This is a genomic window from Arthrobacter sp. TJ-254 (genome assembly GCF_058269175.1).
This window is the reverse complement of sequence record NZ_JBZCNF010000006.1, coordinates 56,597-169,607: the sequence shown is the minus strand read 5'-3', so window position 1 is coordinate 169,607 and position 113,011 is coordinate 56,597. Positions and strand designations below refer to the sequence as shown.

At 68.2% G+C, this 113,011-nt stretch carries 111 protein-coding genes, 2 tRNA genes and 1 riboswitch (2 of these 114 cut by a window edge); of the genes, 82 read left to right on the top strand and 31 right to left on the bottom strand.

The features are described from left to right. From hutU to AC4D14_RS17095, 5 genes are all read left to right on the top strand, one after another. Positions 1–1,175: the 3' portion of a urocanate hydratase gene (gene hutU, locus AC4D14_RS17115; protein WP_490903866.1), read on the top strand. It extends 523 nt beyond the left edge of the window; 1,175 of the gene's 1,698 nt are visible here — the last part of the coding sequence; the start codon falls outside the window, past its left edge; its stop codon occupies positions 1,173–1,175. 89 nt (positions 1,176–1,264) lie between these two features. Then, a complete protein-coding gene (locus AC4D14_RS17110; protein ID WP_490903865.1) occupies positions 1,265–2,473 on the top strand; it encodes an allantoate amidohydrolase in 1,209 nt (402 codons plus the stop codon). A 10-nt stretch (positions 2,474–2,483) separates the two neighbouring features. After that, positions 2,484–3,902 (top strand): formimidoylglutamate deiminase, encoded by a 1,419-nt coding sequence (locus AC4D14_RS17105; RefSeq protein ID WP_490903864.1) that lies wholly within the window; start codon positions 2,484–2,486, stop codon positions 3,900–3,902. Further along, the gene (gene hutI, locus AC4D14_RS17100) at positions 3,899–5,104 is read left to right on the top strand and encodes an imidazolonepropionase (RefSeq protein WP_490903863.1); all 1,206 of its coding nucleotides are present in this window, start codon (positions 3,899–3,901) and stop codon (positions 5,102–5,104) included. The genes AC4D14_RS17105 and hutI overlap by 4 nt, the downstream gene beginning before the upstream one ends. A 52-nt stretch (positions 5,105–5,156) precedes the next feature. After that, entirely contained in the window at positions 5,157–5,939 is a 783-nt protein-coding gene (locus AC4D14_RS17095) for a CPBP family intramembrane glutamic endopeptidase (protein WP_490903862.1), read from the top strand. 4 nt (positions 5,940–5,943) lie between these two features. Here the strand turns inward: AC4D14_RS17095 and AC4D14_RS17090 are convergent, their stop codons facing one another. Next, positions 5,944–6,726, bottom strand: a complete 783-nt coding sequence (locus AC4D14_RS17090) for a glycosyltransferase (protein ID WP_490903861.1) — start codon at positions 6,724–6,726, stop codon at positions 5,944–5,946. Positions 6,727–6,750: 24 nt separating this feature from the next. Further along, positions 6,751–7,392, bottom strand: coding sequence for a VOC family protein (locus tag AC4D14_RS17085; protein ID WP_490903860.1), 642 nt, complete (start codon positions 7,390–7,392; stop codon positions 6,751–6,753). 107 nt (positions 7,393–7,499) lie between these two features. Then, a riboswitch (SAM riboswitch) is annotated at positions 7,500–7,616 on the top strand. A gap of 69 nt (positions 7,617–7,685) precedes the next feature. On the opposite strand from AC4D14_RS17085, the gene AC4D14_RS17080 reads away from it, so the two are divergent. The 3 genes from AC4D14_RS17080 to AC4D14_RS17070 all read left to right on the top strand — a co-directional run bounded on the left by AC4D14_RS17080 (position 7,686) and on the right by AC4D14_RS17070 (position 10,539). Next, positions 7,686–9,002: a bifunctional o-acetylhomoserine/o-acetylserine sulfhydrylase gene (locus AC4D14_RS17080; RefSeq protein ID WP_490903859.1), complete on the top strand. Its 1,317-nt coding sequence runs from the start codon at positions 7,686–7,688 to the stop codon at positions 9,000–9,002. A gap of 6 nt (positions 9,003–9,008) precedes the next feature. Beyond that, positions 9,009–10,151 (top strand): homoserine O-acetyltransferase MetX, encoded by a 1,143-nt coding sequence (gene metX, locus AC4D14_RS17075; RefSeq protein WP_490903858.1) that lies wholly within the window; start codon positions 9,009–9,011, stop codon positions 10,149–10,151. Positions 10,152–10,296: 145 nt separating this feature from the next. Next, positions 10,297–10,539, top strand: coding sequence for a hypothetical protein (locus tag AC4D14_RS17070; RefSeq protein ID WP_490903857.1), 243 nt, complete (start codon positions 10,297–10,299; stop codon positions 10,537–10,539). 117 nt (positions 10,540–10,656) lie between these two features. Here the strand turns inward: AC4D14_RS17070 and AC4D14_RS17065 are convergent, their stop codons facing one another. Next, positions 10,657–11,469, bottom strand: coding sequence for an SGNH/GDSL hydrolase family protein (locus AC4D14_RS17065; protein WP_490903910.1), 813 nt, complete (start codon positions 11,467–11,469; stop codon positions 10,657–10,659). A gap of 222 nt (positions 11,470–11,691) precedes the next feature. Here AC4D14_RS17065 and AC4D14_RS17060 point away from each other — a divergent pair, with 222 nt between their 5' ends. Then, on the top strand, positions 11,692–12,366 hold the full coding sequence (locus AC4D14_RS17060; protein ID WP_490903856.1) for an alpha/beta hydrolase: 675 nt from the start codon (positions 11,692–11,694) through the stop codon (positions 12,364–12,366). 23 nt (positions 12,367–12,389) lie between these two features. Here the strand turns inward: AC4D14_RS17060 and AC4D14_RS17055 are convergent, their stop codons facing one another. After that, positions 12,390–12,641: an RNA-binding S4 domain-containing protein gene (locus AC4D14_RS17055; RefSeq protein ID WP_490903855.1), complete on the bottom strand. Its 252-nt coding sequence runs from the start codon at positions 12,639–12,641 to the stop codon at positions 12,390–12,392. A 51-nt stretch (positions 12,642–12,692) separates the two neighbouring features. Between AC4D14_RS17055 and AC4D14_RS17050 the strand changes: the two genes are divergently transcribed. The 3 genes from AC4D14_RS17050 (at position 12,693) to AC4D14_RS17040 (ending at position 16,225) form a co-directional block, all read left to right on the top strand. Further along, positions 12,693–13,781, top strand: coding sequence for a DMT family transporter (locus AC4D14_RS17050; protein WP_490903854.1), 1,089 nt, complete (start codon positions 12,693–12,695; stop codon positions 13,779–13,781). 147 nt (positions 13,782–13,928) lie between these two features. Continuing rightward, entirely contained in the window at positions 13,929–15,317 is a 1,389-nt protein-coding gene (locus AC4D14_RS17045; RefSeq protein WP_490903853.1) for a glycine--tRNA ligase, read from the top strand. After that, positions 15,317–16,225: a GNAT family N-acetyltransferase gene (locus AC4D14_RS17040; protein WP_490903852.1), complete on the top strand. Its 909-nt coding sequence runs from the start codon at positions 15,317–15,319 to the stop codon at positions 16,223–16,225. Before AC4D14_RS17045 ends, AC4D14_RS17040 begins: the two co-directional genes overlap by 1 nt. 87 nt (positions 16,226–16,312) lie before the next feature. On the opposite strand, the gene AC4D14_RS17035 is transcribed toward AC4D14_RS17040, so the two are convergent. Both AC4D14_RS17035 and AC4D14_RS17030 read right to left on the bottom strand, forming a co-directional pair. Further along, entirely contained in the window at positions 16,313–17,128 is an 816-nt protein-coding gene (locus tag AC4D14_RS17035) for a lysophospholipid acyltransferase family protein (protein WP_490903851.1), read from the bottom strand. Between the two features lie 88 nt (positions 17,129–17,216). Then, the gene (locus tag AC4D14_RS17030) at positions 17,217–17,975 is read right to left on the bottom strand and encodes an alpha/beta hydrolase (protein WP_490903850.1); all 759 of its coding nucleotides are present in this window, start codon (positions 17,973–17,975) and stop codon (positions 17,217–17,219) included. Between the two features lie 205 nt (positions 17,976–18,180). Between AC4D14_RS17030 and AC4D14_RS17025 the strand changes: the two genes are divergently transcribed. From AC4D14_RS17025 to AC4D14_RS17005, 5 genes are all read left to right on the top strand, one after another. Next, positions 18,181–19,599, top strand: a complete 1,419-nt coding sequence (locus AC4D14_RS17025; protein WP_490903849.1) for a YibE/F family protein — start codon at positions 18,181–18,183, stop codon at positions 19,597–19,599. Between the two features lie 222 nt (positions 19,600–19,821). Then, complete coding sequence (gene dusB, locus AC4D14_RS17020; protein ID WP_490903909.1) at positions 19,822–20,988, top strand: tRNA dihydrouridine synthase DusB; 1,167 nt, start codon at positions 19,822–19,824, stop codon at positions 20,986–20,988. 87 nt (positions 20,989–21,075) lie between these two features. After that, positions 21,076–22,359: a deoxyguanosinetriphosphate triphosphohydrolase gene (locus AC4D14_RS17015; RefSeq protein ID WP_490903848.1), complete on the top strand. Its 1,284-nt coding sequence runs from the start codon at positions 21,076–21,078 to the stop codon at positions 22,357–22,359. A 97-nt stretch (positions 22,360–22,456) separates the two neighbouring features. Further along, positions 22,457–24,346, top strand: coding sequence for a DNA primase (gene dnaG / locus AC4D14_RS17010; protein WP_490903847.1), 1,890 nt, complete (start codon positions 22,457–22,459; stop codon positions 24,344–24,346). A gap of 55 nt (positions 24,347–24,401) precedes the next feature. After that, positions 24,402–24,474 (top strand) — tRNA-Asn (locus tag AC4D14_RS17005). A gap of 232 nt (positions 24,475–24,706) precedes the next feature. Here the strand turns inward: AC4D14_RS17005 and AC4D14_RS17000 are convergent. Beyond that, complete coding sequence (locus AC4D14_RS17000) at positions 24,707–25,351, bottom strand: TetR/AcrR family transcriptional regulator (RefSeq protein WP_490903846.1); 645 nt, start codon at positions 25,349–25,351, stop codon at positions 24,707–24,709. 123 nt (positions 25,352–25,474) lie between these two features. On the opposite strand from AC4D14_RS17000, the gene AC4D14_RS16995 reads away from it, so the two are divergent. Continuing rightward, complete coding sequence (locus AC4D14_RS16995; protein ID WP_490903845.1) at positions 25,475–26,149, top strand: hemerythrin domain-containing protein; 675 nt, start codon at positions 25,475–25,477, stop codon at positions 26,147–26,149. 69 nt (positions 26,150–26,218) lie between these two features. Next, on the top strand, positions 26,219–27,691 hold the full coding sequence (locus tag AC4D14_RS16990) for an SDR family oxidoreductase (protein WP_490903844.1): 1,473 nt from the start codon (positions 26,219–26,221) through the stop codon (positions 27,689–27,691). An 86-nt stretch (positions 27,692–27,777) separates the two neighbouring features. On the opposite strand, the gene AC4D14_RS16985 is transcribed toward AC4D14_RS16990, so the two are convergent. Beyond that, a complete protein-coding gene (locus AC4D14_RS16985; RefSeq protein WP_490903843.1) occupies positions 27,778–29,001 on the bottom strand; it encodes a multidrug effflux MFS transporter in 1,224 nt (407 codons plus the stop codon). A gap of 439 nt (positions 29,002–29,440) precedes the next feature. Between AC4D14_RS16985 and AC4D14_RS16980 the strand changes: the two genes are divergently transcribed. From AC4D14_RS16980 to AC4D14_RS16955, 6 genes are all read left to right on the top strand, one after another. Then, on the top strand, positions 29,441–30,256 hold the full coding sequence (locus AC4D14_RS16980) for a phage holin family protein (RefSeq protein ID WP_490903842.1): 816 nt from the start codon (positions 29,441–29,443) through the stop codon (positions 30,254–30,256). Positions 30,257–30,302: 46 nt separating this feature from the next. Further along, positions 30,303–30,980, top strand: coding sequence for a CDP-alcohol phosphatidyltransferase family protein (locus AC4D14_RS16975; RefSeq protein WP_490903841.1), 678 nt, complete (start codon positions 30,303–30,305; stop codon positions 30,978–30,980). A 72-nt stretch (positions 30,981–31,052) separates the two neighbouring features. Next, positions 31,053–31,928 carry a DMT family transporter gene (locus AC4D14_RS16970; RefSeq protein ID WP_490903840.1) on the top strand — a complete coding sequence of 292 codons (876 nt, stop codon included), beginning with the start codon at positions 31,053–31,055 and terminating at the stop codon, positions 31,926–31,928. Between the two features lie 52 nt (positions 31,929–31,980). After that, positions 31,981–33,180 carry a glycosyltransferase gene (locus tag AC4D14_RS16965; RefSeq protein WP_490903839.1) on the top strand — a complete coding sequence of 400 codons (1,200 nt, stop codon included), beginning with the start codon at positions 31,981–31,983 and terminating at the stop codon, positions 33,178–33,180. A gap of 147 nt (positions 33,181–33,327) precedes the next feature. Beyond that, positions 33,328–33,401, top strand: a tRNA-Ile gene (locus AC4D14_RS16960). 223 nt (positions 33,402–33,624) lie between these two features. Then, positions 33,625–34,815, top strand: a complete 1,191-nt coding sequence (locus AC4D14_RS16955; RefSeq protein ID WP_490903838.1) for an acyl-CoA dehydrogenase family protein — start codon at positions 33,625–33,627, stop codon at positions 34,813–34,815. A gap of 97 nt (positions 34,816–34,912) precedes the next feature. Here the strand turns inward: AC4D14_RS16955 and AC4D14_RS16950 are convergent, their stop codons facing one another. Further along, positions 34,913–35,662, bottom strand: a complete 750-nt coding sequence (locus AC4D14_RS16950; RefSeq protein ID WP_490903837.1) for a murein hydrolase activator EnvC family protein — start codon at positions 35,660–35,662, stop codon at positions 34,913–34,915. 745 nt (positions 35,663–36,407) lie between these two features. Between AC4D14_RS16950 and rpsB the strand changes: the two genes are divergently transcribed. From rpsB to AC4D14_RS16920, 6 genes are all read left to right on the top strand, one after another. Next, the gene (rpsB, locus tag AC4D14_RS16945; RefSeq protein WP_490903836.1) at positions 36,408–37,328 is read left to right on the top strand and encodes a 30S ribosomal protein S2; all 921 of its coding nucleotides are present in this window, start codon (positions 36,408–36,410) and stop codon (positions 37,326–37,328) included. A gap of 110 nt (positions 37,329–37,438) precedes the next feature. After that, entirely contained in the window at positions 37,439–38,275 is an 837-nt protein-coding gene (gene tsf, locus AC4D14_RS16940; protein ID WP_490903835.1) for a translation elongation factor Ts, read from the top strand. A 135-nt stretch (positions 38,276–38,410) separates the two neighbouring features. Then, positions 38,411–39,151 (top strand): UMP kinase, encoded by a 741-nt coding sequence (pyrH, locus tag AC4D14_RS16935; protein WP_490903834.1) that lies wholly within the window; start codon positions 38,411–38,413, stop codon positions 39,149–39,151. A gap of 102 nt (positions 39,152–39,253) precedes the next feature. Further along, positions 39,254–39,811 carry a ribosome recycling factor gene (gene frr / locus AC4D14_RS16930; protein ID WP_120166711.1) on the top strand — a complete coding sequence of 186 codons (558 nt, stop codon included), beginning with the start codon at positions 39,254–39,256 and terminating at the stop codon, positions 39,809–39,811. Then, entirely contained in the window at positions 39,811–40,770 is a 960-nt protein-coding gene (locus tag AC4D14_RS16925; protein WP_490903833.1) for a phosphatidate cytidylyltransferase, read from the top strand. Before frr ends, AC4D14_RS16925 begins: the two co-directional genes overlap by 1 nt. Positions 40,771–40,825: 55 nt before the next feature. Continuing rightward, complete coding sequence (locus tag AC4D14_RS16920; RefSeq protein ID WP_490903832.1) at positions 40,826–41,407, top strand: DivIVA domain-containing protein; 582 nt, start codon at positions 40,826–40,828, stop codon at positions 41,405–41,407. 9 nt (positions 41,408–41,416) lie between these two features. Here the strand turns inward: AC4D14_RS16920 and AC4D14_RS16915 are convergent, their stop codons facing one another. Genes AC4D14_RS16915 through AC4D14_RS16900 form a run of 4 tightly spaced genes read right to left on the bottom strand, consistent with a single transcriptional unit; the run spans position 41,417 to position 45,310 of the window. Continuing rightward, positions 41,417–42,874 (bottom strand): sodium/solute symporter, encoded by a 1,458-nt coding sequence (locus AC4D14_RS16915; RefSeq protein ID WP_490903908.1) that lies wholly within the window; start codon positions 42,872–42,874, stop codon positions 41,417–41,419. A gap of 58 nt (positions 42,875–42,932) precedes the next feature. Then, positions 42,933–43,376, bottom strand: coding sequence for a DUF485 domain-containing protein (locus AC4D14_RS16910; protein ID WP_490903831.1), 444 nt, complete (start codon positions 43,374–43,376; stop codon positions 42,933–42,935). A gap of 8 nt (positions 43,377–43,384) precedes the next feature. Beyond that, complete coding sequence (locus tag AC4D14_RS16905; RefSeq protein ID WP_490903830.1) at positions 43,385–44,104, bottom strand: LytR/AlgR family response regulator transcription factor; 720 nt, start codon at positions 44,102–44,104, stop codon at positions 43,385–43,387. An 18-nt stretch (positions 44,105–44,122) separates the two neighbouring features. Continuing rightward, positions 44,123–45,310 (bottom strand): sensor histidine kinase, encoded by a 1,188-nt coding sequence (locus tag AC4D14_RS16900; protein WP_490903829.1) that lies wholly within the window; start codon positions 45,308–45,310, stop codon positions 44,123–44,125. Between the two features lie 232 nt (positions 45,311–45,542). Between AC4D14_RS16900 and AC4D14_RS16895 the strand changes: the two genes are divergently transcribed. Next, positions 45,543–45,965, top strand: a complete 423-nt coding sequence (locus AC4D14_RS16895; RefSeq protein WP_490903828.1) for a DUF485 domain-containing protein — start codon at positions 45,543–45,545, stop codon at positions 45,963–45,965. Continuing rightward, positions 45,962–47,599, top strand: a complete 1,638-nt coding sequence (locus tag AC4D14_RS16890) for a solute symporter family protein (protein WP_490903827.1) — start codon at positions 45,962–45,964, stop codon at positions 47,597–47,599. The genes AC4D14_RS16895 and AC4D14_RS16890 overlap by 4 nt, the downstream gene beginning before the upstream one ends. A gap of 98 nt (positions 47,600–47,697) precedes the next feature. Here AC4D14_RS16890 and AC4D14_RS16885 read toward each other — a convergent pair whose 3' ends face one another. Beyond that, positions 47,698–48,024, bottom strand: coding sequence for a hypothetical protein (locus tag AC4D14_RS16885; protein ID WP_490903826.1), 327 nt, complete (start codon positions 48,022–48,024; stop codon positions 47,698–47,700). Between the two features lie 150 nt (positions 48,025–48,174). Then, on the bottom strand, positions 48,175–48,648 hold the full coding sequence (locus tag AC4D14_RS16880; RefSeq protein ID WP_490903825.1) for an Lrp/AsnC family transcriptional regulator: 474 nt from the start codon (positions 48,646–48,648) through the stop codon (positions 48,175–48,177). Between the two features lie 191 nt (positions 48,649–48,839). On the opposite strand from AC4D14_RS16880, the gene pdhA reads away from it, so the two are divergent. The 4 genes from pdhA (at position 48,840) to AC4D14_RS16860 (ending at position 53,795) form a co-directional block, all read left to right on the top strand. Next, a complete protein-coding gene (gene pdhA / locus AC4D14_RS16875) occupies positions 48,840–49,979 on the top strand; it encodes a pyruvate dehydrogenase (acetyl-transferring) E1 component subunit alpha (RefSeq protein WP_490903824.1) in 1,140 nt (379 codons plus the stop codon). Continuing rightward, the gene (locus AC4D14_RS16870) at positions 49,979–50,986 is read left to right on the top strand and encodes an alpha-ketoacid dehydrogenase subunit beta (RefSeq protein ID WP_490903823.1); all 1,008 of its coding nucleotides are present in this window, start codon (positions 49,979–49,981) and stop codon (positions 50,984–50,986) included. The genes pdhA and AC4D14_RS16870 overlap by 1 nt, the downstream gene beginning before the upstream one ends. Then, on the top strand, positions 50,983–52,416 hold the full coding sequence (locus tag AC4D14_RS16865; protein WP_490903822.1) for a dihydrolipoamide acetyltransferase family protein: 1,434 nt from the start codon (positions 50,983–50,985) through the stop codon (positions 52,414–52,416). Before AC4D14_RS16870 ends, AC4D14_RS16865 begins: the two co-directional genes overlap by 4 nt. A gap of 224 nt (positions 52,417–52,640) precedes the next feature. After that, positions 52,641–53,795, top strand: a complete 1,155-nt coding sequence (locus AC4D14_RS16860; RefSeq protein WP_490903821.1) for a glutamate--cysteine ligase 2 — start codon at positions 52,641–52,643, stop codon at positions 53,793–53,795. A 68-nt stretch (positions 53,796–53,863) separates the two neighbouring features. Here the strand turns inward: AC4D14_RS16860 and AC4D14_RS16855 are convergent, their stop codons facing one another. The 5 genes from AC4D14_RS16855 to AC4D14_RS16835 form a co-directional block, all read right to left on the bottom strand. After that, positions 53,864–54,631 carry a GAF and ANTAR domain-containing protein gene (locus AC4D14_RS16855; protein ID WP_490903820.1) on the bottom strand — a complete coding sequence of 256 codons (768 nt, stop codon included), beginning with the start codon at positions 54,629–54,631 and terminating at the stop codon, positions 53,864–53,866. A 223-nt stretch (positions 54,632–54,854) separates the two neighbouring features. After that, positions 54,855–55,277 (bottom strand): DUF6098 family protein, encoded by a 423-nt coding sequence (locus AC4D14_RS16850; protein ID WP_490903819.1) that lies wholly within the window; start codon positions 55,275–55,277, stop codon positions 54,855–54,857. Positions 55,278–55,547: 270 nt separating this feature from the next. Beyond that, positions 55,548–55,904, bottom strand: coding sequence for a hypothetical protein (locus AC4D14_RS16845; RefSeq protein WP_490903818.1), 357 nt, complete (start codon positions 55,902–55,904; stop codon positions 55,548–55,550). A 70-nt stretch (positions 55,905–55,974) separates the two neighbouring features. Continuing rightward, positions 55,975–57,288 (bottom strand): DUF2252 domain-containing protein, encoded by a 1,314-nt coding sequence (locus AC4D14_RS16840; protein WP_490903817.1) that lies wholly within the window; start codon positions 57,286–57,288, stop codon positions 55,975–55,977. A gap of 9 nt (positions 57,289–57,297) precedes the next feature. Further along, positions 57,298–57,897 (bottom strand): DinB family protein, encoded by a 600-nt coding sequence (locus AC4D14_RS16835; protein WP_490903816.1) that lies wholly within the window; start codon positions 57,895–57,897, stop codon positions 57,298–57,300. 200 nt (positions 57,898–58,097) lie between these two features. On the opposite strand from AC4D14_RS16835, the gene AC4D14_RS16830 reads away from it, so the two are divergent. Then, positions 58,098–58,277: a hypothetical protein gene (locus AC4D14_RS16830; RefSeq protein ID WP_490903815.1), complete on the top strand. Its 180-nt coding sequence runs from the start codon at positions 58,098–58,100 to the stop codon at positions 58,275–58,277. Between the two features lie 472 nt (positions 58,278–58,749). On the opposite strand, the gene AC4D14_RS16825 is transcribed toward AC4D14_RS16830, so the two are convergent. Both AC4D14_RS16825 and AC4D14_RS16820 read right to left on the bottom strand, forming a co-directional pair. After that, complete coding sequence (locus AC4D14_RS16825; RefSeq protein ID WP_490903814.1) at positions 58,750–59,217, bottom strand: GNAT family N-acetyltransferase; 468 nt, start codon at positions 59,215–59,217, stop codon at positions 58,750–58,752. A 77-nt stretch (positions 59,218–59,294) separates the two neighbouring features. Beyond that, complete coding sequence (locus AC4D14_RS16820) at positions 59,295–59,906, bottom strand: SACE_7040 family transcriptional regulator (RefSeq protein WP_490903813.1); 612 nt, start codon at positions 59,904–59,906, stop codon at positions 59,295–59,297. A 120-nt stretch (positions 59,907–60,026) separates the two neighbouring features. Here AC4D14_RS16820 and AC4D14_RS16815 point away from each other — a divergent pair, with 120 nt between their 5' ends. Genes AC4D14_RS16815 through AC4D14_RS16785 form a run of 7 tightly spaced genes read left to right on the top strand, consistent with a single transcriptional unit; the run spans position 60,027 to position 67,803 of the window. Then, positions 60,027–61,631 carry a carboxyl transferase domain-containing protein gene (locus tag AC4D14_RS16815; RefSeq protein WP_490903812.1) on the top strand — a complete coding sequence of 535 codons (1,605 nt, stop codon included), beginning with the start codon at positions 60,027–60,029 and terminating at the stop codon, positions 61,629–61,631. Positions 61,632–61,636: 5 nt separating this feature from the next. Continuing rightward, positions 61,637–63,793, top strand: a complete 2,157-nt coding sequence (locus AC4D14_RS16810) for an acetyl/propionyl/methylcrotonyl-CoA carboxylase subunit alpha (protein WP_490903811.1) — start codon at positions 61,637–61,639, stop codon at positions 63,791–63,793. Then, entirely contained in the window at positions 63,790–64,962 is a 1,173-nt protein-coding gene (locus AC4D14_RS16805; protein ID WP_490903810.1) for an acyl-CoA dehydrogenase family protein, read from the top strand. Before AC4D14_RS16810 ends, AC4D14_RS16805 begins: the two co-directional genes overlap by 4 nt. A gap of 30 nt (positions 64,963–64,992) precedes the next feature. Next, positions 64,993–65,790, top strand: a complete 798-nt coding sequence (locus AC4D14_RS16800; RefSeq protein WP_490903809.1) for a CoA transferase subunit A — start codon at positions 64,993–64,995, stop codon at positions 65,788–65,790. A 3-nt stretch (positions 65,791–65,793) separates the two neighbouring features. After that, the gene (locus tag AC4D14_RS16795; protein ID WP_490903808.1) at positions 65,794–66,447 is read left to right on the top strand and encodes a CoA transferase subunit B; all 654 of its coding nucleotides are present in this window, start codon (positions 65,794–65,796) and stop codon (positions 66,445–66,447) included. Next, positions 66,440–66,985, top strand: a complete 546-nt coding sequence (locus AC4D14_RS16790) for a MaoC family dehydratase (protein ID WP_490903807.1) — start codon at positions 66,440–66,442, stop codon at positions 66,983–66,985. The genes AC4D14_RS16795 and AC4D14_RS16790 overlap by 8 nt, the downstream gene beginning before the upstream one ends. Before the next feature lie 11 nt (positions 66,986–66,996). After that, positions 66,997–67,803 carry an HpcH/HpaI aldolase/citrate lyase family protein gene (locus tag AC4D14_RS16785; RefSeq protein ID WP_490903907.1) on the top strand — a complete coding sequence of 269 codons (807 nt, stop codon included), beginning with the start codon at positions 66,997–66,999 and terminating at the stop codon, positions 67,801–67,803. A gap of 59 nt (positions 67,804–67,862) precedes the next feature. Here AC4D14_RS16785 and AC4D14_RS16780 read toward each other — a convergent pair whose 3' ends face one another. Then, positions 67,863–69,347, bottom strand: a complete 1,485-nt coding sequence (locus AC4D14_RS16780) for an HNH endonuclease signature motif containing protein (RefSeq protein WP_490903806.1) — start codon at positions 69,345–69,347, stop codon at positions 67,863–67,865. A 117-nt stretch (positions 69,348–69,464) separates the two neighbouring features. On the opposite strand from AC4D14_RS16780, the gene AC4D14_RS16775 reads away from it, so the two are divergent. The 10 genes from AC4D14_RS16775 (at position 69,465) to AC4D14_RS16730 (ending at position 79,222) form a co-directional block, all read left to right on the top strand. Next, positions 69,465–70,139 carry an SDR family oxidoreductase gene (locus tag AC4D14_RS16775; RefSeq protein ID WP_490903805.1) on the top strand — a complete coding sequence of 225 codons (675 nt, stop codon included), beginning with the start codon at positions 69,465–69,467 and terminating at the stop codon, positions 70,137–70,139. 125 nt (positions 70,140–70,264) lie between these two features. Then, positions 70,265–71,497, top strand: a complete 1,233-nt coding sequence (dxr, locus tag AC4D14_RS16770) for a 1-deoxy-D-xylulose-5-phosphate reductoisomerase (protein ID WP_490903804.1) — start codon at positions 70,265–70,267, stop codon at positions 71,495–71,497. After that, positions 71,494–72,837: a M50 family metallopeptidase gene (locus AC4D14_RS16765; protein ID WP_490903803.1), complete on the top strand. Its 1,344-nt coding sequence runs from the start codon at positions 71,494–71,496 to the stop codon at positions 72,835–72,837. Before dxr ends, AC4D14_RS16765 begins: the two co-directional genes overlap by 4 nt. A gap of 64 nt (positions 72,838–72,901) precedes the next feature. Beyond that, positions 72,902–73,525 (top strand): MarR family transcriptional regulator, encoded by a 624-nt coding sequence (locus AC4D14_RS16760; protein ID WP_490903802.1) that lies wholly within the window; start codon positions 72,902–72,904, stop codon positions 73,523–73,525. Next, entirely contained in the window at positions 73,525–74,001 is a 477-nt protein-coding gene (locus tag AC4D14_RS16755; protein WP_490903801.1) for a hypothetical protein, read from the top strand. The genes AC4D14_RS16760 and AC4D14_RS16755 overlap by 1 nt, the downstream gene beginning before the upstream one ends. A gap of 17 nt (positions 74,002–74,018) precedes the next feature. Further along, positions 74,019–74,309 carry a YciI family protein gene (locus AC4D14_RS16750; RefSeq protein ID WP_490903800.1) on the top strand — a complete coding sequence of 97 codons (291 nt, stop codon included), beginning with the start codon at positions 74,019–74,021 and terminating at the stop codon, positions 74,307–74,309. 98 nt (positions 74,310–74,407) lie between these two features. Then, positions 74,408–75,574, top strand: coding sequence for a flavodoxin-dependent (E)-4-hydroxy-3-methylbut-2-enyl-diphosphate synthase (gene ispG / locus AC4D14_RS16745; RefSeq protein WP_490903799.1), 1,167 nt, complete (start codon positions 74,408–74,410; stop codon positions 75,572–75,574). Positions 75,575–75,611: 37 nt separating this feature from the next. Continuing rightward, entirely contained in the window at positions 75,612–76,430 is an 819-nt protein-coding gene (locus AC4D14_RS16740) for a GNAT family N-acetyltransferase (RefSeq protein WP_490903798.1), read from the top strand. Between the two features lie 178 nt (positions 76,431–76,608). Further along, positions 76,609–78,408 carry a proline--tRNA ligase gene (locus AC4D14_RS16735; protein WP_490903906.1) on the top strand — a complete coding sequence of 600 codons (1,800 nt, stop codon included), beginning with the start codon at positions 76,609–76,611 and terminating at the stop codon, positions 78,406–78,408. Positions 78,409–78,415: 7 nt separating this feature from the next. Then, entirely contained in the window at positions 78,416–79,222 is an 807-nt protein-coding gene (locus tag AC4D14_RS16730; RefSeq protein WP_490903797.1) for a sulfite exporter TauE/SafE family protein, read from the top strand. Here AC4D14_RS16730 and AC4D14_RS16725 read toward each other — a convergent pair. Genes AC4D14_RS16725 through AC4D14_RS16715 form a run of 3 tightly spaced genes read right to left on the bottom strand, consistent with a single transcriptional unit; the run spans position 79,212 to position 82,022 of the window. Continuing rightward, entirely contained in the window at positions 79,212–80,210 is a 999-nt protein-coding gene (locus AC4D14_RS16725; protein ID WP_490903796.1) for an aminoglycoside phosphotransferase family protein, read from the bottom strand. The two genes, AC4D14_RS16730 and AC4D14_RS16725, sit on opposite strands and share 11 nt — an antisense overlap. 10 nt (positions 80,211–80,220) lie before the next feature. Continuing rightward, positions 80,221–80,943: a VIT1/CCC1 transporter family protein gene (locus AC4D14_RS16720; RefSeq protein WP_490903795.1), complete on the bottom strand. Its 723-nt coding sequence runs from the start codon at positions 80,941–80,943 to the stop codon at positions 80,221–80,223. After that, positions 80,940–82,022 carry a DUF4439 domain-containing protein gene (locus AC4D14_RS16715; RefSeq protein WP_490903794.1) on the bottom strand — a complete coding sequence of 361 codons (1,083 nt, stop codon included), beginning with the start codon at positions 82,020–82,022 and terminating at the stop codon, positions 80,940–80,942. Before AC4D14_RS16715 ends, AC4D14_RS16720 begins: the two co-directional genes overlap by 4 nt. Positions 82,023–82,126: 104 nt before the next feature. Here AC4D14_RS16715 and rimP point away from each other — a divergent pair, with 104 nt between their 5' ends. The 5 genes from rimP to rbfA all read left to right on the top strand — a co-directional run bounded on the left by rimP (position 82,127) and on the right by rbfA (position 87,798). Beyond that, the gene (gene rimP, locus AC4D14_RS16710) at positions 82,127–82,756 is read left to right on the top strand and encodes a ribosome maturation factor RimP (RefSeq protein ID WP_490903793.1); all 630 of its coding nucleotides are present in this window, start codon (positions 82,127–82,129) and stop codon (positions 82,754–82,756) included. A gap of 10 nt (positions 82,757–82,766) precedes the next feature. After that, positions 82,767–83,747: a transcription termination factor NusA gene (gene nusA / locus AC4D14_RS16705; protein WP_490903792.1), complete on the top strand. Its 981-nt coding sequence runs from the start codon at positions 82,767–82,769 to the stop codon at positions 83,745–83,747. A gap of 38 nt (positions 83,748–83,785) precedes the next feature. Beyond that, a complete protein-coding gene (locus AC4D14_RS16700; protein ID WP_490903791.1) occupies positions 83,786–84,160 on the top strand; it encodes a YlxR family protein in 375 nt (124 codons plus the stop codon). Between the two features lie 152 nt (positions 84,161–84,312). After that, on the top strand, positions 84,313–87,249 hold the full coding sequence (gene infB / locus AC4D14_RS16695) for a translation initiation factor IF-2 (RefSeq protein WP_490903790.1): 2,937 nt from the start codon (positions 84,313–84,315) through the stop codon (positions 87,247–87,249). 108 nt (positions 87,250–87,357) lie between these two features. Next, the gene (gene rbfA, locus AC4D14_RS16690) at positions 87,358–87,798 is read left to right on the top strand and encodes a 30S ribosome-binding factor RbfA (protein ID WP_490903789.1); all 441 of its coding nucleotides are present in this window, start codon (positions 87,358–87,360) and stop codon (positions 87,796–87,798) included. 40 nt (positions 87,799–87,838) lie between these two features. Here rbfA and AC4D14_RS16685 read toward each other — a convergent pair whose 3' ends face one another. Beyond that, complete coding sequence (locus tag AC4D14_RS16685; RefSeq protein ID WP_490903788.1) at positions 87,839–89,017, bottom strand: pyridoxal phosphate-dependent aminotransferase; 1,179 nt, start codon at positions 89,015–89,017, stop codon at positions 87,839–87,841. Between the two features lie 57 nt (positions 89,018–89,074). Here AC4D14_RS16685 and truB point away from each other — a divergent pair, with 57 nt between their 5' ends. From truB to AC4D14_RS16645, 8 genes are all read left to right on the top strand, one after another. Continuing rightward, the gene (gene truB / locus AC4D14_RS16680; RefSeq protein WP_490903787.1) at positions 89,075–89,977 is read left to right on the top strand and encodes a tRNA pseudouridine(55) synthase TruB; all 903 of its coding nucleotides are present in this window, start codon (positions 89,075–89,077) and stop codon (positions 89,975–89,977) included. Further along, positions 89,977–90,345, top strand: a complete 369-nt coding sequence (locus AC4D14_RS16675; protein ID WP_490903786.1) for a hypothetical protein — start codon at positions 89,977–89,979, stop codon at positions 90,343–90,345. Before truB ends, AC4D14_RS16675 begins: the two co-directional genes overlap by 1 nt. Further along, on the top strand, positions 90,342–90,806 hold the full coding sequence (locus tag AC4D14_RS16670; RefSeq protein WP_490903785.1) for a hypothetical protein: 465 nt from the start codon (positions 90,342–90,344) through the stop codon (positions 90,804–90,806). The genes AC4D14_RS16675 and AC4D14_RS16670 overlap by 4 nt, the downstream gene beginning before the upstream one ends. Before the next feature lie 154 nt (positions 90,807–90,960). After that, positions 90,961–91,545, top strand: coding sequence for a DUF4345 domain-containing protein (locus tag AC4D14_RS16665; protein WP_490903784.1), 585 nt, complete (start codon positions 90,961–90,963; stop codon positions 91,543–91,545). 254 nt (positions 91,546–91,799) lie between these two features. Continuing rightward, positions 91,800–92,795, top strand: a complete 996-nt coding sequence (locus tag AC4D14_RS16660) for a bifunctional riboflavin kinase/FAD synthetase (protein ID WP_490903783.1) — start codon at positions 91,800–91,802, stop codon at positions 92,793–92,795. A 126-nt stretch (positions 92,796–92,921) separates the two neighbouring features. Further along, positions 92,922–93,191, top strand: a complete 270-nt coding sequence (rpsO, locus tag AC4D14_RS16655) for a 30S ribosomal protein S15 (RefSeq protein ID WP_490903782.1) — start codon at positions 92,922–92,924, stop codon at positions 93,189–93,191. A 304-nt stretch (positions 93,192–93,495) separates the two neighbouring features. Further along, positions 93,496–95,754, top strand: a complete 2,259-nt coding sequence (locus AC4D14_RS16650) for a polyribonucleotide nucleotidyltransferase (protein WP_490903781.1) — start codon at positions 93,496–93,498, stop codon at positions 95,752–95,754. Positions 95,755–95,883: 129 nt separating this feature from the next. Continuing rightward, entirely contained in the window at positions 95,884–97,254 is a 1,371-nt protein-coding gene (locus AC4D14_RS16645; protein WP_490903780.1) for a M16 family metallopeptidase, read from the top strand. A 21-nt stretch (positions 97,255–97,275) separates the two neighbouring features. Here the strand turns inward: AC4D14_RS16645 and AC4D14_RS16640 are convergent, their stop codons facing one another. Both AC4D14_RS16640 and moaA read right to left on the bottom strand, forming a co-directional pair. Beyond that, positions 97,276–97,545 (bottom strand): MoaD/ThiS family protein, encoded by a 270-nt coding sequence (locus tag AC4D14_RS16640; protein ID WP_490903779.1) that lies wholly within the window; start codon positions 97,543–97,545, stop codon positions 97,276–97,278. Then, on the bottom strand, positions 97,546–98,616 hold the full coding sequence (moaA, locus tag AC4D14_RS16635) for a GTP 3',8-cyclase MoaA (protein ID WP_490903778.1): 1,071 nt from the start codon (positions 98,614–98,616) through the stop codon (positions 97,546–97,548). It abuts the gene before it with no gap. Positions 98,617–98,847: 231 nt separating this feature from the next. On the opposite strand from moaA, the gene AC4D14_RS16630 reads away from it, so the two are divergent. From AC4D14_RS16630 to AC4D14_RS16605, 6 genes are all read left to right on the top strand, one after another. After that, a complete protein-coding gene (locus AC4D14_RS16630) occupies positions 98,848–100,146 on the top strand; it encodes a molybdopterin molybdotransferase MoeA (RefSeq protein ID WP_490903777.1) in 1,299 nt (432 codons plus the stop codon). A gap of 70 nt (positions 100,147–100,216) precedes the next feature. Continuing rightward, positions 100,217–100,699, top strand: a complete 483-nt coding sequence (gene moaC, locus AC4D14_RS16625) for a cyclic pyranopterin monophosphate synthase MoaC (RefSeq protein ID WP_490903776.1) — start codon at positions 100,217–100,219, stop codon at positions 100,697–100,699. Then, positions 100,696–101,181, top strand: a complete 486-nt coding sequence (locus tag AC4D14_RS16620; RefSeq protein WP_490903775.1) for a MogA/MoaB family molybdenum cofactor biosynthesis protein — start codon at positions 100,696–100,698, stop codon at positions 101,179–101,181. The genes moaC and AC4D14_RS16620 overlap by 4 nt, the downstream gene beginning before the upstream one ends. After that, entirely contained in the window at positions 101,168–101,599 is a 432-nt protein-coding gene (locus AC4D14_RS16615) for a molybdenum cofactor biosynthesis protein MoaE (protein ID WP_490903774.1), read from the top strand. The genes AC4D14_RS16620 and AC4D14_RS16615 overlap by 14 nt, the downstream gene beginning before the upstream one ends. A 15-nt stretch (positions 101,600–101,614) precedes the next feature. After that, positions 101,615–102,373, top strand: a complete 759-nt coding sequence (gene dapB, locus AC4D14_RS16610; RefSeq protein WP_490903773.1) for a 4-hydroxy-tetrahydrodipicolinate reductase — start codon at positions 101,615–101,617, stop codon at positions 102,371–102,373. 17 nt (positions 102,374–102,390) lie between these two features. After that, the gene (locus tag AC4D14_RS16605; protein ID WP_490903772.1) at positions 102,391–102,858 is read left to right on the top strand and encodes a hypothetical protein; all 468 of its coding nucleotides are present in this window, start codon (positions 102,391–102,393) and stop codon (positions 102,856–102,858) included. Positions 102,859–102,966: 108 nt separating this feature from the next. Here AC4D14_RS16605 and AC4D14_RS16600 read toward each other — a convergent pair whose 3' ends face one another. Beyond that, complete coding sequence (locus tag AC4D14_RS16600) at positions 102,967–104,163, bottom strand: heparan-alpha-glucosaminide N-acetyltransferase domain-containing protein (protein WP_490903771.1); 1,197 nt, start codon at positions 104,161–104,163, stop codon at positions 102,967–102,969. Positions 104,164–104,276: 113 nt separating this feature from the next. Between AC4D14_RS16600 and dapA the strand changes: the two genes are divergently transcribed. From dapA to AC4D14_RS16570, 6 genes are all read left to right on the top strand, one after another. After that, complete coding sequence (gene dapA, locus AC4D14_RS16595) at positions 104,277–105,224, top strand: 4-hydroxy-tetrahydrodipicolinate synthase (protein WP_490903770.1); 948 nt, start codon at positions 104,277–104,279, stop codon at positions 105,222–105,224. Continuing rightward, entirely contained in the window at positions 105,221–106,909 is a 1,689-nt protein-coding gene (locus tag AC4D14_RS16590) for a ribonuclease J (RefSeq protein ID WP_490903769.1), read from the top strand. Before dapA ends, AC4D14_RS16590 begins: the two co-directional genes overlap by 4 nt. A gap of 105 nt (positions 106,910–107,014) precedes the next feature. After that, a complete protein-coding gene (locus AC4D14_RS16585; protein WP_490903768.1) occupies positions 107,015–109,849 on the top strand; it encodes an FtsK/SpoIIIE family DNA translocase in 2,835 nt (944 codons plus the stop codon). Positions 109,850–109,861: 12 nt separating this feature from the next. Beyond that, positions 109,862–110,458, top strand: coding sequence for a CDP-diacylglycerol--glycerol-3-phosphate 3-phosphatidyltransferase (gene pgsA / locus AC4D14_RS16580; RefSeq protein WP_490903905.1), 597 nt, complete (start codon positions 109,862–109,864; stop codon positions 110,456–110,458). Continuing rightward, positions 110,455–110,940, top strand: a complete 486-nt coding sequence (locus AC4D14_RS16575) for a CinA family protein (protein WP_490903767.1) — start codon at positions 110,455–110,457, stop codon at positions 110,938–110,940. The genes pgsA and AC4D14_RS16575 overlap by 4 nt, the downstream gene beginning before the upstream one ends. A 122-nt stretch (positions 110,941–111,062) precedes the next feature. Then, a complete protein-coding gene (locus AC4D14_RS16570) occupies positions 111,063–111,503 on the top strand; it encodes a helix-turn-helix domain-containing protein (protein WP_490903766.1) in 441 nt (146 codons plus the stop codon). Positions 111,504–111,673: 170 nt separating this feature from the next. Here the strand turns inward: AC4D14_RS16570 and AC4D14_RS16565 are convergent, their stop codons facing one another. Beyond that, the gene (locus AC4D14_RS16565; protein WP_490903765.1) at positions 111,674–112,144 is read right to left on the bottom strand and encodes a MarR family winged helix-turn-helix transcriptional regulator; all 471 of its coding nucleotides are present in this window, start codon (positions 112,142–112,144) and stop codon (positions 111,674–111,676) included. Between the two features lie 126 nt (positions 112,145–112,270). Between AC4D14_RS16565 and AC4D14_RS16560 the strand changes: the two genes are divergently transcribed. Beyond that, on the top strand, positions 112,271–112,510 hold the full coding sequence (locus AC4D14_RS16560; RefSeq protein ID WP_490903764.1) for a DUF3046 domain-containing protein: 240 nt from the start codon (positions 112,271–112,273) through the stop codon (positions 112,508–112,510). Positions 112,511–112,689: 179 nt separating this feature from the next. Then, positions 112,690–113,011: the start of a recombinase RecA gene (recA, locus tag AC4D14_RS16555; protein WP_490903763.1), read on the top strand. It continues 728 nt past the right edge of the window; the window shows 322 of its 1,050 coding nt (coding positions 1–322); it begins with the start codon at positions 112,690–112,692; the stop codon falls past the right edge of the window.

Sequence of the window (113,011 nt, the reverse complement as noted above, 5' to 3'; positions counted from 1 at the left end):
TCGCCGGAACCCTCACGCTCACCGCCGGCTGCGGCGGCATGGGTGGGGCTCAGCCGCTGGCCGTCACCCTGAACGGGGGAGCGGTGCTCATTGTCGACGTCGACGAATCGCGCCTGCGCCGCCGCGTCGCCAAGCGCTACCTCGACACCGTGGCCGACTCGCTCGACGACGCCGTCGCGCAGATCCTCGCCGCCAAGGCGGAAAAGCGGGCGCTGTCGGTCGGCGTCGTGGGCAACGCAGCCGAGGTGTTCCCGGAACTGCTCGAACGCGGCATCGGCATCGACATCGTCACCGACCAGACCTCCGCACACGACCCGCTGAGCTACCTCCCCGAAGGGGTGGCCCTCGAGGACTGGTCACGGGAGGCCGCCGCGGACCCGGTGGGCTTCACCAAGAAGGCCCAGGCCTCAATGGCCCGCCACGTCGAGGCGATGGTCGGTTTCCTCGACGCCGGCGCCGAGGTGTTCGACTACGGGAACTCGATCCGCGACGAGGCCCGCTCCGGCGGGTATGCCCGTGCGTTCGACTTTCCCGGTTTCGTCCCCGCCTACATCCGCCCGCTGTTCTGCGAGGGCCTCGGGCCGTTCCGGTGGGTCGCCCTCTCCGGCGACCCGGCCGACATCGCCGTCACCGACGCCGCGCTTAAAGAACTGTTCCCCGAGAACACCCATCTTCACCGCTGGCTTGACGCCGCCGCCGAGCATGTCGAGTTCGAGGGCCTCCCGGCGCGCATCTGCTGGCTCGGCTACGGCGACCGCGCCAAGGCAGGGCTGCTGTTCAACCGGCTCGTCGCCGAAGGCAAGGTTTCCGCGCCCATCGTCATCGGACGCGACCACCTCGACTCGGGCTCCGTCGCATCGCCCTACCGGGAGACCGAGGCAATGGCCGACGGATCGGACGCCGTGGCCGACTGGCCGCTGCTCAACGCCCTGCTCAACACCTCCTCCGGCGCCACCTGGGTTTCGATCCACCACGGCGGCGGGGTCGGCATCGGCCGCTCCATCCACGCCGGCCAGGTCTCGGTTGCCGACGGCACGGAGCTCGCCGCGCAGAAGCTCGAGCGGCTCCTGACGAACGATCCCGGAATGGGCGTCATCCGGCACGTCGACGCCGGCTACCCCCGCGCCGCCGACGTCGCCGCCGAACGCGGCGTGCGCATCCCGATGCAGCAGTAGCCGGCCGCGCGGCCCGGTATCCACGCCCGGCCGCCCTCCGCCACGGAACGCCGACCGCGTTCGCCCTCGCCCAGACCCCCGGAGGCTTGATGGATTCCGTTTCAACCCTGCTCGACTCGATCACCGGCGTCGGCCGCGACACGCGCCGGGGCGGGTACTCCCGCCCGGTCTATTCAGCGGCGGAGAACGAGCTGCGCGAATGGTTCGAAGCCGAGGCCCGCAAACGCGGACTGGCTGTGGAGACCGACCGTAACGGCATCCTGTGGGGGTGGTGGGACGTACCGGGCGCCGGCCGCACCGGATCCCTCGTCACCGGCAGCCACCTCGACTCCGTGCCGGGCGGCGGAGCCTTCGATGGACCCCTTGGGGTCGCCTCGGCCCTCGCCGCGGTCGACGTCCTGCGCGGGCGCGGCGTGCAGCCGAACCGCGCCCTCGCCATCACCGTCTTCCCCGAGGAGGAGGGCTCTCGGTTCGGTGTTGCCTGCCTCGGCTCCCGCCTGCTCACGGGCACCATCGACGCCGACAGGGCGCGCAGCCTCACCGACGCCGACGGCACGAGCTTCGCCGATGCCTCCCGCGCCGCCGGGCTCGACCCCTCCCGGATGGGGCGCGACGACGAGGCGCTGAGGAACATCGGGGACTTCATCGAACTCCACGTCGAACAGGGCCGCGGGCTCGCCGACCTCGATTCCGCCGTCGCGGTCGGCTCCTTCGTGCTCGGCCACGGACGCTGGCGGCTCTCGGTGCACGGGCAGGGCAACCATGCCGGGACCACCCTTATGGCCGACCGCGCCGACCCCATGGTTGCAGCGGCGCAGATCGTTCTCGCAGTGCGGGAGGCCGCCCGCGCCCAGGAGGATGCACGGGCCACAGTGGGACGGCTCCAGCCGGTGCCCGGCGGAACGAACGTCATCGCCTCGCGCGTCGACCTGTGGCTCGATGTGCGCCACCCCGACGACGCCGTGACCGCCGCCCTCGTGGAGAAGATCCACGGCAAGGCCCAAAAGGCCGCGGCCTTCGAGGGCTGCTCGGTGACACTCACCGAGGAATCCCTCAGCGGAACCGTCGCCTTCGACCCCGCCCTCCAGCGCGGGCTCGCCAACTCACTGGGCGGTGCGCCGGTGCTTCCCACCGGCGCCGGGCACGACGCCGCGGTGCTCTCCGGAATCGTTCCCTCGGCCATGCTCTACGTGCGCAACCCGACCGGGATCAGCCACTCCCCGGAGGAACACGTCGAGCGCGACGACGCCGACGCCGGAGCGTCGGCGCTCGCCGACGTGCTCGAGGACCTGCTGTGAGGCGCACACCGTGAGGCCGGTGTGGTGCGAATCGGCGTGGCGGGAGGGCCGGGGCATCACCGCCGGTGTGCGGGCCCGGCTGCGGAGTGACGGAGCCGTCGACTCTGTCGAAACCGGAGTGCCCGCCGAGGACGGCGACACGGTGCTGCGGGGCGTCGTCTTCCCAGCAGCGGCCAACGCCCACTCCCACGCCTTCCACCGGGTGCTGCGGGGGCGCACCCATGCCGGCGGCCCGGGCAGCTTCTGGACCTGGCGGGAGCAGATGTACGCCGCGGCACGCACCCTCACTCCTGAGCTGTACGAGGAACTCGCCACGGCGGTCTTCGCGGAAATGGTTGTGACCGGCTGGACAAGCGTGGCCGAATTCCACTACGTGCATCACCGAGGGAACGGAACGCCGTACGGCTCCTCCGCCGGAGCCGCGGGCGGCGCAGACCCGAACCCGGCGGACGGGCCGCACGCCATGGAGTTCGCCCTCGCCCGCGCCGCCGAAGCGGCGGGTATCCGGCTGACCCTGCTCGACACCTGCTACCTCACCGGAGGCTTCGGGGTTCCCCTCGAACCCGCCCAAGCCCGTTTCGGCGACGGTTCCGCCGCGGCCTGGCTCCGCCGGCACAGCTCCCTCCGCCGGGCCCTTGCCGGCCGGTTCCCGGAATCCCCGGTTGTCCTCGGGGCCGCGATCCACTCGGTGCGCGCGGTCCCCGAAGCGGCCCTGGCCGAACTCGCGGCAGGGCTCCCGCCCGAGATACCGCTGCACATCCACCTCTCGGAACAGCCCGCCGAAAACGAGGCCTGCCTCGCAGCGACGGGGCTCACGCCCGCCGGTCTCCTGGAGCGCCACGGGCTGCTCAGCAGACGGCTCTCCGCCGTCCACGCAACCCACCTCACCCCCGGGGACATCGGTCTGCTTGGCGGTGCCGGTGCGACAGTAGTGATGTGCCCGACCACCGAGGCCGACCTCGCCGACGGCATCGGGCCCGCCCTTGAGCTGCAGCGGGCAGGTGCGCGCATTGCCCTGGGCACCGACCAGCACGCGGCAATCGATCCCTGGCTTGAGATGCGCACCCTTGAATACGGCGAGCGGCTTTCCTCGGGGCAGCGGTCCCGCTTCACCGCCGACGACCTCCTCACCGCAGGCAGCGGCAACGGGCTTGCCGCCCAGGGCCGCCCGGCCGCCGGGCTTGAGCCCGGACAGGTCTGCGACCTGATGGCGGTCGACCCCGCATCACTGCGCACCGCAGGGAGCAGTCCCGGGCAGCTCGTCTTTTCCGCAACCGCCGCCGATGTGACCGACGTCGTCATCGGAGGCCTTCCCCGGGCCCGCAACGGCCGGCACCTGCGGCTTGGGGACCCCGCCGCCCTGATTGCGGCCGCCATCAGCCACCTCGACGCCGCGGCCTCCGGCGCCGCCAACCAGGAGCAGCAATGAGTTCGACCCTTGTCACCAACATCGGTGAACTGACAACGCAGGACGCCGAGCAGCGGGTCCTCCCGAATGCGGCGGTCGTCCTCGAGGGCGGGAGGATCAGCTGGATTGGGCAGGCAGCCTCGGCCCCGGCCGCGGATACGGTCCACGACGCCGCCGGCCGGGCCGCCCTGCCCGGGTGGGTCGACAGCCACACCCATCTAGTCTTCGCCGGAGACCGCACCGCCGAGTTCGAGGCGCGCATGGCGGGGGAGGCGTACGCCGCCGGAGGGATTGCCGTGACCACCGAGGCCACCCGCCGGACCGGCGACTACGACCTCACCCGACTCCTGCTCGGACGTGTGGAGGAGGCCGCCTCCGGCGGCACCACCTACCTTGAGACGAAGACCGGCTACGGGCTCGACGTCGAGCAGGAGGCCCGAAGCGCGCGGATCGCCGCGGGCGCCGTCGACGAAGTGACTTTCCTGGGGGCGCATCTCGTTCCGGCCGGAATCAGCGCCGACGACTACACGGAACTGGTCTGCGGGCCGATGCTCGAGGCCGTCCGCCCCTACGCTGCGTGGGCCGACGTGTTCTGCGAACGCGGAGCGTTCACCCCCGAGCAGAGCCGGGCCGTACTCGCCGCCTGCCGGGACGCCGGCATGGGCCTGCGCGTCCACGGGAACCAGCTCGGCCCGGGCGAGGGCGTGGCGCTCGCCGTGGAGTTCGCCGCCGCGAGCGTCGACCACGCGAACTACCTCAGCGATGAGGACGTCGACGCCCTTGCCCAGTCCTGGTCCGGCTGGGACGGCGGGGAAGGGCGCGGAACCGTCGCAACCTGCCTCCCGGCCTGTGATCTTTCGACCCGGCAGCCGTTCCCTCCCGCCCGGCGCCTCATCGACGCAGGGGTGCAGCTGGCCCTGGCGAGCAACTGCAATCCGGGCACCTCCTACACCACCTCGATGGCCTTCTGCGTGACCACCGCCGTCCTGCAGATGGGACTGAGCGTCTCCGAGGCGGTCCGTGCCGCCACGTACGGCGGCGCCCTTGCCCTGGGCAGGCACACGGGAACCGACGCGGACGGTGCGCGCGCCGTCGGCTCCCTCGCCGTGGGCCACCGGGCGGACCTGCAGTTGCTCAACGCACCCTCGGTGACCCACCTCGCCTACCGCCCGGGCATGCCCCTGACCGGCGCCGTGTGGCGCAACGGGCAGCGGATCCGCTGACGCTTCATCCCTTCGGCTGTGAATCCGCCGCTTCCGCTGGAAAGATAGGCCCATGCGCGCTCCCACCGCCCCGGCCGGCCGGCTAGACACGGCGCAGCGCCGCCGCACCACCGGCGAAATCCTCCTGGTGCTCGGGCTTTCCCTTGGGCAATCCGCCGTCTATTCGATCGTCGACCTGCTCGAGAAGCTCAGCCGCGGGCCCCTCTCGGCGCAGACCAGCACCCTGAACCCGGTGCTCAACGACCGCGAGTACTTCGACCTCGCCTATCAGCTTCTCGGAATCTTCTTCGCCCTGGTTCCGGTGGCGCTTGTCCTGTTCCTGCTCAGCGCCGGCGGGGGATCGGTGTTCCGGAAGATCGGACTCACCTTCGAGAAACCCGCCGTCGACTTCGGACTGGGACTCGGCCTCGCCGCGGGCATCGGCGTCGGGACCCTCGGGGTCTACGCCGCCGGACGGGCGCTGGGGGTCACGACGGCGATCGTCCCTGCGGCCCTCGACGCCTACTGGTGGACGGTTCCGGTGCTCGTGCTCTCCGCCCTGAGGCACGCACTGCTCGAGGAAGTCATCGTGGTGGCGTACCTCTTCGAACGCCTGCGTGCCCTCGGGTGGTCGGCGCCGGCCATCCTTGTGACGAGCGCCCTGCTGCGCGGCAGCTACCACCTGTACCAGGGCATCGGACCGTTCCTGGGAAACGCGGCAATGGGGCTCGTGTTCGGTTACATCTACACCCGGACCCGGCGCGTCATGCCGCTCGTCGTTGCCCACGCCGCCCTCGACATCACTGGGTTCGTCGGGTTCGCCCTGCTCGGACCGGCAATCGGGGTGGGCGGCTGAGCATTCACGGCAAGTGGGTTGACCCGCCGGGCGGCCCGCCGGGCAAGGAACCGCCGGATCCCGCTCCGGCGCGCAGATGGCGCAGGCCGGTGCGCAGCACCCCGTAACGGCGGATCCTGCGCATCGACGTGGCGACTCTCAGCCGCCGGTCGATGCGGACCGCCCGCCGGCCGAACGTGCGGGCCACCCGAAGGGTGAGCTCGACATCCTCGTCGCGCTCATCGATCGACGTGCGGGGAAAACCGCCCGCGCGCTCATAGGCGGACGAGCGGACGGCAAGGTTGTGGCCGGCGACAATGCGAAGGCAAGCCGGGTCGCGGTGGCGCAGCGCGAGGGCTCCGCGGAGGGCAGGGAAGAGGAAGGCGAGGAGCACGCGGTCAAACCGGCGCCGGTAGGCGTCCGGCAGGGGCACGGACGTGCCGCCCAGCAGTTGCACCGAGGGGTACCCGGCGAACGTGCGGCGGATCCGCGCCGTCCAGTCCGGCCGGGGTTCGCTGTCGCCGTCGGTGCGCGCCACCAACGGAAAACCGTCGGCGATGGCCCTGCGGAAACCGGTGTCGGCCGCCGCGCCGGTACCCTTCTGCTCCTCATCGAGCACCACGAGCGGAAAGTCGCGCCGGAGCCGGCCAAACGCCTCGATGCGCACCCGGGTGTCATCCGACGAGCCGTTGTCCACCACATAGAGCACCATCCCGGTGCGGTCCGACTGCCGGTACAGCGCCTCAAGGGTGCGGTCGATCCCGGGCTCGTTGAACACCGGGACGACGACGGCGAGCCGCTGGGCCATGCCGGACTCCGGGGGAATCCGGTACTAGATCTCGACGAGGCCGTTCGCGGTGTCGAAGGTCACCGACATCAGCCCCGGGGTGCCGTTCGGAGCAATCCACTTGACCGACACCTCGCCCAGGGGCGCTTCGACGGGCATTCCGAGCCACTCGGTCACGCGTGCGCAGGAGCCGGCGATGGTCAGCGAGTCGAGCCGCGCGGTCGCAGGGCGTGCCTGCGAGGGGTGGAGTGCTTCGGTGCCGTCGTCCCAGCGCAGCAGGTAGGGGACCTGCGGATCGGCGATCAGGCCCTTGATGCCGATCTGCTGCCAGGTGAGTTCCTGGCCGTCGGGGAACTTGCGGTTGCCGGGCACGGCGCGCCGGCCCAGGCGCTCTTCGAACGGCGTGAGGTCATCGACCGCGACTACCCAGCCCATCCAGCCGCCGCCTGCTTCGGACCGGGACCGCACGGCCTGGCCGAAGGGTGCCTTGTCCGAGGCGGGATGGTTCAGGGTCTCGACCACCTCGACGTACTGGCCGTTGACGAGGGGCAGAATCATGTTCCGTGTGCCGAAACGGGGGTGGACACCACCCTTCACCGCTTCTACGCCCAGCGCGGCCGAAATACGCTCCGCGGTGGCAGCGAGTCCATCAGGTTCAGAGGCATAAGAAACATGGTCCAAGCGCATGGCTACATAGTGGCACTTTGTGACGCCCGTCTCGACTTAGGAGCACCTTACTTAACGGGAAGTCATATGGGTTGCCGAAATCCGGTCCCTCGGCTTTCATTGAGGCAGGTCATGAGTGCCAGCACACAGCCCCGGCTTGCTGGCCGGCAACCCTCCAACCGCGGTGGGGTGCCCCGGGTGAAGACCAGGCGCAGTGTCACAGGGACGCTGCGCAAGCGCGGGTCCTTACCGATCCACCGTCGCCTCGATGGCGCGGCGTCGACCGGGGCCCCTTGAGCAACAGAGGGAGCGCCATGTCGAGCAACTGGTCTTTTGAAACCCGGCAGATCCACGCCGGCCAGACCCCCGATTCAACAACCGGCGCGCGTGCGCTGCCCATCTACCAGACGACGTCGTTCGTCTTCCCCAGCGCCCAGAGCGCCGCCGACCGCTTTGCCCTCACGGAGCTTGCCCCCATCTACACGCGCATCGGCAACCCCACCCAGGAGGCCGTTGAGACGCGCATCGCCTCACTCGACGGAGGGGTGGGTGCCCTCCTGCTCGCCTCGGGGCAGGCGGCCGAAACCTACGCCATCCTCAATATCGCCGAGGCGGGCGACCACATCGTTGCAAGCCCGAGCCTGTACGGGGGCACTTACAACCTCTTCCGGCACACCCTCAGGAAATTCGGGATCCAAACCACCTTCGTGGAGAACCCCGACAACCTCGAGCAGTGGCGCGCCGCCGTCCGGCCCAATACCAAGGCGTTCTTCGGCGAGGTCGTCTCCAACCCCCGCCAGGACGTGCTCGACATCGAGGGAATCAGCGCGGTCGCCCACGACAACGGCATCCCGCTGATCGCCGATGCGACAGTTTCGACCCCGTACCTCATCCGGCCCATCGAGTGGGGTGCCGACATCGTTGTCCACTCCGCCACCAAGTACCTCGGCGGCCACGGCACCGCCATCGGCGGCGTCATCGTCGACTCGGGCCGCTTCGACTACGGCCGCGACCCGGAAAAGTTCCCCGGCTTCAACACCCCCGATGAGAGCTACCACGGGCTTGTCTACGCCCGGGACCTCGGGGTGGGAAGCGCCTTTGGCGCCAATCTCTCCTACATCCTCAAGGCGCGCGTGCAGCTCCTGCGCGACCTCGGCTCAGCAATCTCCCCGTTCAACGCCTTCCTGATCGCACAGGGCCTCGAAACGCTCAGCCTGCGCATGGAACGCCACATCGCCAACGCCCGCGCCGTCGCGGAGTGGCTTGAACTGCACGACGACGTCGAATCCGTTGCCTATGCCGGACTTCCCTCAAGCCCCTGGTACGAGCGCGGGCTGAAGTACGGGCCGAACGGCACCGGTGCCATCGTCTCCTTCGACATCGCCGGCGGAATCGAGGCCGGCAAGCGCTTCGTCGACGGGCTCGAACTCCACTCCCATGTGGCGAACGTTGGGGACGTGCGCTCCCTGGTGATCCACCCGGCTTCAACAACGCACAGCCAGCTCGGAGCCGAAGCACAGCTCACGGCCGGAGTCCGCCCCGGTCTCGTGCGCCTTTCGGTCGGGCTGGAGAACATCGCGGACATCCTTGCGGACCTCGACGCCGGTTTCCGCGCCGCGAAGGGGGCTTAGCGCGGCGTGAGTGTCTATCCTCCCGGCGCCGCCCGTGCGAGCACCGAGGCCCCGCACCGCAGTGCCGACGGGCTGCTGCGCACCGCGGCGATCGGGGCCCTGGGGCTCGAAACGGGCGGCAGCCTGCCCGAGGTCAGCCTTGCCTACGAGTCGTGGGGGACGCTCGACGCCGACGCCTCGAACGCCGTCCTGATCCAGCACGCCCTGACCGGCAGCTCCCATGTGGCCCGGGGTGCTTCCGACGAGGAAGGGTGGTGGGACCCCCTCGTGGGTCCGGGCAGGGCCATCGACACCGACCGCTACTTCGTTGTGTGCGCGAACATGCTCGGGGGCTGTTACGGCTCCACCGGCCCCACGAGTCCGGACCCGTCGGGACGCCGCTGGGGTTCGCGCTTTCCCTTCGTCACGATCCGCGACTCGGTTGCCGCCGAGGCACGTCTTGCCGACCAGCTGGGCATACGCCGCTGGCATTCGGTGATCGGAGGCTCCCTTGGCGGGGCCCGGGCCCTCGAATGGGCCCTGATGTATCCGCACCGCGTGGCCCGCTGTGCCGTCATAGCGTGCACGGTTGCGAGCTCCGCTGAGCAGATCGCCTTCGGGCAGGCGCAGCTGCAGGCGATCCGGCTCGATCCGGCGTTCGCCGGCGGCGACTACGACGAGGCAGACCCGCCCGCGGCCGGGCTCGGGCTGGCGCGGCGCATCGCGCACATCACCTACCGGTCGGAATCCGAGCTTGAGGACCGTTTCGGCAATGCCGCCCAGGGCGCCGAGCGGCCCCTCGGGGCCGTCCGGTCGGTTGAGCGGGGCCGTTACGCGGTAGAAAGCTACCTCGACCACAAGGCGGAGAAACTCGCCGAGCGCTTCGACCCCAACAGCTACCTCATCCTGACCGAGGCTCTGATGAGCCACGACGCCGCCCGCGGGCGCGGATCGGTGGAGCAGGCGCTCGCAGGGGCCACCGCCGAGTTCCTCATCGCAGCGGTTGATTCGGACCGGCTGTACCTGGCCGAACAGTCCTACCGGCTTGCCGCCGCCCTTCCGGGGGAGGTGCCGGTGTCGCTGATCACCTCGCGCATCGGCCATGACGCCTTCCTCGCCGAAACCGCTCAGCTCGGCCGCCTGCTTGAGCGGGCGTTCTACCCGCGGTAGCTCCAACCCGCGCACGGGGCAACTTCCCCGACGGGCCCGGATTGCCCGTTGGGTTTGTCCGGGATCGCACCTAGGCTCGGACTGAGCGTGCCGGCATGCCCCCGGCGTGTCTTTTCAACCCTTTCCACTGCAGGAGGAGCTGTTCATGGAACTGAACACGATCGGCTGGAACGAAGAAGCACGCCAAAAGATCCTGCTTGACGCCGACCGCGCGCTGCAGGAGGCGGTGAAAGAAGCGGCGCAGACCCTCGGCGGGCGCAGCCGCGAAGAGGTCTACGAGTTCCTCTTCCAGAAGCTCCAACCCCAGTTCGTCGACTTCCAGCCGGGGCCGGACCTCAGCACGTACGCCGACGCCGTCGCGAACGGCGAGGTGGACGCCGGCAGCTAGGAGGCCGGCCGCCAGGACAGCGGCGGGAGGCCCCGTAGGGCATGTGGAAAACGCCGGGCAGGTGGAAAATGGCGCCACCGCGGTGCGGACGCAGCGCCGGCGCCGGCCGGGCTGCTGCTAGGCGCCCGGTGGCATCCCCGGGCCGAAAATTGCGGAGGCCTCCGGGCGCTTGGGAGCGAGTCCGTCTCCGGACGAGCGGTGGCGCAGCCGGCGCAGCACCCAGGGCACGAAGTACTCGCGCGCCCAGACGAAATCCTCAGCGCGCGCGGTGCGCCAGTTCTTCACGGGAACCGCCTTGGGATGCAGCGGCTCAAGGGTGTGGTTCACCGCGAGCGTGTCGAGGACCATGATGGCGATCGTATGGTGCCCCAGCGGCGAAAAATGCAGGCGGTCCTCAGACCACATCTGGGGATCAACCAGCTCGCGCAGCGCCCACATGTCGGCAACCACCGCCTCGTGCCGTGCCGCAACGGTGCGGAGGTTCTCATTGAAGATCGCGGCCTTGGACCTCACCGTACCGAGAACGCTGTCGCGGACATCCGGGGCGGTGAACAGAACAACCGTCGCGCCCCCGCTTGACAGCTCCTGGACCGCCGCATCGAGGCGCTCGGCAAGGCGGTCGGGGTCTCCGCCGGGCCGCAGCAGGTCGTTCCCGCCTCCCGAAATCGAGATCAGGTCGGGGTGGAGTGCAAGGGCCGGCTCCACCTGCTGGTCGACGATCTGCTGAAGCAGCCGCCCGCGCACCGCAAGATTGGCGTAGGAGAAGCTGCTGCAGCCGCGGCCGAGCTCCTCGGCCACCCGGTCGGCCCAGCCGCGGTTGCCGCCCATGCTTTCCGGGTTCGGGTCGCCGATTCCCTCGGTGAAGGAATCACCAAGGGCCACATAGCGCCGCCACGGGTGCGGCAGGCCGGCGGCCTGGTCGTCGCGCACGGGTTCCGGCGGGAGCTCGGCAGCGGACGCATGGCCTCCCGTCCCGGAGAGGGAGTCGTCGGGCTGCTCGGAGAGTTTTGGTTGCACAATTCCATCCTGCCAAGTCCCTGCCCTCTTTAGCGAGCGAACACCCACCCCGTGACGTGGGCAACGGCCGGCCGGGTGCACCGGCGGCTTCCGCCCGATTCCGCTGCACAGAGGGCTGCGTGCCAGAATATCGGAATGACAAATCCCGGATCCGACGCCGTCTCCGCCCCCGTCTGGGAGCCTGTGGCCCTGTGGTCCAGGCCCCCCGAGCAGCGCGCCGGCACCCCGCTGCTTGTGCTTTTCCACGGCTACATGGCAGACGAAGCTGACCTCATGGGGCTCGCCGACCACCTGCCCGGAGAGTTCACGGTGGTGTCGGTGCGCGCCCCGCACGCCGCCGGACAGGGCTTCTCCTGGTTCCCGCTCGCACGTGACGCCGACTATTCGGTCGAAGCCGTCGTCGACGCCGTCGCACGGGTGGGCCAGTGGCTCGAGTCAGTGAAGGGACCCCATTCAAGCGTCAGCCTCCTCGGCTTCTCGATGGGTATGGGCGTCGCGACCTCGCTGCTGCGCAACCGGCCCGAGGACTTCGCAAGTGTTGTTGGGCTCTCCGGGTTCGCGGTGCCGCATCAGGAGCACCCGTTCTTCAAGGACGATGCAGTCGCCGCGGCTTCGGTGCCGTTCTTCTGGGGACGGGACCAGGAGGACGCCGTGATCGCACCGGAGATGATCGAGTACACGCACCGGTGGCTGACCTCACACACCAGGCTGACCAAGGTGCTCTACTCCAACATGTGGCACAGCATCAGCCAGCAGGAACTCGCCCACGTACGCGAGTTCCTCACCCTCACGGTGCTCAACCGGGCCTAGCGCCGCCGCCCCGGGGGCCGGTGTCAGCCCTTGAGGATGCGCACGCTCTGCCCGTTGACGCTCACTGTGTCACCGGGATGAAGCTGGCGTCCGCGGCGTTCTTCGATCTCCCCGTTGACGTGGACGAGCCCGTTGTCGATCAGGGTCTTTGCCTCGGCGCCGTCTTCGGCAAGTGAAGCGAGCTTCAACAGCTGGCCCAGCCGGATCATGTCGTCGCGGATCGGGAGGTCGCTGACGTTTTCCGCCGGATTGTTCGCGTTGAATTCGCTGTTCATGTTCCAATTCTGCACGACCGGCCGGCAGTCCCGGTCGACTAAACTTGATCGGTGATCAAACCCTCCTCCCTTTCCCCACTGATCGGCCTGCCGCTGGCGTTGGTGGCCGGTACGGCCATCCCGCTCCAGGGCAGAATCAATGGAGCGTTGGGGAGCGTCCTTGACGACGGGCTTGCGGCAGCCTCGGTGAGCTTCGGCACGGGGCTCGTGCTGATGATCCTCATCTCCCTGGCACTGCCGCGGGGAAGAGCGGGCTTCCGCAGGATTGTCCCGGCGGTGAAGGAGCGCCGTTTCCCACCGGTGTATCTCGCGGCGGGAGCCATTGGGGCGTTCTTCGTGTTCTCGCAGTCCCTGACCATCGGGATCATCGGCGTGGCACTGTTTTCGGTCTCCACCGTCATGGGCCAGGCCCTCAGCGGGCTCCTCGTCGACCGTGCGGGGCTGGGGCCCGCGGGCAAGAAGCCTGCGACGCCCATGCGGATCATCGGCGTGGTGCTGACCGTCGTGTCGGTGGCGTGGACTGTGTCGCCGCGGTTCGGCACCGCCGAGGAGGCATCCTCGCTCGTGCTTCCCGTCCTGCTCCCCGTCGCGGCCGGGATCCTGATCAGCTTCCAGCAGGCGATGAACGGGACCGCCGCCATGCACTACGGCACCCCGATCACCGCCACTCTCGTTAACTTCATTGCCGGATCGGCGGTCCTGTTCGCGGCCTGGGCGCTGAAGGTCCTCCTCGCGGGACCGGGAAATCCGCTGCCCGCCGAGTGGTGGTACTACCTGGGTGGGCCCATCGGCTGCGTGTTCATCGGGCTCGGGGCGGTGCTGGTGCGCACCCTGGGCGTCCTGTTGACCGGGTTGGGGCTGATCGGCGGCCAGCTCATCGGCTCGCTGCTGCTCGACCTCGTCTTTCCGGCGCCGGGCACGGTCGTGGTCTTCGCGACCGTCGCCGGCACCCTCCTGACCCTCGGGGCGATCGTGCTGACCACCCTGCCGTGGCCGCGGCGCCCGTTCCGCCGCCCCGGTCCGGTCCCGGCGGGACGGAACGCCGGGAAGTCAGCTCCGGATACGGCGGGTCGGGGCACGGCGAGCCCTGGCGCCGCGGGCTCACCGGAGAGTCCCGGACGCCCGGCGGAGAGCCCGTAGCCAACCGACGCTTATTCGGCCCGGGGCACCGGTGCCGGTAGGCTAATGGACGAACTTCACCACCGGAATACCGCAGTCCCGCTTTCGGATTCCGCCCACCCCTGCGGACCGCACCCAGCGGCCCGCTGACGACCGGAGAACCATCCCATGGCAGCACCCAAATCAGCGCTCGACCCGATCATCTCCCTCGCCAAGCGGAGGGGCTTCGTCTTCCAGTCGGGGGAAATCTACGGGGGTTCCCGCTCCGCCTGGGACTACGGGCCCCTCGGCGTCGAGCTCAAGGAAAACATCAAGCGGCAGTGGTGGCAGTCGATGGTGCGCGGACGCGAGGATGTCGTCGGTCTTGACTCGGCCGTCATCCTTCCCCGCAAGGTGTGGGAGGCTTCCGGGCACGTTGAGGTCTTCAGCGACCCGCTCGTCGAATGCCTCAACTGCCACAAGCGGTACCGCGGGGATCACCTCGAGGAGGAGTACGAGGAGAAGAAGGGCCGCGCGCCCGAGAACGGGCTGCTCGACATCACCTGTGCCAACTGCGGCACCAAGGGCCGCTGGACGGAGCCGCAGCGCTTCTCCGGGCTGATGAAGACCTACCTCGGCCCGGTGGAGAGCGAGGAGGGGATGCACTACCTGCGCCCCGAGACCGCCCAGGGCATCTTCGTGAACTTCAACAACGTGCTGACCACGGCCCGGAAGAAGCCCCCGTTCGGCATCGGCCAGATCGGCAAGAGCTTCCGCAACGAAATCACCCCGGGCAACTTCATCTTCCGGACCCGGGAGTTCGAGCAGATGGAAATGGAGTACTTCGTCGAGCCGGGCACCGACGACGAGTGGCACAAGTACTGGATTTCCAACCGCTTCGACTGGTACACCGACCTCGGCATCAAGCCCGAGAACCTGCGCCTCTTCGAGCACCCCCTGGACAAGCTCAGCCACTACTCCAAGGGCACCACCGACATCGAGTACCGGTTCGGATTCCAGGGTTCCGAGTGGGGCGAGCTCGAAGGCATCGCCAACCGCACTGACTTTGACCTCTCGACCCACTCGAAGCATTCGGGCACCGACCTGAGCTACTTCAACCAGGGCACCAACGAGCGGTTCATGCCGTACGTCATTGAGCCGGCCGCAGGCCTGACGCGCTCCTTCATGGCCTTCCTCGTCGATTCGTACACCGAGGACGAGGCGCCCAACGCCAAGGGCGGCGTCGACAAGCGCACGGTGCTCAAGCTCGACCCGCGCCTGGCCCCGGTGAAGGCTGCGGTGCTCCCGCTCAGCCGCAACGAGGACCTCTCACCGAAGGCGAAGGAACTCGGGGCGCAGCTGCGCAAGACCTGGAACATCGACTTCGACGACGCGGGCGCCATCGGCCGCCGCTACCGCCGCCAGGACGAGATCGGGACCCCCTTCTGCATCACCGTCGACTTCGAGACCCTCGAGGACCAGGCGGTCACCATCCGCGAACGCGACACCATGGCGCAGGAGCGGGTTTCCCTCGACAAGGTCCAGGGCTACCTCGCCGAACGCCTGATCGGCGCCTGATGCCGCTGGAATACCGTGCCTGGCAGGACGGGGACGACCTCGAGCTGCTGCAGCTGTGGGGCGGGCCGGAATCGGCTCCCTCGGAGCAGTTCCGCGGCTCGTTCCGCCCGCCGTCGGACACCCCGTGGAACCGCTGCATCACGGCGGTCGACAAGGGCATTCCCGTGGCCGCCGGATTTGTCTACGAGACGGCGCTGCACCCCGAGCGGCTCTGGTGCTATGTCGAGGTGGCGCAGGACCACCGCCGGGCGGGGGTCGGTTCCACGCTGCTGACAATGCTGCGCCACGAAGCGGAGACGGCGCCCTCCGGCGTGCCGGCGCTGCGCAGCAAGGTGCAGCCCGGAACCAGCGGCGCGGCCTTTGCCGCGGCCGTCGGCTTCTCGACGATCCAGCGTTCCCGGATCCTCGTCGTGAGTCCGGGTGCCCTTGCCGCGCCCCGGTTTGATGACGCCTCCGGGCCGCAGCTTGAGGAAGCGGCAACCGGGTCCGTCGAGCTGACCCGGGCCGTCGCCGACTTCTACAACGCCGTCCACGGCTGGGACCGCGCCGACATGACGCTCGGGCGGGCGCAGCAGCTGCTCCTCGCCGATTCGACCGGTGCGGGAGGGGCAATCGTGCTGCGCGACAAGCCAAAGAACGACGGCGGCAGGATCGCGGCGTTCGCCGTCAGCTACACCTCCGCGCGCACCGACAACCCGGCCGATGTGCTGCTGGGCTACGACACAACGCTGCCGCCGGCCGAGCAGGAGGCCGCGGTCGCAACGCTGCTGGCGATGCTTGTGCACCAGTACCCGGTGCAGCTTGAAGTCGACGACTCGATGACGGCGCTGGTGAACGTCCTCGAGCCGCTGCTTGCGGCCGGGAGCGTCTCACCCGCGGCGCCGGAGACGCTCGTCATCGGCGGATAGCAGGGTCGGCGGATAGCAGACAGGGCAGTCGGCAGGACCGGCAGCACCGCCCGCCCGCCGGCGGCCAGGCGGTGGTACACGCCGTGCTCAGCCCCGGCTGTGCCGTCCGGTCGCGGCGTCGTGCTGGTCGGCGGCGATGCGCTCGGTCTCGGTCATCGCCCCGCCGCCAAGATGCGCCGGCTGCCACCAGGCGCCGGGCTCCGGGGTGATTTCAAAGTCCGCAATGCCCCGGTTGATCCCGTCCTGCAGCTCCGCGCGGAGCTTCTCGGTCTCGGCGGCCACATCGGCCTCCGCAGTGTGCCAGATCGGCTCGCTGATGTGCACGCGCACAGGGGACCGCCAGGCGCGGCGGAGGGAGAAACCGTGCCCGCGGGTAAGCAGGCGGTGTGAACCCCACACCGACACGGGAATGATCGGCACCCCCGCTTCGGCTGCAAGCCGGACCGGACCGGTCTTCAGCGGGCGCACCGTGAAGCTGCGGCTGACCCCCGCCTCCGGAAGGATTGCGACATACTCACCGGCACGCAGCTTCTGGAGCGCGTCAGCATAGGCCGCGGCACCGGCGCTGCGGTCGGTCACGACATGGCCCAGGGCGTGAACCACGGGGCCGAGGAAGCGGTTGGACGCCGCGGCCTTCGTGATCATGTAGCGCATCTGGATGCGGGCATGGCGCCACAGCACCAGTTCGGCGAAGGCGAAGTCGAGGTAGCCGAAGTGGGTGATTGCCACCACCGCGCCCGTACCCGGAACCGCGCGCCGGGAGCGGCCGGCCGCCGGCTCAGCGGGCAGGAGGTTCTCGGTTCCGCTCACTGCGACGCGCAGCCGCAGCGCCCACCGGAGGAAGAGGCCGGTGCGGACGATGAAGCGGTAAAGCCGGTCATTGGGTTGGAGCTCGCGTGCCATGGTCAAGCACCCCGTTCTGGGTTGGTTATTGGAAAAGCCGCTGCCGGAGGTGGGGCGGGCTGATCGGCGCGGACGTGTCCGGTGGCGGTCACAGCGTGATCCCCAGGGGCTCCTCGTGGTTCAGCAGGGTGTCGGCAAGGCGGAACCGGGCCGGATCCACGGCGGCGCCGGTGTCGGCGGCGAAGGCCCGCACCACGAACGACGCCGTCATTGAATGCCAGAGCCCAACCTTGCGGAACATGAAGTGCCCCGCATTGCGAAGCCGCACGTACCGGACCGACGCCGCAATCGGCAGGGCGCGCTCGGCAAACAACAGTGACTGGCGCGCGCTCGTCCACCGGTCGGCATCGCCGTGAACGATCAGCAGGTGCCGCCCGCGCACCTGCTCGACCGGTGTCCTGCTTTCAAGCCACGGGGCGAGCGCCGCCGCTGCACCCACCTGCGGATGATCGGCCGCCAGAAGGGCCACAAGCCCGCCCATCGAGTGGCCCACCAGATACACGGGCACCCCCGGATGTGTTGCGGCAATGCGTTCAAGAGCCCACTGGGCGTCGCGCAGAGCCGACATCTCGGACCCGTTCCAGCCGCGCACCCGGTTCCGCAGCGACCACACGTCAAGGCCCTGCCCGCCCGCCCACCGGTGGAGAAGCTCGGCGAACGGAATCATCCGCGCCGGGCTCAGGTGCCTGCCGCGCACGGGATCGAAGCTGTTCGCCCTTCCTCCGTGAAGGACCAGTGCCACACCCCTGACGGTGCCCCGGGCGCGCCGGACGGTGAGGACCGGTTCAACCGCCGGCCCGGCGGCGAAAGGTGTATCGAAGCCCTGCGTTCTGCTTTTCCGTTTCATCCCCGGCTCCAACCCATTCCTGCCGACCTTCCGTTGGTTTTCTCGTCTGTCACATACTGCTCTCTACCCACTTACCGCGTTTCTAAGCCTAGGAGGCGCATGGCGCGTGTCTACCCTGCGTAGAATCCGTAGCAGCAGCGCGGGCCCGCGGCGGATTCCACGTCCGCCGCACCAACACCGCACCGACCACTTTCAAAGGAAGTCCGTGGGCACAAGCCACTCCACCACCGGCAATTCGGAGCCGTCGCCAGCAGCGATTGCCGCGCGGCGCCGGGCGAATGCGCTGCTTGCGGCGATCCTGGTCCCGGTGGGACTGCTCACGATCGTCGGGATGTTCCTGCTGTGGCCCTCGGGGGATGCTTCGACGATCTCCGTGGCCAACCCCTATGCCACAGCCGAGGGCGTCGCCTTCGAGACGGGAACCGTCCAACGCGTTTCGCTTGAGGACTGCCCCTCGTCGCAGCCCACCGTCGACGCCGGCGGCGAGGCGCTCAGCTGCACCGTCGCCTACGCCGCGCCGGACGCCGGAGGCCCGCTCGTGCCGGTCGAGGTGACCCCCGAACTCGCCAAGGCAAGTGTTGTCGGCGTCGGCGACCGCATCCGCTATCTCGACCTTTCCGGGGTGATCCAGGGCGGCTCGGCCCCCTACGTGTTCGTTGACTTCGTGCGCACCGTGCCCATCGCAGCGCTCGCCGTCCTCTATGCCGCCGTCGTGATCGCTGTGGCACGCTGGCGCGGGCTGCGTGCCATCCTCGGTCTGGTGGGGGCCCTGTTCATCCTCGCCCAGTTCATCCTGCCCGGGCTGGTTGAGGGCAAACCTCCGCTGCTGCTCGGGCTTGTCGGCTCGGTCATGATCATGATCGGGGTGCTCTACTTCGCCCACGGGTTCTCGGCAAGGACCTCGACGGCCCTGCTCGGCACTGTCTTCGGCCTGGCCATCACGGCGCTTCTCGCCGCCTGGTCAACCGATACGGCGCACCTGACCGGGGTCGGCGACGAGAACGCCTACACGCTGGTCAATGCCTCGGACCAGCTGTCCATCTCGTCGATCATCCTGTGCGGGCTGATCATCTCCGGCCTCGGCGTGCTCAACGACGTGACGATTACCCAGTCCTCGGCTGTCTGGGAGCTCTACGAACTGGCACCCTCGACGTCGGCCCGGCGCCTGTTCGCCGGCGCAATGCGCATCGGCCGCGACCACATCGCCTCAACCGTCTACACCATCGCCTTTGCCTACGCCGGGGCGGCCCTGCCGGTGCTGATCCTTGTATCCCTCTACGACCGCGCCCTCGTCGACACGCTGACCAGCGGAGAGCTCGCGGAGGAGGTGGTGCGCACGCTCGTCGGATCGATCGGGCTCGTCCTCGCCATCCCGGTCACAACGCTGATCGCCGTGCTCGTGGTGAAGGCCGTCGGCAGCCGCGGTGCGGCAGGCGCCGAACCCGGCCATCCCGGTCACCCGGCCCACCCTGCGCATTCGGCGCATGAGGAGGTCAACGCCACGGTCCTCGCAGCGGAAAACGCCCGCGCCCTCTCGGAAGGGCACACCCTGACCGCCACCGGGCCCGGACCCGATCCCGTTCAGCAGGGCCGGCGGGCGCTGCGGGACCCGCAGCCGCGCTGACCACGCCGGCAGGCTGACCATGCCAACACGCCTGGCCGCGCGGGCGTGCCGGCACATAACGCGGCGGGCCCGCCGGAACGCGCCTAGGGATGCCGGATCCCCCGATTTGCCCGCACTTGCGAGAATGGTTAAGTGACTGCTGTATCAACCCGGACCGCCGGGCCCGCCCCAAGCCCCGCCGACACCATTGACGCCGCCGCAGCCTCCGGCTCCGCCGACACGATGTCAGGGCCGGTGGACCGGCTCGACCTTCCGCCGCTGCGCCTCGGCCCGATCACCGTGGATACCCCGGTGATCCTCGCCCCCATGGCCGGCATTACCAACAAGGCGTTCCGCCGGCTCTGCCGCGAGTACGGCGGCGGACTCTACGTCTCCGAAATGGTGACCTCCCGCGCGCTCGTCGAGCGCAGCCCCGAGTCGCTGCGCATCATCTCCCACGACGACGACGAGAAGGTGCGTTCGGTGCAGCTCTATGGCGTCGACCCCGTCACCGTCGGGGCGGCCGTGCGCATCCTGGTCGAAGAGGACCGCGCCGACCACATCGATCTCAACTTCGGCTGCCCCGTGCCCAAGGTGACCAGGCGCGGCGGGGGAGCGGCCCTGCCCTGGAAGATCGACCTGTTCACCTCCATCGTGCAGACCGCCGTCCGGGAGGCTTCCCGCGGGGGCCTTCCGTTGACGATCAAGATGCGCAAGGGCATCGACGATGACCACCTCACGTTCCTCGAGGCCGGACGCATCGCCCGCGACAGCGGCGTCGCCGCCGTCGCCCTCCACGGCCGGACGGCCTCCCAGTTCTACTCGGGCAAGGCCGACTGGGCCGCCATCGCCGAGCTGCGCAACGCCCTGCCCGACATCCCGGTCCTCGGCAACGGCGATATCTGGAGCGCCGAGGACGCCGTGCGCATGGTCCGCGAGACCGGCGTCGACGGCGTCGTCATCGGACGCGGCTGCCAGGGCCGGCCCTGGCTGTTCGGTGACCTGATGAACGCGTTCGAGGGCAGCGCCGAGCGCCACCGGCCCGGGCTCGGCCAGGTGGCCGAGACCGTGTACCGGCACGCGGAACTGCTCGTCGATGCGTTCGGCAACGAGATGATGGGGCTGCGCGACATCCGCAAGCACATGGCCTGGTACTTCAAGGGTTACGTTGTCGGAGGGGAGCTGCGTGCCAAGCTTGCCACCGTTCCCACCCTGGAGGTGCTGCGCGCACTGCTTGAGGAACTCGATGCCGAATCGCCCTACCCCGGCGCCGACGCGGAAGGCCCGCGCGGGCGGGCAGGCACCCCGAAGAAGACCTCCCTGCCGCAGAACTGGCTCGACTCGCGCCGTCTCGACGACGCGCAGCAGGCCGACATCTCGGCCGCCGAACTCGACGTTTCGGGCGGCTGACCGGCCCGTGGCAGCTCACTCGGCAATCCGGCCCAAAGCAGCTCCGGCCGCGAAGGCACCCCACCCAGCGGAAGGTAGAAAGGTTAGATGAGCTTCCCCCTCGCCCCCCTGACCGACGGATACACCGACGCCGACATGCACCGGTGGGTCGACGAACCGGCCAAGAGCTCGCACCGCTCCGACTTCGAACGCGACCGGGCACGGGTGCTTCACTCGTCGGCCCTCCGGCGGCTCGGAGCCAAAACCCAGGTTGTCGCCCCCGACACCGACGACTTCGTGCGCACCCGGCTCACCCACAGCCTCGAGGTCGCCCAGGTGGGCCGCGAACTCGGCCGCTCGCTGGGCTGCGATCCCGACATCGTCGACGCGGCGTGCCTCGCCCATGACCTCGGCCACCCGCCCTTCGGCCATAACGGGGAGACCGCCCTCAACGACATCGCCCACGGCATCGGCGGCTTCGAGGGCAATGCGCAGACGCTGCGCCTGCTGACCCGCCTCGAACCGAAGATCATCCGCGCCGACGGCACGCCCGCCGGGCTCAACCTGACGCGGGCAAGCCTCGACGCTTCGTGCAAGTACCCGTGGACGGCCGCGGGGGCGCCGGTCCTGAACGGGCACCGGACCTCGAAGTTCGGAGCGTACGAAGATGACCTGCAGGTCTTCTCCTGGCTGAGGGACGGGGCGCCCGAGGGCAGGTCGTGCCTCGAGGCCCAGGTCATGGACCTCGCCGACGACATCTCCTATTCGGTCCACGACGTCGAGGATGCGATCGTGGCAGGACACCTTCAGCTGCGCTGGATGGACAGCCCCGACGCCCGGGCGCGCGTAGTGGGCTACACCCGCCAGTGGTACCTGCCCGGCAGCGACCCTGCGGCCGTGGACGCGGCACTGGCACGACTCGAGAAGACCGCGGTGTGGGTCCGCGAGGCGGACGGCAGCCGGCGCTCAATGGCGGCCCTGAAGAATATGACCAGCCAGCTGATCGGCCGGTTCTGCCTCAGCGCGCTCGCGGCAACCCGGGCCATCTACGGCACCGATCCGCTGACCCGCTACGCGGCGCAGATGGTGGTGCCCGAGGAGACCCTCTTCGAGATCGCCGTCATGAAGGGCCTCGCCACCACCTACGTGATGACGACGGACCAGCGCCAGCCGGTGTATGAGCGCCAGCGGGAGGTGCTCGCCTCCCTCGTCGCCGAGATCGCAGCCAACGGCGAGGCCTACCTCGAGCCTTCCTTCGCGGCCGACTTCCGCGAGGCCGCCGACGACAACGCCCGGCTCAGGGTGGTCATCGACCAGGTCGCCTCCCTCACCGACGGCTCGGCATTGGCCCTGCACGAGAGGATCGTCGGTCCGGTCCCGTCCCTCTGGTAGCGGGAATCGGCCCAGCCCGCACGCCCGGCCCCTGGTGGTGTTCCACATCTCCCCGGCGGACGGCGGGCGGCAACCGCTGCGGGCTTAGACTGTTTTCATGGCCGGACTCATCAAGCGTGAAGACATCGATGAGGTACGCCAGCGCACCGATATCAAGGAAGTCGTCGACGGGTATGTGACCCTGAAGTCCGCCGGTGTCGGCTCGTGGAAGGGCCTCTGTCCCTTCCACGACGAACGGTCCCCGTCCTTCCACGTGCGCCCCCAGATGGGCTCGTACCACTGCTTCGGCTGCGGCGAGGGCGGCGATGTCATCTCGTTCCTGCAGAAACTGGATCACACCTCCTTCACCGAAACCGTTGAGAAGCTTGCCGCCCGGCTCGGCTATGAACTGCGCTACGAGGACGGCGGCACCGGGCCGCGCAGGGAGGACGTCGGCAAGCGCCAGCGCCTGCTCGACGCCCACAAGATCGCGGCCGAGTTCTACCGGGACCAGCTGCTCACCCAGGGCGCGGCGGCGGGCCGCCAGTTCCTGCAGGAGCGCGGATTCGACCGCGACGCAGCAGCCCACTTCGGCGTCGGCTACGCACCACAGGGCTGGGACACACTCCTGAACCACCTCACCGGGCGCGGATTCACCTTCGATGAGCTCAAGCTGACCGGAATGTTCAGCGTCGCCTCGAACAACGCCTCACGGCTCTACGACCGCTTCCGTGGCCGCCTGATCTGGCCCATCCGCGACATTACCGGCGACACCGTGGGCTTCGGCGCCCGGAAGCTCTACGAGGAGGACCAGGGGCCCAAGTACCTCAACACCCCTGAAACCTCGCTCTACAAGAAGTCGTCGGTGCTCTACGGCATCGACCTTGCCAAACGCGAGATCGCCAAGACCCGCCAGCTCGTGGTTGTTGAGGGCTACACCGACGTCATGGCCTGCCACCTGGCCGGCGTGGGAACCGCCGTCGCCACGTGCGGCACGGCGTTTGGGGCCGACCACATCAAGATCGCCCGCCGGCTGCTCTCCGACGACGGAACCGGGGGAGAGGTGGTTTTCACGTTCGACGGCGACGAGGCGGGCCAGAAGGCCGCTGTCCGCGCGTTCGAGGAAGACCAGCGGTTCATCGCCCAGACCTATGTCGCCGTCGAGCCAACCGGCGCCGACCCGTGCGACCTGCGGCAGACCCGCGGCGACGACGCCGTCCGCTCGCTCATCGCCGACCGCAGGCCGTTGTTCGAATTCGCGATCAAGGCGTCCTTCGCCAACTTCGACCTCACCACGGGGGAGGGCCAGGTGAAGGCGCTGCGCCACGCCGCGCCGATCGTCGCCCGGATCCGTGACGTGTCCCTGCGCTCGACCTACACCCGGGAGCTCTCCCGGTGGCTCGGAATGCAGTTCGTGGGGGAGGACCAGGTGGCCAGGGCTGTTGCGGCGGCCGCCCGCCGCGAAGGCTCCGCCGGTGCGGAGAAGGCGCGGGGGCCCGTTCCTGCTGCCGACGCCGAGCCCGGGCCGCAGCAGTTCCCCCGGCCCGATCCGCGCGACCCTGTGGGACGCATGGAACGCGAAGCCCTCGAAGTGGTCCTGCAGCAGCCGGGGCTGCTTGAGCCGGCGCAATGGGAAGGATTCGCGCAGGCGCCGTTCTCCGTGCCCGTCTACGCCGCCCTGCACAGTGCGGTGCTTGCCGCGGGCGATCCCGGAGCGGACACCGCCCAGTGGATCGAGCGGGTGCGCCGGGAAGTCCCCGACGTGCTGCGCCCCATGGTCAGCGAGCTGGCCGTCCGGCCGCTGCCCGCGAAGGATGCCGACGCGATGGTGATCTACTGCCGCGACATCCTCAACCGGCTGGCCGAGCTGCGGATCACCCGCCAGAAGGCCGAGAAACTGGGCCAACTTCAGCGCATGGACCCGAACTCCGATCCCGTGCTCTACAACCAGCTGCAGCGCGATCTGATGGAGCTGGAAATGCAGCGCCGGCAGCTCCGTCCGGACTGATCCAGCGCCAATTTCACTTCACCCCGATTCGTATGTAAAGTTGTACCTGCCGCTTTCCTCCGTAGCTCAATTGGCAGAGCATTCGACTGTTAATCGAAGGGTTACTGGTTCAAGTCCAGTCGGAGGAGCAACGAGGGCCGTTGACGGGATTATCCCCGTCAGCGGCCCTTTTTCATTTGTCCTTTTCGATGCGCCGCGGTCACTGAAGCCCCGCCGCCGGGCCGGCTCGCAGGGCCGGCTTCGCAGGTGCTGCTTCATCGGTCCCGCTTCACCGGCGCGGCGGCCGGGTGCCAAACGGCAGGAGCGGGGGACCGCCCTCAGGCGCACTCCCGCAGGCGCGGCAGCGGGCCCCGTGCCGCGCTAGCGCAGTGAGGCGAGTGCGGAGCGGGACAGGGCCGCTTCTGCCTTGTCCCAGCTCCACCGGCGCTCAAGGACCAACGTGCGCCACGCCGCCGGGCCGAACCACAACCACAAGAGGTCCGCTGCCTCTTCGGCGGACAGGTCGGCGCGCAGCGCACCGAGGGAGTGGAGGTGCTCGGCCACCTGCGCCAGCAGGGCCAGGTAGGCGGCGGTTGTGCGCCGCCACAGCGCCTCGCCGTGCTCGTGGACCGGAAGCGCCTTGTAAACCGCTTCAAGGGGTACGGCCTGGGTTTCGTTGCCCCTACGGGTGCCGTGTGCGAGCTCCCGAATCACCTCGTCGATTCCGCTGAGGCCGAGGACTTTCTCGACAGTCGCGATTCCGGGAGAGTCGGCGACAGCCCGATCGACGACTTCGTTGAGGATTGCGGCCTTGCTGCCGACACTCGCGTAAACCGTCTTCGACGCGACTCCTGCCGCCGCCGCGATGTCGGCCACCGTGACCCTGGCATATCCGCGCTCGGCGAAGAGCACCGATGCATGGCGCAGGATCGAGGCTTTCGTTTCGGCGGCCCCGCTCTCGCGGTACGGGGAACTGTAGGAGCGCCTGCCGGTCATGCCGGAGGCCGGGGATGGGAGATCGCTCACAAAAGCACTGTACCCCGCTGCTATTCGATAGAGTCAATGTTACCCCAATTAAGGTCCGCCCTGCAGCGGTCCCGCGGCATGCATCGGCCGACCCGTCACGTCATCACCTCCTTAGGAGCAGCAATGCAGATCGACCCCTCAGCACCGGCGGACAAGCCGGAAACGGCCCAGATGATCGTCATTCACAAGGCCCTGCGCCGTGAGTTCGCCCTGCTCCCCGGAATCGTCGGGCAGGTCGCGGCCGGCGACACGAACCGCGCCGGGATCGTTGCTGACCATGCGAAGCTCACCCTGCGCTTCCTGCACGAGCACCACGAGAGCGAGGACCGCCTGCTCTGGCCGGTCCTCGAGCAGCGCGTTCCCCTGGAGCAGGCCCTCGTTGAAACAATGGAGACCCAGCACACGGTTGTCGCGGACCTTATCGCCTCGCTCGAAAGTGAACTGGCGGCGTGGCGCGCCGACGCATCGGCGGCCGGCCGCGACCGCATCCTTCCGCTGCTCACGAGCCTTGACGCGGCGCTCGGAGAGCACCTCGACGCCGAGGAGGCCGACGTGCTGCCGTTGATCCACGAAAACCTGACTGTGGCCGAGTGGGACGCTCCGGTGAAGGATGCGGCCGCAAACATGCCCAAGGACCTCCGTTCCCGCCTGATGCTGGCGGGAATGGTCATCGAGAGCGCGGCCGGCCGGGAGCGTGCCTGGTTCATGAACGAACTTCCCGCTCCGGCGCGGCTGCTGTGGAAGCTGATCGGCATCCGGATGTACAGCAGGTACGTCCGCGCCGTCCGCGGAGCCTAGCCCGCGGCTCCGCTCCGGTGGGCGCCGCTGCCCTGCTGCGGCGGGGGAGTCCGGGCGTAGGGTTGATCCATGAACAACGAAGGCAGCGTCATCCTCGTCACCGGAGCCACGGGCTACATCGGTGGACGGCTCGTCTCACGCCTGATCAGCGAGGGCCACAGGGTCCGCGTCGTCGTCCGCTCGCCCCAGAAGCTCAAGGACGTTCCATGGACGGGCAGCGTCGAGATCGTTCAGGGCGACCTGCAGGACGCCGAAACCATGAAGGACGCCTGCCGGGGGGTCGACGCCCTGTACTACCTTGTCCACTCGATGGGATCGGGCAGGGGATTCGAACTCCGCGAGTCGGCGATAGCCTCAACCGTTGCCGAGGCTGCGGCGGCCACCGGGGTGCGCCGGGTCATCTACCTCGGGGGGCTGCATCCCGAGGGCGTCCAGCTCTCGACGCACATGAACTCGCGCACCGAGGTCGGGCGCATCCTGCTCGCGTCGGGCACCCCCACCGTCGCCTTCCAGGCGGGCGTCGTCATCGGTTCAGGGTCGGCATCCTTCGAGATGATCCGCCACCTCGCCGACGTCCTGCCGGTGATGCCCGCTCCCAAGTGGGTGCTGAACCGGATCGAGCCGATTGCCGTCCGGGACGTCATCCACTACCTGGTCGGTGCCCTGGCCATCCCCGAGGGAACCAACAGGACCTTCGACCTCGGGTCCCGCGAGGTGCTCACCTACGCCGAAATGATGAACCAGTACGCCGAGGCCGCAGGCCTTCCGCGCCGGAAGATCCTCGCCCTGCCCGTTCTGACACCCCGCCTCGCCGGCCACTGGGTGAACCTCGTGACGCCCATCCCGCGGGTCATGGCCATGCCGCTCATCGAGTCGCTGCAGCACGATGCCATCACCGCCGAACACGACATCGACGGGTTCGTTCCCCTGCCCGAGGGCGGACTGACCGGGTACCGCAAGGCCGTCGACCTGGCCCTCGGGAAAATGCGCAGCGGCGAGGTCGAAACCAGCTGGGCCGGCGCCTCAAGCTCCGACGCGGCAGCCGATCCGCTGCCGTCCGACCCCCAGTGGGCCGGGCATACCGTGTTCACGGACCTGCAGACCTACCGCTCGTCTGCTCCTGCCGAAACGCTCTGGAGCGTGGTCGAAGGGATCGGCGGCGACAACGGATGGTACTCCTGGCCGGTCGCCTGGGCCGCCCGCGGCTGGATGGACAAGCTCGTCGGCGGCGTAGGCCTCCGCAGGGGCCGCCGGGACGCCGACGAGCTCCTCACCGGCGAGGCGCTCGATTTCTGGCGCGTCGAGGAGCTGGTCCGGGGTGAGCGCCTGCGGCTGCGGGCCGAGATGAAGGTGCCCGGCAGGGCCTGGCTGGAACTCAGCGTCGAGCCCGACGGCGCCGGGAGTACCTACCGCCAGCGTGCCGTGTTCTTCCCCCGGGGGCTCTCGGGCAGGCTGTACTGGCTCGCGGTGCTTCCGTTCCACAATTTCATCTTCAAGCCGATGGCCCGGAACATCGCGAAGGCTGCCGAAGCAAGGGTGTAAGCCTTCGCACGTCCCTTCCCGCACGTGCGCACAGATCTGCCGCGGCCGTCCCGCGGGGCGCAGCGGTGGCCGGCCCTGCCGCCGCGCTACTGGAGCGGCGGGACGCGGCGCGGGCGCACCACGGTCCACAGGACCACGATGGCCAGGGCGATACACCCTGCCATAACCTGTGCCATGGGCGTTGCGCTGTCGATGCCCATCAGGCCGACAAGCGGCGAGATGGCTCCGGCAAGGCCGAAGGTGACTGCACCGAGCAGGGAGGCCGCCGTTCCGGCCTGCGCCCCGTGGTTGGCCAGGGCGAGCACCTGGACGCAGGGGAACATGAAGCCCGTGGCAAGGATGTAGAACCACAGCGGCACGGCGGTTCCCCACAGCCCAAAACCGAGCTGGTCGAAGGTGATGATGAGCAGCGCCATCAGGAGCATGACCGCCGTGGCGCAGGCGATCACCCACTGCGGCCCCACCCTGCGGAGAATCCGCGCACTGATCTGCACCCCGGCAACGATGCCCAGCGAATTGACGCCGAAAAGCAAACCGAACTGCTGCTCGCTGAATCCGTAAAGATTTTGGAAGAGGAATGGTGAAGCCGAAAGGTAGGAGAAAAGCCCCGAAAAGTTCAGTCCTCCCACCAGCAGCACACCAAGAAAGATCCTGTCGGTGAGTACCGCGCGGTAGCGCTGCAACGCCGTCGACCCGGAACTCTTTCGCCTGTCGGCAGGCAGAGTTTCACGGATAAAAACGGATACCGCAATGATGACGAGGATTCCGTAGGCCGCGAGGAACCAGAAGACGCCGGGCCACGCCGTGACAAGCAGCAGCTGCGCCCCAATGACCGGCGCGAAAATAGGCGCCATGCCGTTGATCAGCGCCAGGTAGGAGAACATCCGCACCAGCGTGTAACCGCTGAACAGGTCGCGCACCATGGCTGAGGCCACAACGCCGCCGCCGGCCGCGCCGATGCCCTGGAGGACTCGGAACACCATGAGCATTTCAATGTCGGTCGCCATTGCCGCCCCGAACGAGGCGAGCACGTGCACCGACGTCGAGACGATCAGGGGGATCCGACGGCCCACCTTGTCGCTCAACGGACCAACCACGAGCTGGCCGGCGGCAAGTCCGATAATCGTTCCGGTCAACGTCAGCTGAACGGCCGCCTCAGTAACACCGAAATCGCGCTGCAGCGACGGGAAGGCCGGAAGGTAGAGGTCGATCGTGAACGGCGCAAGCGCGGTCAGTGCGCCGAGGGTGACGACGTAGAGCAGTTTTTCCCTGCGCGAGAGGGTGTCACCGGGGGAGGTCAGGGTGGTCAAAGCGTACCTATCGTGCCAGGGGCGAGCGGGGTCGGTGTCGGAGCCCCGGGTTCTTCAGCAGCGCTATTCCAAGCAACGCTATTCCACCGGGGGTATCGAGCGGTAGGGTGGCGCCGCACTGCGCCGTTTGATGAAGCGCGCACCGTGACACACGCACGGAGAACGCCGAAAGCGGTGCTCTTAGTTGCCGGAGCAAACCACTAGTATCTTAGTTTGCCTGAGACCGTTCCGCCGCGCTAAGCAGGCTTCCCATTACCGTAGGGTGGTGGGGGTCGGGGAAATACCGGCTGCGGCCCCGGATCGGCTTTCCCGCATACCCGCTCAGCCGCTGCTGCGCGAATGTGAACGGGAAAGAATTTCCAAAAGGGCCCGGACGGCACCGGTGGTAATTTTAGGGGCAGTATCTTCGGCACAGGACCAGGAATGGAGGCGGGGCACAATGAACAGCTCGGCTAGCACACGCGGTAAGCGGTCAACCGGTTCGCTCTCCCTGTTTGGGCTCATCAGGCTTTTCACGCGGCTCACCCCGCGTCAGGCCAGCGACGAATTCTCGCTCGCACTGGAGCAGATGAAGCAGAAGGGCGTTAAGGCCGGTGTTGCGGCAGCCATCCTCGCCGTCGCCGTTGTCTTTGTCGCGTTCCTCGCCGTCGCCCTGGTGGTCGCAGCCATCTCCGGGCTTGCCGAGGTGATGCCGGCCTGGCTTGCCGCGCTCCTTGTCGCACTGCTGTTCCTGATCATCGCGGGAATCCTGGCGCTCATCGGAGTCTCACGGTTCAAGAAGACCCTCCCGCTCCTGCCCGAGGACGCGATCCGCGGAGTCAAATACGACCTGGGTGTGCTCAAGGAGGGCCGCAGCTTCGATCCGGCCACGCTCGACAGGCCCGAGCCCCGGGACGAGAAAAAGGAAGCCGAGAAGGAAGCCGACAAGGCGCCCAAACAGCCGGGCCCCTCGTACGAGGAACTGCGCGGCCGTTCCGGGGAGCGCCGTATGCATCTGGCCGACGCCCGCGACTCGCTGGGCAGCCAGCTCGATATCAAGACACGCATCGCCGAGGCGAAGAAGAAGGCCCGGGCACGGGCCGCCCGCTCCAAGAGCGCAAACACCGGCCGCCGCAGTGACGACGTCGCTGCCGTCGCCGTCGAGAAGCAGGCTCCGCACACCGTTACGCTTGCCGACCGCTGGCAGCCGTTGACCGTGCTAGCCGCCTCCCTCGCCGCGCTCGTCGTGATGCTCAGGCGCCTGCTCTCCAAATAACCGCTCAGCCGGGCGCCTGCCTGCATAATGGGCAGGGGAGGAACTAGTGATTCGATTGATCGGCGCTGGCACGCGCACCGGCGCGACGCCCGTCGAACTGACGACGCCCTGGACGGTGCCGAACGTGGTGACGCTCGTCCGGTTCCTTGGAGTTCCCCTCTTCGTCTGGTTCATCATCGACAAGGACTACGGCGCTGCGGTCCTGACGCTCGTGATCCTTGGGTCAACGGACTGGGTCGACGGGTACGTGGCGCGGCGTTTCAACCAGGTTTCGTCGGTGGGCAAGTGGCTGGACCCGGTGGCCGACCGCACCGCACTGATCACCGTCGCCGTGACTTTCGTCGTCGACGGGGTGGCCCCTGCCTGGCTCGTCTGGACCATCGTCATTCCCGACGCCATCCTGATCGTCAACGCGCTCATCCTTTTCCGGGGACGGCTCCGGCTGCGGGTGAGCACCGTCGGCAAGGTGCGGACGGCGCTGCTCCTCGTGGGATCGCCCCTGCTGCTGCTGCACCGGGTTCCGGGCTATGAGGGCCAGTGGATTCTCGCGACGGCCAATGCCCTCCTCATCGCCGGGTGCATCGGCCACCTCATCGCCTTCTACGGCTACTTCACCGCGGCACACCGGAAGTACCGTGCCGAGAAATACAGCGCGGAGGCGGAGGCGGCCCGTTCAGCCGGCGAGCAGACGGATGGAGCCGGGGACTCAGCACGTGAGCTCTGAGCCCGCGCCGCACAGATCCCGGTCCGGTCCGCAGCCGGACGCCGGGGATCCCCGGCAGGCCGCAGGTCCACGATGACCTTCCTCGCCATCGTGCTGGCCCTCGCAGGGGCGGCCTTCCTCGCCTTCGGCGCCCAGCGCCAGGGCAGTGCCGTGCGCGTGAACACGGGTGGGCTTTCGCTGAACTCGACGAGCTTCGCCCGGCTGCTGCGCAACCCGCGCTGGGTCTTCGGACTTTTCCTGCTCGTCACCGGGATGGCCCTCAACGTCGTCGCCCTCTCCCTGGCAACCCTCACCGTTGTCCAGCCGATCGGGGCGATCGCGCTGGTGATCACCACCGTCGTCAACTCCAAGGACCAGGGAATCCGGATCAACCGGCCCACAGTCGCCGCTATCACGGCATGCGTCACCGGCAGCGCGCTCTTCGTGCTTCTCGCCGTCAATGTGACCCGCGCCAACCATGCGGTCGCGGTCGGCCAGGAACTCTCGGTGGTGCTGCTGCTGACCCTCGCCGTCGTCCTCTTCGGCTCGCTCGCGCTCCTCGGTCGGCGGCGGCTCAACGCCTTCGCCTACATCCTCGGGGCCGGCGTGCTTTTCGGCTTCGTCGCGGTGCTGACCAAGATCATCGCCACCCACCTGCTCGAGCCCAACGGCCGCTTCCTGCTCAACGTCCCCTGGTACACGGTGTTCGCCCTGGTCGCCGCCGCCGCCCTCGGGTCGTGGTTCGTCCAGAGCGCCTACGCCACCGGCCCGCCGGACCTCGTCATCGCCGGGCTCACCGTGATCGACCCGATCGTCGGAATCGCCGTGGGCATTACCATCCTCGGCGAACTGCAGCCACAGGTAAGCGCCGTCATAGCAATCGGCATGGCAGCCGCGGCTTTGATTGCTATCGTTGGAGTAGTTGCGTTGTCCCGCCATCATCCCGATGTAATAAAGCGGCAGCGATGACGGTGCCGTAGGCCACCACCTGCCGCTTCCAAACCAATCTGGGGGATCCACAGTGAGTTATCCGGCTGTAAACAAGCCATTGACAGTCCTGATTGCCGCAGACACCTACCCGCCGAACATCAACGGCGCCGCCCAGTTCGGTTACCGGCTCGCCAAGGGAATGGCATCCCGTGGCCACACCGTGCACGTCCTGGCCCCGAACCCGGCCAACGGCAGGAGCTACACCGAAGAGCCCGCCGGGGACTGGACTGTCCACCGCCTGCGCTCGCACAGCGTGCCGACCCACGACTACTGGCGCATCTGCCTGCCGTGGGAGATCAAGCGCGACATCAGCATGCTCTTCGACCGGGTGCAGCCCGACGTTGTGCACATCCAGTGCCACTACATGGTGGGGGAGTACACCCTGTACGAGGCGGTGAAGCGCGGAATCCGGGTTGTTGCAACGAACCACTTCATGCCTGAGAACCTCAACCCGTTCCTTCCGTTCCCCGACTGGTTCAAGCGGATCGTCGCGAAGAACTCCTGGCGCGACATGGGCCGGGTCATGGGCAAGGCCGACGCCGTCACCACGCCGACGCCGCTTGCGGCGAAGGCAATGCACGACCATGCCTTCCTCCGCACGGTGCTGCCCATCTCCAACGGCATCGACGCCGACGCGTACCAGGTGCGCCCCGGCGAGCAGCTGCCCGAGAAGGACCACCCGACGGTGCTCTTCGTCGGACGCCTTGCCGAGGAAAAGCACGTCGACGTGCTGATCGACGCCGTTGCGAAGACACCGTCCGAGCTCAACCTGCACCTCGAGATCGTCGGCGGCGGCGAGATCAAGCATGCCCTGCAGGCGCGGGCGGCGCGGCTGGGGCTCGGCGACCGTGTGAAATTCCTTGGGCTGATCAGCGAGGAGGACCTGCGGCTCGCCTACCTGCGCGCCGATCTCTTCTGCCAGCCGGGAACTGCCGAACTTCAGTCCCTCGTGACGCTCGAGGCGATGTCCGCCTCGACCCCGGTGCTCCTCGCGAACGCGATGGCACTTCCGCACCTGGTCAACCACGGCGAGAACGGCTACCTGTTCACGCCGCACGACAGCGACGAATTGGCCGGGCGGATCACCGAGATCCTCCGCCTGTCGCAGGCCGACCGCGAGCGGATGGGCAAGTCGAGCCGGTCGATCGTCGAGAAGCACAGCCTCGAGGCGACCCTCGCGACCTTCGAGAAGCTGTACCGGGGGCAGCCGGTCGACACTGCGGCCGTTTAGCCGCCGGTATCCGGGGCCGGTCATCCGGTTCCGGCTGCACGGCACCTGCCGGCGCGGGAAGGCGGCGCCCGGGGCCCGGCCCAGCCGATACAATTGTGCGTGCAGACGGCCTTGGCTGCGGCGCGACCGCAGCGGATGCCGCCTCCGGGGGCTGTAGCTCAGCTGGTTAGAGCAGCGGACTCATAATCCGTTTGTCCTGGGTTCAAGCCCCAGCAGCCCTACTCCGGGTGGACCCGGTTTCCGCCCATTTGTTGGCACCCCGTGAAGTTCGCTTCACGGGGTGCCTTCGTTTAATGCGCTATCACGATGCGGATCCACCCCGTGCCCGGTGGGTACTGGCGCACTATGTTACCGGCGGGTAACCTAGGAGGTAAAGGAAGTGTCGGGCGGGTGCCCGTGAATCAACGACGCCGATCATCGAGGATCAGGGGTAAGGGAACAATCATGAGCAAGCCGAGCATCGATCTCAACAATCTGCCCTATGCGGACGGTGACTTCCTCGCCTTTGAAGCACTCCTGACCGACAAGGAGCGTTCCCGGCTCGCCGAGATCCGGAGCTGGCTGGCTGCCGAGGTGCGCCCGAACGCCGTCCGCTGGTGGAATGAGGGCGTGTTCCCGCAGGGCATCGTTCCGCGGCTTGCCGAACTGGACGTGATGAGCCCCATCCGCCGCCAGGGGTATTCGAACCTGTTCGCCGGGATCGTGCACTCGGAGTTCACGCGTGCCGATACCTCGATGGCAACCTTCCTGGGTGTCCACGACGGCCTGTTCACCGGCTCCATCGAAGTGCTCGCCTCGAAGGAGCAGCAGGAAGCATGGCTGCCGGACATCTACGCCCTGCGCAAGATCGGCGCCTTCGGGCTGACCGAGCCCCTCGGCGGGTCCGACGTCGCCGGCGGTACCCGCACCACGGCGCGGCGGGACGGCGGAAACTGGATCCTCAACGGCGCAAAGCGTTGGATCGGCAATGCAACCTTCTCGGACTGGGTGATCATCTACGCCCGCGACGTCGCCGACAACCAGGTCAAGGGCTTCCTCGTTGATACGACGCTGCCCGGCTACTCCGCCACAAGGATCGAGAACAAGATTTCCCTGCGCTCCGTGGAGAACGCCGACATCTCCCTCGAAAACGTCGTAGTGCCCGACGAATTCCACCTCAAGGGCGCCAACAGTTTCAGGGACACCAACAAGGTCCTCAAAGTGACCCGGCTGTCCGTCGGCTGGCAGGCCGTGGGCCAGCAGCTCGCCGCGTTCGACGTCGCTCGGCGGTACGCCGTTGAACGGCAGCAGTTCGGCCGCCCGCTCGCCTCCTTCCAGCTCATCCAGCAGCAGCTGGTGCAGATCCTGGGCAATGCGATGAGCTCGATGGGCATGATGGTGCGCCTTTCCCAGCTCGAAGACGCGGGCCAGGCCAGGGACGAGCAGTCGGCCCTTGCCAAAGCGTTCACCACGGCCCGGATGCGCGAAAGCGTGGCGGCGGGACGGAACATCCTTGGCGGAAACGGAATCGTGACCGACTACGAAATGGCGAAGATCTTCTCGGACGCCGAGGCGATCTACTCCTACGAGGGAACCCAGGAAATCAACACCCTCGTTGCGGGCCGGTCGATCACGGGCATTTCGGCTTTCGTCTAAAGACCTCCCCCGGCGCCCATCGGAGGGGGCGGGTTGGGTGCCGGGGGAGCGGGGGCCGCCGCGGCCCTTCATATGCTGCCCCCTCGGTGGTGATCCATCAGGCTCCCGGCGGGCCGTTCAGCGGCAGCAGGATTGAGGGGCGCCTGTCTGAAACGAAGCTGAGCGGATTGACGTAGCTGCCGTGGCGGCGCACCCCCCAGTGCACGCAGGGGAGAGGGCAGTGCGGGGGGCCGGCGATGCTGCCGAGTGCGGCGCCCTCGGCGACGTCGTCGCCTTTCTTCAACGGGCTTGCCACCGGCTCGAAGGTGCTCAGCAGTCCGTTTCCGTGATCGATGGTGATCACCGGACGATCGACGACCACCCCGGCGAAGTGCACCCTGCCGGCGGCCGGACTCGAAACGTGCCTTGAAACCTCGGCTGCGAGGTCAACCCCGCGGTGCCCGGCCCGCCACGGTTCGGGCGGCGGAAGGAAATGCCGCAGAACCCGTGCCTCCGGCTGCAGCGGCCACGACCACGGTGGGCTGTAGCCGCCGGCAGCGCCACCCGGCGCTGGTCTCGGCCGGACCTCACCGAGCGGTTGGCTGTGCCGGTAGCCGGTTGATGTCCGCGGCTGTCCCTCACCGGCAGGGGATACGGCGTTACCTCCACCTGGCTGTGCTCCTGCCCCGCCGTCGGCGGGCCGCGCCGCGGCGTTACCGTCACCTGGCTGTGCCCCTGCCCCGCCGTCGTTGGGCCGCGTCCCGGCATCGCGGTCATCGGATGGTGCCCCGGTGTCGCGGTCATCGGATGGTGCCCCGGTGTCGCCGTCGTCGGTGCGGGTGGCCGCGGCATGTAAAGCCGCCCCCACTTGCCCGTCCGCGGATGGGAGTAAGGAGGGGCCGGCGGGCAACGGAAGCGCGGCCGCCAGGACAAGCACGAGCGCACCGATCTGCGGCCGCGCTCGTGCCGACGCGCCTTGGCCGTGCGGCAGGCGCCCCAGCACCAGCGGTAGCCGAAAGACATGATCTCTCACATCACCGACTATGCACCGGGTGCCGGCTTCGGCCTCAGCAATCCCGCTATATGTGGAAAAGCGCGTGCCGGCCGCTGCTGCATTATCAACGCACCCGAAAGCGATAGGCGCATGCGATATCCGGGGTGCGCCTGTCGTTTCGGAGTGCGCCGGACGGGTCGGAGTGCGCCGGCACCCTACGACGACGTCGAGCGTCCATCCGCCGGCCGTTCCACCACGCCGAACAGCCGCGCCGGGCGGCGCGCGACCGGCGTTCCGCCGGTTCCCGGGCCCCTGCGGTGTCCGAGGCAATAACACCGCTGTAGTACACTGAACGGAGCAGTTTGCTGGTTTTCGCTGTGGCATCGGGCCTTTCGTCCGGGGGCTGCGGCGCAGGGCAGGCTGACTACGCGTGCCTGCGACCCGCTCTGTAACGAAGCGGGCCATTTCTCCAACGGTCCGGAGCAATCCGGTGGAGGGGAATGGGTCTCAGCAACGGACAGGCGCCAGGAGTACCGCCCGACCTGGGCGGAACGCTAACAACCGTCAACTAAGCAGAGGAAGCGCGCTGCGCACGCCCTGCTGAAATGAAAGGCATCCCATGCCAGTAGTAACAATGCGCCAGCTGCTCGACAGCGGCGTCCACTTCGGACACCAGACCCGCCGCTGGAACCCGAAGATGAAGCGCTTCATCTTCACCGAGCGCAACGGCATCTACATCATCGACCTCCAGCAGTCGCTGTCCTACATCGACCGTGCGTACGAGTTCGTCAAGGCCACCGTCGCCCACGGCGGAACCGTCCTGTTCGTTGGCACCAAGAAGCAGGCCCAGGAAGCAATCGCCGACCAGGCGACCCGCGTCGGCCAGCCCTACGTCAACCAGCGCTGGCTCGGTGGAATGCTCACCAACTTCCAGACCGTTTCCAAGCGCATCCAGCGCATGAAGGAACTCGAAGAGATCAACTTCGACGACGTCGCCGGCTCGGGCCACACCAAGAAGGAACTCCTCCTCCTGAAGCGTGAGCTCACCAAGCTTGAGAGCAACCTCGGCGGTATCCGCAACCTGACCAAGGCTCCCTCGGTCATCTGGGTTGTCGACACCAAGAAGGAACACCTCGCCATCGACGAGGCCAAGAAGCTCAACATCCCCGTCGTCGCGATCCTCGACACGAACTGCGACCCCGACGAGGTCGACTTCCCGATCCCGGGCAACGACGACGCCATCCGCGCCGTCAACCTGCTGACCCGCGTTGTCGCCGACGCCGTTGCCGAGGGCCTCATCGCCCGCAACAACCGCGCCAACGGCACCGACACGGCAGCAGCCGAAGAGCCCCTCGCCGAGTGGGAGCGCGAACTGCTTGGCGCAGCCGAGGCCAACGCCGAAGCTCCTGCCGCTGAAGCAGCACCTGCCGCCGAGGCCCCCGCCGCCGAGGCGCCTGCCGCTGAGGCTCCCGCCGCCGAAGAAGCCCCTGCAGCTGCAGAGGCTCCTGCCGAGGAAACCGCAGCAGACGACTCGAAGTAATTCCCAATGCGTAAGGGGTGTGGGTGATTCCGCGCCCCTTACGCATGTTCCACCGGCCCAGCGCCGGCAGGGATCCCCTTTGTAGAACAACACGAACTTAGGAGTTTCACATGGCGAATTACACTGTCGCTGATATCAAGGCCCTCCGTGAGCGCACCGGCGCCGGCATGATGGACGTGAAGAAGGCCCTCGACGAGGCCAACGGCGACGCCGACAAGGCACTCGAGGTCATCCGCATCAAGGGCCTCAAGGGCGCAACCAAGCGCGAGGGACGCTCCACCGCTGAAGGCCTCGTCGCCGCACGCGTCGACGGCAACGTCGGCGTCATGGTCGAGGTCAACTGCGAGACCGACTTCGTCGCCAAGGCCGGACCCTTCATCGATTTCTCCAACAAGGTCCTCGACGCGGCCATCGCCTCCGGTGCCACCGACGTCGAGTCGCTTGTGGCTTTCGAGGTTGACGGCCGGCCCATGTCGGAGCACCTCATCGAGGCCGGCGCCCTGCTCGGCGAGAAGGTCGACATCCGCCGCGTGGCCCGCGTTGAAGGCGCCGTCGTCGACGCGTACCTGCACCGCACCTCGAAGGACCTCCCCGCCCAGGTCGGCGTCCTGTTCGCCGTCGAAGGCGAGGGTGACGCCGCGGTCGAGGCCGCTCACGACGTCGCCCTCCACATCGCCGCTTACACCCCGACCTACCTGACCCGCGACGAGGTTCCCGCGGACCTCGTCGAGTCGGAGCGCCGCATCGCCGAGGAAACCGCACGCGCCGAGGGCAAGCCCGAGGCTGCGCTCACCAAGATCGTCGAAGGCCGCCTGACCGGCTTCTTCAAGGACTCAGTGCTGGTTGACCAGCCGTTCTCGAAGGACACCAAGAAGTCGATCGCCCAGGTCCTCAGCGACGCAGGCGTGAAGGCCACGGCCTTCGCCCGCTTCCGCGTTGGAGCCTAAGGCCTGAAGTCGGCTGGTCGTAACAAGTGAAAGGGTGGCCGCCCGTGGTGGCCACCCTTTTTCGCGCCCGAATCGGCGCACCGTATCCTTTTTACAAACTGCGTGAACACACCTGCTCGATGCCCGGGAGGCACCATGGACAACCTTGAATCGGCAATCACCGGTGGAAAAAACGGCCGGCGGCGGGTGCTCCTGAAGCTCTCCGGTGAGGTCTTTGGAGGCGGCAAGCTCGGGGTCGATCCCGAAACCGTGAGGGCCGTCGCCAAGCAGATCGCCGCCACCGTTGGCGAGGTCGAGGTGGCGATCGTCGTCGGCGGCGGCAACTTCTTCCGCGGCGCCGAACTCTCCCAGAGCGGCATGGACCGCTCCCGCGCCGACTACATGGGCATGCTCGGCACCGTCATGAACTGCCTCGCCCTCCAGGACTTCCTCGAGCAGGCAGGCGTCGAGACCCGCGTCCAAAGCGCCATCACCATGGGCCAGGTCGCCGAGGCCTACATCCCGCGGCGCGCCATCCGCCACCTCGAGAAGGGGCGCGTCGTCATCTTCGGTGCCGGTGCGGGCCTGCCGTATTTCTCCACCGACACAGTCGCCGCCCAGCGGGCCCTCGAGGTCCACGCAGACGAGGTGCTCATGGCCAAGAGCGGGGTTGACGGCGTGTACACCGCCGACCCGCACAAGGATCCCACCGCCGAGAAGCTCATCACGCTCTCCTACGACGAGGCGCTGCGCCGCGACATCCGCGTCATGGACCAGACCGCAATGACCATGTGCAAGGACAACAACCTGGAGATGGTTGTGTTCGGCATGGAGGGCGAGGGCAACGTGACCCGCGCCATCCGCGGCGAGAAGCTCGGCACCCGCGTCAGCAACTAGCAGCACGGCCCCGGAAGCCGGGGCCACGGGCTCCGGCCCGTGAACTAGGATTGAACACTGGACCGGTTGCCGGGCAACTGAACGCAGAGCTAAGGAGAAATCGTGATCGAAGAGATCTTGCTAGAGGCCACCGAAAAGATGGACAAGGCCGTGGAGGCGGCGAAAGTCGACTTCGCGACCGTGCGGACCGGGCGGGCCAACCCTGCGATGTTCTCCAAGGTCATGGTCAGCTACTACGGCGCACCGACGCCGCTGCAGCAGCTCGCCTCCTTCCAGAACCCCGAAGCGCGCACCCTGCTGATCACCCCGTTCGACCGGGCTGCGCTCAACGACATCGAGCGGGCCCTGCGCGACTCCGACCTTGGCGCCAACCCCTCCAATGACGGCAACGTCATCCGGGTGGTGCTCCCCGAGCTCACGCAGGAGCGCCGCAAGGAATACGTCAAGCTCGTCCGGACCAAGGCGGAGGACGCGAAGATTTCGATGCGCAATATCCGCCGCAAGGCCAAGGACGGGCTCGATAAGGCCGTCAAGGACGGCGACGCCGGAGAAGACGAGGGCTCGCGCGGCGAAAAGGAACTCGACGCCCTGACCAAGTCCCACACCGACACCATCGACGACATGCTCAAGCGCAAGGAAGCCGAGCTCCTCGAAGTCTAATGAGTGAGCCTGAGCCTGTGCGGGCAACCGGGGCCTCCGATCCCGCCGTAGCCTGGGCCACCCGCCGAGAACTGCGCGAAGCGCGCAAGCGCAGTACCGGACTCTTCACGCGGAAACCCCGGGTTCCCCGCGAGCCCGGGGCGCCTTCGCGTGCCGGCCGCAACCTGCCTGCGGCGATCGGGGTCGGCGCGGCACTTCTGGTGCCGGTGCTCGCGGGCCTGTTCCTTGTCCCGGTCGCTTTCGTGGCACTCGTCACGGTCTTCGGCGTCGTTGGCGTCTGGGAGGTTGCCCGCGCCCTTGAGGTGCGGCGGATCAGCGTTCCCGTCATCCCGTCCCTCGCGGCAAGCGTCGCCCTGCCCTTCGCCGCGTACTTCGGGGGAGCGGAAGGCTTTGCGTTCGCCGCTGTATTTTCCGTCCTCGCGCTGCTGCTGTGGCGCACGCTGGACCCGGCGCCCGAGGCGCCGCGGAGCATCATGGCCGCAACCTTCACGCTGCTGTGGGTTCCCTTCATGCTCAGCTTCGCGATGCTGCTGCTGCAGGCCCCGGGCGGGGACCTGGTGATCGCCACCCTGCTGCTGCTCGTCGTGGCCAATGACACTTTCGGATACCTGATCGGCGTGATGTTCGGCAAACACCCGATGGCGCCGGCGATCAGCCCCAAGAAGTCCTGGGAGGGCTTCGGTGGCTCGGTCGGCGGGGCGATGGTCGTGGGCGTGCTGTGCGCCGTCTTCCTGCTGGACCAGCCCTTCTGGGTGGGGCTGATCCTCGCCGTCGCGATCGTCGCCGCAGCCACGGCCGGAGACCTCGCCGAATCGATGATCAAGCGCGAACTGGGCGTCAAGGACATGGGAACCCTCCTGCCCGGGCACGGCGGCATCATGGACCGCCTCGACTCCATCGTGTTCGCCTCACCGATGGCGTTCCTTCTGTCGGCTACATTGGTTCCGGGGTTGCTGTAGCGGAAGGGGATTCCGCCAACCCTACTTTTGGTCTCAGTAGAAAGACACTTTCATCATGGACGATGCTCGCCAGGGCAGCTCACCGTTCGCGCGCGTCGGACGCCGTGAGTACGGCTACAACACCCGGCAGGTGGACCGCTTCCTCACCCGGGCGCGGGCGTTCTACAACGCGGTTGAACCCGGCGTCGAACCCGTCACCAGCACCGACGTGCGCTCCGCGGCCTTCGATCCCGCAAAGGACGGCTACAACCCGCAGGCCGTCGATGCGGCCCTCGACCGGCTTGAGGACGTCCTGGCGCAGCGCGAGCGCGACCAGCTCATCGAGTCGAAGGGCGAAGACGCCTGGCTCATGCAGATCGGGCGCACCTCGGCCGTGATCCGCGGCAGGCTGTGCCGGGCCCCGGGGGAACGCTTCCGCCGTCCGTCGTCACGGAAGAAGGGCCCAAGCTACAATGTCGACGACGTCGACGCCCTGTGCGAGAAGCTCCGCGGCTACTTCGAGAACGACATGCCGCTCAGTGTCGATGTGGTGCGCCGGGCCGTGTTCCGTGAAGCCTCCGGAGCGGAAGGCTACGAAGAGACCCAGGTCGATGCCTTCCTTGACCGGGTCGTCGAGCTCATGGCAGCGATCGACTGACGCAGGCTGCTAGTCCGTTTCCGGGCTGTGCAGCCTCGCCAGCACCCGCGAGGCGCTCACCGGCCGCCTTCCGCGTGTCGCCCGTGACGCCGCAACGGTGACCAGGAACGCGGTCGGGACTGTCCACAGGGCCGGCTGGCTCAGCCACTCGAACCCCGCGGCAGCGCCGGGTCCCATCAGCGAGGCGGCAAGCATCGAACCGCCGCACAGGACGGCGCCGGTAAGCATCCCGGCGACCGCGCCGACGTCGGTCAGCCCGCGCCACCAAATGCCCAGCAGCAGCAGCGGGCAGATTGTCGAGGCGGTGAAGGCGAACACCGACCCCACGCTCCCGGCCAGCGCAAGCGAACTGGTGAGCAGGGCAAGGACCAGCGGGATGAGCGTCGAAAGCACGGCGGCGCGCTGGAACCCGCGCACGCTGCCTTTGAAGAACTCCTGGCTGAGAACCCCGGCGATTGACACCACGAGGCCGCTGGTCGTCGAGAAGAACGCGGCGAACGCCCCGGCGGTCACGAGCGCCGAGAGGAGATCGCCCGCGGCGCCGGAGAAGACGGTGCTTGGCAGCAGCAGCACCGTCGCATCAGCCGACCCGGACGCGGCAAGGCCGGGGGTGTGGATCCTGCCCAGGATGCCGTACACCGTGGGGAAGAGGTAGAACACCGAGAGCAGGCCGAGCACCAGGAGCGTGGTGCGCCGGGCCGAGGCGCCGTCCGGGTTCGTGTAGAAGCGGACCAGCACGTGCGGCAGCCCCAGCGTTCCGAACAGCAGCGCGATCACCAGCGACACCGTCGTATAGAGGGACGCCCCGGCAGTCGCGTTCAGGTCGGCGGTGAACGCCGCCCCGCCGCCGGTGATCGGCTGGCCTTCGGCGCCGAGCCGCAGGAGGATGAAGACCGCCGGGACGGCGAGGGCGGTGAGCTTGAGCCAGTACTGGAACGCCTGGACGAACGTGATCGAACGCATCCCTCCGCTCATGACGCTCGCGCACACAACGACGACGACGGCGAGCGGGCCCACCCAGGAGGGGAGGCCGGTGGTGATGCTCACCGTCAGCGCCGCACCGTGCAGCTGCGGGACGATGTACAGCCAGCCGACCACGACGACGAGCAGGCTCGTCACCCGCCGGGCCCACAAAGACTCGAGCCGGGCCTGGGCGAAGTCGGGGATGGTGTAGGCACCCGACCTGCGCAGCGGGGCGGCGACGAAGAGCAGAAGCATCAGGTACCCGGCCGTGTAGCCGATGGGAAACCACAGGGCGTCAACCCCTGAGACAAGGATCAGGCCGGCAACACCGAGGAAGCTCGCCGCCGAAAGGTACTCGCCGCCGATCGCCGAGGCGTTCCACCACGGCCGGACGGTCCGCGAGGCGACATAGAAGTCGCTTGTGGTGCGCGAGATGCGGAGCCCGTAGATGCCGATCAGCACCGTGCTCGCCGCGACGACGGCAAGCGCCGTGTACCCCACCATTGGATTGAGGCCTGCGGCGGCCCATCCGGGGAGCGCTTCGGCCAGCGCGGTAGAGCCGTCAGCCCTCACCAATGAGCTCCTTGAAGCGTCTCTCGTTGCGCGCCGCGCTTCGCACATACAGTGCTGCGCAGCCGATCGAGAGCGGATACACGCCGACGCCCAGCAGCAGCCACGGCACCGGTACGCCGAACACCGACACCTCGTTGATGGCGGGGAACAGACCAAGGAGCACCGGAATCCCGATGAGGATCAGCAGGAATCCTCCAGCGACCACAAGGGCCAGGCGCAGCTGGGATCGGATGAGGGAGGCAACGAAGACCTCGCCGACCTCCGAGTGTTCCTCGAGTTCGCGCGTCACCGGGAACGCGCCGCTGCTCGGCCGGGCGCTGGTGCGCGGCGCGGTTACGCGTACCCGCGGCGGCGGCGGACCGGCAGGCGTCGCCTCCGGCACGGGCTGAGCGGGCCCGCCGGGCAGGGGACCGGGCGTTCGGGGGTCGGGCATCCGGGCCTCTACTGGCCCGGGCGCAGGCGTGTTGCTTCGAGCTTGCCGCGCAGGTCCGGAAGATGGCGCCGGCTCACCGGGAGCTCGGCGTTGCCGACCATGACGCTGGCCCGGCCTGCGTTGATGCGCACGAGGCGGACCTGATCCATCGCCACGAGGTAGGACCGGTGGGTGCGCAGGAACCCGGCGTCCGCCCACTGCCGTTCGAGGTCGTTGAGGGGGATGCGGATCAGGTAGCTCGCCTCCGAAGTGTGGAGCCGGGCGTAATCGCCCTGGGCCTGCACGTAGCGAACGTCGTCCCTGCGGATCATGCGGCTGACCCCGCCCTGATCGACGGTGATGAGTTCGGGTGCTGGGGTGCCACCTGCTGCCAGCTCGCAGATCCTTCGCACCGACTCCGCCAGCCGCTCCCGCCGCACGGGCTTCAGGAGGTAGTCGACCGCACGCAGCTCGAAGGCCTCGACGGCGCGGTCCTCGTCGGCGGTGACGAACACGACGGCGGGCGGCTTGGGGAAACCCGCAATGACCCGCGCGAGGTCGAGCCCGGACAGTGCGGGCATGTGGATGTCGAGGAACAATGCGTCGACGTCGTGCTTCTCAAGCGCGCTCAGCGCCTCGGCGCCGCTTGAGGCCCTGTGGATCGCCCCGACCCGTGGGTCCTTGGACAGCAGGAAGGCGAGTTCCTCGACAGCGGGAAGCTCATCGTCGGCGATGACCACATTGACCATGAACCCTAGGTTACGCGGTCAGGTGTGGTGGCCGGGCTGCGATTTGGGAACCCGCAGGGTGATCAGGGTGCCGGCTCCGGGTGCGGTGTCGATAATGAGGCCGTGGTCGTCGCCGTACACCTGGCGGAGCCGCGCGTCGACATTGCGCAGGCCCACGTGGACGCCCTCGGTGTGCCCGGCCAGCACGGAGCGGAGATGCTCGGGTTCGATGCCCACGCCGTCGTCCTCGATCGTGACCTCGGCGAAGGCGCCGGCGTCGTGGGCGGTGATCGAAATATGGCCCACGCCGTCCTTCGATTCGAGGCCGTGGCGCACCGCATTTTCGACAAGCGGCTGGAGGCTCAGGAACGGGATCACCGTGCTGAGCACCTCCGGCCCGATCTCGAGCGAAACCTTGAGCCGGTCTCCGAACCGGGCGCGTTCGAGCAGAAGGTACCGGTCGATGCTGCGGAGTTCCTCGGCGACCGTCGTGAAGTCGCCGTGGCGGCGGAAGGAGTACCGGGTGAAGTCGGCGAACTCCACCACCAGATCCCGCGCCCGCTCCGGGTCGGTGTTGATGAATGAGGCGATGGCGTTGAGCGAATTGTAGATGAAGTGGGGGCTGATCTGCGCCCGGAGGGCACGGACCTCGGCCTCGATGAGCAGGCGGCGCGACGAGTCCAGTTCGGCCAGTTCGACCTGGGTGGAGACCCAGCCGGCGAGCTCGTTGACGGCGCGGACCAGGCCGGCGCTGGCGTCGGGGGCGAACGCCCCGACAGTGCCGACAACGCGCTTGTCCACCCGGATCGGTGAGACGACCAGCTCGCCTTCCCCCGGCAGCCGTGCCGCGTCGAGCTGTGTGCGCCGGATGATCTGCGTGCGCCCCGATCCGAGCACCTCCCGGACGAGTTCCATGTACTGGCCGGGCACGGTGCGGGTCCCGTCCCAGCCCAGGACGGCGTCCTCGTCGGTGATCACAAGGGTGTCGCAGTGAAGCAGGCCCCGCAGATGGCGGCTGGCCTTTGAGGCACCCGCCGGCGTCAGACCCTCGCGGAGGTGCTCGGAGGCGAGGGCCGCGGTGTGGAGGGTTGCATAGGTGGCCCGGTCCGCATCGGATCCCAGTTCGCGCGCGGAGCGCGTCAGGCGGAACCCGACAGCGGCGACCGCGACGAGGGTCAGTACCGCTATGGCGCACACCAGGGCGGTGTCGACGGCGGCGCTGAACATGGCTCTACAGTAGCGCCCCGCCCGCCCGGGGCCCCGCCGCCGTGTCAGCACTCCGTGCCAGCACCCGCCGACCGTTCGTCGCAGCGGGCTGCGCGCTCGGCGACAGGAGCCGTTCAGTGCTGGAAAAGCCGCGGGCCGTGCGCCACAGTGATGGGAGTCACACGGGAGGGCCGAGCCTGCCCGGCAACGCCGCCGGCTCCGCAGGGGTGACGGCCCGAGTAGAGGAGGAATCATGGGTTCACACCCAATCGAACCGGACGCCGGGACGCCGTCGTCCGCGGCGGGATCGCCGGCGCATGACGCCGGGATCCCTCCGGTGGACTTCACCGAGGTCCAGAACACCGAGCAGTTCAAGGAGCTGCGCAAGCGGCACCGCAGCTTCGTTTTCCCCATGGCCGTTGTGTTCCTGCTGTGGTACTTCGCGTACGTCCTCCTCGCGGACTACGCCCACGAGTTCATGGCGACCCCGGTGTTCGGCAACATCAACATCGGCATCATCCTTGGGTTGCTCCAGTTCGTGAGCACCTTCGCCATCACCATGTGGTACGTCAGCTACGCCAACCGCCGGCTCGATCCCATCGCCGCGGATATCCGCCACCAGCTTGAGACAGCGGCCCCCGAGGTATTCGACGACCCGACAGGCAGGACGAAATGACAACCTCCCTCACCACGGGGCTCATCCTGCCCCTGCAGACCGTGCCGTCAACCCGCGTCGGCGAGCCGTGGCTGAACATCACCATCTTCGGGTTGTTCGTGGCCATTACCCTCGTGATCGTGCTTCGGGCAAGCCGCAACAACAAGACCGCGGCCGACTACTACGCGGCCGGCCGCTCGTTCACGGGCCCGCAGAACGGGACAGCGATCGCCGGTGACTACCTCTCCGCGGCGTCGTTCCTCGGCATCGTCGGTGCCATCGCCATCAATGGCTATGACGGCTTCCTCTACTCGATCGGCTTCCTCGTCGCGTGGCTCGTTGCACTGCTGCTCGTAGCCGAGCTGCTGCGGAACACCGGCAAGTTCACGATGGCCGACGTCCTCTCCTTCCGGCTGAAACAGCGCCCGGTCCGGATTGCCGCCGCAATCACCACCCTCGCGGTCTGCTTCTTCTACCTGCTGGCGCAGATGGCCGGTGCCGGCGGACTCGTCTCGCTGCTGCTGGGCATCGACGACCGCGTCGGGCAGTCCCTCGTGATCGCCGTTGTCGGCATCCTCATGATCCTCTACGTACTGATCGGCGGCATGAAGGGCACCACCTGGGTGCAGATCATCAAGGCCTTCCTCCTCATCGTGGGTGCATTCATCATGACCGTGTGGGTCCTGGCGATCCACGGGTTCAACTTCTCCGCCCTGCTCGGCGCCGCAATTGAAACCTCCGGCAACGCGGCGATCACCAGCCCCGGCCTGCAGTACGGCCTCACCGGAACGACCCGGCTCGACTTCGTCTCCCTGGCGCTCGCCCTGGTGCTCGGCACGGCCGCACTGCCGCACGTGCTCATGCGCTTCTACACCGTCCCGACGGCCAAGGAAGCCCGCCGCTCGGTGGTCTGGGCGATCTGGCTCATTGGCGCGTTCTACCTGTTCACCCTCGTGCTCGGATACGGCGCAAGCGCCCTGATCGGCGCGGAGCGGATCGCCGCCGCCCCCGGCGGGGTGAACTCGGCCGCACCGCTGCTCGCCTTCGAACTTGGCGGCCCGCTGCTGCTGGGGCTGATCTCGGCAGTCGCGTTCGCCACGATCCTTGCCGTGGTGGCGGGGCTCACCATCACCGCCGCCGCGTCGTTCGCCCATGACATCTACGCGAACGTCGTCCGCCGCGGCAAGGTCGACCCCGACGGCGAAGTCAAGGTGGCACGGCGGACCGTTGTCGTCATCGGCCTGCTCTCGATCCTTGGCGGCATCGGCGCCTCGGGCCAGAACATCGCCTTCCTCGTCGCGCTGGCGTTCGCCGTTGCGGCGAGCGCGAACCTTCCCACCATCCTTTACTCCCTGTTCTGGCGGAAGTTCAACACCCAGGGCGCGCTGTGGAGCATGTACGGCGGCCTCGGCTCGGCGATCCTGCTGATCGCGCTGTCGCCGGTGGTCTCGGGGGGAGAGAAGTCGATGATCCAGGGGGCGGACTTCTCGCTCTTCCCGCTCAGCAACCCCGGCATCGTCTCGATCCCGCTCGCGTTCTTCCTCGGCTGGCTGGGGACAACCCTCTCCAAGCGAACCGAGGATCCCCTGACGGCATCCGAGATGGAGGTCCGTTCGCTGACCGGCGTAGGTGCCGAAAAGGCTGTCGAGCACTAGGACCTGCCCCGGGCGGACGCCCGGAACTGGAAGGGGCCGAAGCACCGGAGTTCCGGTGCTTCGGCCCCTTCCTTGGGTCCGGCCTCGTTGGGGTTTGCCTAGTCGCTCGGGCTGATGTCCGTCGTGAGGTCGCGCTCGTCGGCGGTCTGCTCGTCCTTTTCCTCGGCCGGCCCCGTCGCCTTGTTCAGGCCAGGCGCGCGTCCTGCCGGGTCGGTCTCCTCGTGGTCCGGCACATAGGTAATCCCTCCTGCGCTGTCGGCTGCGGGGAGATCCTCACCGGCTGATTCGCCAGCTGATTCACCGGCGGGGGCATCGACCGGCGAGGGGTCCTCGACGAGGTCGACATCGTCGCGTGGGATGGGGTTTCCTGCCTGCTCAAGGCCGTCGCGGGCCGGGCTCGACGGCTCTTCGGTGTTCGAATCCATTGCGCTCTCCTTCGCCGACCGGATCGGTGTGCCAGCCCGGACGGCTGTGCTTCAGCCCGTCCGCGAGGGCGTCCGGTGATAGAACCATAACCCCGCCCGCTGGCCCCGGAAAGGGGAAGTGCGGGACTTGAAAGCTGCTGCGTTCGGCTGCTACCGGGGGAGGGGGCCGCGCGTGAGCAGCGGCTCGACGCGGAAGGGCACTAGCTCGCCCATCGCCAGGGAAGTGTCGCAGCGTTCGACGCCGTTGCAGGCAAGGATCTTGCCGTTGATCCGGAAGAGGTCCTCGGCGTCGGTCGCGACCACGCGGACGAGGATGTCGGCGTGGCCGGAGAGCCCGTGCGCCTCGACGACCTCGGGGATCAGGCCGAGCTGGCGGGTGATCTCGGAAAGCTTTTGCTGCTGCACGTGAACGTGGATGAAAGCCATCAGGGGGTAGCCCAGGGCCGCCGGGTTGATGCGCCGTTCGAAGGAGAGGAAGACCGATTTCTCCTCAAGCCGCGTCATGCGGGCCTGAACCGTGTTGCGGGACATTCCGAGCCGCTCGGCGATGGCGACGACGGTGCGGCGCGGGTCCTTTGCCATGGCCAGAAGCAGACGCATGTCCGTGCCGTCAAGGGGGTGCATAATGCGCAACGCTAACACGGGCGGCCGTGCCAGTACAGGGCACTCTGCTCAGTCAAGGAACGATCGGTTGTGCCGCCTGTGCGGTGTGAGTAGGGTCACAAGTACTTCGGGTAATGGTGCCCGAAGGCTTCCGGTGGCGCTACAGCGAGGCCGGGGGAGTACCGCCCAGCACATGAAGGTGGCGTGGAATCGTGGCTCCGAACAACAGCCTGTCCCCAAGCAGCGGCCAACCGGAGCCTGCTTCCGGACTTGTCCAGCTCATTACCGCTGACGGCGTCCGCGTTCCGGACGCCCACTATGATCCCTTGGTTTCCGATATCGACGGCGCCGCACTGCGCTCGCTGTACGAGGACATGGTCGTGGTGCGCCGAATCGACGCCGAAGCCACGGCCCTGCAGCGCCAGGGGGAACTCGCGTTGTGGCCGCCGCTGCTCGGCCAGGAGGCCGCCCAGATCGGGTCGGGCCGCGCACTGCGCAGCGACGACTTCGTCTTCTCCAGCTACCGCGAGAACGCCGTGGCGTACTGCCGGGGAGTCGACCTCACCGACATCCTGCGCGTCTGGCGGGGCAACGCGTCCTCCGGCTGGGACCCCTACACGATCAACATGGCCACCCCGCAGGTGATCATCGGCGCACAGACGCTTCACGCAACCGGGTACGCCATGGGCATCCTCCACGACGGAGACGACGCCGTCGCCGTGGCCTACTTCGGCGACGGAGCCACAAGCCAGGGCGACGTCAACGAGGCGATGGTGTTCTCCGCCAGCTACCAGGCGCCGGTGATCTTTTTCTGCCAGAACAACCACTGGGCGATCTCCGAACCGGTGGGGCTCCAGGCCCATGTGCCGATCGCGAACCGCGCCCCGGGTTTCGGGATCCCCTCGGTCCGGGTGGACGGCAACGACGTCCTTGCCTGCCTGGCCGTGACCCGGGAGGCCCTGGCGCGGGCCCGTTCCGGCGGCGGGCCGACCTTCATTGAGGCCGTCACCTACCGCATGGGACCGCACACCACGGCCGACGACCCCACCCGGTACCGGGACCCGAACGAGCTCGAGGACTGGGCCGCCAAGGACCCGCTGGCACGCATCGCCTCGCTCCTTGATTCGATGGACCTGCTCGACGCCGACTACACCGATTCGGTGCGGGCGAAGGCCGACGCCGTTGCCGCCGAACTGCGGGCGGGATGCCTTTCGATGCCGGAACCGGCCCCGGCCGACGTCTTCCGCCACGTGTACAGCACACCGAACTCCTGGCTTGAGCGGCAGCAGGACCAGTACGAGCGGTATCTCGCGTCGTTCTCCGCCGGCGCAACCTCCGAGGGGAGCAACTGATGTCGACGATGACTTTCGGCCGCGCGATCAACGCCGGCCTGCGGCGCGCAATGGACGCCGACCCGAAGGTGGTCCTCATGGGGGAGGACATCGGCAAGCTCGGCGGTGTCTTCCGCATCACCGACGGCCTGCAGAAGGATTTCGGCCCGCACCGGGTGCTCGACAGCCCCCTCGCTGAAGCGGGGATCATGGGCACCGCCGTCGGAATGGCCTACCGGGGCTACCGTCCGGTTGTGGAGATCCAGTTCGACGGATTCATCTACCCGGCCTTCGACCAGATCGTGTGCCAGGTGGCGAAGATCCACTACCGCACCCAGGGTGCCGTGAAGATGCCCATCACCATCCGCGTCCCCTTTGGCGGCGGGATCGGCTCGCCCGAGCATCATTCCGAATCACCTGAGGCCTACTTCACCCACACCTCGGGCCTGCGGGTCATCAGCCCGTCGAACCCCCAGGATGCCTACACGATGATCCAGCAGGCGATCGCCTGCGACGACCCGGTCCTCTACTTCGAGCCCAAGCGCCGCTACCACACCAAGGGCGAGGTCGATGAGGGCTCCGACCCGGCGTCGTCGTCAATGGAACAGGCGCGCGTGGTCACCCCCGGCACCGACGTCACCCTCGTCACTTACGGTCCGCTGGTGCCCACAGCCCGCGACGCAGCGGTTGCGGCGGGCGACGAAGGCATCTCCATCGAAGTCATCGACCTGCGCTCGCTCGCCCCAATCGACTTCGCCACCGTCGAAGCGTCGGTGCGGAAGACCGGACGCCTTGTCATCACCCATGAGGCGGCCCAGTCCGGCGGCCTCGGCGCCGAGATCGCAGCGAGCATCACCGAACGGTGCTTCTACCACCTTGAGCACGCTCCGGTCCGGGTCACCGGCTTCGACATTCCCTACCCGTACTCCAAGCTCGAGTTCCACCACCTGCCCGACCTCGACCGCATCCTCGACGGGGTCGACCGCGCGCTGGGGCGGCCCAACTCGCTGAGCGGAATCGACGCGTGAGCGCCGGGATGATCAAGGAATTCCGCCTTCCCGACCTCGGCGAGGGACTCACCGAGTCGGAGATCGTCAGCTGGCACGTGGCCGTCGGAGACACTGTTGAACTGAACCAGGTGATCGCCGACGTCGAGACGGCAAAGGCCGTGGTCGAGCTCCCTTCACCGTACGCGGGCATCGTTGCGGCGCTCCACGAGCAGCCGGGAAGCGTCGTGGCGGTAGGAGCGCCGATCGTTTCCTTCGAGGTTCCGGCGCCGGCGGTGCCGGTGTCCGAGGGCCAGGCGCGCCCCGTCGATGGAGCCCAGGCTCCCGCCAAGCGGGAACCGAACCTCGTTGGCTATGGTGCGGCAGTTGAGAAGAGCGGACGACCCGCCCGGCGCTCGCGCAGCTTCCCTCCCGCGGGCGTCAGCCTGCTTGAGGCGGCCACGCCTGCGTCACTCGCCGTTCCGCCGCCTCCGGCATCGCGGAATCCGGCACCGGATGCCGGGCGGAGGGCGCCGGCCGGTCCTGCGGTGCGGCTCGAGCGGCCGCGGTCAACGCCGCCGGTGCGGAAGCTCGCCCGCGATCTCGGCCTGCACCTCGAGGACATCGAAGGCACGGGCCCGAACAAGCTCATCCTGCGCGAGGACGTCCTCCGTGCGGCCCGTGCCGATGGCGTTCCTTCCCCTGCTCCCGTGCAGGGCGCGGTCGCGGACGGCTCTTCGCAGGCGACGTCCTCCGGGGTGGTTGAGGGAGCCCTTGAGACCCGGACGCCGATCAAGGGGATGCGGAAGCATACCGCCGCCGCGATGGTGGCAAGCGCCTTCACGGCGCCGCACGTGACGGAGTTCCTCACCGTCGACGTCACGGCGACGATCGACCTCCTGGCCAGGATCAAGGACTCGCGGCAGTTCGCCGGGGCGCGGGTGACTCCGCTGACGATCGTCGCCAAGGCCCTGTGCATCGCCCTGGCGCGGAACCCCAGCCTGAACTCGCGGTGGGACGAAACGGCGGGGGAGATCGTCACCTACCACTACGTGAACCTCGGCATCGCGGCGGCCACGCCGCGGGGGCTGCTCGTCCCCAACATCAAGAACGCGCACGGGCTCAGCCTGCTTGAGCTTGCCGGGAAATTGAAGGAGCTCACCGACACGGCCAGGGCCGGCACCACGGCGCCGGCGGATCTCTCCGGCGGCACCATCTCCATCACGAACATCGGTGTCTTCGGCATCGACGCCGGAACGCCGATCCTCAACCCCGGTGAGGCGGCAATCCTTGCCATGGGAGCAGTGAGGCGCATGCCGTGGGAGTTCGAGGGCGGCATCGCCCTGCGGTCGGTGCTGACGCTGAGTCTCTCCTTCGACCACCGCCTCGTCGACGGCGAACAGGGCTCGCGGTTCCTGGCCGACATCGGAACCATCCTCAACGACCCGGGAATGCTCGTCACGATGGTGTAGCCGTCCCGGCCCGGGCCGCCGTCCAGTCCCGGGCCGGGCAAGACCTTGCACGGCGGGTGCAGCCGGTTTAGCCTTGATTTCCGATCAACTGGGGTTAAGCAGCGGCCCGGTGTTTCCCGTTCCAAGAGCGCTCCGAGAGGGCTCGCCGCACTTTCAGCATTTCCGCACGCCCGCAGCGCGTGTGGCTCGTCCCTTTGTTCCTGCTTCCCCGGGGTGGTTACCTGATGCGGTCCTTCGGCGTTGAGGAGGAGTTCCTCCTCGTAGATGAAGTGGAAGGCGTCGCGCTCCCACTGGCGCAGGCGATCCAGGATTCGCCGCTGGGCGGTGGCCTGACGATCGAGATGAAGCAGGAGCAGATTGAAACCTGCACCCGGCCCTCGTACTCGCTTGAGGAACTTGCGGCCGATATCAACGGGTGCCGTGCTGCCGCCGATGCCGCGGCGCGCGCAGTGGGGGCCCGGGTGGCCGCGATCGCGACGTCGCCGCTGCCTGTCCAGTCCCGCCTCAGCCCGGGGCGGCGGTACGCGGAAATGGTGGATCGGTTCCAACTGACGGCGCGCGAACAGCTCACCTGCGGCTGCCACGTGCACGTGGGGGTGGAGTCCGACGAGGAGGGCGTGGCGGTCCTGGACAGGATCCGGATCTGGCTTCCGGTGCTGGCGGCGCTGAGCACGAATTCACCCTTCTGGAATGGTGAGGACACCGGCTACGCAAGCTTCAGGACGCAGGCCTGGAACCGGTGGCCCACTGCCGGCCCCTGCGACATCTTCGGGTCGGCCGAGAACTACCACCGGTGCGTCAACGGCCTGCTTGACTCGGATGTGCCGCTTGACCTTGGGCAGATCTACTTCGACGCCCGCCTCAGCCATAACCACCCTACGGTTGAAGTGCGGGTGGGCGACGTGTGCCTCCATCCGGACGACACCGTGCTCATCGCGGCGCTGGTGCGCGCCCTGGTTGAGACGGCGGCAAGGCAGTGGCGTGAAGGGACGCCCCCGCCCGCCGTTCCCACCGCCCAGCTGCGCGTTGCCTCATGGCGTGCTGGACGGTTCGGCCTCGACGGGGAGCTGCTGCACCCGGTCGAGAACCTGCCACGCCCTGCGCCCGCCGTGGTTACCGCACTCCTCAACCATGTTCGGCCGGTGCTCTGCGAGCAGGGCGAACTGCCCCTCGTGCAGTCCCTCGTACGCCAGATCCTGGCCCGGGGGACCGGCGCCCGCCGACAGCGGGCGGCCTACGACCGGAGGGGGGACCTGAGGGACGTTGTCGCGGACTGTGTGTTCATCAGCAATCTTCCACTCGCACCGATCGGCCGGCGGCACGACGCGTCACTTGGGGCGTTTTCCGTCGAGCCCGTGCGGAACGGCCGACGCGGGTAGTCCATCCATCCGCCCTGACACCCGGGCATCCCGCCGCAGGCCATCACCCGATCACTGGGCCGCGCCGTTCAGCTTTCAAAGTGAGCAGACGATGCATGATGGCCCGTGGAGTCGACCACGGCGGCCGCCACGTCACGGAGCTTCACATTCCTGGCGCTCGAGGCGGACTTCAGGATCGTCATTGCGGAGGCCTGGCTGCACCTGTTCTGCGCCATGATGATGCCCGCGGCCAGATCGATTGTGGTGCGGGAGTCCATCGCCGCCTTGAGGTTCTGGCCGTTGTCGGTGAGGTTCGCGATGCGCACTGCCAAACGGAGCGACTTCGACGCCTCACGGGCGAACTGTTCGGCGGCGTCGACGGCGGTTTCGTCGAACGCCGCAGGGGAGGTTGAGTAGAGGTTGAGCCCGCATGCGGCGTCGCCGTCCAACGGGATGGGGACGCCGAGGATGGACCGGATTCCGTACTTGGCCACGGCGGCCCGGTACTCCGGCCAGCGGCGGTCCTGTTGGAGGTCGGGTACGTTGACGGTCTCGTTCGTGCGGGCAGCCGTCAGACATGGACCGTCGTCGAGGGAGGACTGTATCGCGTCCATGTCTTCCGCCTGCCAGCTGCTGCTGGCGACAGTACCGCTCTTCCGCAGCCGCATCAGCGTGATCCCGCAGTGCACCTCGCGGCCCGGTCCAGCCAGATGGTCAACGGCCAGGCCCGCGACGTCGTCAAGGAACTCCTTGACGTCCCGGCTCTCCAGAACGATGTTTTGAAGCAGTCCGGAGATGTCGCCGCCGACTGCGGCCTGCCCTGCCGACTCTGCTCCAGTGACCTTCTCGGTTGACATACCGCTCCCGCCAGGGTCGCGACGCCCTGGTGCCGGCATTGAAGCCAAAGACGGGAAGGGTGCCTGTGCCGCCTGCTGCTAAGCGACACTCCCCACTCTACTCCTCACCTGCAGGCCGGGACCCGGCCGCCGGGGCCGGAACGGCGCAACACCAGTTCTCCCGCCGCTGCGTTTTGGCATGCGCTTTCGGGGTAGTTGCGCGGCCGCGCAATGCCGACGAAGGCTATGGTCCCTGCCGGGCGGCGAACTGCTCCTCGTACACCCTCTCGGCTTCCCCGAGGAGCGCGTCGTCGAGCCTGCCGAGCGGTTGAACGTCGACCAGCAGCGGCTCGCAGTCGGGCCCGCGTCCAACGCACCGGCCCGTGAGGACCCAGGCGTGGCGGTCCTTCCTGTCACCCAGGTGCCTGTATTGGCACACCTGCCGGGCCAGCCAATCCCTCAAAGGCCGCGTCCACCAGCTCTCCGGGGTCAGCGGGTTGACGGACAGGCCGGGGAGTGTCAATCCGCTCTCCGAGTCGGTGCTCTGCGAGCCGGAGTCGGCCTCGTATCCCTCGGAGTACCTGATGTAGACGTTTTCCCCGGCTGCAACGAGCCGCTCCAGCTCGCCGAGGTCCTTCACAACGCTGGAGTCCGTCCTGGCGGGCATTGCTACCTCCTTGTGGTGGCGGGATCGCCGGCCGTCGACCGGGACGGCAGGCAGCCGCCCGTCGAGGGTACGCCGGCGTTTCCCGCAGACCCGGAATCTCTTTCACGGGCAATCCGTAAGCATGCTTAGTACACTCAACGATGCGTGGCGCGGGGAGCTGCGGTCAAGCATTTCGCGAGGTCAAGGAACTGGTGCGGTCAAGGACAGGCGAGCTGCAGTGGGTCCCATCGAGGTCGACCCGGCACCGGTTCGGCAGCGGGGGCGCGCGGATCAGCCTGCCGACGGCTCCGCGGTCTGGCCGCAGGCCCGGCGCAGGTCGTCGATTGCGCCGTCGGGCGCGTTGTCGCCGGCCTCGGTGATGCGCTCCAACGGAGCAAGGATCGTGTCAGGGACGCCCGCTGTTCGCGCGGCGGGCACAAGGCCCGACAGGGCCTCCATCTCCCTGGCGCTGATCAATCCGTCCTCCGCCAGTGCGCAGGCCCGTTCCTGGACCTCGCGGGCTCCGGCCGATGCGGCTTCGGAAACGGCGTCCCGGGCTTTCTCTTCGACCTGTGCACACCCTCCAAGGAAAGCGGCCGAGGCAACGGCCAGCGGAACAATGATCCGGGCGGCGCGGAAAGTTTTCACGGCACAAGCCTACTGCCCTTCGGGGCGGCAGGGGGATCCTGCCGGGCGCCGGGGTCTTGAGGCCGGGTCTTCAGGTGGCGGGGACGGCGCTGATCTTGCCCTCGCGGAATGCTTCAACGAAAAGCGCGTGGTCCTCGCGAACGGAGGCGGCGTAGCCGATTGAGAAGTCGATGATGTCGCTCAGGAACTCGTCCTCCCTTCCTTCAATCGCCTCGATGATCGCTGTCTCGGTGCGGAATGGCACGAGATCGTGGTCGCTGTCCTCGTCGGTGGAGCAGTGGATCTTCGCGGTCGCCTGGCCCAGGCCCTGCAGCACGGGGTCCATGTCGGCCGGCTCGGTCAGGTCCTCCCAGTCGAGGTCGCGCTTGTAGGGGGAGAGCTCCGAGACAACATAGGAGACGCCGTCAATGGTTGTGTAGCCAAGGAAAGGGTCGGTGTGGGTCTGGAGGGAGCGCTGGCTGATGACAGCCCGGTGGCCGTCGTCGATGAAGTAGTCCCGCACGCGCTCGTCGTTGACGATGCGGCTCGGCGCCGCGATGTTCGACTGCTTGACGCTGAGGATGATGTCGTTTTCCTGTGCCTCGTCATAGCCTTCGATCAGCACGTTGTAGGCGGGCAGCCCAGCGCTGCCGATCCCGAACCCGTTCCGGCCGACAATGCCCTTCACCTCGTAGAACACTCCGCGCCGCGACCGCTCGTTTTCCGGGATGGTGGTGAGGTACTCATCGAACGCCGTGGCGACCTTGGCGTATTCAGTTTCGTCGAGGCGGCGGGTCGACCCGTTGTCGCGGAAGTGCCGCTCGTGGTCTTCGACCCGCGTGAGCGATTCGAGCATCTGCGTCCGCCGTGAGGCGCGGGCAGCGTGGAGGACCCTGCGGATGGCGCCGTCGGTGTTGTGGAGCCCGAAGGCGAAGTCGGCGTCCTCGGCTTTGACATAGTCCCGGACCCTGTCGAGGTAGCTGCGGAGATAGGTTTCCGCGAGGTCGGTAACCGCCTGTGCCGGCAGCGCCTTCTGCCAGCACAGCAGCGCCAGGGAAGCGACGAACCGGCGCAGGTCCCAGGAGAAATGGCCGACGTACGCCTCGTCGAAGTCGTTCACATCGAAGGTAAGCCGGCCTTGGTTGCTCATGTAGGTGCCGAAGTTTCCCGCATGCAGGTCACCGTGGATCCAGACCCGGCCGGTGCGCTCGTTGGCCCAACGGTCCTCGAGGTCTTCCATGTCGGAATAGAAGATTGAGGCGCTGCCACGGTAGAACGCGTAGGGGTCGGCTGCCATCTTCCGGAAGCGCGCCCGGAAGGCCCGCGGATCCGCTCCCATGAGCGCCTCGTGGGCCTCAACAAGGGTGTCGATAATGTGCTGTTGGCGGTGCGCGGAGTCGACCATGCGCCCAGCCTACGCCCCGGAGACGCGTGCTTCGGCTTCCGCCTGCCGGGCGGCCGCTTCAATCCTGGTGCGGTGCCGCTCCCACTCCCCGGAGGTCCGCCGTGTCACGTTCGGATCGTCGGGGCCGTTGCCTGCGGCGCCGTCGATGAGTTCGCGGAGGATGTCTGCGTGCCCGGCGTGCCGGGATGTTTCGACGCACATGTGCACCAGGATCTGATGGAGCGTCACGCGGCGGCGCTCCGGCGGCCACCATTGAACCTCGCCGACGGCGGTGAGCGGAAGAGCCTCGATTGTCGAATCGCTGTGCGCGGCCGAGAAGCGGTGCAGTTCGATGATCTCCGTCCTGGATTCTTCCGGGGCCGCCCACATGTCGGCGTCCGGTTCGGCGTCCTCCGCCAGCGAGGGAAGCAGGCGGCCGCTGGGGCGGCCAAAGACCTCACCGAAGTAGCCGAGTTCCACGCTTGCCACGTGCTTGACGAGCCCAAGGAGGTTCGTTCCGGTCGGGGTCAGCGGGCGGCGGATGTCGTATTCACCGAGCCCTTCGAGTTTCCCGAGCAGGTCGGCCCGGCGGATGCGGAGGTAGGTGAGGAGGGTTGCTTTCTCGTCCATTGACGCACTCTACCCGGGAGGCGCCGCCTCAGACGCAGGCGCTTTCCGCCGTTTGGGGCACGGAGGCAGGTGCGAAGCATTGTGGAATGGGGCCGTGGATGCAATTGTCGTCGGGTGGACGATGACGGCGGGCCTGAGCAGCACGGGCCGGAGCTGCCCGGCGGTGAGGGTCCGCCCCTTGGCGCCGCCTTCTGGACCCTGTGGAGCGCCTCGCCCTTGCCCTGACCGTCCCCGCGGCCCTCTGGGTCTGTGCCGTTGGCGCCTGGATGTTCGTCCGCGGGTCGTTCCGGCTGGAGCGGGCCGGATCATCGACGGTGCGCGCCGACATCGCCGAAGGCCTCGGGTTCCTGTGGGACCGGCCGCTCCTGCCGGCAGCCTGATGGGCTCCTTCGTCGCCGAACAGGCGGAGAAGCGCATTGGCCGTTCGCGTTCACTGGCGTTGTCCATCCTTGCGAGCACTCTCCTCATTGCCACGCCGGCACTGACAGCGGAGCCGCTGCTCATCGGCACCGCCTTCTTCGTGGGTGGAGCGGCCATCGCGGTGTGGAACGTGATTTCCGTGTCGCTGCGGCAGCGGATCACCCCGGACCGGCTCCTGGGCCGGGTCAACAGCGCCTACCGGCTCGTGGCATGGGGCACGATGCCGGCGGGTGCCGCGGCCCGCGGTCTTCGCCTTCATGGGAGTTGTGACACTCGCGCTGCTGCTGGGCATGAGGATCGTCACCGAGCCGGCCATCCGGGCCGCCGAGCGCGACGCCGAGGCCGGCTGAGGGCGCTCACCACACGTGCCGGCCCGCCTGGGCCGCCCGAACCGGCGGTATCCGTGCCCCGCGTGACTGCTGCGGGAACCGGCTAGCGCAGTTCGAGGATGAGTTCCTTGACGACCGCCCCACGGGCATTGGCGAAGCCCTGCGCCTCGCCGACCTTCTCGAACCCCCAGCGCTCAAGGATGCGGATGGAGCTGACGTTGTCGGCAACAGCGCGGGCGCGCAGCGGGCGGACCGTCACTTCCTTGAGGAACTGGCCGACCGCCGCCGTCGTGATGCCCTGCCCCCAGCGGGACTTGTCGATCCAGTAGCTGATCTCGGGTGTCTCGTCGTCGTGGTAGGCAAGGATGCTGCCCACCACGACGCCGTCGGAGAGGATGGTGCGCACCGTGATGCGCGGGTTGTTGAGGATGTCCTGCCAGTGGTGGTCGAACACGCCGCGGTCGGCGGGGTTCTTCGCCGCGAACGCCGCCATGTGGTTTGCACTCGGATCGAGTTGGTGTGCGAAAAATTCGTCCAGATCGGAGGCTTCAACGGGGCGGAGCTCAATCACAGCGGAACTTTCGGTTAGGGGACGGTGCGGACGTTGCTTGGAAACCAGCGTACTAGCAGCGGGCGGGCCATGGCGGGCTAGGCGTTGAGGGCGGCCCAGGCCATGTCTTCGAGCAGGCCGCGCAGCCCGGCGATATCCTTCGAGGTCTTGCTTCCTGCGCTTGAGTGCGGAGTCGAGTTGATCAGCCCGAAGACGGCGTGGGCCTTCCGGCGCAGGCGCAGCAGGTCCGCGCCCGGGGCCTGCTCGGCCATCACGTCGACCCACACCTCAACGTAACGGCGCTGCAGCGAGCGGACAGTCTGTTCATCCTCCCGGGAGAGGCTGCTGAGGTCGCGGTCCTGGACCCGGATGACGTTGGCGTTGCTGAGCGCGAAATCCACCTGGAACTCGATGAGCCCGCGCAGGGCGCTCTCCGGATCGGCCGAGGTCTCCACAACGGTGCGGCCGCCCTCGAGCAGGTCCTCGCTGACTCCCGTGAGCAGCGCCGAGAGCACGGCGGGCTTGCCGCTGAAGTGACGGTACACGGCCGGTCCGCTGACGCCGGCCGCCGACCCGAGGTCTTCGATCGAGACACCGTTGTACCCGCGCTCGGCGAAGAGCTGGGCCGCAGCCGAAAGGAGGGCCGCGCGCCGGGAGGCCTTGGCGAGGCTGCGGCCCGTCATCCGGTCTACTGCGGGCGGTGACTCCATGGGTAATCCTTCACTGGGAGACGAGGGTGCTCCCTATTCTGGTGGACAGGCCGGTTAATAGCCACTAACCTAAAACTCGGTTAGTGCACACTAACTCAGAGCAATTTGAGGAAGTAGTCGATGGAGACGCTGTCGTCGAAGGTGGACACCACCGCCGAGACCTTCGCTGAAAACGATGCCGCCCAGCGGCGGCTGGCGGAGGAACTGCGCGAACGCCTGGCCGAGGCCGCCCTCGGCGGGCCGGAGAAGTCCCGGGAGCGCCACCTCGCCCGCGGCAAGCTCCTTCCGCGCGAACGCATCGACGTCCTGCTCGATGATGGAAGCCCCTTCCTCGAAATAGCGCCGCTTGCGGCAAACGGCATGTACGACGACGAAAGCCCCGGAGCGGGAGTGATCGCCGGCATCGGCCTGGTGCACGGGCGCCAGGTGCTCGTCATCTCCAACGACGCGACCGTCAAGGGCGGAACCTACTATCCCCTCACGGTGAAGAAGCACCTGCGCGCCCAGGAAATGGCGCTCGAGAACAACCTTCCCTGCGTCTACCTCGTTGACTCCGGGGGCGCCTACCTTCCCAAACAGGACGAAGTGTTCCCCGACCGCGACCACTTCGGGCGCATCTTCTACAACCAGGCAACCCTTTCCGCCCGGAAAATCCCCCAGATCGCCGCGGTGATGGGCTCCTGCACCGCCGGCGGAGCCTACGTTCCCGCGATGAGCGATGAAACGGTCATCGTCCGGAACCAGGGCACCATCTTCCTCGGCGGCCCGCCGCTGGTGAAGGCCGCCATCGGCGAAATCGTCACGGCCGAGGAACTCGGCGGCGGCGAGCTCCACTCCCGCGTTTCCGGCGTCACCGACCATCTCGCTGAGAACGACACCCACGCGCTGGAGATTGTCCGCGACATCATCTCGACGCTTCCCGTTCCACGGCCCGCCTGGGACACCGTTCCCGTCCAGCCTCCCGCGGTGGAGCCGGACGAGCTCTACGGGGCTGTGCCGGTTGACGTGAACGCCGCATACGACGTCCGCGAGGTCATCGCCCGCCTCGTTGACGGGAGCCTCTTCCACGAGTTCAAGCGCGAATACGGAACAACGCTGGTGACCGGGTTCGCCACGCTCTCCGGGCACAAGGTGGGAATCGTAGCCAACAACGGTGTGCTGTTCAGCGAATCGGCGCTCAAGGGCGCCCACTTCATCGAGCTGTGCGACCAGCGCGGAATTCCCCTGATCTTCCTGCAGAACATCTCCGGGTTCATGGTCGGCAAGGACTCCGAGGCCGGCGGGATCGCCAAGCACGGCGCCAAGATGGTGACCGCCGTTGCCACCTGCCGGGTTCCCAAGCTGACGGTCGTGATCGGCGGCTCCTTCGGCGCCGGAAACTATTCGATGTGCGGGCGGGCCTACTCGCCCCGCTTCCTGTGGATGTGGCCGGCCAGCCGCATCTCGGTCATGGGCGGCAACCAGGCCTCCTCCGTCCTCAGCACCGTCAAGCGCGACCAGCTCGAGGCCCGCGGGGAGTCTTGGAGCGCCGAGGAGGAGGCTGCCTTCGTTGCTCCCATCAGGGAGCAGTACGAGGCGCAGGGGAGCCCCTACTACTCAACCGCCCGGCTCTGGGACGACGGAATCATCGACCCCGCGGACACCCGCACCGTGCTCGGGCTGGCGCTTGATGTCTGCGCCAACGCCCCGCTGCCGGAAACCTCCTTCGGCCTCTTTCGGATGTGAGCCCCATGCCCCCAACAACCCCCCAGCGGCCGGCGTTTTCGACGGTACTGATCGCCAACCGCGGCGAAATCGCCTGCCGTGTCATCCGGACCCTGCGGTTCCTCGGCATCCGATCCGTCGCCGTGTACAGCGACGCCGACGCGCAGGCCCGGCACGTCCGCGAGGCCGACACCGCCGTGAGGATCGGCCCCGCGTCGCCCACCGAAAGCTACCTCAACGCCGAGGCGATCATTGCGGCGTGCCGGCGCACCGGGGCCGAAGCGGTACACCCCGGCTACGGTTTCCTGAGCGAGAACGCCGGGTTCGCCAAGGCCCTCGCCGAGGCGGGCATCGTGTTCATCGGGCCCGGGGTTCATGCCCTCAACGTCATGGGCGACAAGATCCGCTCCAAGAACCACGTCGCAGGCCACGGCGTTCCCGTGGTGCCCGGCCTTGCCGAGCCCGGACTCACCGACGCGCAGCTGGTGGAGGCGGCCGACGCGATCGGCTACCCGCTGCTGATCAAGCCGTCGGCCGGCGGCGGCGGCAAGGGAATGCACGCCGTCCACGACCGGGCGGACCTCCCGGCCACGCTGGTGACCGCCCGCCGGGTTGCGGCTTCGGCCTTCGGAGACGACACCCTGTTCCTCGAACGCCTTATCTCCGCGCCGCGCCACATCGAGGTGCAGGTCCTTGCCGACGGACACGGCAACGTCGTCCACCTGGGGGAGCGGGAATGCTCCCTGCAGCGCAGGCACCAGAAGGTCATCGAAGAGGCGCCCTCGCCGCTGCTGAACGAGGCCACCCGGGCCCGGATCGGCGAAGCGGCCTGCAGCGCGGCCCGCAGCGTCGACTACACCGGAGCAGGAACCGTCGAGTTCCTTGTCTCCGACGCCGCACCGGACGAGTTCTTCTTCATGGAGATGAACACCCGGCTCCAGGTTGAGCACCCGGTTACCGAACTTGTCACGGGGATCGACCTCGTCGAGTGGCAGGTGCGCATCGCGGCCGGCGAGGCGTTGAACTTCACCCAGGACGACGTCGCCCTCACCGGCCACGCCATCGAGGCTCGGGTGTACGCGGAGAACCCCGAGGCGGGGTTCCTCCCCTCGACGGGCACCGTGCTGCGGCTCGAGGAACCGGCAGGCGAGGGCATCCGGGTCGACAGTTCGCTGCTGTCGGGCCTGACGATCCCTGCAGCGTACGATCCGATGCTCTCAAAGGTCATCGCCTGGGGCAGGGACCGCACCGAGGCTCTGAACCGGCTCGACGCGGCGCTCGGATCCTCCGTTGTGCTCGGCATCGACACCAACACCGAATACCTGCGGCTGCTCCTTCGCGACGACGACGTCCGTGCCGGCCGCCTCGACACGACCCTCATCGAGCGGAAGATGCCGCAGCTGGCATTCCGGGCCGTCACCGACGCGGAACTCGCCGTTCTCGCGGCGGGGATGCTCGAGGCCGAGACGCCGGCCCGTTCCGGCGGCGCCGCCGGGAGTGACGGCGCAGCGGAACTGCCGCCGTGGCAGCGCAGGGACGGCTTCCGCGTCGGCGCGCCCCGGCCCCGCACCCTGAGCCTCGAAGTGGGGCCCGACGACGTCCGGCAGGTGATGCTCCGGCAGGTGCCGGACGGACAGCCGTCCGGCACCGGCACCACCTATGCCGTGGCCGTCGACGGCGGCACCGAACTGAGCGTTCAGCTTGACGGCGCCGGCGGCGCCGTCGTCGACGGCCTGCGCACCCCCGCCGCAACCGCCCACCACGACGCGGTGGCCTGGCTGGGGGAGGACGGCTGGTCCGTGTCGGTGCGCCGGCAGAGCCGGAGCGCACGGCTGCAGGCACAGCTCGCGCTGGTGGCCCGCGCCGGCGCGGCGGCCGACCCGCTCGTCCGCAGTCCCATGCCCGGGACCGTCGTCTCGGTGTCGGTGAACGACGGCGACACCGTGGAGGCGGGCCAGGTGCTCCTTGGCGTCGAGGCAATGAAGATGGAACACCAACTCGTGGCCGCCGTGGCCGGAACCGTCCACCTCACCCTGAAGCCGGGCGACCTCGTCAAGGCCAACCAGGTTGTGGCGAGCATCCACGTCGAGCCGGCCGGCCCCGGGTCAGCGGAAGACCCGACGAACGGCCAGACAGAGCCGTCACCTCAGCAACCCACAGTGAAGGAAGTGCCAGCACGATGAACTTTGAACTCAGCGAGGAATACCAGGACCTCGTCGACACGGTGCGCGACTTCGCCGATGAGGTAGTGGAGCCCGTTTCCGTCAAGCACGACGAGGAACACAGCTTCCCGTACGAAGTGGTTAAGCAGATGGCCGACATGGGCCTGTTCGGGCTTCCCTTCCCCGAGGAGTACGGAGGAATGGGCGGAGACTACTTCGCCCTGTGCCTCGCCCTCGAGCAGCTGGCCCGGGTTGACCAGTCGGTGGCCATCACGCTCGAGGCCGGCGTCTCACTGGGCGCCATGCCCGTGTACCGGTTCGGCACCGAAAAGCAGAAGCAGCAGTGGCTTCCGTCCCTTGCCTCGGGCAAGGCCCTCGGCGGGTTCGGCCTCACCGAGTCGGAGGCCGGGTCCGACGCCTCGGGAACCCGGACGACCGCGAGGCTCGAGGACGGACCGAACGGTTCCGAGTGGGTCATCAATGGCACCAAGGAGTTCATCACCAACTCCGGCACCGATATCACCACCCTTGTCACCGTCACCGCTGTGACGGGCACCTCCGAGGGCGCGAACGGCACAGTGAAGAAGGAGATTTCCACGATCCTCGTGCCGTCGGACACTCCCGGCTTCACCGCCGAGAAGGCCTACAACAAGGTGGGCTGGAACGCCTCCGACACGCACCCGCTCACGCTGCGGGACGTCCGCGTGCCCGAAGCGAACCTGCTGGGCACCCGCGGGCGCGGCTACGCGAACTTCCTGCAGATCCTCGATGAGGGCAGGATCGCCATCGCGGCGCTCGCCACCGGCGCCGCCCAGGGCTGCGTTGAGCAGTCGCTGAAGTACGCCAAGGAACGGCAGGCGTTCGGCACCAACATCGGCTCCTACCAGTCCATCCAGTTCAAGATCGCCCGCATGCAGGCCCGCGCCCACACGGCGCGGCTCGCCTACTACGACGCCGCCTCCCGGATGCTTGCCGGAAAGCCATTCAAGACGCAGGCTTCGATCGCTAAGCTGGTCGCGGGCGAGGCCGCAATGGACAACGCCCGGGACGCAACGCAGATCTTCGGCGGGTATGGATTCATCAACGAGTTCGCCGTCGCACGGCACTACCGCGATTCGAAGATCCTCGAGATCGGCGAAGGCACCACCGAGGTCCAGCTGATGCTTATCGCACGCGAGCTTGGCCTGTAACCTGCCGACAACGGAGTTGAAGGAGACGCAGTGATCGACAAAGTTGTGCCGAGCCCGGCCGAGGCCGTCGCTGACATTCCCGACGGCGCGAGCCTGGCCGTGGGCGGCTTCGGGCTGTGCGGCATTCCCACCGCGCTCATTGAGGCCCTCCACGAGCAGGGGACCAGCGGGCTCGAGACGATCAGCAACAACTGCGGGGTCGATGACTGGGGGCTCGGGGTGCTGCTGGCCGACCACCGCATCCGCCGCACCATCAGCTCCTACGTCGGCGAGAACAAGGAGTTCGCCCGCCAGTACCTCTCCGGCGAGCTTGAAGTGGAACTGACGCCGCAGGGAACCCTCGCCGAAAAGCTGCGGGCCGGCGGCGCGGGCATCCCCGCCTTCTACACCACCGCCGGCGTCGGCACGCAGGTGAGCGAGGGCGGGCTTCCGCAGAAGTACGACGCCGACGGGAACGTCATCGTTGCTTCAAAGGCCAAGGAGGTGCGCACCTTCGACGGGACCGATTACGTCCTCGAGGAATCGGTGCGGCCCGACTTTGCGCTGGTCCACGCCTGGAAGGGTGACCGGCACGGCAACCTCGTCTTCCATGCGACGGCCATGAACTTCAACCCGCTGTGCGCCCAGGCCGGAAAGATCACCATCGCCGAGGTCGAGGAGCTCGTCGAGCCCGGTGAACTCGACCCCGAACACGTCCACATTCCCGGCATCTTCGTCCAGCGGGTCGTGCTCGTTCCCGACGTGGAGAAGCGCATCGAAAAGCGCACCGTGTCCCTCGGCTCCGGCACATCCGGCGCCGGCACATCCGGCACGACGAAGGAGGCCTGAGCCATGGCACTGACACGGAACGAACTGGCGGCGCGGGTGGCCCAGGAACTGGAGAACGGCCAGTACGTCAACCTCGGGATCGGCATGCCGACCCTCATCCCGAACTACATTCCGGAATCCGTCGAGGTGGTTCTCCACTCCGAAAACGGAATCCTCGGCGTCGGCCCGTATCCCACCGAGGAGCAGCTCGACCCGGACCTGATCAATGCCGGCAAGGAGACCGTCACCGCCAACCCGGGCGCTGCGTTCTTCGACTCGGCGGCCTCCTTCGGCATGGTGCGCGGCGGGCACGTTGATGTCGCGGTGCTCGGTGCAATGGAGGTCGCGGCGAACGGCGACCTCGCGAACTGGATGATCCCCGGAAAGATGGTCAAGGGCATGGGCGGGGCAATGGACCTCGTCTTCGGCGCCAAACGGCTGATCGTCATGATGGAACACGTCGACCGTTCGGGCGGACCCAAGATCGTTGAGCGCTGCTCGCTGCCGCTGACGGGCAAGGGCTGCGTGGACCGGATCATCACCGATCTCGCCGTCATCGACGTCGACGCCTCACGCAACGGCGGGACGCTGATCCTGCGCGAGACAGCGCCGGGCGTCGAGGTCGACGAAGTCATCGCCAAGACCGGGGCTCCCCTCGAGGTGCGCCTCAATGGATGAGGAGACCGGGACGCCCCGCGGGCGCGTGATCGAACAGCGCGGACTGTACTTCGATGAACTGGAGCCCGGAGCGGTCTACGCCCACAGGCCCGGACGAACCCTGACCGAAGCCGACAACGTGCTCTTCACAACGCTGACAATGAACTCGCAGGCCCTGCACCTTGACGCCGCATGGGCTCAAACACAGCCGTTCGGGCAGCGGCTCATGAACTCGATGCTCACCCTTTCCACAATGGTGGGGCAGTCGGTCACGCAGCTGACGCAGGGCACCATCGTGGCCCAGCTCGGCCTCACCGATGTCCGCTTCCCCCACCCGGTCTTCCACGGTGACACGCTTTACACCGAAACCGAGATCACGGGGGTCAGGGAGTCGGCGTCCCGGCCCGGACAAGGGATTGTCTCGATGGTCCATACCGGAAGGAACCAGGACGGCGTGGTTGTTGCCTCGGCGGCGCGGTCGGTCCTGATGTGGTCGAAGGCCGGGCACGCTGCTGCCGAACTCGCGGGCGCCGGTGCGCCGCTGGAGGAGGGGTCGTGAGCGGCTTCACCATGGGTCCGTCCCTATTGTTCTGCCCTGCCGACCGCCCCGAGCGATACCGGAAGGCAGCGGAGCGGGCCGACGCCGTCATCCTCGACCTCGAAGACGCCGTGGCGCCCGAGAACAAGGAAGCAGCGCGCGAGGCGCTCATCGACAGCGCCCTCGATCCCGCGCGGACCATCGTGCGGATCAACCCGGTGCCCACCGGGGACTTCCTGCGCGACTGTGCGGCCCTCCGCCGGACCTCCTACCGGACGGTGATGCTCGCCAAGGCCGGATCGGGAGGAGACCTCCGCGATGTAGGACTGCACCTGCCCTCCTACGACGTCATCGCCCTCTGCGAGACGGCGGCAGGGGTGCTCAAGGCGCCGCACATCGCGATCCAGCCCAACGTCACGGCGCTGATGTGGGGAGCCGAAGACCTCGTTGCCTCCCTCGGCGGCACGTCAAGCCGCGGACGCGACGGCGCGTACCGCGGGGTCGCCGCCCACGCGCGCTCGCAGGTCCTCCTCGCGGCAGGGGCGGCCGGAATCGCTGCGATCGACGCCGTGTACCTCGACATCCCCGACCTCGACGGCCTGGCAGCCGAAGCGGAGGACGCCGCTGCATCCGGCTTCTTCGCCAAGGCCTGCATCCACCCGACCCAGGCAGGGGTGGTGCGCCGGGCCTACGCACCGGACGAGGAAGAGGTTGCGCTGGCCCGCGACCTGCTGCGCGAGGCCGCCGGGCGCGGAGGCGTCTTCCAGTACCGCGGCCGCATGATTGACGGCCCGATCCTTCGCCACGCCGAGCAGGTCCTGGCGCGCGCTGCCGACTGAGGCGGCAGTAAAGACATCGTCCCCGCATGGGTCAGACTAACGGGGTTGGCTGTGCCGAGCTAAAACGGCGGAGGTTCGGCGAGCAGCCCGGGCGGGAACGTGCGATAACGCCGACCGGTCGGCGACGACCAGCTCAGGATGCCTGCGTCGTTCTCCCGGAGGTTCCAGAGCGTTGAGGACTTGTACGCGTGGTGCTTGCGGCAAAGGTGGGCGAGGTTCCCGTGGTCGGTGGCCCCGCCGCGGGACCATGGAACGCTGTGGTCGATGTCGGACGACGCCGCGGAGCGGTTGCATCCCGGGAAACGGCAGGTCTCGTCGCGGTACCGCAGCCACCGCGCGAGCATCGCGGACGGGAACCGGGCTCTGCGCCCCATCGCGAGGACGTTCCCGGTGTCGGAGACCAGCAGGGGGTGGAAACTCCCGCTCAGTGCTGCGAGGTCCCGGGCCCTTTCCGGACTGACCGGACCGTAGCCTTCAAGCTCGGCCGGGTGATCTGTGATCCCCAGGAGGGTCTTGACATCGATCGTGAGGAAGACCTCGACCCCACCGGACCCCTGGCTTCCGTAACCTTCCCGGGAGCCGGATATCGAAACGGGCGGGACCTCAACGATGCCGGCGCCCAACCGGGCACCGGCCTCCGGTCCCCGATGATCCGGGCTTGGACCGGGAGTGGCAACAGCCGCACCAGCCTCCCGTGCGGCGGGCGTGGCGTCCAGATGCTCGCTGCCCGGAACGCGGGCCGGGGTCAGCAGGTCGGCCAGGGCATCGGCCCGCAGTTGGGTGAGGGTCCGCGGCTCATCGGGTCCCTGGACCGCGCGCGCCAGCACCGTCAGCCGGCGGTAGGCGGTCTCCGCCGCTTCGGCGGGCAGGAAGGCCGATAGCCAGCACATGCCGTCGACGTCGGGCGCCAGCGACACCCGGCGGTCCGCAACGGCATTGCGTGAACGTTCGAGGATCGTCTCGGGGTGGTACTTCTCGCGTTCACGCCGCGCCGAGCGGGCGAGCTGTGCCGCTGTCTGTCCGGGGGCCTTGCCCAGCAGGTGCGCCTCGAAGGGCGCCCGGGCCTCGATGGGCAGTGACAGGGCCTCGTCGACAAGGGTGCGCGCCTGCCGGTAACCCAGGTGGCCGTCGCGCAGGGCCCCGAGTGTGGCGGGGAAGTGCTCGCACAGGGCACGGCTGGTCCGCAGCCGGCCGAGGGCCGTCCGCTCCGGAATCCGCAGCACGCAGGCAGCTTCGGTGGCGGCAAGGCTTGTTGCGAGTTCCTCATCGAGACGTTTCGCCCGTACCCGGTCGGCCCGTGATCCCCGGCCCGGCGCGGCAGCGGGCGCGCCGTTGGCGACAGCGTCCTGGAAGTGCTGCTCCAGGAGGTGAAGGATCCTCGCCTGCCCCGCCTGGGCCCACCCGATCAGCGACTCGAGCAGCTCAAGGGTGCGGCTGAGCCCTCGTCCGTCGAGCTCCTCCGGGGCGAACAGGTTGACCGCTCCGCTGAGTCCCGGAAGGACCCGGGTGTCCGCGGGTTCGGAATCCAGCGCCGGCGCTTCCATGACCCAACTCTGCCACCTGCCACCGACACTTTCAGCGGTGCCGCCCCGCCCCAGATCGGCCGGAGTTCACATTGTGAGAAGCGGGAATTCAACCGCCCCCGGCACCGTTGGCCCAGTATGGAAACAGTGATTGCAGGAGCCCACGGAAAGATCGCCCGCGAACTGACCCGCCAGCTGGTGGCCGAAGGTCACCAGGTCACTGGGCTGATCCGGAACGCCGACCATCGCGAAGACCTCGCGCAGGACGGCGCGACGCCGGTGGTGCTCGACCTCGAGAACGCCACTGCCGCGCAGGTCGCCGAAGTCCTCACCGGTGCCGACGCCGTAGTGTTCGCCGCAGGTGCCGGCCCGGGCAGCGGTGCCGAGCGCAAGGACACCGTGGACCGGGCCGCCTCAGTGCTCCTCGCCGACGCCGCCGAACTCGCCGACGTGGAGCGCTTCATCCAGGTCTCGTCCATCGGCGCAGATTCAGTAGCGGACGGAAACCGCCCGGACGGGCTCGATGACATCTTCTACGCCTACCTCGTGGCGAAGCTCGCCGCGGAGGATGACCTCCGTGCCCGGACCCGCCTCAACTGGACCATCCTCCGTCCAGGAGGCCTCACCGACGAACCGGCCACCGGGAAGGTGAAGCTCTCAGACGAAACCGGCCGGGGAACCGTCCCCCGCGCCGACGTCGCGGCCGTCATCGCGGCGCTCCTTCGCACCAATGCGGGGCGCTCCTCCATCCTCGAGCTGATCTCCGGAAACGAAACGATCGAGCACGCCGTGGGCAAGCTTTCCCATGCCTGACCGCACCGGCCGCGGAAAGCACGTGCGGTCGCAGAAGTGACTGCCATCGGGATCCAGGAACCCCGGACCGCACATCGGCTATTTCCGGTTTCCGCGCACTGAACGCGGTGCGGGATACTGGGTTCATGGACTTCAGCGACCTTCAACGCGGCCACCGCCGGGTGGTTCTCCTCGGCTCGACCGGCTCGATCGGCACCCAGGCGCTCGACGTGATCGCCCAGGCCCCCGACCGGTTCAGCGTTGCCGCGCTCGCCGCCGGCGGCCGCAACCCGGCCATGCTCGCCCAGCAGGCCGTCACTACCCGGGCGGCAGCGGTCGGAGCTGCGGCGTGCAGCGAAGACGAACTGGAGCGGGCCATCGGCAAGGCAGCCGACGCCGCCGGGGTGCGCGGCTACCGGCCCGCCCTGTTCGCCGGACCGGATGCTGCGTCCGAGCTTGCCGCCTGGCCCGACGCCGACGTCGTGCTCAATGGCATCACCGGCTCCATCGGACTCGCACCAACCCTCGCCGCCCTCCGCGCAGGGCACCTGCTCGCGCTGGCGAACAAGGAATCACTAATCGTGGGCGGTCAACTGGTCAAGGACGCCGCAGCGCCGGGCCAGCTCGTCCCCGTCGACTCCGAACACTCGGCCCTCGCCCAGGCCCTGCGTTCGGGCCTGCCCGACGAGGTCGACCGGCTCGTCCTGACAGCCTCCGGCGGGCCGTTCCGCGGCAGGTCGGCGTCGGAACTCGCCGATGTCACTCCCGCCGAGGCCCTCGCACACCCCACCTGGACCATGGGCAAGGTGGTCACAACGAACTCGGCGACCATGGTGAACAAGGCCCTCGAAGTCATTGAAGCGCACCTCCTCTTCGACATCCCGCTCGAGAAAATCGACGTCGTCGTGCACCCGCAGTCTGTCATCCACTCGATGGTCCAGTTCATCGACGGTTCAACGATCGCCCAGGCGTCGCCGCCGGACATGCGCCTTCCGATCGCCCTCGGCATCGGCTGGCCCTACCGGATTCCAGGAGCTGCCCGGGCATGTGACTGGGGGGCCGCCGCCACCTGGACGTTCGAGCCGCTCGACGAGGAGGCCTTCCCTGCGGTAACGCTTGCGAAGGCAGCCGCGGCGAAGGGCGGAACCCACATGGCGGTGTTCAACGCGGCAAACGAGGAAGCCGTCGAGGCCTTCCACAGCGGCGGCCTGGCCTTCACCGGCATCGTCGAAACGGTAGCCGCAGTCGTTGCCGAACACTCGGCACGCGAGGCGGAGGCCCCGTCCGGCACTGCCACACTCGACTCGGTGCTCGACGCCGAGGTATGGGCGCGCGCCGCCGCCCGTTCCCGCTGCTCGGCCCAGAAGGAAATCCGTTGACCATCCTGCTCTTCATCCTCGGGGTGATCTTCGTCGCCGTCGGCATCGGCGCCTCGATCGCCCTCCACGAGATCGGCCATCTGGTTCCGGCCAAGCTCTTCAAGGTCCGCGTCACCCAGTACATGGTTGGATTCGGCCCAACCATCTGGTCACGGCGGAAGGGCGAAACCGAGTACGGGATCAAGGCGATACCGGCCGGCGGCTACGTTTCGATGGTTGGAATGTTCCCGCCGGCGTCGACCATAGATGGCGTGGCGCGCCAGTCGAGCACCGGAATGTTCCAGCAGCTCACGAACGACGCCCGCCAGGCGGCGGCCGGGCAGCTGCGCCCCGGAGACGAAAACCGGGTCTTCTACAAGCTGCCCATCTACAAGCGGATCATCATCATGCTCGGCGGGCCGCTGATGAACCTCCTGATCGGCACGTTGCTGTTCGCCGTTCTGATCATGGGGTTCGGCACTGCCCAGGCGACAACGACCATTTCCGACGTCTACAAGTGCGTTGTCCCCGCCAGCCAGCAGGCTGCGACCGGGCAGACCGACTGCTCTCCCGAGGATCCCGCCGCGCCGGCCTACGAGGCCGGACTGCAGCCCGGCGACACGATCACCGCGTTCGACGGCAAGGACGTGACCAGCTGGGACCAGTTCTCGGTATGGATCCGTGAAGCCGCCGGCCGGGAAGTGCCGATCACCTTCGAGCGGGACGGCGAAACCCGCCAATCCACAATCACTCCGCTGCTCACCGAACGTCCGGTGCCCGCCGACGACGGCACCGCCCGGCTCGATGCCGCCGGCGTCCCGCTCACCCAGGAAGTGGGCTTCATCGGCGTCGGCTCCCAGCAGGCGATGGTGCCGCAGCCCGCAAGCGAGGTGCTTCCGGCGGTTGGGGATTCCCTTGTACGGGTGGCCGGTGTTGTGCTCAATCTGCCCCAACGGGTGGTCGACGTCGGCAAGGCCGCCTTCTCGGACGCCCCGCGTGACCCCGAGGGGCCGATCAGCGTGGTGGGCGTCGGGAGGATCGCGGGCGAGGTCTCCGCCATGGAGGAGGTTCCGTTCAACGCCCGGGTCGCGACCCTCATCGGGCTCGTGGGCGGCGTCAACCTGGCCCTTTTCGTCTTCAACCTCATCCCGCTCCTTCCGCTCGACGGAGGGCACGTGGCGGGTGCGCTGTGGGAGGGACTCCGCCGGGGTGTCGCCCGGCTCTTCAAGCGCCCCGACCCCGGCCCCTTCGACATGGCCAAACTCCTGCCGGTGACCTACGCTGTGGCGATCCTGCTGATGGGCATGGGAGTCCTGCTGATCTACGCGGACATCGTCAAGCCGGTCAACCTGTTCGGCTAGGGTGAAATTCTATTTGAGTACTAATTCGGTTGTAATTATAAATTCACCCTTATAGGGTTGAGAAATGTTTGTGCTCACGATCGACCAAGCCGGCAGTTCCAACGACGTCGACCGCATCCCGAGCCTCCTGAGGCTCCTGTCCCGGATTCCCGTTGCCGCTGCCTTCGAGCGTTCGGTGGGGGATGAGGCCCAGGGGATCCTTGACTCCGCCGACGCCGTCGTTGAGGCGGCGCTGCTGTGCCTCCGGGAGCGGGGCTGGTACGTCGGCATCGGTGTCGGCGACATCGACCTCCCGCTGCCCGCGGCGCCCCGGGAAGGCCGGGGAAGCGCATTCGTAGCGGCGCGCACCGCCGTCGAGCGGGCCAAGAAGACCGGCGACCGCGCGCCGCTGGCCGTTGAAGGTCCGGCGGGTTCCGCCGAGGCCGAGGCGGTCCTTGCGCTCATCGGACGGCACGTCATGCACCGCACGAGCGCGGAGTGGCGCATCCTCGACCGCCTCCAGCCGGGGAAGTGGGGCAGCCAGACAGCGGTGGCCAAGGAACTCGGCATCGCCCCGCAGTCGGTCAGCAAGGCCGTGGCGCGCTCGGCATGGACCGAAGAATGGGCTGCGCGTCCGGCGGCGGCGCTACTGTTGACCTGGGCCGACGGGGCCCGGCGAAACCCAGGGAACGGAGACCGGGACAACTGATGGACGTGCTGTGGATTCTTCTCACCCTTCTCCTTGCCGGCTTTGGCGGCTGGCCCGTGACAACGCTCGTGCTTCGGTTCGCGCGCAGCGTCGAGGCGCAGCAACGCCGTTCAGCATCAGGGCCGGAACCGGCGGATCAGCCGCAGCTCGCATTCCCCGCCCCGCCGCGGCAGAACCCCTGGGAACACCACCCCGCACGCGATGAAGGAATCGTGATCCCGCCGGCCCCTGCCGTTCCGCCCGGAATCCTGAGGGGCGGCCTCGTGATCGGGGTCCTCGAACGCCTCGCGATAACCGCCGCGATCCTCAGCGGCGAATCAGTCGCCATCGCCTACGTCGTCGCGATCAAGGGCCTGGGCCGCTACGCCGAGCTCAAGGAAACACCGGCCGCGGCGGAACGGTTCATCATCGGCACCCTCACCTCGATGCTGTGGGCAGCGGGGGTCGCCACCGTGGCGGTAATCGCCCTCCTGTAATCACGTAGGCTGAAGCAATGAGTGTTTACGCAGTCGAATATGTCTACAACCCCGATCTCGCCACACTGCGGGACGAGCACCGCCCCGCCCACCGTGAGTGGCTCAAGGGACTAGTGGAGCAGGGGAAGATGCTGTCCTCCGGTCCCTTCGCCGACGGAACCGGCGCCCTCCTGATCTTCACCGCCGATTCCGAAGCCGAGCTCCACCAGCTCATCGGCACCGACCCCTTCACCATCAACTCCGCCATCGCGGCAGTGAAAACCACTGAGTGGAAGCCGGTCACCGGGGCGTTCGCTCAGTACGTGTGACGTTCGTCTTCTAAGCCAGCCCCTGCCGCCCCCGGGTGGATAATGGGAAAAGAAAAATCGGCCGACAAGCGGCGGATGCCGCCACCATGGAGGATGTTTTGACTTCGGTCAGTCTAGGAATGCCAGCTGCGCCACCGCCCGTCTTGGCGCCCCGCCGTAAAACCCGCCAGATCAAAGTCGGCTCGGTGGGAGTCGGATCCGATTCGCCCATCAGCATCCAGTCAATGACGACGACGCCGACAACGGACATCAACGCCACGCTGCAACAGATTGCCGAACTCACGGCAACCGGCTGCGATATCGTGCGGGTCGCGTGCCCCTCGGCCGACGACGCCGCAGCGCTGCCGATCATCGCGAAGAAGTCACAGATTCCGGTGATCGCCGACATCCACTTCCAGCCCAAGTACGTCTTCGCGGCGATCGACGCCGGGTGCGCCGCCGTCCGGGTCAACCCGGGCAACATCCGCAAGTTCGATGACCAGGTAAAGGAAATCGCCGCTGCCGCGAAGGCCGCGGGGACCTCGATTCGCATCGGCGTCAACGCCGGCTCCCTCGACCCGCGGCTCATGGCCAAGTATGGGAAGGCGACCCCGGAGGCGCTTGTCGAATCGGCAGTCTGGGAGGCCTCCCTCTTCGAGGAACACGACTTCCACGACTTCAAGATTTCCGTCAAGCACAACGACCCGGTGGTCATGGTGCGCGCCTACGAGCTGCTCGCGGAGCGAGGCGACTGGCCGCTGCACCTCGGTGTCACCGAAGCCGGCCCCGCGTTCCAGGGCACCATCAAGTCGGCCACCGCATTCGGGGCCCTGCTCTCCAAGGGCATCGGGGACACGATCCGGGTTTCCCTCTCGGCGCCTCCCGTCGAGGAGATCAAGGTCGGCAACCAGATCCTCCAGTCGCTGAACCTGCGCCCCCGCAAGCTCGAGATCGTTTCCTGCCCCTCGTGCGGGCGGGCCCAGGTCGACGTCTACACCCTGGCCGAGGAAGTGACCGCCGGCCTCGAGGGCATGGAGGTCCCGCTGCGCGTCGCCGTGATGGGCTGCGTGGTGAACGGCCCGGGCGAGGCACGGGAAGCCGATCTCGGGGTTGCCTCGGGGAACGGCAAGGGGCAGATTTTTGTCAAGGGCCAGGTCATCAAGACGGTGCCCGAGGACCAGATTGTCGAGACCCTCATTGAGGAAGCGATGAGGCTCGCCGAAGAGATGGGGGAGACCGATGGCGAAAATGCTGGCCAGGGTGGCCCCATGGTTACCGTTAGCTAAGGCACCGGCAGACCCGGCGGGGCCGTGGTCCTTCCGGGTGCTTGAACAACGCGACACCGGCCCGCTGTGGTCGCTCGTTAACGCCGACCCGGTGGCGAACGTCTTCCTCGCATCACACCTTGAGAACCTTGGTGGCGGAAGCCCCTCGGGAACGGGCGGGCAGGTCGTCGGAATGTACCGCGACGGCCAGCTCAGCTCGGCCTGCTGGGCCGGGGTCAATCTCGTGCCGGTCGGCGTGACCGAGGAGACGGGCGCAGAATTCGGGGAGCACCTCGGGCGCTCGGGGAGGACCTTCTCGTCGATTTTCGGTCCGGCCCCCGCCGTCCTCGCCATGTGGTCGACCCTCCAGGACTACAGCGCCGACCCCTTCGACCTGCGCCCCACCCAGCCGCTGCTCACCATCGCCGGTGATCCCGCCATCCCGCCGGCGCCCGGCCTCCGGTTCACCCGGGCGGAGGAGCTCGACACCCTCCTGCCCGCCTGTGCGGCGATGTTCGAGGAAGAGGTCGGGTACTCGCCCTATATCGGCGGCACCGAGCACTACCGGCGCCGGGTGGCCGCGCTGATCCGCCAGCGGCACTCCCTGGCGGCGTTCGACGACGACGGTGCGGTCATCTTCAAGGCCGAGCTCGGAACGGTCTCCTCCCAGGCCGTCCAGGTGCAGGGCGTCTGGATGAACCCGGAGTACCGGGGGCGCGGCCTGAGCGCCGGATACATGGCGGCCGTCGTTGTTGCCGCACGGAAGGTGGCGCCGACAGTGAGCCTCTACGTCAACTCCTACAACAGCCGCGCGATCGCCGCCTACCAGCGCGTCGGATTCACGCAGACGGGAACCTTCGCCACCGTCCTGTTCTGAATCCTGCCGCCGTCAACGGTCCGGTCCGAGGCAGCGGTTCTCCCAACCGGTGCCGGGCCCCGGCCGGATCCGCGCCGGGCGGCCGGGCTGTGTCGGCGCCGCAGCACGCGAGCCGATAGATTGGTACCTGTTGTCTCCCGCCACCGGCGGGCCGGTCCAGAAGAACGGATTCCCCAGCGTGGTCACACGACTCTCCACCCTTTTCCTTCGCACTCTGCGTGAAGACCCCGCCGAGGCAGAGGTCGCAAGCCACCGCCTCCTCGTGCGCGCAGGCTACATCCGCCGCGCCGCCCCCGGCATTTACAGCTGGCTGCCGCTGGGCCTGAAGGTGCTGGCAAAGGTTGAGGCGATTATCCGCGAGGAAATGGCGGCCATCGGCGCCCAGGAGGTCCACTTCCCGGCCCTGCTGCCCAAGGAACCCTACGAGGCCACCAACCGGTGGACCGAATACGGCGAGGGCATCTTCCGGCTCAAGGACCGCAAGGGAGCCGACTACCTTCTCGCCCCCACCCACGAGGAGATGTTCACCCTCCTCGTGAAGGACCTTTACACCTCGTACAAGGACCTCCCGCTGAGCCTCTACCAGATCCAGAACAAGTACCGCGACGAGGCACGTCCCCGGGCGGGCCTGCTCCGCGGGCGCGAGTTCATCATGAAGGACTCCTACTCCTTCGACATCGACGACGCCGGGCTTGAACACAGCTACCAGCTGCACCGCCAGGCGTACCTGCGCATCTTCGAACGCCTCGGGCTCGAGGTCATCCCCGTCGCCGCAACGGCCGGAGCCATGGGCGGGTCGAAGAGCGAGGAGTTCCTCCACCCCACCGACATCGGCGAAGACACCTTCGTCCGCTCCGCCGGCGGCTACACCGCCAATGTCGAAGCCGTCACCACCGTTGTCCCCGCGGCGATCGACTACGCGGACGCACCCGCGGCCGAGGTGCGCGACACCCCCGACACCCCCACGATTGAAACCCTCGTGGCGCACGCGAACACCGGCGCGGCCAACGACGGCAAGGCCTGGACCGCCGCCGACACGCTCAAGAACGTTGTCCTCGCCGCGGTGCTGCCCACCGGAGGCAGGGAGCTCGTCGTCGTCGGCGTTCCCGGTGACCGCACTGTGGACCTCAAGCGCATTGAAGCCAACATCGCCGGCCACCTCGAGGTGGGCGGCGAAGTTGCAGTCGAACCGGCCACCGACGAGGACCTCAAGAAGCACCCGGGAGTGGTCAAGGGCTACCTCGGCCCCGGCCTGGCACCCGACGCCGCAGTCCTCGGCACCGAGGGAAGCACCGGGCTCCGCTACCTCGTCGATCCGAGGGTTGTCCCCGGCACCACCTGGGTGACCGGCGCCAACGAGCCCGGCAAGCACGTCTTTGGACTCGTTGCAGGGCGCGACTTCACCTGGGACGGCGTGATCGAAGCCGTTGAGGTCCGTGAGGGCGACGAGGCCCCTGACGGGTCGGGCCCGCTCGAGGCGGCGCGCGGCATCGAGATGGGCCATATCTTCCAGCTCGGGCGGAAGTACGCCGAGGCGCTGGGGCTGAAGGTGCTCGACGCCAACGGCAAGCTCGCCACTGTCACCATGGGCTCCTACGGAGTGGGCGTTACCCGCGCCGTCGCAGCCCTCGCCGAGTCGAACCACGACGACAAGGGCATCATCTGGCCCCGGAACGTCGCCCCGGCCGACGTGCACATCGTCGCGACGGGCAAGGGCGCAGAGATCTTCGCCGCCGCAGACCAGCTCGCCTCCGACCTCGAAGCGGCAGGCCTCGACGTGATGTACGACGACCGTCCCAAGGTTTCACCCGGGGTGAAGTTCGGCGACGCCGAGCTGATCGGCGTTCCCACGATCGTCGTCGTCGGGCGCGGACTGGCCGACGGCGTCATCGAGGTGAAGGACCGCCGCACGGGCCAGAGCGAATCGGTTCCCCTCGACGAGGCGGTCGCGCACCTGCAGCGCCTGCTGACCGCCTAGGCAGCCGGTGACCTCCGGGCTCGAGGAAATCGAGCTGGCAACAGTCCTGCTCGTGGTCATCGCCGGGCTTGCCGCCGGCTGGGTCGACGCCGTCGTCGGCGGGGGCGGGCTGCTTCAGCTGCCCGCCCTGCTGCTGGTTCCGGGCATCACGCCCGTCCAGGCGCTGGCGACCAACAAGATGGGCTCGATCTTCGGGACGACCACGAGCGCCATCACCTACTACCGCCGCGCCCACCCCGACCTGCGGACCGCGATTCCCATGGCGGTCATCGCCCTTGCGGGGAGCTTCGGCGGAGCGATCCTTGCTGCCTCGCTGCCGGCATCGGTGTTCAAGCCGATCATCGTTCTCGCGCTGATCGCCGTGGCCATCTTCACGGCGCTGCGTCCCACGGTCGGCACGCTGACCGCGCTCAAGCACAAAGGGCGGCGGCACTACGGGACAGCGGGTGCGATCGGGCTGGTCATCGGGTTCTACGACGGGCTGATCGGCCCGGGCACCGGCTCGTTCCTGATCATCGCCATGGTGACCCTGCTCGGCTACAGTTTCCTCGGCGCCAGCGCGAAGGCGAAGATCGTGAACATGGCCACGAACTTCGGCGCGCTGATGTTCTTCCTGCCGCACGGCTCGCTGCTCTGGGGGCTCGGGCTGCTCCTTGGCGCCGCCAACATGGCCGGCGGATACCTTGGTTCCCGGATGGCCATCCGGCAGGGCAGCAAGTTCATCCGCTGGGTGTTCCTCTGCGTCGTTGCCGCCCTGATCCTCAAGCTCGGTTACGACGTCTGGACAGAGAACATCCGGCCGCTCACCCGGTGAGGCAGTGCGCCGGAGGCAGGTCGGGCAGTGTCCTGCCCAGCAGCGAACTGGCCACCCACAGCGAGCGCCGCGCGTCCCGGATGGCTCCGCCGTTCAGGTATCCGAGCGCATTGCGGACCTCGCGCAGCACCGACCAGTCGCGGGCCAGCACCGGGTCGAGCCCGGCCGCCGCAGCGAGGGAGGAACAGCGACGGCGCAGGTGGGCCGCCGGGTCGTTCGGGGAAAGGTCTCCGAGCCGGTTCCACAGCATCGGGGCGAGCGCGTACTCAGCGTCTCCGACAAGCGGTTTGGGATCGATCGCAACCCATTCGCGGCCGCCCGGGGCGCCTTCAGGCCGTGGGAGGATGTTCCCGTAGTGGAGGTCCGAGTGCACCAGCACGTCCCGGGCCCACCGCCGGCCCACGGCTCCGCGCACCTGGCACACCTCGAGCGCGTGCTCGAGCAGCCAACGGGGAAACGGCTCACCCGCGGCTTCCCAGTCGGCTGGCAGGGTGTCGGTCCACGTCTCGGCTTCGGCGGCCAGGAGCGGCACTGCGGCCCACAGGGGATCGGGTGCGGGGCGGATCGAGAGGGTGAGCATCAGGTTCCCCCACACGGCGGTGGTCTGTTCAAGCGGCACCGACAGGAGCGATTCGTCACCCTCAAGGCGCTCAAGCAGGAGGATGGAGTCGCTGCGGTCCGCGGCAAGGAGTCGAACGGCTCCGTTGCCTCCCCACAATTCGAGGGCGTCGGGCTCGGCTCGTGCTTCATCGTGCGGGATCCCGATCTTCAGCGCCGCGGGCTTCCCGCCGGCCCGGCGCACCGGAACCACCACCGCGCACCGCCCTGCCCACGGCGTTCCCCCGGCAGGAAGATCAAGCGTCAGCTTCCAGCGGTCGAGATGTCCCTCGAGGAGCGCGGGCCATGACCGCAGCCACTGTGCTCCTCCCGGAAGCTGCCGGGCAGTAAGGATCAGGTCATCTGGCAGGTCCAGCGCGGAGTTCCCCATACGGGCCAGACTAGACAACTCCCGTGGCGCCGAGAAGGTTTCCGATCAGGAACGTTGCGAGCAGCGCGATAAACCCGCCCACCACGACCCGAGCAGCAGCCCGCAGCTTCGATCCTCCGCCGACCTGGGCGCCGAGGCCGCCGGTCAGTGCCAGCGCGCCAAGCACCGCAACGAACGTGACGGGGACGCGGAGCCCGGGCGGGGGAAGCATGATCGCCAGCAGGGGAAGAAGGGCGCCGACAGTGAATGCGGCGGCGGAGGCGAAAGCCGCATGCCAGGGGCTGACGACGTCGTCCTCGTCGATGCCCAGTTCGGCGGAGAGGTGGGCCCCGAGGGCGTCCTTGGCCGTCAGCTCGACAGCCACCGTCATCGCCGTCTCGGCGCTCAGGCCCTTCGCCTCGTAGATTCCGGCAAGCTCAAGAAGCTCCTCCTCCGGCTCCTCTTCGAGCTCACGGCGTTCCTTTTCAATCAGGGCGCGCTGGCTGTCGCTCTGGCTGCTCACCGAAACGTACTCACCCAGGGCCATCGACACAGCGCCGCCGACCAGTGCCGCGGCGCCGGCCGTCAGGATCGGCCCGGGCGCCGTCGTGACCCCCGCGACGCCCACCACGATCGCGGCGACGGAAACGATCCCGTCGTTGGCGCCGAGGACGCCGGCGCGCAGCCGGTTCAACCGCTGCGCAAGGTCGCCGCGGTGCGGCTCGTCGTGCGAATAGCCCTCAGCTGCGCTCATTGCGTCTCTTCATCCTTCGTCGTCGTCGTTCCGGTGGCGGGGGAGCCGGGTTCCTGCGCTGCGGCCTCGGCTGGCACGCACGGCACCGGTTCGGTTCCGCCGTTTGCTGCCAGGCTCCGCTGGATTGCGGCGTTGAACCGGGGCACCGCCCATGCCCGGACATCCTCCCCGCCCAGGCCCACGAGATCCCCGTAAAGCACGCACAACTCACCCTCGAGGCGGGCTATTCCAGCTGCGGGATCCGCTGAGAAGGCGGGGTCGAGGGCGTAGGCCGGGACAACGGCCGGCACCGGCGCGCAGAGCACCTCGAGGAAGGCCCCTGCAGCGGCGGCACCCGCGGCGTGTGCCCGGGCTGCACGGAGCGACGGCCCCGCATCGGGGAGCCGGGCGGCGGCCACCTCATAGGCGTAAACCGCCCGGTGTTCCGCCTTGGCGGCTGCCAGGAGGTAGCGGCGGTCCTCACCGCTGCCCAGCGCGCTGCCCGCGCACTCCGTCCCGGCGCCGGCCTCAGGGGGCCCGGGCAGGGGAGCGGCCGCGGGAAGGGCGGGAAGGCCGAGCCTGGCGCGCAACGCTGCCGCCTGCCAGCGCTGGCTGCCCGCCGTTGCCGCAAGGAGGCGTGCGATTCCCGGCTCGGAGCGTGAAGCATCGGCCAGGCCCTTCGCTGCCGATGCGGCGAGTGCCTCTGCCAGCGATTCCGCCGTCACGGGGGGAGCGGAAGGGGCAGCCGACGGCCCCGGGGACGCGGGATCCGTCGAAGCGGGGTTCCCACCGGCGGGGGACAGGGCGGCCGCCTGCGCCTCGAGCAGCACCGCCGCCTGCTCAAATCCGGCTGCCGGGGCCCGCGGATCGGAGGCGAGCGCTTGGGCGTCGGCTGCGAGGGCACGGGCCCGGGAGGCGGCGTCGAGCTGGGCCTGCTCGGTGAATGTCGGTTCATCGGATCCGCTGCCTGCGACGCCGATTCCCAGGCCCGCGACGAGGAGGAAAACCACACTCAGGCAGAGCCATCGGACCACCCGCGCTGCGGCATTCCGCAGCGCGGATTCCCTGCCGCGGTGCTGCGGATGCGCGCGTGTCCTCACAGGAACCGATCTTGTCATGATCACGGCGTTTTGTTCGGCCGATACGCCGCCGCCCCGCGAAGTCGGTACTCTTGAGCTACAACATCATCGAGTGGGAGGCAGCTATGGCGGTTCGGTCCGGCAAGGAAAACCCGGCAACGCCGCGCAAAGCGGCACGGGAGGCCGAGCTCCAGGCGGAGGCACAGAGGCTGCGCACGCTGCTCCAGCCGGTGATCGAACAGCACAGCCTCTACCTCGAGGACGTCGAGGTTCGGATGGCCGGTGTGCAGCGCACCGTTCACGTTATCGTCGACCTTCCGGAGAACCGTGAGGGCGCCATCGGACTCGACACCATCTCCGCCGTCTCGATGGAACTTTCAGCGGCGATGGACAATGACCCGGACGACGACGGCCGGCCCTACAGCCTGGAAATCTCATCTCCCGGGGTGTCCCGGCCTTTGACCGAACCGCGGCATTGGCGCCGCAACATCGGCCGGCTCGTCGAGGTCCAGCGGCTCAACGGCGACGACATCGTCGGCCGGCTGCTCGAGGTCTCCGCTGAGGGAATCCGCCTGCGTCCCCAGCTGATCGTCAAGAAGGGGATGAAGCCGCGGTCGGGAGACCCGGTTGCCCTCGATTTTTCCAAGATCCGCAAAGGGACCGTCCAGGTCGAATTTGCCCATCTTGAGGATGAACACAATGAAGACCACGGTGCGGCCGGCCCGGGCGATCCCGGCACGGCGCACCCAGCGTAAGGAGTCCTTTATGGATATTGATATGAGTGCGTTGAGGCTGCTTGAGCGCGAACGCGAAATCCCACTTGATCTGCTGATCCCGACCATTGAGCAGGCCCTCCTCGTGGCCTACCACAGGAGCCCCGGCTCCCAGGAGAAGGCGCGGGCCGAACTCGACCGCAAGAGCGGCCACGTGACCATCTGGGCCACCGAGGTCGGCGACGACGGCGAGACCGTCGGCGAGTTCGACGACACGCCCAGCGGCTTCGGCAGGATCGCGGCGAGCACTGCCCGCCAGATCATCCTCCAGCGCCTGCGCGACGCCGAGGACGACAACATCCTTGGCGAATTCCGCGGCAAGGAGGGCGAGCTCGTCGCCGGAATGATCCAGCAGGGCAACAACCCGCACATGATTCAGGTGAACCTCGGTTCCGTCGAGGCGGTCCTGCCGCCGCCCGAGCAGGTGCCCGGCGAGAAATACCTCCACGGCACCCGGCTGCGGGCCTTCGTCGTCGACGTCCACCGCGGCATGAAGGGCCCCTCGATCACCCTTTCCCGCTCCCACCCCGGCCTCGTGCGGAAGCTCTTCGAACTCGAGGTCCCGGAAATTGCCGACAAGACCGTCGAGATCGTGGCCCTGGCCCGCGAGGCCGGCCACCGCACGAAGATCGCGGTCCGCGCCAACGTCTCAGGGGTGAACGCCAAGGGCGCCTGCATCGGAGAGATGGGCTCACGCGTCCGCGCCGTGATGAACGAGCTCAACGACGAAAAGATCGACATCGTCGATTACAGTGATGACCCCGCAACCTTCATCGCCAGCTCGCTGTCGCCGTCGAGGGTCTCTTCGGTCACCATCACCGATGAAGCCACGCGGTCCGCCCGCGTCGTCGTCCCGGATTACCAGCTTTCGCTGGCCATCGGCAAGGAGGGCCAAAACGCCCGCCTCGCCGCCAAGCTCACGGGCTGGCGCATCGATATCGTCTCCGACGCGGCGCAGCCGGCGAAGGCCTGAGGGCTCCGAGGTCACGGGCACGGTGCATAAGCGGTAGAATGGAAAAGACTGAGGTTATCTTGCGCCCGAGCATGCAACGAAGTCCTGAACCAGGAGCAACTCCTGTCCGGACCTGCATTGGATGCCGCAAGCGCGACGACCAGTCTGCATTGATGCGGGTGGTGGCACAGATGGTCGGCGGGAAAAGCACCGCTGCGATCGACGAACACCGCCGGCTGTCCGGTCGGGGCGCTTGGCTGCACCCGGAACCGGCGTGCATGGACATGGCACTTCGACGCAAGGCATTCCACCGCGCTTTCCGGAGCGTCGTGGAGACCGGGCAACTGGAGCTCCAGTTCCATGCCCTCACTGAAGCTTCCTCGCGAAGCCTCCGGCAAGAAACCGTCCTCCCTGAAAGCGGGTCAGAAAACTGATGGAAACCCGATGAGTACCCAGCGATGAGTGCCCAACGATGAACAATCCGTTGTGCTCTGCAATCGGCTTCCCGGCTGCCTCGGCAGGCGGGTTCTGCAGTAGGAATTAGACGGTTCGTACCTGACTCGGTGCGGACCGAGACAGGAGAAATGTGGCCAAGGTCCGCGTACACGAGCTCGCGAAAGAGCTCGGTATTACCTCAAAAGATGCAGTAGCAAAACTGCAGGAACTGGGCGAATTCGTCCGTTCAGCCTCTTCAACCATCGAGGCGCCCGTCGTGAAGAAACTTCGCGGCGCGTTCCCCTCCAACGGTGCTTCAAAGCCTGCAGCGGCCCCGGCCGCTCCCGCTGCTGCAGCACCGGCCGCGCCGCAAACGCCCGCGGCTGATGCCCCGGCAGCGCCAGCCGCCCCGGCATCGAACGGGAAGCCGTCCGCCCCGGCAGCTCCCACACCCGCAGCATCCGCATCAGCGCCGGCAGCGCCCGAGCAGACGGCTCCGGCAGCTCCCGCCGCCGCAGCCCCGACTTCTCCTTCGTTCTCCGATACGGCCGAGCCGCAGGCACCTGCCCGCGACAGCGCACCGTCGGTAAAGCCAGGTGCCCGTCCCGCTCCACGCCCGGCAGCGGCACCGCCGGCCGAAAGCACAACCCGGCCCGGTGGAGCACGCCCCGGGGGAGCACCGCGCCCCGGAAACAACCCCTTCGCTCCGTCGCAGGGCATGCGTTCAGGACGCCCCGACTCCGACCGCTCCGGCGACCGGACCGGAACCCCGCGTCCTGGAAACAACCCCTTCGCCCCGTCGCAGGGCATGCCCCGCCCGGGCCGCCGTGATGACGAGCGCGGACAGCGCCCGGCACCCGGTGCAGGCGGACCCCGTCCGGCAGCAGGAGCCGGTGGACCGCGTCCGGCAGCAGGAGCGGGCGGACCACGCCCCGGAGCACCACGCCCCGGAGCGCCCCGTCCCGCCGGCGCCGGCGGAAACCGGCCCACTCCAGGCATGATGCCGAACCGCACCGAACGCCCCGCAGCCCCAGGCCGCGGTGCACCCGGTGCCGGAGCAGGACCACGCCGCGGACCCGGTGGAGCACCGGCAAGCCCGGGTGGAGCTCCCGCCGGCGGCGGATTCGGCAAGGGCTCACGCGGACGCGGCGGCACAGCCGGTGCGTTCGGCAAGGGCGGCGCAGGCCGCGGCAAGCAGCGTAAGTCGAAGCGCGCGAAGCGGCAGGAACTGGAGCAGATGTCGGCTCCGTCGCTTGGCGGCGTCAGCGTGCCCCGCGGTGATGGAAACACCATCGTCCGCCTGCGCCGCGGGTCTTCGATCACCGATTTCGCCGACAAGATCGAGGCGAACCCGGCCGCGCTGGTGACGGTGCTGTTCCACCTCGGTGAGATGGCCACCGCCACCCAGTCACTCGACGAAGACACCTTCGCACTGCTTGGTGCTGAACTCGGGTACAAGATCCAGGTCGTTTCCCCCGAAGACGAAGAGCGCGAACTGCTCAGCAGCTTCGACATCGACTTCGACGCCGAGCTTTCGGCCGAAGGCGACGAGCAGCTTGAGGCCCGTCCTCCGGTTGTCACAGTCATGGGCCACGTCGACCACGGTAAGACCCGGCTCCTCGATGCCATCCGCAACACCAAGGTCGTCGAAGGCGAGCACGGCGGGATCACCCAGCACATCGGTGCCTACCAGATCCAGCACGAGCTCGAAGACTCCGAGCGGGCCATCACCTTCATCGACACACCCGGCCACGAGGCGTTCACCGCCATGCGTGCCCGTGGTGCGAGCGTCACCGACATCGCGGTGCTGGTTGTCGCAGCGGACGACGGCGTCATGCCGCAGACCGTTGAGGCGCTCAACCACGCACAGGCGGCGAACGTGCCGATCGTTGTGGCAGTGAACAAAATGGATAAGGAAGGCGCGAACCCTGACAAGGTCAAGGGACAGCTGACCGAATACGGACTGGTTCCCGAGGAGTACGGCGGCGACACCATGTTCGTCCACGTCTCGGCGCTCAAGGGCGACGGCATCGACGAGCTGCTCGAAGCGGTCCTGCTGACCGCCGACGCGGCACTCGACATGCGGGCCAACCCGAACAAGGACGCCCGCGGCATCGCCATCGAGGCAAACCTCGACAAGGGCCGCGGCGCTGTTGCGACAGTGCTCGTCCAGTCGGGAACCCTGCACGTCGGAGACACAATCGTTGCCGGAACTGCCCACGGACGCGTCCGTGCCATGTTCAACGAGAACGGCGACGTCGTCACCACCGCCGGGCCTTCGCGGCCGGTCCAGGTGCTCGGCCTCTCCAACGTCCCGAGGGCAGGCGACACGTTCTTCGTCACCGACGACGAGCGCACCGCCCGCCAGATCGCCGAGAAGCGGGAAACCGCCGACCGCAATGCCGCACTGGCCAAGCGCCGCAAGCGCATCAGCCTCGAGGACTTCGACCAGGCCGTGGCCGAGGGCAAGGTTGACACCCTCAACCTCATCCTCAAGGGCGACGTGTCCGGTGCCGTCGAAGCGCTTGAGGATTCGCTCCTCAAGATCGACGTCGGGGAGGGCGTGCAGCTGCGCGTCATCCACCGCGGCGTTGGTGCGATCACCCAGAACGACGTCAACCTGGCGACCGTGGACAACGCGATCATCATCGGGTTCAACGTCAAGCCCGCCGAGCGCGTTGGCGACCTCGCCGAGCGCGAGGGTGTCGACATGCGCTTCTACTCCGTCATCTACGCAGCAATCGATGACATCGAGCTCGCACTCAAGGGCATGCTCAAGCCGGAGTACGAAGAGGTCCAGCTGGGTTCGGCCGAGGTCCGCGAGGTGTTCCGTTCCTCGAAGTTCGGCAACATCGCCGGCTCGATCGTCCGCTCCGGGATCATCCGACGCAACTCCAAGGCGCGTGTCCGCCGCGACGGCAAGGTGATTGGCGAAGGACTGACCGTCGAATCGCTCAAGCGGTTCAAGGACGATGTCACCGAGGTCCGCACCGACTTCGAGTGCGGTATCGGCCTCGGCTCGTTCAACGACGTCAAGGAAGGCGACACCATCGAGACCTTCGAGATGCGGGAGAAGCCCCGCGTCTAGCAGGTTGAACAGCGCAGGCGCTCCGGGTTCCGGGGCGCCTGCGCTGTCCGCCGGCCGCTTCCGGCCGGCGTTTAGTTCAAGCAGTCCAGTCCAACAGGAGGAAGAGTAATGGCAGATCCGGCACGCGCTGCGCGGCTCGCACAGCGGATCAAGGTGATCGTCGCCGAGGCCCTCCGCCGGAGGGTCAAGGACCCGCGGCTCGAAGCAGTGACAATCACCGACGCACGCGTCACGAACGATCTCCAGCACGCCACCCTGTACTACACGGTGCTGGGCGACCCGGACGAGCAGCAGGAGACGCGGATGGCCCTCGAGTCGGCCCGGGGCGTGCTTCGCTCCGAGGTGGGCAAGAACATCACCGCCCGGCTCACGCCCACCCTCGAGTTCGTTCCCGACGAGATTCCGGTCAACGCGAGCCACCTCGAAGAGCTCCTCCAGAAGGCCCGCGAGCGGGACGCCGAAGTTGCGGCGATCGCCCAGGGCGCCGACTTCGCAGGCGACGCGGACCCTTACCGCACCTCCGAGGAAAACGACGAAGCAGCCCGCTAGCAGGGCGCAAAAGCAGACGCGAAAAGGCAGCTGAGGAAACTCAGCTGCCTTTTCTGTGCGGGAGCCTGCTGAGCCCCTCCACGATGTCGGAGGTCTCCGCGCACAAAGCGATGCGCACCCAGCCCTCGCCCATCGATCCGAACGCGGTGCCCGGAGCCAGCGCCACCGACTGTTCGGCGAGGAAGGTTGAGACCCAACGCCGCACGTTCCCGCCTGTTGCATGGGATACATCCGCCCACAGGTAGAACGCCCCTTCGGCGTCCAGGTAGGGGATGTTCCGGCTCCGCAGGACACCGGTTGCTGCGTCCCGGTTCCTCCGATACGCCGCGAGGCTTTCCGCCACGTAGTCCTGCGGCCCGGTCAGTGCGGCGAGCGCGGCGTACTGGGACGGGGCCGAGACGCATGAGACGCTTGCCTCCATCACGTTGTTCAGCACCGCCTCCAGCCCCGGCGGGACAACGAGCGCTCCGATGCGCAGCCCGGTCAGGCCGTACGTCTTCGACAGCGTCAGCGAGGTGACAACCCGGTGGCCGTCGACGCCGGGAAGGGCGTCGGGGCCGCCTACGTCGAAACGGGCAGGGCTCACGTGCGGCACGTCATAGGTGAACGCCTCGTAGCACTCATCGGAGATCACCCACAGGTTGTGCCTCGCGGCGAGCGCCACGAGGTCCCGGGTAAGCGTGGCGCTGAACACCGAGCCCAGGGGATTCGACGGCGAGTTGAGGATCAGCAGGCGCGTCCGCGGGGTAATGAGCGCCTCCAGGTCGGCCGGGCGCGGCTGGAAACCGTTCTCCGGCAGCAGCGGGTAGCCCACAGGGACCGCCGAAAGCAGGGCAGCGGTCATCGCGAAGGTCGGGTAGCCCGGGTTGGGCAGCAGCACCTCGTCGCCGGGGGCAAGCAGGGTGCTCATCGCAAGGTGGAGGCCCTGCTGGGCCCCGGAGGTCACATAGACGCGCGACGGGTCGACGTCCACCCCGTTGGAGGTCCGGAACCGGGACGCGAAGGCCTCGCGCAGCGGCGCGATCCCCGCATTGGGGGTGTAGTTCGTCTCGTCGCGGTCAAGGGCGGCCATCGACGCTTCGAGGATGTGCCGGGCGACCGGGAAACCGGGCTCGCCGATGCTGAGCACTATCGAATGCCCCTGCGCCCAGGCGGCCTGTGTGATTTCGCGGATCTGATTGACGGGCAGCCGCTGGACATGGGCGGCAGTGGGCATCATAGGGGAATGCTACAGCCCGTGCCCGGGGCCCATCCGCAGCACCCTATACTGGGAGGCGTGAATTCGGGGCAGGTCCACTCAGGGCTGATCATAGTGGACAAGCCGCAGGGCTGGACGAGCCATGACGTCGTGGGGCGCCTCCGGCGCCTCGCCGGCACCCGCAAGGTGGGCCATGCGGGCACCCTCGACCCCATGGCCACGGGTGTCCTCGTCCTGGGCATCAACCGCGCCACCCGGCTGCTCACCTACATCGTCGGAACCGACAAGACCTACACGGCAACCATCCGCCTGGGCCAGTCGACGATCACCGACGACGCCGAGGGGGAGATCACCGGAGGAAGCATCGCCGCGGCCGTCACCCGCGATGACATCCTCGCCGGGGTGGCCTCCCTGACGGGGGAGATCTCCCAGGTTCCCAGCAGCGTCAGCGCGATCAAGGTCAAGGGCCAGCGCTCCTACGCCCGGGTGCGCTCGGGCGAGGACGTCCAGCTCGAGCCCCGCACCGTGACCATCCGCAGGTTCGAGGTGCACGCCATCCGGCGGGTCAACGGCGGCAAGCAGCAGGATGTCGACGTCACAGTCGAGTGCAGCTCGGGAACCTACATTCGGGCCCTCGCCCGCGACCTCGGACTGGCCCTCGGCGTCGGCGGCCACCTGACCGCGCTGCGGCGCACCCGGGTCGGCCCCTACGGCATCGAACAGGCGGCAACCCTCGAGGAGCTCGCCGAGGACCTGCGCCTGCTGGAGCTCGACGACGCGGGGCGCGCGCTGTTCCCGGTCCGAGAGCTCCGCGCGGGCGAGGCCGAGGACATCTCCCACGGCCGGCGCATCGAGGCGGGCCCCGAAGAGGGCCCGGTTGCGGCGTTCGCACCCGACGGAACCCTCGTCGCGCTTCTCGAGAACCGGCCCAAGGACGCCCGCGCCCTGCTGGTCTTCGCTCCCGGCGGCGGTACCCCCTAGTGGATGGTTTCGTCATCGCCGCAGCGGTCCTCTGCCTTCTTTCGGCTCTGTTGTGCGTTGGGGCGGCGCTGGTGCGCCAGCCGCCCAACGACATCACCATCCTTTCCGTTGCCGCCGTCGAGGTGTTCCTGCTCGTCTACGCCGTCACCTCAGCCGTGCGGCAGGCCGGGGGCGAGCCGGTCCAGGGCGAGGCGTGGGAATTCTGGGGATACCTGTTCACCGCACTGTTCGTCCCCGTTGCGGCCTTCGCCTGGGCGATCCTTGAACGCAGCCGCTGGAGCAACTTCGTGCTTGCCGCCGTTGGCCCGACAATCTTTGTCATGATGGTCCGTATGGACCAGATTTGGGAGGGGGTGGCGGGCCTGTGAGCCGCGAAGCAAAGGGCGCCCGATCCGCCGACGCCCAGCAGAGCCCGCCGGGCACCGCGGCGGCGCAGCGCAATGCCGGGCCCGGCCGCCTGCTCGTGGCCGTCTATGGATTGTTCGCCCTCGCCGCTTCGGCGCGCGCGATCTTCCAGATCGCCACCAAGTTCTCCGAGGCCCCGCTTGCCTACCTGCTCACCGCCCTCGCGGCGGCCGTCTACATCCTGGCCACCGTCTCGCTGGCCCGCAGCGGGTCCCGCTGGTTCGCCATCTCCGTCGCCGCGGTGCTGACCGAGCTGGTGGGCGTGCTGACGGTCGGGGCGCTGAGCGCGCTGAACCCCGAGGCGTTCCCCAGCGACACCGTGTGGTCGGGCTTCGGCCAGGGCTACGGCTATGTGCCGCTTGTCCTGCCGATCCTGGGCCTGGTGTGGCTTTACCGCCACCGTCCGGCACGGCGCACGGCCTAGCAGATGCGGGCCGGGAAGGCCCTGCCGAATAGTCCTTCCGGGCCCGGGTGGCGCGTGAGAGTATGGCGAAAGAAGCACCCGCGGGCCGGCCGCTGATGGCGATACGACGGATCAGCGAGGCCACGGATGCCCAACGCATACCGACGGGAGCATGATGACCACCAATCCACAGGAGCCCCAGGGCAGGCCGTCACCCCAGGTGCCGAAAAGCGAGCCGGCCGTGGGCAGCGCGCGTTCCGCCGCGTCAAAGCCCTCCGGCTCCGCGGCCCCGGCCGGGAAACGGGACGCGTCCCCGGCCAAGTCGAAGGACGGGATCGGTGGAAGCGACTGGAGCGTGTTCCGCACTGTCGTCGTCATCGTCGGGCTCATACTTGCCGCGTTCGGGGCGTACTACCTCATCCGCGGAACGGCAGGCCTGCCGGACACCGAAACGGGCCCGGTCAACCCCACCCTCGAAAACCAGTTCCGGTTCTTCTCCGCGATGATGGTCGGCGTCGGGGCGGCGTTCGTCACCATCGCGGTGAAGTTCCAGTGGGCAAACATGCTCTGGCTTGTATGCCTCATGGTCTTCGCTGGCGGCATCGGCCGGGTGCTGTCCTGGGCATTCTCCGGGACCCCGCACTACCTGATGATCATCCTGATGGTCGTTGAGCTCGCCTTCCCGGCCGCGCTGCTCGTCTGGCACCGCTATATCGCCAAGACCAGCCAGATGCGTAAGGACTTCAGCGCCCGCAGCTGACTTCCGCACGGCCCGGAAGGCCGAACCGTCCGGGTTCCTCCGCCCTGCCGGGGGCCCATCGGGACCTGGGGCAATCCACTGCCTGCCGGAGGCACGCCAGGGCCCTTGAGGGAGAGAATCACTGACTTTCGCGAAGTGAACCAACGCCAAACCGGAAATAAACCGCCCCTGTATCGGCAATAATGGGGGAGGCGCTGCAGGGATCCGGATGCTCCGGCCCGCGCCGCGGAAAGCCGAAACGGCGAAGGAGATGCGTGTTCTACTGGAGAGACCTGGCCGACGTCCCGGAAGGGTTCGGCCCCTCTGTCATCACCCTCGGCAACTTCGACGGCGTTCACAGGGGCCACCAGCGCGTGCTCCAGCACCTCGTTGACGCGGCGCGCGAGCGGAACGCCGCCGCCGTCGTCGTCTCCTTTGAACCGCACCCGGCGCAGGTCCACCGACCCGAGAGCGCGCCGGCGCTGATCATGGGGCTTGAGGACCGCGTCCAGACCCTCGCCCGCACCGGCATCGACGGCCTCCTGATGATGCATTACACCCTCGACCTCGCGGCCGATACGCCAGAGGAATTCGTCGAGAAGGTCTTCGTCGAAACCCTCAAGGCGAAGGCCGTGGTGATCGGCCACGACGTCCGCTTCGGGCGCGGCAACAGCGGCGACCTCGACACCATGCACGCCCTCGGTGCGCGGCTCGGCTTTGAAGTGATCGCGATCGACGACTTCGGGGCGAGCGTGCCGCTGCCGACCGGGGACGGAATGACGGAACGCCGCTGCTCCTCAACGTGGGTCCGCGAATCCCTCGATGCGGGGGATGTCGAAACCGCTGCCCTGATTCTCGGCCGTCTCCACCACATCCGCGGCGAAGTGGTCCACGGGTCGGCGCGCGGGCGCGACCTGGGGTTCCCGACAGCGAACCTTGCCTCGAACGCCCAGGGCTATGTTCCCGCCGACGGCATCTATGCGGGCTGGCTGATCGACTCCTCGGGGACCCGGTGGCCGGCGGCGATCTCGGTCGGCTCAAACCCCACCTTCCGGGGCGTCGCCCGCACCGTTGAAGCCCACGTCATCGACCGCCCGCCCGAGCGTGTCCAGGACTTTGACCTTTACGGCCAGGAGGTCGCCGTCGAATTCACCGAGCGGCTGCGGGGCCAGGTCACCTACACCGGCCCCGAGTCCCTGATCGAGCAGATGCGGCTCGATGTGGGGCGCACCCGCGAGGTGCTTTCGACAGATCTGCAGGCCAGCGGCTAAACTTGTACCAAGATCCGGCTGCAGTCCGTGGTGGCTGGATTTTTGTGTGTCATTGATGGTGCCGCAGTTCGCTGGGGCCTTGCAGGCACTCTTCCTTTATTCACGGTACAACTCTAGGAGTTATTCGTGGCCCTTGACGCCGCTATCAAGCAGGAAATCATCAAAGAGTACGCAACTTCAGAGGGCGACACCGGTTCCCCCGAAGTGCAGATCGCGATGCTTTCCCGCCGCATTCTCGACCTGACCGAGCACCTGAAGATGCACAAGCACGACCACCACACGCGTCGCGGCCTGCTTCTCCTCGTCGGCCGCCGCCGTCGCCTGCTGGACTACCTGCGGGACACCGACATCACGCGCTACCGTACGCTCCTTGAGCGCCTCGGCCTGCGTCGATAGTTGAAACGGAAGGCGGCGCCATCTCCTGAGGAGAGGGAGCCGCCTTCCACTTTCGCCCGGCAGCCCGGGCGGCCCGGATGCGGGGAACCCGCGGCCGGGCATGAACGACAAATGCCATACAACAGGAGACAGACGGCACCGCGCATTCGCGGTCCTCGGTAGTGATTTACGGGATGACGGACCACGAAGGACGTCAGCCCCGTGGGTCTCGATCGAAGACCGGGTGCTGCACAGGCCGCCCACGAGGGGCCGCCTCGGATGGTGCCGACTGCCTCCGCAACACAGGAAACGGAGGTGACTCTCTATGGAGGGTCCCGAAATCGAATTTGCAGAAGCCGTCATCGACAACGGCCGCTTCGGCACGCGCACTGTCCGCTTTGAGACGGGAAGGCTCGCCCAGCAGGCGGCCGGCGCCGCCATGGTTTACATCGACGAAGACACAGCGCTTCTCTCGGCGACGACCGCCGGAAGCTCCCCCCGCGAGGGCTTCGACTTCTTCCCGCTGACGGTCGACGTCGAAGAGCGCATGTACGCCGCGGGACGCATCCCGGGCTCGTTCTTCCGCCGCGAAGGCCGCCCCTCGACCGAGGCCATCCTGGCCTGCCGCCTCATGGACCGCCCGCTGCGCCCGGCCTTCGTCAAGGGCCTGCGCAACGAGGTCCAGATCGTCGTCACGGTCCTGGCCATCAACCCGGACGTCCGGTACGACGTCGTCGCCATCAACGCCGCGTCGATGTCCACCCAGCTCTCCGGCCTTCCGTTCTCCGGCCCGATCGGCGGCGTACGCGTTGCCCTCGTGTCCGACGGCAGCGGCAGCGACCAGTGGATCGCCTTCCCGAAGCACTCCGAGCTCGAGAACTCGGTGTTCGACATGGTCGTCGCCGGCCGGGTCGTCGGTGACGACGTCGCCATCATGATGGTCGAGGCCGAGGCAACCGACAACTCCTGGAAGCTCATCAAGGAGAACGGGGCAACGGCGCCGACCGAAGAGGTCGTCGCCGAGGGCCTCGAAGCCGCAAAGCCGTTCATCCGCGCCCTGTGCGAGGCGCAGTCCGACCTCGCCTCGCGTTCGGCCAAGCCGACCGTCGAGTTCCCCGTCTTCCTCGATTACCAGGACGACGTCTACGCGGCAGTGGAGTCCGCAGCCGCGCAGAAGCTCGCCGAGGTCTTCCAGATCTCCGACAAGCAGGAACGCAACAACGCCTCGGACGCCCTGAAGAACGAGGTCCTCGGGTCCCTCGCCGGTTCCTTCGAGGGACGCGAAAAGGAACTCTCGGCAGCGTTCCGCTCGGTCACCAAGGCCGTCGTGCGCCAGCGCATCCTCAAGGACCAGGTCCGCATCGACGGACGCGGCCTCTCCGACATCCGCAAGCTCACCGCCGAGGTCGAGGTTCTGCCCCGCGTCCACGGTTCGGCGATCTTCGAGCGCGGCGAAACCCAGATCATGGGCGTCACCACGCTGAACATGCTGAAGCTGGAGCAGCAGCTCGACTCGCTGTCCCCGGTCACCCGCAAGCGGTACATGCACCACTACAACTTCCCGCCCTACTCCACCGGTGAGACCGGCCGCGTGGGCTCGCCCAAGCGCCGCGAAATCGGCCACGGCGCCCTCGCCGAGCGCGCCATCGCCCCGGTCCTGCCGACCCGCGAGGAATTCCCCTACGCGATCCGCCAGGTCTCCGAGGCACTCAGCTCCAACGGCTCAACCTCGATGGGTTCGGTCTGCGCCTCGACGCTGTCCCTGCTCAACGCCGGTGTGCCCCTCAAGGCTCCGGTTGCCGGCATCGCCATGGGCCTCGTCTCCGACGAAGTCGACGGCCAGACCCGCTACGCGGCACTGACCGACATCCTCGGCGCCGAAGACGCCTTCGGCGACATGGACTTCAAGGTCGCCGGAACCGCCGAGTTCGTCACCGCCATCCAGCTCGACACCAAGCTCGACGGCATCCCCGCCTCGGTGCTCGCTGCAGCGCTGAAGCAGGCCCGCGAAGCCCGCCTTCACATCCTCGGCGTTCTCGAAGCCGCGATCGACGCCCCGGACGAGCTCTCCGAGTTCGCGCCGCGCATCATCTCGGTCAAGATCCCCGTTGACAAGATCGGCGAGGTCATCGGCCCCAAGGGCAAGATGATCAACCAGATCCAGGAAGACACCGGCGCCGACATCTCCATCGAGGATGACGGAACCGTGCTGATCGGAGCCACCGACGGCGGCTCCGCCGAGGCTGCACGCGCGGCGATCAACGCGATCGCCAACCCGCAGGTCCCCGAGATCGGCGAGCGCTACCTGGGCACCGTCGTCAAGACGACAACCTTCGGTGCGTTCGTGTCGCTCACCCCGGGCAAGGACGGTCTGCTTCACATCTCCGAGCTGCGCAAGCTCTCCGGAGGAAAGCGCGTCGACAACGTCGACGACGTCGTCGCCGTGGGCCAGAAGGTCCAGGTCGAAATCACGAAGATCGACGACCGCGGAAAGCTCTCGCTCTCCCCGGTGGTCGCCGATGAGGAGCTCGAGGAAGCCGGCATCGAGCTTCCCGAGGTTCCCGCAGAGGACGCGGTCAGCTAACTGACCGCCCCTGAGGCCTCGACGGCTCCGCAGCGTACCCTCCGGTCCGCTGCGGAGCCGTTGGCCTTTCCCCCGCTCCACCCGTTCTTGCCCCGCATCCTCCCCGCAACATCTTTCTGAAGGACCCGAATGGCTCTGCCCACCGCTGTCTTCCTGCCGCTGATCCCCACGCCCGCCCCCGGGTCCGCAGGGGCCGACCCGACCTTCGTCGCGGGCGAACCGGGCGGCGCCGTCGTGCGCAGGTCGGTGCTCCCCGGCGGCGTCAGGGTGCTCACTGAGGCGATGCCCGGCCAGCGCTCGGCCACTATCGGGTTCTGGGTGGGCGTCGGCTCCAGGGACGAGGCCGAGGGCCAGCACGGCTCGACGCACTTCCTCGAGCACCTGCTCTTCAAGGGAACCAAGAAGCGCACCGCCCTGCAGATCGCCTCGGCGTTCGACGAGGTCGGTGGCGAGTCCAACGCCGCGACGGCGAAGGAAAACACCTGCTACTACGCCCGCGTGCTCGACACCGACCTGCCCATGGCCATCGACGTCATCGCCGACATGGTCACCTCCGCGGTCCTCGACCCTGAGGAACTCGAGCAGGAACGCGATGTGATCCTCGAAGAAATCGCAATGGACAGCGACGACCCGGCCGACGTCGCCCACGAGCAGTTCGTTGAGGCGGTGCTCGGCACCCATCCGCTGGGACGGCCCATCGGCGGAACGCCCGAGGCCATCCGCGAGGTGCCCCGCGAGTCGGTGCTCGAGCACTACCGCCGCTACTACCGGCCGTCGGAGCTCGTTGTGACGGCCGCCGGCGGCCTTGACCACGACGTCGTGTGCACGCTGGTCCAGGAAGCACTCGAACGCTCGGGATGGGACCTGGCCGAAGGCGCGCTTCCCGTTGACCGGCGCTCGGCGGAACCCGCCAAGATCACCGGCAAGTCCGGGGTCCACGTCATCCGCCGCGCCGTCGAACAGGCGAACATCCTCGTTGGATGCCCGTCCCTGGTGGCGAACGACGAGCGCCGGTTCGCGATGAGCGTGCTCAACGCCGTCCTTGGCGGCGGCATGTCCTCGCGCCTGTTCCAGGAGATCCGGGAGAAGCGCGGCCTCGTCTACTCCACCTACTCGTTCTCGGCGTCCTACGCCGACGCAGGGTACTTCGCCATGTATGCGGGCTGCTCCCCGGCCAAGACAGGGCAGGTCATCGCCCTGCTCGGGGATGAGCTTGACCGCCTCGCACGCGAAGGCATCACCGAGGAGGAGCTGCGCAAGGCCGTCGGACAGCTCTCCGGCGGGCTGGTGCTCGCCCTTGAGGACAGCAGCTCGCGGATGTCCCGGCTGGGCCGGTCGGAACTTGTCTCCGGAGAGTTCATCGACCTCGACGAGTCGCTCGCCCGGGTGGGCGCCGTCACCACCCAGGACGTCAAGGACCTCGCCGCCGAACTCGCGGCGGCACCCCGGACGACCATGGTCGTCGGCCCGTTCGACGGTCCCGAGGACTTCGCCCTCTAGGCCCGGCCGGCGGTGCCGGGGTCAGCCGCCGGCGAACGGCGGAAGCACGTCGAGGACGTCCTGCGGCCCCAGCACCCGCGTGCGGTCGCGCAGGGAGACCTCGTTGAGCAGGAAGCTGCTGCGGGAAAGCACCCGCGTCATCGGCGGTGCGCCGTTTGATGGGGGAGCCGGGTCGGGGTGCCGGGCGGCGATGGCCCGGAGCACCTCTTCGAAACTGGCGCCGTCGCACTCAAGATGTTCCTCGGCGGTGCCGGCAGCGGCCTGCGCGGCACCGAAGTAGCGGACCAGCATTCAGCCGCCGATCGCGCTCATGGTGCGGTCGGGCTGCACGAAGCCTTCGGCCCCGAGCCCCGTGGCGCCCATGCCGTGCGCCTTCGGCTTGGCCCACATCGCTTCCTGCCAGCGCCGCGCCACTGCCGCGTCGTCACTGTCCGAGCGCAGCAGCGCCCGCAGGTCGGTTTCCTCCCGTGAGAACAGGCAGCTCATCACCTTTCCTTCGGCGGTGATCCGCGTCCTGCGGCAGTCCGAGCAGAACGGCTCGGTGACGGAGGCGATGATTCCCACTGACCCGGCGACGACCTCGGGGGAGGACTTCCTGCGCACCTCCCACCGCTCGGCGGGCGCCCCGTCGCGGCTCGCGGGGTGCGGGGTCAGGAGGAAGGCCGGCTCAAGCAGCGAACGCATCTCCGCCGCCGTGACCATGGCCTCCCTGGTCCACCCGTGATCTGCGTCAAGGGGCATCTGTTCGATGAACCGCAGTTCGAACCCCCGGGACACGGCCCACTCCAGCAGCGCCGGCGCTTCGGCGTCGTTGATGCCGCGCATGAGCACCGCATTGATCTTCACCGGACCGAGCCCGGCGTCCGCGGCCGCTTCGATGCCGCGCAGCACCCGGTCCAGGAAAGGCCTGCGGGTGAGCTGCGCGAAGGTCTCGGCGTGAAGTGAGTCAAGCGAGATGTTGATCCGGGTCAGGCCGGCCGCCTTGAGCTGGGCCGCCTTGCGGTCTAGGCCCAGCCCGTTGGTCGTCAGGGAGATGGGGAGTTGGGGATGCTCGGCCCGGAGGTCCTCGATGATCTGCACCAGATCGGCCCTCACGAGCGGTTCCCCGCCGGTGAGCCGAAGCTCCCGGATGCCAAGCATTGTCACGCCGATCCGCACGAGCCGCACGATTTCGGCGCGGGAGAGCACCGCGTCCTTCTGCAGCCAGTCGAGGCCGCCGGCGGGCATGCAGTAGGTGCACCGGAGATTGCACTTGTCGGTCAGAGAGAGGCGCATGTCGGTGGCCCGTCTGCCGAACGTGTCGATGAGGCCGGCTCCTGCGCCCGACGGAGCCGGACCCGGCATTCCGAGGTTGGTTCCCATAGTGGAAGGTTACGCCCATTCCCCGCATTCGCCCGGCTTGACCGGCAATGAGATCGGAGGTATTTGAACATGTTGGCCGTACGGCACCGGGGTCACCCCCGATCAGCTCGCAGGCGAACATGCGAACCGCGGCCGGGTGGGCGCCTGACCGGGCGGTGCAGTCTAGGGTTGAGGCAGGCAGCCGGAACGGTGATATTGAAACGGTGTTGGGTTGGGTACGAAAGGCAGGCAATGAACCGTAGCGTGGCAGAGCACCAGCAGGCTGTTGCCCTGCTGCTCCGCGGGAGCAGCGGATATGACGGCGGCACCGATGCGGCGGAACGGCTGCCGCTGGCGGCGGCGCGCTCCCGCGTCCTCGCCGCCGACGTCGCCGCTCCGGTGAGTCTTCCGCCCTTCGACAACTCGCAGATGGACGGCTACGCGGTCCACTCCGCCGACCTCGCCGCGTCGCCGGCGGACCACCCGGAGGCCCGGCGGCTGCGCCTGAGGGTCGGTGCGCCCATCCCTGCAGGAACCGCGCCCCCGGCGCTCGAACCCGGCACCGCGGCCCCAATCATGACGGGGGCGATGATCCCCGCCGGTGCCGGCGCCGTCGTGCCGATCGAGCTCGCCGACCCGCCGCGGTTCCTCCGCCCCGACGGCAGGCCGGCAGCCGATCCCGTCACCGTCGGGCTGCCCGGCGGCACCGAGGCGGGCAGCTTCATCCGGCGCCGGGGCAGCGACATCGCCGCCGGCGGCCTCGCCCTCGCCGCAGGGACGCTGCTGGGCCCCGCCCAGCTGGGGCTTCTCGCCGCGTGCGGAATCCCCACCGTTCCCGTCCGCCCGCGCTTCACTGTGCTTCTTCTCTCAACGGGCGACGAGGTGACGTCACCCGGTGAACCCCTCGGCCCCGGGCGCATCTACGACGCCAACAGCACCCTGCTCGAGGCCGCGCTCCAGGAGGCCGGTGCCGCCGTCATCCGCCACCAGGTGGTCGGGGACGACCCGGTACGGCTGCGGGAGGCGCTGGCCGGACTCTCGGGCACGGGCGCCCACCTGATCCTCACCTCCGGTGGTATCAGCAAGGGTGCCTATGAGGTGGTCAAGCAGGCCCTCGGCGGTAGCGGGGTCACCTTTACCTCAGTGGCGCTCCAGCCGGGCGGGCCGCAGGCGCTGGGCACGGTGGGCGGCCTGCCCTTCCTCGGGTTCCCCGGGAACCCGGTCAGCGCCCTTGTCTCATTCGAGATGTTCCTTCGCCCGGCGCTGACCGCCCTCACCGGCGCCCCGTCACCGCGGGTCGAGCTCGAGGCGAGGCTCGCCGCCGCCGCCGACTCGCCCGAAACCAAGCACCAGGTGCGGCGCGGGCGGTACGCCGACGGCGTCGTGGAGCTGATCGGCGGACCCGGCTCGCACCTTGTCCACGCCCTTGCCGAATCCAACGCGCTCGTGCACCTGCCCGAAGGCACCGGTCGGGCCGCGGCAGGGGAGCGGGTGCGGATCTGGCTGATCGACGCGGTGCAGGCCCCCAACCCGCAGACCCCCAATCTGTAGATCCAATCCGCCCCCAACGCCCAGGCCCCTGACACCCAGGCCCCTGACACCCAACGAAGGACAGCGAACGATGAACCCCAGCGAACCGGCAGCACTGTCCCACGTCCGGGAGGACGGCAGCGCGCACATGGTCGACGTCACGGCCAAACCCGTCACCGCCCGGCAGGCGAGCGCACAGGCGATCCTCGAAACCACCCCCGAGGTCATCGCCCTGATCACCGACGGATCCCTGCCCAAGGGCGATGCCCTCGCCGTCGCCCGCGTCGCAGGAATCATGGCGGCCAAGCAGACCTCGACCCTGATCCCGCTGTGCCATCCGCTGCCGCTCAGCAAGGTAACGGTCGACTTCACGGCCTCCGAGCGCGCGGTGACGGTGACGGCCCTCGTCAAGACCACCGCTGTGACCGGGGTGGAGATGGAGGCCCTGACCGCCGCCTCGATCGGTGCACTGACCCTCTACGACATGATCAAGGCGGTCGATCACCACGCGGTGATCCGGGAGACGAAAGTGCTATCAAAATCCGGGGGAAAGAGCGGAGACTGGAGCGTATGAGCGCGCTGCGGAACGCGGCCGTCGTCATCGCCTCAACGCGAGCCGCCGCCGGCATCTACGAGGACGAGTGCGCCCCCGTCATCGCCACCTGGCTGGCGGAGCGGGGGTTCGCCATCTGCGACTCCGTCGTGGTGCCCGACGGCGACCCGGTGGGCACGGCAATCGGTGCCGCCCTCGAATCCCGGCCCGCAGTCCTGATCACCAGCGGGGGCACCGGGATCAGCCCCGACGACACCACCCCCGAACAGACCGCGCCGTACCTGACCCGCCAGCTGCCCGGCATCGCCGAGGCTATCCGTCGGGCCGGCGCCGAAAAGGTTCCAACAGCGGCGCTCAGCCGGGGGCTCGCCGGCACGGCCGGGAGCACCTTCATCCTCAACCTGCCGGGTTCCCCCGGGGGAGTGAGGGACGGCCTCGACGTGCTGGCTCCGCTGCTCGACCACATCTGCTCCCAGCTGGAAGGACACAATGACCACCGGTGAAGTACTCAACGCGGCCGTCAGCCCCACCCCGCTGCGGCCCGAAGACGCCCTGGCGGCCGTGGATTCCCCGCACTGCGGCGCCGTCGTTGGATTCAGCGGCGTCGTGCGGGATTCGGACGGCGGCCGGAACGTCACCTCGCTGAGCTACTCGGCGCACCCAAGCGCCGAACGCGTCCTGGCGGAGGTCGCGGCGGACATCGCGGCGAAGTACCCGCAGGTCCGCCTGTGGGTTGCCCACCGCGTCGGACCGCTCGAGATCGGGGACCAGGCGCTTGTTGCGGCAGTAGCCGCCGCCCACCGCGGCGAGGCGTTCGCCGCCTGCTCCGACCTCGTGGATGCGGTGAAGGAGCGCGTCCCGATCTGGAAGGAACAGTTCTTCGCCGACGGCACCGTTGAATGGGTCGGAGCGGGCGCCTGACATAGGCTGGAACCCATGACGCAGGAACTGCCGGTAGCCGTACTCGGCGCCACGGGCCGCATGGGCTCCGAAGCCGTGAAAGCCATCTCCGCCGCCGAGGGGATGCGCCTCGTCGCGGCCCTCGGCAGGGGAGACTCCCTCGACACCGTTGTCTCGGCGGGGGCCAGCATCGTCGTCGACCTGTCCATCCCCGAGGCGACCTTCGACAACACGGCCTTCGCGGTGGAGCACGGGCTCCACGCCGTCGTCGGGACGACGGGCTGGACCCCGGAGCGGCTCGACCGGCTCGCCGGGCTGCTCGAGCGGTCGCCGTCCACCGGTGTGCTGATCGCCCCGAACTTCGCTCTGGGCGCGGTGCTCGCCACCGCCTTCGCCGCGAGCGCCGCACGGTACTTCGAGTCAGTGGAGATCGTCGAACTCCACCACCCCGACAAGGTGGACGCGCCCTCCGGCACCGCCGTCCGCACCGCCCAGCTCATCAGCGCGGCGCGCGCGGCTGCGGGAGTCCCCCCGGCCCCCGATGCCACAACGAGCGCGATGCCCGGAGCCCGGGGAGCCGACGTCGACGGCGTGCCGGTCCATTCGGTGCGCCTGCGCGGGCTGACGGCCCACCAGGAGGTCCTGCTGGGCGGACCGGGGGAACAGCTCACCATCCGGCACGACTCCTTCGACCGGGGCTCGTTCATGCCCGGGATCCTCGTCGGCATCCGGAGCGTCGCAGACCACCCCGGGCTGACCGTCGGCCTCGAGGGCTACCTGAACCTTTCGGTTTGAGAGAAGGAACCGCACCAATGCTCAACGCACTCCGCGAACACCGCGTGAAGATCGGGGTCGTGCTTGTCACGCTGCTCCTTGCCCTGTGGCTGGTCGTGGCACTGCAGCGCGGGGTGCTCCTGCTGACCGACCCCGAACCGGTGGCGAAGGCGCTCGGCGTCGGCTACATCGCCCTCCCGTTCATCGGCGCGTGGGCGCTTCTGAGGGAGCTGCAGTTCGGGGCGCAGACCCAGCGCATGGCGAGGATCCTCGAGAAGGAGGGCGGCCTGCCGGTCGATGACCTTCCGCGCACCCCGGCCGGCCGCATCGTCCGCTCCGCCGCCGACGAGCGGTTCCCCGCTTTCCAGGCTGAGGCGGAAAACGCCCCCGATGACTGGCGCAGCTGGTTCCGGCTTTCGTGCGCGTACGACGCCGCCGGGGACAGGAAGCGGGCACGCAAGGCGATGCGCGACGCCGCCAAGCTGTTCCGCCCCACCGGCGGCTGACAGCCCCGGGTTCAACAGGGGAAGCCCGCTCAGGCGGTCAAGGTCAGGCACGTCCGGGCTTGCCCTTCGCCCAGCCGGGCTCCGGCGGCCGGGCTCAGGCGAACCGGCTCAGGCGGCCCGGCCGGGACGGGCTGAGGGATAGGGGCCGCTGCGGACGGCCTGTGATGCCCCGGAAGTGAGCAGCTCAAGCGGCCCGCGCGCGTTGATCCGGTGGAACAGCAGCCCAAGCGCCACGAACGCGGCGGCCTGGATCCAGAACACCAGGACCGGGTCGGGCCGCGGCGTCTGCAGATCCGTCCAGCTCATGATGCAGACATGCAGGGAATAGAGGGTGAGGGTCATCGCCCCAGCGGCCGACAAGGGCAGGAGCAGGAACGGACGCCGCCGGGTGAGCAGCAGGCACAGGCCCACCGCCGCCGCCGCCGTTCCGGAGGTTCCGACGAGGTCGAAGGTGCTCCCCGAGTGCGGAGCGTTGACGGCGAGCCACCACCAGGAACCGATCTGGTCCAGCCCGCCGAACCCGACCCGGAGCATCGACTCGAGAGGGTAACGGGCGCCCTCGGGGGTCCGCTGCAGCTCCGCCAGCCCGCCGCCGGGTCCCAGCAACTGCGCGCTTGCCGCAGCCGCCGCGACAGCCGCGGCCACACCGCCGATGATCAGACCCAGCTGCACCGGAAGCCGTGCCAGGTTCATCCTGCCGATGGCAAGGCCGATCAGCAGGTAGCTCAGCCACTGCAGCGCCGGATAGTACCCGGTGACAAGGACGTCGGCGATGAGTGTCCGTGGCTCGAGGAAGTGTTCCCACACGGGGTTGGCGCCGAGCGAGGGTGGGGCCACCGCGCCGTGGATCGATACGCGCAGCAGGTAGGCGGCGACTGGGGAGAGGAGGAGCCAGCCGGCCGCCCAGTAGGCGAGCGCGCGCATTCCGAGCCCGACGAACGGCAGGGCGAGCAGGAAAAGCACGCCGTAGTGGAAAAGGATGATGGCGATGTTCGTCTCGAGGCCGCCGAGGACGAGGCCCACAAGGGCGATGATGACGGCGCGCACGGCAATTCCGCGCCTGTCGCCTGACAGGACCGACCCGCGGTGCTGCGCCTTCCCTCCGGTCAGCAGGGCCAGGCCGATTCCCGCAACGACGGCGAACAGAGCCGAGGACCGGCCCGTGAAAAGCAGCCCCACCCAGGAGGGTTCGGCGGTCCCGGGAAGGTAAAGGGGGAAAACGTGGGTGCTCATCATGCCAAACAGGGCAACTCCGCGGGCCGCGTCGATACCGGTCAGCCGCCGTGAGGCCTTGGAAGACACCATGACTCGATCGTCTCACAGCCCCGGCACCGATTCTTGCCCGGAAGGCCCGTGGTCGGCAGCCGTCTCGGGCGGGGCTGGGGCGTTACCGGGCGGAAGCGGGTAACGTTTTACGTATGCTTGAATCCCCGCCCCGCAGTTCCCTGTTCGGCACTTTGATCACCGCGATGGTCACCCCGTTCACGGCGGAGGGGGCGGTCGACCTCGACGGCGCTGCCGCCCTTGCCTCGCGCCTCGTCGATGACGGGTGTGACGGACTTGTAGTCTCCGGCACCACCGGCGAAACCTCAACCCTCGAGGACTCCGAGAAGGAGGACCTGTTCCGGGTCGTCGCACAGGCGCTGGGCGGCCGGGCCAAGGTCATCGCCGGCACCGGCACCAACCACACCTCCCATTCGGTGGAAATGGCGCACCGGGCCGTCCGCGCCGGCGCCGACGCCCAACTGGTTGTGACCCCGTATTACAACAAGCCCACACAGGCCGGCGTCCTCGCCCACTTCGCCGCGGTCGCCGACGCCACCGAGCTGCCCATCATGGTCTATGACATTCCCGGGCGCTCGGCCATCCCCATCGCCACCGAGACGATGATCCGGCTCGGGGACCACCCGAACATCCGGGCACTCAAGGACGCGAAGGCCGACTTCGGCGAGATCACACGGGTCCTGGCGAACACCGACCTCGCCGTCTACTCCGGCGACGACGGACTGACCCTGCCCTGGATGGCCGCCGGCGCCGTGGGCGTGGTGAGCGTGAGCGCCCACGTGGCAACGGCGGCGTTCCGCGCCCTTGTCGATGCCGCAGCGGCCGGGGACTTTGCAACCGCCCGGCGCATCCACTTCGAACTCGACCCGGTCATCCGGGCCGTCATGACCCACATCCCCGGCGCCGTGTCGGCCAAGCAGATCCTCCATCTGCAGGGGGCCCTCGCCAACACCGCCGTCCGGCTTCCCCTCGTCGAGCCAACGGCCGTCGAAATGGAGCCGGTGCTCACCGACCTCGCCGAAGCCGGCTGGGACTTCAGCCGGGCACCGGCCGCCAGGCACGCCGAAAGGTCGCACGCATGAGCGAATCGGTCCTCACCACCCTTGCTCCGCCGCCGCTCGCCCCGGGCACCCTCCGCGTCGTTCCCCTCGGGGGACTCGGGGAGATCGGCAGGAACATGACGGTGTTCGAGATCGACGGCAAGCTGCTGATCGTTGACTGCGGCGTCCTGTTTCCCGAGGAACACCAGCCGGGCGTCGACCTCATCCTCCCCGACTTCTCCTACATCGAGGACCGCCTCGACGACGTCGTCGGACTGGTGCTCACCCACGGCCACGAGGACCACATCGGCGCGGTGCCCTACCTGCTCCGGCTCAAGGCGGACATCCCGCTCATCGGCTCCCAGCTCACGCTGGCCCTGCTCGAGGCGAAACTCCAGGAACACCGGATCCGCCCCTACACCCTCACGGTCTCCGAGGGCCAGATCGAACAGTTCGGGCCCTTCGAGTGCGAGTTCGTTGCAGTCAACCATTCGATCCCCGACGCGCTGGCCGTGTTCCTGCGCACCGAGGCCGGAAACGTGCTTCACACCGGCGACTTCAAGATGGACCAACTGCCCCTCGACGGACGCATCACCGACCTGCGCGCGTTCTCCCGCCTCGGGGAGGAGGGCGTCGACCTGTTCCTCGTCGACTCGACGAACGCCGACGTTCCGGGGTTCACCACCGCCGAGCGCGAGATCGGCCCGGTCCTCGAGCACCTCTTCTCCAACGTGCGCAAGCGCATCATCGTCGCCTCCTTCTCCTCGCACGTCCACCGCGTCCAGCAGGTCCTCGACGCCGCCTCCGCGCACGGGCGCTTCGTCTGTTTCGCCGGGCGGTCGATGGTGCGCAACATGGGGATCGCCGCGAAGCTCGGGTACCTGAAGGTGCCCGAAGGCATCCTCGTCGACATCAAGAACGTCGACGACCTCCCGGACGATCGGGTGGTGCTGATGTCCACCGGATCCCAGGGAGAGCCGATGGCGGCGTTGTCGCGCATGGCCAACGGCGACCACCGCATCACCGTCGGCTCCGGAGACACGGTGATCCTGGCGTCGTCGCTCATCCCGGGCAATGAAAACGCCGTCTTCCGGGTCATCAACGGCCTGCTCAAGCTCGGGGCCGACGTCGTCCACAAGGGCAACGCGAAGGTCCACGTCTCGGGCCACGCGGCTGCCGGTGAACTGCTGTACTGCTACAACATCCTCAAGCCGCGCAACGTGATGCCCGTCCACGGGGAGACACGGCACCTGATCGCCAACGGCAACCTCGCCATGCAGACCGGCGTGCCGGCCGACAACGTGTTCCTCGCCGACGACGGCTCGGTGATCGACCTCGCCGACGGTAAGGCCCGGCTCGTCGGAGCCGTCGAATGCGGCTACGTCTACGTCGACGGCTCAAGCATCGGCGAGATCACCGACTCCGACCTCAAGGACCGCCGGATCCTTGGCGAGGAGGGCTTCATCTCCATCGTCGCCGTCGTGAACCGTACGACGGGAAAGATCGTCTCGGGCCCCGACATCCACGCCCGCGGGTTCGCCGAGGACGACTCGGTCTTCGACGAAATCACCGGCAAGCTCAACGCCGCCCTCGAAGAAGCGGTGCGCAGTAACAAAGATCACACGACCTACCAGCTCCAGCAGGTGGTGCGCCGGGTGATCGGCTCGTGGGTGAACCGCAGGTACCGCCGCAGGCCAATGATCATCCCGGTCGTCCTGGAGGCCTGACCGGTCTCCCGGAGCCGGTCCCGGCAGCCGTCCGGCGGCCGACGACCGTTGCTGCGCAGTGCGTGGATCCCGGTAAAGGACGGGCAAGTCCGGTACCGTAGCGGTATGGCGACTCGTACTTCCCCTGCCCCTCGGGGCCCGCAGCAGTCGCGCGGCAAGAACGCCCCTGCTGCCCGCTCAACCTCGGGCCGGGGCTCCTCCAGCGCCAAAACGCAAAGCACCAAGGTGATTCCGGTGCAGGCCGAGGAGCGGCCTCCGCTGCCCGTGCGCGCGGTGCGCGGAGCCTGGATGGGGATCGCCCGGATGACGGCCGCGGGCGTGCGGAAGTTCGGCCACGACGTTCATCCTGACCGCGAACTGCGCCGGGACGGCACCGGATTCTTCCTCCTGCTGCTCGCCGTCGCCGTCGCCGCCGTCGAGTGGTGGGCACTGAAGGGACCTATCGCCGACGTCATCCACGCCGTCGCCGGCGGAACCTTCGGCTGGATGGCCCTGCTCGTGCCGTTCATGCTCGGCACCGGAGCCGTGCGGCTCTTCCGCTACCCCGAAGTACCGCGGGCCAACAACCGGATCGCCATCGGCCTGCTGCTCGCGCTGTTCGCCGGATCCGGCATCGCACACCTCGTGGGTGGCCAGCCGGACCTCGCCGCCGGGCTCGAGCAGCTCTGGCGCGCCGGGGGAGTGGTCGGCTTCCTTGTCGCCGGACCGCTCAGCGCCGTGCTCACCCCCTGGCCCGTCGGGGCGATCCTGGGCTTCGCCGTGTTCCTGAGCCTGCTCATCATCTCGGCCACACCGTTCCGCCATATCCCGGCGAGGCTCCGCTCGCTCTACGAGCACCTCATGGGACAGGACCTCATCGACCGCGAGGCGGCCGACCGGGACGGCCACGACCAGAGCTACCTCTACGAAGCGCACGGCTCGACCGCGGCAAAGAACCCGCCGAAACGGAAAAAGCGCCTCCTGGGCAAGGACCGCGGCGAAGAGCAGGCCGCCGACGCCGACTCCGAGGGCTACGTCGGCGACGAGGCGTTCGAACGCGCCCTCATCGAGGACGAGGAGCGCAAGGCCCGCGAGGCCGAGCAGCAGATCCCGGCGGGCGTGCGCCGCCCCACCCAGCAGGAACTCGCAGCCGACAAGATCAAGCGCGCCCAGGGCATCGGCGTCGCCGAGCCGGCCGAGCCGGCAACCGAGGCGATCGACGTCGTCCCGGCCGCCAAGGCGCTCATCGTGCCCTCCACCCCCGTCCAGCCGCAGACCCCGCCCTCGCCGATCCCGCAGCGCACCGAGCAGCTGCAGCTGGCCGGGGATGTCGCGTACACCCTTCCGCCGTCGGACTACCTTCCGGCGGGAACCCCTCCCAAGGAGCGCTCGGAGGCCAACGATGCCGTCGTCGCTGCCCTGACTCACACCCTCGAGCAGTTCAACGTCGACGCCAAGGTCACCGGTTTCTCCCGCGGCCCGACGGTCACCCGGTACGAGATCGAACTCGCCTCCGGCACGAAGGTCGAGCGGGTCACCGCGCTGTCGAAGAACATCTCCTACGCCGTCGCGAGCTCCGACGTGCGCATCCTCTCGCCGATCCCCGGCAAGTCCGCGATCGGCATCGAGATTCCCAACACCGACCGCGAGACCGTCTCCCTGGGCGACGTGCTGCGTTCGGGCAACGCCCGCAAGACCGAACACCCGATGGTGATGGGCGTGGGCAAGGACGTCGAGGGCGGCTTCGTCGTCGCGAACCTCGCCAAGATGCCGCACCTGCTCGTCGCGGGCGCCACCGGCGCCGGCAAGTCCTCGTTCGTGAACTCGATGATCACCTCGATCCTGATGCGGGCCACCCCCGACGAGGTGCGCATGGTCATGGTCGATCCAAAGCGCGTGGAGCTCACCGCCTACGAAGGCGTGCCGCACCTGATCACCCCGATCATCACCAACCCGAAGAAGGCCGCCGAGGCCCTTCAGTGGGTGGTGCGGGAGATGGACACCCGCTACGACGACCTGGCCAACTACGGGTTCAAGCACATCGACGACTTCAACAAGGCCGTGCGCAACGGCAAGGTCGTTCCGCCCGAAGGCTCAAAGCGCGTAGTGCGCCCCTACCCGTACCTGCTCGTGATCGTCGACGAGCTCGCCGACCTGATGATGGTCGCCCCGCGCGACGTCGAAGACTCGATCGTGCGCATCACCCAGCTCGCCCGCGCCGCGGGCATCCACCTCGTCCTTGCGACCCAGCGCCCCTCGGTCGACGTCGTCACCGGCCTGATCAAGGCCAACGTGCCGTCCCGGATGGCGTTTGCGACCTCCTCGGTCACCGACTCCCGCGTCGTGCTCGACCAGCCCGGCGCCGAGAAGCTCATCGGCCAGGGCGACGCCCTGTTCCTGCCCATGGGGGCCTCAAAGCCGATGCGCGTCCAGGGCGCCTGGGTGACCGAATCCGAGATCCACCGCGTAGTTGAGCACGTCAAGGGCCAGCTCGGGGCGGTGTACCGCGAAGATGTCGCCGTCGAGGCGCCGAAGAAGCAGATCGACGACGACATCGGAGATGACCTCGAGGTGCTGCTGCAGGCCACCGAGCTCGTCGTGACGACCCAGTTCGGGTCGACCTCGATGCTCCAGCGCAAGCTGCGGGTCGGCTTCGCCAAGGCCGGCCGGCTCATGGACCTGCTCGAATCCCGCGGCGTCGTGGGCCCCTCGGAGGGCTCAAAAGCCCGCGACGTGCTCGTCAAGCCCGACGACCTCGCACCCGTCCTCGCGGCAATGCGCGGCGACGAGGTGGCGGCGTCGCCGGCCGCGGCCGATCCGGCGCCTCCGGCGGTCCGCGAGCCGATCGACCTGGTTGCCGACGACCTCGCGGCACGGACGCAGGCGGTCGAGTATTACGACGGCTCCGAGGGCGCCGATGATGACGAAGGCGAAGACGCCTGGAGCCTCACAGGCAGGTAGCCTTATCGCGTGATGAACACTCCAGCAAAGCACGTTCCTGTTCTGAACATCGCCAACATCCTGACCGTTGTCCGGATCCTGCTGGTGCCGTTCTTCATCTGGTTCCTCGCCGCCGACAACAGCGAGGGCGGAGCCTTCCGCTGGGCCGCGGTCGCGGTTTTCGCTGTCGCCATCTACACCGACAAGCTCGACGGAGACCTCGCACGCAGCCGCGGGCTGATCACCGACTTCGGCAAGATCGCCGATCCCATCGCCGACAAACTGCTCATCGGGTCGGCCCTGGTGATGCTCTCGATCCTCGGGGAGCTGTGGTGGTGGGTCACCATTGTGATCCTCGTGAGGGAGCTTGGCATCACGGTGCTCCGCTTTGCGGTCATCCGCTACGGCGTCATGCCGGCCTCGCGGGGAGGCAAGCTCAAGACCGTCGTGCAGACTGCGGCGATCCTGCTGTTCCTCCTTCCTTTGGCCAGCACCCTCGGGGCGTGGGCCTGGTGGCTCGCCGCGGCGGTCATGGCGGCGGCGGTCGTCATCACCGTCGTCACGGGCGTCGACTACGTGCTTCAGGCGGTGCGCCTGCGCGCGTCGGCGCGGGGCACGGCGCGCCAGTGACACCGCAGGACGTCGTCGCCGGCGCCCTGGGCGCCGGACTCACCGTGGCCACCGCGGAATCTCTCACGGCGGGATCGGTGTCCGCATCACTGGCGGAGGTGCCGGGAGCCTCGGGCATGCTGCGCGGCGGCGTCGTCGCCTACGCCAACGAGGTGAAGCGCGACGTGCTGGGCGTCAGCGGCGCCCTCCTTGAGGAAAAGGGCTCGGTCGACGCCGCCGTTGCGGCCGGCATGGCCGAGGGGGTCCGCGCGCTGATGGGGGCCGACATCGGTGTTTCGACGACCGGCGTCGCCGGTCCCGATGCGCACGACGGACAGCCTGTGGGCACCGTTTTCGTCGCGGCCGCGACAGCCGGCGGAACCCTTGTGCGGCAGTTCAGCTTCGAGGGGGACCGGGCCGAGGTGCGGCTTCAGGCGAGGACCGCGGCGCTGGCGCTGCTCGGGCAGGCGCTTCACGGGGGAACAAAAGCGCCGACACACTAGTTACCTATACAGTCAGCCTTGGTAAGGTTGACGACTCAAGCTTAACCAGCTCGGGCCAGTCATAATTACGCAACCCCAACCTTAGGGCGGGGCTGCATCTATGAGGGAGCAAGGCGATACAGATGGCAAGACAACCCGTATCCGTAAACGGCGTCGTCCGTTGGCGTGATGTGGGGTTGGCGGATGACGCACAACTCAAGCCTAAGGAGCGCAAAATGGTAGTTTTACGCCATGAGATCGGGGACGTCCTGCGCGACGTCCGCCAGCGCCAGGGCCGTACACTGCGTGAAGTGTCCCACAGTGCGAGGGTATCCCTTGGTTACCTTAGTGAAGTGGAGCGTGGCCAGAAGGAAGCGTCATCTGAACTCCTCTCATCAATCTGCAGCGCACTGGACGTACCACTGTCCTTGATGCTGCGGGAGGTCAGCGACCGACTCGCGGAGGCTGAAGGCGTTTCAGTACCCGACACAATCCCACACGAGTTCTCACGAGAGTTTGAAGACAACATCTCCGATGATCTCTCCGACGGTTTTCGCAGGGGTCTTGCAGCCACCAACCGGTAGGGTGCGCTTCCCCCTTTGAGCCGCGTAAGGCCCGCTTCGGCGGGCCTTCCGCCGTTAATGGCCAGGTTGGCCCGCCCGGACGCACGCTTGGATCCCGGTGGCGCGCATGCCTGGACGGCGCCCCGATGGCCGGGTGGGTTGGTTGCCCGGTTAGGGCCGGTGGGACGGGCCTACCAGTTGTCCTTCGTGTAGGTGGAGTTGAGCTGCGCGATGAGGTCGCCAAGGCGGGTGAGGTCCTTGACGTCCCAGTCCTCCATCAGCTCGTGGAAGGCCTGCTTCCGGGCGGTCTGGGCCGTGACGAGTTGGTGGATGCCCGCCGGGGTCAACGAGATGGCCTGTGCCCGGCCGTCGAGCGGGTCGGCCTCCTTGTGCACGAGCCCGAGCTGCTCGAGCATCGCGATCTGCCGGCTGACCGACGGTTTGCCCACGCCGACGCTCGCTGCGATGTCGGTCAGGCGCATCGAGCCCTCCTGCTGCAGGATCACCAGCAGGCCGTAGGCCGCCGGCTCCATCTCGGGGTGAACCCGCCGGGCAACCTTGTAGGAGTTGGACCGGGCGCGGCGCCAGAGCATGCTCAGTTGGTGTTCAAGCGCCTCGATGGCTGCGTCAACGTCGGCGTCGCTGGTGGGCTCGTCTGTCATGCAGATCATTGTATGGTTCAGGCGGTGCTGAACCGCCGCGTTGCGGGTAACGGATCGGCAACCCGGCTGCAGCGCCGCAGCCGATGCGCGATGCTGGTAGGAGCAGGCCGACGGAAGGAACGGAAAATGCGGCTCAGTGACTTTTGGCGGTTGATGGACGATGAGTTCGGGGCGAGGTATTCGCGGAGCCTCGCGAACGACCTGGTGATCGACGGCCTGGGGGACCGGACGGCGATGGAGGCCCTGCGGGCCGGAACTGATCCGCGGCAGGTCTGGGAGGCGTTGTGCGACGTGCAGGACGTACCCCGGGAACGGCGGCTCGGACGCGATGTGAAGCCGCGCGAGCGGCGCGCCAGGGTCGACTGACGCGGAACACGCCGCGGGAAATTATTCGAATACCTGTTCGGATGGAGCTAGAATGGTAAGGAGCGGGCGGCGCCCCTTTCCACATACGCCGGACGCTTCCCCAAATTGTCAGAGCCGGCCGGTACGGTCGATATGAACACGCAAACAGGCCCCAGGGCCATGATCAACCGAGGTGAATAATGGCCGCACCAGCCGACCGTGAGAAAGCTCTCGAAGCTGCTCTCGCCCAGATCGACAAGCAGTATGGCAAGGGCTCGGTCATGCGTCTGGGTGATGAGACCAGGGCTCCGATCGAAACCATCTCCACCAGCTCGATCGCCCTTGACGCCGCCCTTGGCATCGGAGGACTGCCGCGCGGCCGCGTCGTCGAGATTTACGGACCGGAGTCCTCCGGTAAGACGACCGTCGCCCTTCACGCCGTGGCAAGCGCCCAGCGCAACGGCGGAATCGCGGCCTTCATCGATGCGGAGCACGCCCTCGACCCGGAGTACGCGAAGAAGC

Bases quoted from the DNA above. Each gene is read 5' to 3' on its own strand.
- AC4D14_RS16645 (WP_490903780.1), top strand. From the start codon at position 95,884: ATGGCTCTGCCCACCGCTGTCTTCCTGCCGCTGATCCCCACGCCCGCC.
- pyrH (WP_490903834.1), top strand. From the start codon at position 38,411: ATGGACAACCTTGAATCGGCAATCACCGGTGGAAAAAACGGCCGGCGG.
- AC4D14_RS16600 (WP_490903771.1), bottom strand. From the start codon at position 104,163: ATGGTGTCTTCCAAGGCCTCACGGCGGCTGACCGGTATCGACGCGGCC.
- AC4D14_RS16750 (WP_490903800.1), top strand. From the start codon at position 74,019: ATGAGTGTTTACGCAGTCGAATATGTCTACAACCCCGATCTCGCCACA.
- AC4D14_RS16980 (WP_490903842.1), top strand. From the start codon at position 29,441: ATGAACAGCTCGGCTAGCACACGCGGTAAGCGGTCAACCGGTTCGCTC.
- AC4D14_RS17030 (WP_490903850.1), bottom strand. From the start codon at position 17,975: ATGAAACGGAAAAGCAGAACGCAGGGCTTCGATACACCTTTCGCCGCC.
- AC4D14_RS16970 (WP_490903840.1), top strand. From the start codon at position 31,053: ATGACCTTCCTCGCCATCGTGCTGGCCCTCGCAGGGGCGGCCTTCCTC.
- AC4D14_RS16785 (WP_490903907.1), top strand. From the start codon at position 66,997: ATGGGTCCGTCCCTATTGTTCTGCCCTGCCGACCGCCCCGAGCGATAC.
- AC4D14_RS16805 (WP_490903810.1), top strand. From the start codon at position 63,790: ATGAACTTTGAACTCAGCGAGGAATACCAGGACCTCGTCGACACGGTG.
- AC4D14_RS17110 (WP_490903865.1), top strand. From the start codon at position 1,265: ATGGATTCCGTTTCAACCCTGCTCGACTCGATCACCGGCGTCGGCCGC.
- AC4D14_RS16775 (WP_490903805.1), top strand. From the start codon at position 69,465: ATGGAAACAGTGATTGCAGGAGCCCACGGAAAGATCGCCCGCGAACTG.
- AC4D14_RS16885 (WP_490903826.1), bottom strand. From the start codon at position 48,024: ATGGATTCGAACACCGAAGAGCCGTCGAGCCCGGCCCGCGACGGCCTT.
- AC4D14_RS16760 (WP_490903802.1), top strand. From the start codon at position 72,902: ATGTTTGTGCTCACGATCGACCAAGCCGGCAGTTCCAACGACGTCGAC.
- AC4D14_RS17040 (WP_490903852.1), top strand. From the start codon at position 15,317: ATGCCGCTGGAATACCGTGCCTGGCAGGACGGGGACGACCTCGAGCTG.
- AC4D14_RS16780 (WP_490903806.1), bottom strand. From the start codon at position 69,347: ATGGAAGCGCCGGCGCTGGATTCCGAACCCGCGGACACCCGGGTCCTT.
- AC4D14_RS16650 (WP_490903781.1), top strand. From the start codon at position 93,496: ATGGAGGGTCCCGAAATCGAATTTGCAGAAGCCGTCATCGACAACGGC.
- AC4D14_RS16815 (WP_490903812.1), top strand. From the start codon at position 60,027: ATGGAGACGCTGTCGTCGAAGGTGGACACCACCGCCGAGACCTTCGCT.
- rbfA (WP_490903789.1), top strand. From the start codon at position 87,358: ATGGCAGATCCGGCACGCGCTGCGCGGCTCGCACAGCGGATCAAGGTG.
- AC4D14_RS16790 (WP_490903807.1), top strand. From the start codon at position 66,440: ATGGATGAGGAGACCGGGACGCCCCGCGGGCGCGTGATCGAACAGCGC.
- AC4D14_RS17095 (WP_490903862.1), top strand. From the start codon at position 5,157: ATGCGCGCTCCCACCGCCCCGGCCGGCCGGCTAGACACGGCGCAGCGC.
- AC4D14_RS16665 (WP_490903784.1), top strand. From the start codon at position 90,961: ATGACCACCAATCCACAGGAGCCCCAGGGCAGGCCGTCACCCCAGGTG.
- AC4D14_RS16850 (WP_490903819.1), bottom strand. From the start codon at position 55,277: ATGCCCGCCAGGACGGACTCCAGCGTTGTGAAGGACCTCGGCGAGCTG.
- AC4D14_RS16905 (WP_490903830.1), bottom strand. From the start codon at position 44,104: ATGGTCAATGTGGTCATCGCCGACGATGAGCTTCCCGCTGTCGAGGAA.
- AC4D14_RS16990 (WP_490903844.1), top strand. From the start codon at position 26,219: ATGAACAACGAAGGCAGCGTCATCCTCGTCACCGGAGCCACGGGCTAC.
- dxr (WP_490903804.1), top strand. From the start codon at position 70,265: ATGGACTTCAGCGACCTTCAACGCGGCCACCGCCGGGTGGTTCTCCTC.
- AC4D14_RS16890 (WP_490903827.1), top strand. From the start codon at position 45,962: ATGACAACCTCCCTCACCACGGGGCTCATCCTGCCCCTGCAGACCGTG.
- rpsB (WP_490903836.1), top strand. From the start codon at position 36,408: ATGCCAGTAGTAACAATGCGCCAGCTGCTCGACAGCGGCGTCCACTTC.
- AC4D14_RS16995 (WP_490903845.1), top strand. From the start codon at position 25,475: ATGCAGATCGACCCCTCAGCACCGGCGGACAAGCCGGAAACGGCCCAG.
- AC4D14_RS16910 (WP_490903831.1), bottom strand. From the start codon at position 43,376: ATGCCCGACCCCCGAACGCCCGGTCCCCTGCCCGGCGGGCCCGCTCAG.
- AC4D14_RS16855 (WP_490903820.1), bottom strand. From the start codon at position 54,631: ATGTCAACCGAGAAGGTCACTGGAGCAGAGTCGGCAGGGCAGGCCGCA.
- AC4D14_RS16920 (WP_490903832.1), top strand. From the start codon at position 40,826: ATGGACGATGCTCGCCAGGGCAGCTCACCGTTCGCGCGCGTCGGACGC.
- AC4D14_RS17090 (WP_490903861.1), bottom strand. From the start codon at position 6,726: ATGGCCCAGCGGCTCGCCGTCGTCGTCCCGGTGTTCAACGAGCCCGGG.
- AC4D14_RS17055 (WP_490903855.1), bottom strand. From the start codon at position 12,641: ATGAACAGCGAATTCAACGCGAACAATCCGGCGGAAAACGTCAGCGAC.
- AC4D14_RS16605 (WP_490903772.1), top strand. From the start codon at position 102,391: ATGCTCAACGCACTCCGCGAACACCGCGTGAAGATCGGGGTCGTGCTT.
- dapA (WP_490903770.1), top strand. From the start codon at position 104,277: ATGCTTGAATCCCCGCCCCGCAGTTCCCTGTTCGGCACTTTGATCACC.
- AC4D14_RS16820 (WP_490903813.1), bottom strand. From the start codon at position 59,906: ATGGAGTCACCGCCCGCAGTAGACCGGATGACGGGCCGCAGCCTCGCC.
- AC4D14_RS16955 (WP_490903838.1), top strand. From the start codon at position 33,625: ATGAGCAAGCCGAGCATCGATCTCAACAATCTGCCCTATGCGGACGGT.
- AC4D14_RS17060 (WP_490903856.1), top strand. From the start codon at position 11,692: ATGACAAATCCCGGATCCGACGCCGTCTCCGCCCCCGTCTGGGAGCCT.
- AC4D14_RS16810 (WP_490903811.1), top strand. From the start codon at position 61,637: ATGCCCCCAACAACCCCCCAGCGGCCGGCGTTTTCGACGGTACTGATC.
- AC4D14_RS17080 (WP_490903859.1), top strand. From the start codon at position 7,686: ATGTCGAGCAACTGGTCTTTTGAAACCCGGCAGATCCACGCCGGCCAG.
- dusB (WP_490903909.1), top strand. From the start codon at position 19,822: ATGTCAGGGCCGGTGGACCGGCTCGACCTTCCGCCGCTGCGCCTCGGC.
- AC4D14_RS16685 (WP_490903788.1), bottom strand. From the start codon at position 89,017: ATGATGCCCACTGCCGCCCATGTCCAGCGGCTGCCCGTCAATCAGATC.
- tsf (WP_490903835.1), top strand. From the start codon at position 37,439: ATGGCGAATTACACTGTCGCTGATATCAAGGCCCTCCGTGAGCGCACC.
- hutI (WP_490903863.1), top strand. From the start codon at position 3,899: ATGAGTTCGACCCTTGTCACCAACATCGGTGAACTGACAACGCAGGAC.
- AC4D14_RS17070 (WP_490903857.1), top strand. From the start codon at position 10,297: ATGGAACTGAACACGATCGGCTGGAACGAAGAAGCACGCCAAAAGATC.
- AC4D14_RS16925 (WP_490903833.1), top strand. From the start codon at position 39,811: ATGAGTGAGCCTGAGCCTGTGCGGGCAACCGGGGCCTCCGATCCCGCC.
- AC4D14_RS16620 (WP_490903775.1), top strand. From the start codon at position 100,696: ATGAGCGCGCTGCGGAACGCGGCCGTCGTCATCGCCTCAACGCGAGCC.
- AC4D14_RS16835 (WP_490903816.1), bottom strand. From the start codon at position 57,897: ATGGACGAGAAAGCAACCCTCCTCACCTACCTCCGCATCCGCCGGGCC.
- moaC (WP_490903776.1), top strand. From the start codon at position 100,217: ATGAACCCCAGCGAACCGGCAGCACTGTCCCACGTCCGGGAGGACGGC.
- rimP (WP_490903793.1), top strand. From the start codon at position 82,127: ATGGCGGTTCGGTCCGGCAAGGAAAACCCGGCAACGCCGCGCAAAGCG.
- AC4D14_RS16915 (WP_490903908.1), bottom strand. From the start codon at position 42,874: ATGGTGGGGTACACGGCGCTTGCCGTCGTCGCGGCGAGCACGGTGCTG.
- dnaG (WP_490903847.1), top strand. From the start codon at position 22,457: ATGGCCGGACTCATCAAGCGTGAAGACATCGATGAGGTACGCCAGCGC.
- AC4D14_RS17035 (WP_490903851.1), bottom strand. From the start codon at position 17,128: ATGGCACGCGAGCTCCAACCCAATGACCGGCTTTACCGCTTCATCGTC.
- AC4D14_RS16880 (WP_490903825.1), bottom strand. From the start codon at position 48,648: ATGCACCCCCTTGACGGCACGGACATGCGTCTGCTTCTGGCCATGGCA.
- AC4D14_RS16560 (WP_490903764.1), top strand. From the start codon at position 112,271: ATGCGGCTCAGTGACTTTTGGCGGTTGATGGACGATGAGTTCGGGGCG.
- AC4D14_RS16700 (WP_490903791.1), top strand. From the start codon at position 83,786: ATGGAAAAGACTGAGGTTATCTTGCGCCCGAGCATGCAACGAAGTCCT.
- AC4D14_RS16755 (WP_490903801.1), top strand. From the start codon at position 73,525: ATGGACGTGCTGTGGATTCTTCTCACCCTTCTCCTTGCCGGCTTTGGC.
- AC4D14_RS16630 (WP_490903777.1), top strand. From the start codon at position 98,848: ATGAACCGTAGCGTGGCAGAGCACCAGCAGGCTGTTGCCCTGCTGCTC.
- AC4D14_RS16725 (WP_490903796.1), bottom strand. From the start codon at position 80,210: ATGGGGAACTCCGCGCTGGACCTGCCAGATGACCTGATCCTTACTGCC.
- pgsA (WP_490903905.1), top strand. From the start codon at position 109,862: ATGAACACTCCAGCAAAGCACGTTCCTGTTCTGAACATCGCCAACATC.
- nusA (WP_490903792.1), top strand. From the start codon at position 82,767: ATGGATATTGATATGAGTGCGTTGAGGCTGCTTGAGCGCGAACGCGAA.
- AC4D14_RS16585 (WP_490903768.1), top strand. From the start codon at position 107,015: ATGGCGACTCGTACTTCCCCTGCCCCTCGGGGCCCGCAGCAGTCGCGC.
- moaA (WP_490903778.1), bottom strand. From the start codon at position 98,616: ATGGGAACCAACCTCGGAATGCCGGGTCCGGCTCCGTCGGGCGCAGGA.
- AC4D14_RS16640 (WP_490903779.1), bottom strand. From the start codon at position 97,545: ATGCTGGTCCGCTACTTCGGTGCCGCGCAGGCCGCTGCCGGCACCGCC.
- AC4D14_RS16840 (WP_490903817.1), bottom strand. From the start codon at position 57,288: ATGGTCGACTCCGCGCACCGCCAACAGCACATTATCGACACCCTTGTT.
- AC4D14_RS17085 (WP_490903860.1), bottom strand. From the start codon at position 7,392: ATGCGCTTGGACCATGTTTCTTATGCCTCTGAACCTGATGGACTCGCT.
- AC4D14_RS17015 (WP_490903848.1), top strand. From the start codon at position 21,076: ATGAGCTTCCCCCTCGCCCCCCTGACCGACGGATACACCGACGCCGAC.
- AC4D14_RS16870 (WP_490903823.1), top strand. From the start codon at position 49,979: ATGTCGACGATGACTTTCGGCCGCGCGATCAACGCCGGCCTGCGGCGC.
- AC4D14_RS16795 (WP_490903808.1), top strand. From the start codon at position 65,794: ATGGCACTGACACGGAACGAACTGGCGGCGCGGGTGGCCCAGGAACTG.
- AC4D14_RS17045 (WP_490903853.1), top strand. From the start codon at position 13,929: ATGGCAGCACCCAAATCAGCGCTCGACCCGATCATCTCCCTCGCCAAG.
- AC4D14_RS16590 (WP_490903769.1), top strand. From the start codon at position 105,221: ATGAGCGAATCGGTCCTCACCACCCTTGCTCCGCCGCCGCTCGCCCCG.
- AC4D14_RS16720 (WP_490903795.1), bottom strand. From the start codon at position 80,943: ATGAGCGCAGCTGAGGGCTATTCGCACGACGAGCCGCACCGCGGCGAC.
- AC4D14_RS16565 (WP_490903765.1), bottom strand. From the start codon at position 112,144: ATGACAGACGAGCCCACCAGCGACGCCGACGTTGACGCAGCCATCGAG.
- AC4D14_RS16900 (WP_490903829.1), bottom strand. From the start codon at position 45,310: ATGTTCAGCGCCGCCGTCGACACCGCCCTGGTGTGCGCCATAGCGGTA.
- AC4D14_RS16570 (WP_490903766.1), top strand. From the start codon at position 111,063: ATGGCAAGACAACCCGTATCCGTAAACGGCGTCGTCCGTTGGCGTGAT.
- AC4D14_RS16860 (WP_490903821.1), top strand. From the start codon at position 52,641: ATGCGGTCCTTCGGCGTTGAGGAGGAGTTCCTCCTCGTAGATGAAGTG.
- dapB (WP_490903773.1), top strand. From the start codon at position 101,615: ATGACGCAGGAACTGCCGGTAGCCGTACTCGGCGCCACGGGCCGCATG.
- AC4D14_RS16895 (WP_490903828.1), top strand. From the start codon at position 45,543: ATGGGTTCACACCCAATCGAACCGGACGCCGGGACGCCGTCGTCCGCG.
- AC4D14_RS16615 (WP_490903774.1), top strand. From the start codon at position 101,168: ATGACCACCGGTGAAGTACTCAACGCGGCCGTCAGCCCCACCCCGCTG.